The organism is Pseudomonas sp. SCPG-7, from assembly GCF_002156405.1.
In the GTDB taxonomy this organism is placed as follows: domain Bacteria; phylum Pseudomonadota; class Gammaproteobacteria; order Pseudomonadales; family Pseudomonadaceae; genus Aquipseudomonas; species Aquipseudomonas parakoreensis.
In genome coordinates, this window is sequence record NZ_MVOO01000010.1 from 115,343 (window position 1) to 227,103 (window position 111,761).

The 111,761-nt window shown below is 60.4% G+C and carries 109 protein-coding genes and 2 tRNA genes (2 of these 111 running past the window's edge); 63 read left to right on the forward strand and 48 right to left on the reverse strand.

The window, feature by feature from the left end; translation table 11 throughout:
- From glnA to ntrC, 5 genes are all read left to right on the forward strand, one after another.
- Positions 1 to 688, forward strand: the final stretch of a protein-coding gene (glnA, locus tag B1722_RS19100) for a glutamate--ammonia ligase (RefSeq protein WP_003220788.1). It extends 719 nt beyond the left edge of the window; 688 of the gene's 1,407 nt are visible here — the last part of the coding sequence; its start codon lies beyond the left edge, outside the window; the stop codon is at positions 686 to 688.
- A gap of 285 nt (positions 689 to 973) precedes the next feature.
- Positions 974 to 1,486 (forward strand): DUF4124 domain-containing protein, encoded by a 513-nt coding sequence (locus B1722_RS19105; protein WP_041071434.1) that lies wholly within the window; start codon positions 974 to 976, stop codon positions 1,484 to 1,486.
- Positions 1,483 to 2,100, forward strand: a complete 618-nt coding sequence (locus B1722_RS19110) for a DUF4124 domain-containing protein (protein ID WP_041071431.1) — start codon at positions 1,483 to 1,485, stop codon at positions 2,098 to 2,100. The genes B1722_RS19105 and B1722_RS19110 overlap by 4 nt, the downstream gene beginning before the upstream one ends.
- A gap of 231 nt (positions 2,101 to 2,331) precedes the next feature.
- The gene (gene glnL, locus B1722_RS19115; RefSeq protein WP_007961730.1) at positions 2,332 to 3,417 is read left to right on the forward strand and encodes a nitrogen regulation protein NR(II); all 1,086 of its coding nucleotides are present in this window, start codon (positions 2,332 to 2,334) and stop codon (positions 3,415 to 3,417) included.
- Positions 3,414 to 4,850: a nitrogen regulation protein NR(I) gene (gene ntrC / locus B1722_RS19120; protein ID WP_007961729.1), complete on the forward strand. Its 1,437-nt coding sequence runs from the start codon at positions 3,414 to 3,416 to the stop codon at positions 4,848 to 4,850. The genes glnL and ntrC overlap by 4 nt, the downstream gene beginning before the upstream one ends.
- 508 nt (positions 4,851 to 5,358) lie before the next feature.
- Here the strand turns inward: ntrC and B1722_RS19125 are convergent.
- Positions 5,359 to 5,799: a hypothetical protein gene (locus B1722_RS19125; protein ID WP_041071428.1), complete on the reverse strand. Its 441-nt coding sequence runs from the start codon at positions 5,797 to 5,799 to the stop codon at positions 5,359 to 5,361.
- Here B1722_RS19125 and B1722_RS19130 point away from each other — a divergent pair.
- On the forward strand, positions 5,798 to 6,253 hold the full coding sequence (locus B1722_RS19130; protein ID WP_041071426.1) for a tRNA (cytidine(34)-2'-O)-methyltransferase: 456 nt from the start codon (positions 5,798 to 5,800) through the stop codon (positions 6,251 to 6,253). The genes B1722_RS19125 and B1722_RS19130 overlap by 2 nt on opposite strands.
- Positions 6,254 to 6,441: 188 nt before the next feature.
- On the opposite strand, the gene secB is transcribed toward B1722_RS19130, so the two are convergent.
- Genes secB through B1722_RS19145 form a run of 3 tightly spaced genes read right to left on the reverse strand, consistent with a single transcriptional unit; the run spans position 6,442 to position 7,654 of the window.
- Positions 6,442 to 6,927, reverse strand: a complete 486-nt coding sequence (gene secB / locus B1722_RS19135; protein ID WP_025110924.1) for a protein-export chaperone SecB — start codon at positions 6,925 to 6,927, stop codon at positions 6,442 to 6,444.
- A 57-nt stretch (positions 6,928 to 6,984) separates the two neighbouring features.
- Entirely contained in the window at positions 6,985 to 7,239 is a 255-nt protein-coding gene (gene grxC / locus B1722_RS19140) for a glutaredoxin 3 (protein WP_041071421.1), read from the reverse strand.
- 1 nt (position 7,240) lies between these two features.
- Positions 7,241 to 7,654: a rhodanese-like domain-containing protein gene (locus B1722_RS19145; RefSeq protein ID WP_041071418.1), complete on the reverse strand. Its 414-nt coding sequence runs from the start codon at positions 7,652 to 7,654 to the stop codon at positions 7,241 to 7,243.
- A 153-nt stretch (positions 7,655 to 7,807) separates the two neighbouring features.
- On the opposite strand from B1722_RS19145, the gene gpmI reads away from it, so the two are divergent.
- The 5 genes from gpmI to B1722_RS19170 all read left to right on the forward strand — a co-directional run bounded on the left by gpmI (position 7,808) and on the right by B1722_RS19170 (position 14,412).
- Entirely contained in the window at positions 7,808 to 9,334 is a 1,527-nt protein-coding gene (gene gpmI / locus B1722_RS19150) for a 2,3-bisphosphoglycerate-independent phosphoglycerate mutase (protein ID WP_086793948.1), read from the forward strand.
- Positions 9,335 to 9,586: 252 nt separating this feature from the next.
- On the forward strand, positions 9,587 to 10,873 hold the full coding sequence (locus tag B1722_RS19155) for a murein hydrolase activator EnvC (RefSeq protein ID WP_086793950.1): 1,287 nt from the start codon (positions 9,587 to 9,589) through the stop codon (positions 10,871 to 10,873).
- 31 nt (positions 10,874 to 10,904) lie between these two features.
- Positions 10,905 to 12,224, forward strand: a complete 1,320-nt coding sequence (locus tag B1722_RS19160; protein ID WP_041071409.1) for a S41 family peptidase — start codon at positions 10,905 to 10,907, stop codon at positions 12,222 to 12,224.
- Between the two features lie 2 nt (positions 12,225 to 12,226).
- Positions 12,227 to 13,003, forward strand: coding sequence for a divergent polysaccharide deacetylase family protein (locus tag B1722_RS19165; RefSeq protein ID WP_086793952.1), 777 nt, complete (start codon positions 12,227 to 12,229; stop codon positions 13,001 to 13,003).
- Between the two features lie 113 nt (positions 13,004 to 13,116).
- Positions 13,117 to 14,412, forward strand: a complete 1,296-nt coding sequence (locus B1722_RS19170; RefSeq protein WP_041071403.1) for a Vps62-related protein — start codon at positions 13,117 to 13,119, stop codon at positions 14,410 to 14,412.
- Here the strand turns inward: B1722_RS19170 and B1722_RS19175 are convergent.
- From B1722_RS19175 to B1722_RS19205, 7 genes are all read right to left on the reverse strand, one after another.
- On the reverse strand, positions 14,393 to 15,148 hold the full coding sequence (locus B1722_RS19175) for an ABC transporter substrate-binding protein (RefSeq protein WP_041071400.1): 756 nt from the start codon (positions 15,146 to 15,148) through the stop codon (positions 14,393 to 14,395). The genes B1722_RS19170 and B1722_RS19175 overlap by 20 nt on opposite strands.
- 73 nt (positions 15,149 to 15,221) lie before the next feature.
- Positions 15,222 to 15,992, reverse strand: a complete 771-nt coding sequence (gene hisF, locus B1722_RS19180) for an imidazole glycerol phosphate synthase subunit HisF (RefSeq protein ID WP_007909211.1) — start codon at positions 15,990 to 15,992, stop codon at positions 15,222 to 15,224.
- Between the two features lie 9 nt (positions 15,993 to 16,001).
- Positions 16,002 to 16,739: a 1-(5-phosphoribosyl)-5-[(5-phosphoribosylamino)methylideneamino]imidazole-4-carboxamide isomerase gene (gene hisA / locus B1722_RS19185; protein WP_041071396.1), complete on the reverse strand. Its 738-nt coding sequence runs from the start codon at positions 16,737 to 16,739 to the stop codon at positions 16,002 to 16,004.
- 42 nt (positions 16,740 to 16,781) lie between these two features.
- Positions 16,782 to 17,042, reverse strand: coding sequence for a DUF2164 domain-containing protein (locus tag B1722_RS19190; RefSeq protein WP_041071393.1), 261 nt, complete (start codon positions 17,040 to 17,042; stop codon positions 16,782 to 16,784).
- Complete coding sequence (gene hisH, locus B1722_RS19195; RefSeq protein WP_041071390.1) at positions 17,043 to 17,681, reverse strand: imidazole glycerol phosphate synthase subunit HisH; 639 nt, start codon at positions 17,679 to 17,681, stop codon at positions 17,043 to 17,045.
- Complete coding sequence (gene hisB, locus B1722_RS19200; RefSeq protein WP_007909204.1) at positions 17,681 to 18,274, reverse strand: imidazoleglycerol-phosphate dehydratase HisB; 594 nt, start codon at positions 18,272 to 18,274, stop codon at positions 17,681 to 17,683. The genes hisH and hisB overlap by 1 nt, the downstream gene beginning before the upstream one ends.
- 271 nt (positions 18,275 to 18,545) lie before the next feature.
- Entirely contained in the window at positions 18,546 to 20,210 is a 1,665-nt protein-coding gene (locus tag B1722_RS19205; RefSeq protein WP_041071385.1) for an OFA family MFS transporter, read from the reverse strand.
- Between the two features lie 224 nt (positions 20,211 to 20,434).
- Here B1722_RS19205 and B1722_RS19210 point away from each other — a divergent pair, with 224 nt between their 5' ends.
- The 6 genes from B1722_RS19210 to B1722_RS19235 all read left to right on the forward strand — a co-directional run bounded on the left by B1722_RS19210 (position 20,435) and on the right by B1722_RS19235 (position 25,178).
- A complete protein-coding gene (locus B1722_RS19210; protein WP_041071382.1) occupies positions 20,435 to 20,839 on the forward strand; it encodes an acetyl-CoA sensor PanZ family protein in 405 nt (134 codons plus the stop codon).
- A gap of 78 nt (positions 20,840 to 20,917) precedes the next feature.
- Positions 20,918 to 23,149: an AsmA family protein gene (locus B1722_RS19215; protein WP_086793954.1), complete on the forward strand. Its 2,232-nt coding sequence runs from the start codon at positions 20,918 to 20,920 to the stop codon at positions 23,147 to 23,149.
- Positions 23,146 to 24,213 carry an A/G-specific adenine glycosylase gene (gene mutY / locus B1722_RS19220; RefSeq protein ID WP_086793956.1) on the forward strand — a complete coding sequence of 356 codons (1,068 nt, stop codon included), beginning with the start codon at positions 23,146 to 23,148 and terminating at the stop codon, positions 24,211 to 24,213. Before B1722_RS19215 ends, mutY begins: the two co-directional genes overlap by 4 nt.
- Positions 24,210 to 24,482 (forward strand): oxidative damage protection protein, encoded by a 273-nt coding sequence (locus B1722_RS19225; RefSeq protein WP_008024947.1) that lies wholly within the window; start codon positions 24,210 to 24,212, stop codon positions 24,480 to 24,482. The genes mutY and B1722_RS19225 overlap by 4 nt, the downstream gene beginning before the upstream one ends.
- A 103-nt stretch (positions 24,483 to 24,585) precedes the next feature.
- A tRNA-Phe gene (locus tag B1722_RS19230) sits at positions 24,586 to 24,661 on the forward strand.
- A 166-nt stretch (positions 24,662 to 24,827) separates the two neighbouring features.
- Positions 24,828 to 25,178 (forward strand): hypothetical protein, encoded by a 351-nt coding sequence (locus B1722_RS19235; RefSeq protein WP_086793957.1) that lies wholly within the window; start codon positions 24,828 to 24,830, stop codon positions 25,176 to 25,178.
- 91 nt (positions 25,179 to 25,269) lie between these two features.
- On the opposite strand, the gene B1722_RS19240 is transcribed toward B1722_RS19235, so the two are convergent.
- Positions 25,270 to 25,710 (reverse strand): hypothetical protein, encoded by a 441-nt coding sequence (locus tag B1722_RS19240; RefSeq protein WP_041071366.1) that lies wholly within the window; start codon positions 25,708 to 25,710, stop codon positions 25,270 to 25,272.
- Between the two features lie 243 nt (positions 25,711 to 25,953).
- Here B1722_RS19240 and B1722_RS19245 point away from each other — a divergent pair, with 243 nt between their 5' ends.
- From B1722_RS19245 to B1722_RS19255, 3 genes are read left to right on the forward strand one after another with little or no spacing between them, the layout of a single operon-like run.
- Positions 25,954 to 26,904, forward strand: a complete 951-nt coding sequence (locus tag B1722_RS19245; protein ID WP_086793959.1) for an alpha/beta fold hydrolase — start codon at positions 25,954 to 25,956, stop codon at positions 26,902 to 26,904.
- A 28-nt stretch (positions 26,905 to 26,932) separates the two neighbouring features.
- Complete coding sequence (locus B1722_RS19250; protein ID WP_041071360.1) at positions 26,933 to 27,346, forward strand: hypothetical protein; 414 nt, start codon at positions 26,933 to 26,935, stop codon at positions 27,344 to 27,346.
- A 6-nt stretch (positions 27,347 to 27,352) separates the two neighbouring features.
- The gene (locus tag B1722_RS19255) at positions 27,353 to 27,805 is read left to right on the forward strand and encodes a hypothetical protein (RefSeq protein ID WP_041071357.1); all 453 of its coding nucleotides are present in this window, start codon (positions 27,353 to 27,355) and stop codon (positions 27,803 to 27,805) included.
- Positions 27,806 to 27,875: 70 nt separating this feature from the next.
- Here B1722_RS19255 and gabP read toward each other — a convergent pair whose 3' ends face one another.
- Entirely contained in the window at positions 27,876 to 29,267 is a 1,392-nt protein-coding gene (gene gabP / locus B1722_RS19260; protein ID WP_041071354.1) for a GABA permease, read from the reverse strand.
- A gap of 552 nt (positions 29,268 to 29,819) precedes the next feature.
- Between gabP and B1722_RS19265 the strand changes: the two genes are divergently transcribed.
- The 7 genes from B1722_RS19265 (at position 29,820) to B1722_RS19295 (ending at position 35,153) form a co-directional block, all read left to right on the forward strand.
- A complete protein-coding gene (locus B1722_RS19265) occupies positions 29,820 to 30,593 on the forward strand; it encodes an ABC transporter ATP-binding protein (protein WP_041071351.1) in 774 nt (257 codons plus the stop codon).
- Between the two features lie 13 nt (positions 30,594 to 30,606).
- A complete protein-coding gene (locus B1722_RS19270; RefSeq protein WP_041071347.1) occupies positions 30,607 to 31,356 on the forward strand; it encodes an ABC transporter substrate-binding protein in 750 nt (249 codons plus the stop codon).
- Positions 31,357 to 31,433: 77 nt separating this feature from the next.
- Complete coding sequence (locus tag B1722_RS19275; protein WP_007961693.1) at positions 31,434 to 32,129, forward strand: ABC transporter permease; 696 nt, start codon at positions 31,434 to 31,436, stop codon at positions 32,127 to 32,129.
- On the forward strand, positions 32,126 to 32,815 hold the full coding sequence (locus B1722_RS19280; protein WP_003220713.1) for an ABC transporter permease: 690 nt from the start codon (positions 32,126 to 32,128) through the stop codon (positions 32,813 to 32,815). The genes B1722_RS19275 and B1722_RS19280 overlap by 4 nt, the downstream gene beginning before the upstream one ends.
- A complete protein-coding gene (locus B1722_RS19285; protein WP_041071342.1) occupies positions 32,796 to 34,031 on the forward strand; it encodes a methyltransferase in 1,236 nt (411 codons plus the stop codon). Before B1722_RS19280 ends, B1722_RS19285 begins: the two co-directional genes overlap by 20 nt.
- A gap of 419 nt (positions 34,032 to 34,450) precedes the next feature.
- A tRNA-Thr gene (locus tag B1722_RS19290) sits at positions 34,451 to 34,526 on the forward strand.
- A 387-nt stretch (positions 34,527 to 34,913) separates the two neighbouring features.
- Positions 34,914 to 35,153 carry a hypothetical protein gene (locus tag B1722_RS19295; RefSeq protein WP_041071339.1) on the forward strand — a complete coding sequence of 80 codons (240 nt, stop codon included), beginning with the start codon at positions 34,914 to 34,916 and terminating at the stop codon, positions 35,151 to 35,153.
- A gap of 285 nt (positions 35,154 to 35,438) precedes the next feature.
- Here the strand turns inward: B1722_RS19295 and B1722_RS19300 are convergent, their stop codons facing one another.
- Both B1722_RS19300 and B1722_RS19305 read right to left on the reverse strand, forming a co-directional pair.
- Positions 35,439 to 35,864 (reverse strand): type II toxin-antitoxin system HicB family antitoxin, encoded by a 426-nt coding sequence (locus B1722_RS19300; protein ID WP_041071336.1) that lies wholly within the window; start codon positions 35,862 to 35,864, stop codon positions 35,439 to 35,441.
- 30 nt (positions 35,865 to 35,894) lie between these two features.
- Positions 35,895 to 36,077, reverse strand: coding sequence for a type II toxin-antitoxin system HicA family toxin (locus B1722_RS19305; RefSeq protein ID WP_041071532.1), 183 nt, complete (start codon positions 36,075 to 36,077; stop codon positions 35,895 to 35,897).
- A gap of 469 nt (positions 36,078 to 36,546) precedes the next feature.
- Here B1722_RS19305 and B1722_RS19310 point away from each other — a divergent pair, with 469 nt between their 5' ends.
- Positions 36,547 to 36,828 carry a DUF3077 domain-containing protein gene (locus tag B1722_RS19310; protein ID WP_041071333.1) on the forward strand — a complete coding sequence of 94 codons (282 nt, stop codon included), beginning with the start codon at positions 36,547 to 36,549 and terminating at the stop codon, positions 36,826 to 36,828.
- 44 nt (positions 36,829 to 36,872) lie between these two features.
- Here B1722_RS19310 and B1722_RS19315 read toward each other — a convergent pair whose 3' ends face one another.
- From B1722_RS19315 to B1722_RS19330, 4 genes are all read right to left on the reverse strand, one after another.
- Entirely contained in the window at positions 36,873 to 37,553 is a 681-nt protein-coding gene (locus B1722_RS19315; RefSeq protein ID WP_041071330.1) for an RES family NAD+ phosphorylase, read from the reverse strand.
- The gene (locus B1722_RS19320) at positions 37,550 to 37,957 is read right to left on the reverse strand and encodes an MbcA/ParS/Xre antitoxin family protein (protein WP_041071327.1); all 408 of its coding nucleotides are present in this window, start codon (positions 37,955 to 37,957) and stop codon (positions 37,550 to 37,552) included. The genes B1722_RS19315 and B1722_RS19320 overlap by 4 nt, the downstream gene beginning before the upstream one ends.
- Positions 37,958 to 38,093: 136 nt before the next feature.
- Positions 38,094 to 38,408 (reverse strand): type II toxin-antitoxin system YafQ family toxin, encoded by a 315-nt coding sequence (locus B1722_RS19325; RefSeq protein WP_041071324.1) that lies wholly within the window; start codon positions 38,406 to 38,408, stop codon positions 38,094 to 38,096.
- Complete coding sequence (locus B1722_RS19330) at positions 38,374 to 38,664, reverse strand: type II toxin-antitoxin system RelB/DinJ family antitoxin (protein WP_034151912.1); 291 nt, start codon at positions 38,662 to 38,664, stop codon at positions 38,374 to 38,376. Before B1722_RS19330 ends, B1722_RS19325 begins: the two co-directional genes overlap by 35 nt.
- A 469-nt stretch (positions 38,665 to 39,133) precedes the next feature.
- Between B1722_RS19330 and B1722_RS19335 the strand changes: the two genes are divergently transcribed.
- Entirely contained in the window at positions 39,134 to 40,060 is a 927-nt protein-coding gene (locus tag B1722_RS19335; protein WP_007961685.1) for a LysR family transcriptional regulator, read from the forward strand.
- Here B1722_RS19335 and B1722_RS19340 read toward each other — a convergent pair.
- The 9 genes from B1722_RS19340 to B1722_RS19380 form a co-directional block, all read right to left on the reverse strand.
- Positions 39,977 to 40,294 carry an AzlD domain-containing protein gene (locus B1722_RS19340; protein ID WP_003220702.1) on the reverse strand — a complete coding sequence of 106 codons (318 nt, stop codon included), beginning with the start codon at positions 40,292 to 40,294 and terminating at the stop codon, positions 39,977 to 39,979. The genes B1722_RS19335 and B1722_RS19340 overlap by 84 nt on opposite strands.
- A complete protein-coding gene (locus B1722_RS19345) occupies positions 40,273 to 40,989 on the reverse strand; it encodes an AzlC family ABC transporter permease (RefSeq protein ID WP_027611235.1) in 717 nt (238 codons plus the stop codon). Before B1722_RS19345 ends, B1722_RS19340 begins: the two co-directional genes overlap by 22 nt.
- Positions 40,986 to 41,363: a GNAT family N-acetyltransferase gene (locus B1722_RS19350; protein ID WP_008080517.1), complete on the reverse strand. Its 378-nt coding sequence runs from the start codon at positions 41,361 to 41,363 to the stop codon at positions 40,986 to 40,988. Before B1722_RS19350 ends, B1722_RS19345 begins: the two co-directional genes overlap by 4 nt.
- Positions 41,364 to 41,442: 79 nt before the next feature.
- On the reverse strand, positions 41,443 to 42,189 hold the full coding sequence (locus B1722_RS19355) for a 2OG-Fe dioxygenase family protein (RefSeq protein ID WP_041071315.1): 747 nt from the start codon (positions 42,187 to 42,189) through the stop codon (positions 41,443 to 41,445).
- A 231-nt stretch (positions 42,190 to 42,420) separates the two neighbouring features.
- Positions 42,421 to 43,707 (reverse strand): OprD family porin, encoded by a 1,287-nt coding sequence (locus tag B1722_RS19360; protein ID WP_041071313.1) that lies wholly within the window; start codon positions 43,705 to 43,707, stop codon positions 42,421 to 42,423.
- 296 nt (positions 43,708 to 44,003) lie between these two features.
- Complete coding sequence (locus tag B1722_RS19365; protein WP_086793961.1) at positions 44,004 to 44,672, reverse strand: DsbA family protein; 669 nt, start codon at positions 44,670 to 44,672, stop codon at positions 44,004 to 44,006.
- A 237-nt stretch (positions 44,673 to 44,909) separates the two neighbouring features.
- The gene (locus B1722_RS19370) at positions 44,910 to 45,122 is read right to left on the reverse strand and encodes a hypothetical protein (RefSeq protein ID WP_086793963.1); all 213 of its coding nucleotides are present in this window, start codon (positions 45,120 to 45,122) and stop codon (positions 44,910 to 44,912) included.
- A gap of 244 nt (positions 45,123 to 45,366) precedes the next feature.
- A complete protein-coding gene (gene aguA / locus B1722_RS19375) occupies positions 45,367 to 46,473 on the reverse strand; it encodes an agmatine deiminase (protein WP_041071302.1) in 1,107 nt (368 codons plus the stop codon).
- A 227-nt stretch (positions 46,474 to 46,700) separates the two neighbouring features.
- Positions 46,701 to 49,613 (reverse strand): aminotransferase, encoded by a 2,913-nt coding sequence (locus B1722_RS19380; protein WP_086793965.1) that lies wholly within the window; start codon positions 49,611 to 49,613, stop codon positions 46,701 to 46,703.
- A gap of 145 nt (positions 49,614 to 49,758) precedes the next feature.
- Between B1722_RS19380 and rfbC the strand changes: the two genes are divergently transcribed.
- From rfbC to B1722_RS19400, 4 genes are read left to right on the forward strand one after another with little or no spacing between them, the layout of a single operon-like run.
- Complete coding sequence (rfbC, locus tag B1722_RS19385; protein ID WP_041071527.1) at positions 49,759 to 50,304, forward strand: dTDP-4-dehydrorhamnose 3,5-epimerase; 546 nt, start codon at positions 49,759 to 49,761, stop codon at positions 50,302 to 50,304.
- A 42-nt stretch (positions 50,305 to 50,346) separates the two neighbouring features.
- Complete coding sequence (locus B1722_RS19390; RefSeq protein WP_041071297.1) at positions 50,347 to 52,155, forward strand: ATP-binding protein; 1,809 nt, start codon at positions 50,347 to 50,349, stop codon at positions 52,153 to 52,155.
- Entirely contained in the window at positions 52,152 to 53,537 is a 1,386-nt protein-coding gene (locus B1722_RS19395) for a sigma-54 dependent transcriptional regulator (RefSeq protein WP_041071294.1), read from the forward strand. Before B1722_RS19390 ends, B1722_RS19395 begins: the two co-directional genes overlap by 4 nt.
- A complete protein-coding gene (locus tag B1722_RS19400) occupies positions 53,534 to 53,989 on the forward strand; it encodes a thioesterase domain-containing protein (RefSeq protein WP_041071291.1) in 456 nt (151 codons plus the stop codon). The genes B1722_RS19395 and B1722_RS19400 overlap by 4 nt, the downstream gene beginning before the upstream one ends.
- 84 nt (positions 53,990 to 54,073) lie before the next feature.
- On the opposite strand, the gene cysQ is transcribed toward B1722_RS19400, so the two are convergent.
- Positions 54,074 to 54,901: a 3'(2'),5'-bisphosphate nucleotidase CysQ gene (gene cysQ, locus B1722_RS19405; protein WP_086793966.1), complete on the reverse strand. Its 828-nt coding sequence runs from the start codon at positions 54,899 to 54,901 to the stop codon at positions 54,074 to 54,076.
- A gap of 11 nt (positions 54,902 to 54,912) precedes the next feature.
- Positions 54,913 to 55,479 carry an ADP compounds hydrolase NudE gene (gene nudE, locus B1722_RS19410; RefSeq protein WP_041071285.1) on the reverse strand — a complete coding sequence of 189 codons (567 nt, stop codon included), beginning with the start codon at positions 55,477 to 55,479 and terminating at the stop codon, positions 54,913 to 54,915.
- Between the two features lie 88 nt (positions 55,480 to 55,567).
- On the opposite strand from nudE, the gene yrfG reads away from it, so the two are divergent.
- On the forward strand, positions 55,568 to 56,230 hold the full coding sequence (gene yrfG, locus B1722_RS19415) for a GMP/IMP nucleotidase (RefSeq protein WP_041071282.1): 663 nt from the start codon (positions 55,568 to 55,570) through the stop codon (positions 56,228 to 56,230).
- Positions 56,231 to 56,333: 103 nt separating this feature from the next.
- Here the strand turns inward: yrfG and lysM are convergent, their stop codons facing one another.
- Positions 56,334 to 56,774 carry a peptidoglycan-binding protein LysM gene (gene lysM, locus B1722_RS19420; protein WP_027611221.1) on the reverse strand — a complete coding sequence of 147 codons (441 nt, stop codon included), beginning with the start codon at positions 56,772 to 56,774 and terminating at the stop codon, positions 56,334 to 56,336.
- 235 nt (positions 56,775 to 57,009) lie between these two features.
- Here lysM and fdhD point away from each other — a divergent pair, with 235 nt between their 5' ends.
- The 3 genes from fdhD to B1722_RS19435 all read left to right on the forward strand — a co-directional run bounded on the left by fdhD (position 57,010) and on the right by B1722_RS19435 (position 61,019).
- The gene (gene fdhD, locus B1722_RS19425) at positions 57,010 to 57,849 is read left to right on the forward strand and encodes a formate dehydrogenase accessory sulfurtransferase FdhD (protein WP_086793967.1); all 840 of its coding nucleotides are present in this window, start codon (positions 57,010 to 57,012) and stop codon (positions 57,847 to 57,849) included.
- Positions 57,846 to 60,194: an FdhF/YdeP family oxidoreductase gene (locus B1722_RS19430; protein WP_041071276.1), complete on the forward strand. Its 2,349-nt coding sequence runs from the start codon at positions 57,846 to 57,848 to the stop codon at positions 60,192 to 60,194. Before fdhD ends, B1722_RS19430 begins: the two co-directional genes overlap by 4 nt.
- A gap of 345 nt (positions 60,195 to 60,539) precedes the next feature.
- On the forward strand, positions 60,540 to 61,019 hold the full coding sequence (locus tag B1722_RS19435) for a glycine zipper domain-containing protein (protein ID WP_041071273.1): 480 nt from the start codon (positions 60,540 to 60,542) through the stop codon (positions 61,017 to 61,019).
- A 64-nt stretch (positions 61,020 to 61,083) separates the two neighbouring features.
- Here B1722_RS19435 and B1722_RS19440 read toward each other — a convergent pair whose 3' ends face one another.
- The 4 genes from B1722_RS19440 to B1722_RS19455 all read right to left on the reverse strand — a co-directional run bounded on the left by B1722_RS19440 (position 61,084) and on the right by B1722_RS19455 (position 65,776).
- On the reverse strand, positions 61,084 to 61,515 hold the full coding sequence (locus tag B1722_RS19440; protein WP_086794031.1) for a thioesterase family protein: 432 nt from the start codon (positions 61,513 to 61,515) through the stop codon (positions 61,084 to 61,086).
- A 61-nt stretch (positions 61,516 to 61,576) separates the two neighbouring features.
- Complete coding sequence (locus B1722_RS19445) at positions 61,577 to 62,803, reverse strand: 3-hydroxyacyl-CoA dehydrogenase (protein WP_041071267.1); 1,227 nt, start codon at positions 62,801 to 62,803, stop codon at positions 61,577 to 61,579.
- Positions 62,804 to 62,951: 148 nt separating this feature from the next.
- Positions 62,952 to 64,880, reverse strand: a complete 1,929-nt coding sequence (locus B1722_RS19450; protein WP_086793968.1) for an ATP-dependent DNA helicase RecQ — start codon at positions 64,878 to 64,880, stop codon at positions 62,952 to 62,954.
- Positions 64,881 to 65,272: 392 nt separating this feature from the next.
- Positions 65,273 to 65,776, reverse strand: a complete 504-nt coding sequence (locus B1722_RS19455; protein ID WP_041071261.1) for a hypothetical protein — start codon at positions 65,774 to 65,776, stop codon at positions 65,273 to 65,275.
- 290 nt (positions 65,777 to 66,066) lie between these two features.
- Between B1722_RS19455 and B1722_RS19460 the strand changes: the two genes are divergently transcribed.
- A complete protein-coding gene (locus B1722_RS19460; protein ID WP_041071258.1) occupies positions 66,067 to 66,354 on the forward strand; it encodes a hypothetical protein in 288 nt (95 codons plus the stop codon).
- A 94-nt stretch (positions 66,355 to 66,448) separates the two neighbouring features.
- The gene (locus B1722_RS19465; RefSeq protein WP_086793970.1) at positions 66,449 to 67,576 is read left to right on the forward strand and encodes a hypothetical protein; all 1,128 of its coding nucleotides are present in this window, start codon (positions 66,449 to 66,451) and stop codon (positions 67,574 to 67,576) included.
- Between the two features lie 149 nt (positions 67,577 to 67,725).
- On the opposite strand, the gene B1722_RS19470 is transcribed toward B1722_RS19465, so the two are convergent.
- Positions 67,726 to 69,267, reverse strand: coding sequence for a phosphoenolpyruvate carboxykinase (locus tag B1722_RS19470; RefSeq protein WP_086793972.1), 1,542 nt, complete (start codon positions 69,265 to 69,267; stop codon positions 67,726 to 67,728).
- Between the two features lie 181 nt (positions 69,268 to 69,448).
- Positions 69,449 to 70,351: an Hsp33 family molecular chaperone HslO gene (hslO, locus tag B1722_RS19475; protein WP_041071252.1), complete on the reverse strand. Its 903-nt coding sequence runs from the start codon at positions 70,349 to 70,351 to the stop codon at positions 69,449 to 69,451.
- Between the two features lie 103 nt (positions 70,352 to 70,454).
- On the opposite strand from hslO, the gene B1722_RS19480 reads away from it, so the two are divergent.
- Positions 70,455 to 71,258, forward strand: coding sequence for a phosphatase PAP2 family protein (locus B1722_RS19480; RefSeq protein ID WP_086793974.1), 804 nt, complete (start codon positions 70,455 to 70,457; stop codon positions 71,256 to 71,258).
- 167 nt (positions 71,259 to 71,425) lie between these two features.
- On the opposite strand, the gene B1722_RS19485 is transcribed toward B1722_RS19480, so the two are convergent.
- Positions 71,426 to 71,830, reverse strand: coding sequence for an RNA-binding S4 domain-containing protein (locus B1722_RS19485; protein ID WP_086793976.1), 405 nt, complete (start codon positions 71,828 to 71,830; stop codon positions 71,426 to 71,428).
- A gap of 234 nt (positions 71,831 to 72,064) precedes the next feature.
- Here B1722_RS19485 and B1722_RS19490 point away from each other — a divergent pair, with 234 nt between their 5' ends.
- Positions 72,065 to 72,526 carry an ATP-dependent zinc protease gene (locus B1722_RS19490; protein WP_174377334.1) on the forward strand — a complete coding sequence of 154 codons (462 nt, stop codon included), beginning with the start codon at positions 72,065 to 72,067 and terminating at the stop codon, positions 72,524 to 72,526.
- Positions 72,523 to 73,428: a 30S ribosomal protein S6--L-glutamate ligase gene (gene rimK / locus B1722_RS19495; protein WP_007949201.1), complete on the forward strand. Its 906-nt coding sequence runs from the start codon at positions 72,523 to 72,525 to the stop codon at positions 73,426 to 73,428. The genes B1722_RS19490 and rimK overlap by 4 nt, the downstream gene beginning before the upstream one ends.
- A gap of 130 nt (positions 73,429 to 73,558) precedes the next feature.
- Here rimK and B1722_RS19500 read toward each other — a convergent pair whose 3' ends face one another.
- Positions 73,559 to 74,872, reverse strand: a complete 1,314-nt coding sequence (locus B1722_RS19500; protein WP_027611205.1) for an ATP-binding protein — start codon at positions 74,870 to 74,872, stop codon at positions 73,559 to 73,561.
- 114 nt (positions 74,873 to 74,986) lie between these two features.
- Positions 74,987 to 75,727: a two-component system response regulator OmpR gene (gene ompR, locus B1722_RS19505; RefSeq protein WP_003220637.1), complete on the reverse strand. Its 741-nt coding sequence runs from the start codon at positions 75,725 to 75,727 to the stop codon at positions 74,987 to 74,989.
- Between the two features lie 358 nt (positions 75,728 to 76,085).
- Here ompR and B1722_RS19510 point away from each other — a divergent pair, with 358 nt between their 5' ends.
- From B1722_RS19510 to tauD, 7 genes are all read left to right on the forward strand, one after another.
- Entirely contained in the window at positions 76,086 to 78,410 is a 2,325-nt protein-coding gene (locus B1722_RS19510; protein ID WP_086793978.1) for a Tex family protein, read from the forward strand.
- Positions 78,410 to 78,793 carry a PaaI family thioesterase gene (locus tag B1722_RS19515; RefSeq protein ID WP_086793980.1) on the forward strand — a complete coding sequence of 128 codons (384 nt, stop codon included), beginning with the start codon at positions 78,410 to 78,412 and terminating at the stop codon, positions 78,791 to 78,793. The genes B1722_RS19510 and B1722_RS19515 overlap by 1 nt, the downstream gene beginning before the upstream one ends.
- 270 nt (positions 78,794 to 79,063) lie before the next feature.
- The gene (gene gshA, locus B1722_RS19520) at positions 79,064 to 80,647 is read left to right on the forward strand and encodes a glutamate--cysteine ligase (RefSeq protein WP_086793982.1); all 1,584 of its coding nucleotides are present in this window, start codon (positions 79,064 to 79,066) and stop codon (positions 80,645 to 80,647) included.
- 280 nt (positions 80,648 to 80,927) lie between these two features.
- A complete protein-coding gene (gene tauA / locus B1722_RS19525; RefSeq protein WP_086793984.1) occupies positions 80,928 to 81,905 on the forward strand; it encodes a taurine ABC transporter substrate-binding protein in 978 nt (325 codons plus the stop codon).
- A gap of 16 nt (positions 81,906 to 81,921) precedes the next feature.
- Positions 81,922 to 82,716, forward strand: coding sequence for a taurine ABC transporter ATP-binding subunit (tauB, locus tag B1722_RS19530; RefSeq protein ID WP_086793986.1), 795 nt, complete (start codon positions 81,922 to 81,924; stop codon positions 82,714 to 82,716).
- Positions 82,713 to 83,546 (forward strand): taurine ABC transporter permease TauC, encoded by an 834-nt coding sequence (gene tauC, locus B1722_RS19535; RefSeq protein ID WP_086793988.1) that lies wholly within the window; start codon positions 82,713 to 82,715, stop codon positions 83,544 to 83,546. The genes tauB and tauC overlap by 4 nt, the downstream gene beginning before the upstream one ends.
- Before the next feature lie 137 nt (positions 83,547 to 83,683).
- Entirely contained in the window at positions 83,684 to 84,526 is an 843-nt protein-coding gene (gene tauD / locus B1722_RS19540; protein WP_086793991.1) for a taurine dioxygenase, read from the forward strand.
- A gap of 159 nt (positions 84,527 to 84,685) precedes the next feature.
- On the opposite strand, the gene mgrA is transcribed toward tauD, so the two are convergent.
- The 3 genes from mgrA to B1722_RS19555 form a co-directional block, all read right to left on the reverse strand.
- Positions 84,686 to 85,723 (reverse strand): L-glyceraldehyde 3-phosphate reductase, encoded by a 1,038-nt coding sequence (gene mgrA, locus B1722_RS19545; RefSeq protein ID WP_086793993.1) that lies wholly within the window; start codon positions 85,721 to 85,723, stop codon positions 84,686 to 84,688.
- A gap of 110 nt (positions 85,724 to 85,833) precedes the next feature.
- Complete coding sequence (locus tag B1722_RS19550) at positions 85,834 to 87,153, reverse strand: LLM class flavin-dependent oxidoreductase (protein WP_086793995.1); 1,320 nt, start codon at positions 87,151 to 87,153, stop codon at positions 85,834 to 85,836.
- A gap of 1 nt (position 87,154) precedes the next feature.
- Positions 87,155 to 89,380, reverse strand: a complete 2,226-nt coding sequence (locus B1722_RS19555; RefSeq protein WP_086793997.1) for a TonB-dependent receptor — start codon at positions 89,378 to 89,380, stop codon at positions 87,155 to 87,157.
- A gap of 205 nt (positions 89,381 to 89,585) precedes the next feature.
- Between B1722_RS19555 and B1722_RS19560 the strand changes: the two genes are divergently transcribed.
- Both B1722_RS19560 and B1722_RS19565 read left to right on the forward strand, forming a co-directional pair.
- The gene (locus B1722_RS19560) at positions 89,586 to 90,623 is read left to right on the forward strand and encodes a LacI family DNA-binding transcriptional regulator (RefSeq protein ID WP_041071197.1); all 1,038 of its coding nucleotides are present in this window, start codon (positions 89,586 to 89,588) and stop codon (positions 90,621 to 90,623) included.
- Positions 90,624 to 90,807: 184 nt separating this feature from the next.
- A complete protein-coding gene (locus tag B1722_RS19565; protein WP_041071194.1) occupies positions 90,808 to 91,068 on the forward strand; it encodes a hypothetical protein in 261 nt (86 codons plus the stop codon).
- A 24-nt stretch (positions 91,069 to 91,092) separates the two neighbouring features.
- On the opposite strand, the gene betT is transcribed toward B1722_RS19565, so the two are convergent.
- The gene (betT, locus tag B1722_RS19570) at positions 91,093 to 93,054 is read right to left on the reverse strand and encodes a choline transporter BetT (protein ID WP_174377299.1); all 1,962 of its coding nucleotides are present in this window, start codon (positions 93,052 to 93,054) and stop codon (positions 91,093 to 91,095) included.
- Positions 93,055 to 93,478: 424 nt separating this feature from the next.
- Positions 93,479 to 94,405 carry a serine O-acetyltransferase EpsC gene (gene epsC / locus B1722_RS19575; RefSeq protein ID WP_086793999.1) on the reverse strand — a complete coding sequence of 309 codons (927 nt, stop codon included), beginning with the start codon at positions 94,403 to 94,405 and terminating at the stop codon, positions 93,479 to 93,481.
- A 186-nt stretch (positions 94,406 to 94,591) separates the two neighbouring features.
- Here epsC and B1722_RS19580 point away from each other — a divergent pair, with 186 nt between their 5' ends.
- The 12 genes from B1722_RS19580 to B1722_RS19635 all read left to right on the forward strand — a co-directional run bounded on the left by B1722_RS19580 (position 94,592) and on the right by B1722_RS19635 (position 107,071).
- Complete coding sequence (locus B1722_RS19580; protein ID WP_086794001.1) at positions 94,592 to 95,590, forward strand: D-cysteine desulfhydrase; 999 nt, start codon at positions 94,592 to 94,594, stop codon at positions 95,588 to 95,590.
- A gap of 343 nt (positions 95,591 to 95,933) precedes the next feature.
- A complete protein-coding gene (gene tcyJ / locus B1722_RS19585) occupies positions 95,934 to 96,734 on the forward strand; it encodes a cystine ABC transporter substrate-binding protein (RefSeq protein ID WP_086794003.1) in 801 nt (266 codons plus the stop codon).
- Positions 96,734 to 97,399 carry a cystine ABC transporter permease gene (gene tcyL, locus B1722_RS19590; protein WP_003220607.1) on the forward strand — a complete coding sequence of 222 codons (666 nt, stop codon included), beginning with the start codon at positions 96,734 to 96,736 and terminating at the stop codon, positions 97,397 to 97,399. The genes tcyJ and tcyL overlap by 1 nt, the downstream gene beginning before the upstream one ends.
- 3 nt (positions 97,400 to 97,402) lie before the next feature.
- Positions 97,403 to 98,152 (forward strand): L-cystine ABC transporter ATP-binding protein TcyN, encoded by a 750-nt coding sequence (tcyN, locus tag B1722_RS19595; RefSeq protein ID WP_047290800.1) that lies wholly within the window; start codon positions 97,403 to 97,405, stop codon positions 98,150 to 98,152.
- A 469-nt stretch (positions 98,153 to 98,621) separates the two neighbouring features.
- Positions 98,622 to 99,386, forward strand: a complete 765-nt coding sequence (locus B1722_RS19600) for a hypothetical protein (RefSeq protein WP_086794005.1) — start codon at positions 98,622 to 98,624, stop codon at positions 99,384 to 99,386.
- A 395-nt stretch (positions 99,387 to 99,781) separates the two neighbouring features.
- A complete protein-coding gene (locus B1722_RS19605; RefSeq protein WP_041071173.1) occupies positions 99,782 to 101,023 on the forward strand; it encodes an SfnB family sulfur acquisition oxidoreductase in 1,242 nt (413 codons plus the stop codon).
- 36 nt (positions 101,024 to 101,059) lie between these two features.
- The gene (locus tag B1722_RS19610; protein ID WP_086794007.1) at positions 101,060 to 102,253 is read left to right on the forward strand and encodes an SfnB family sulfur acquisition oxidoreductase; all 1,194 of its coding nucleotides are present in this window, start codon (positions 101,060 to 101,062) and stop codon (positions 102,251 to 102,253) included.
- On the forward strand, positions 102,253 to 103,611 hold the full coding sequence (locus B1722_RS19615) for an LLM class flavin-dependent oxidoreductase (RefSeq protein WP_041071167.1): 1,359 nt from the start codon (positions 102,253 to 102,255) through the stop codon (positions 103,609 to 103,611). Before B1722_RS19610 ends, B1722_RS19615 begins: the two co-directional genes overlap by 1 nt.
- A gap of 126 nt (positions 103,612 to 103,737) precedes the next feature.
- Complete coding sequence (locus B1722_RS19620) at positions 103,738 to 104,547, forward strand: MetQ/NlpA family ABC transporter substrate-binding protein (protein WP_041071164.1); 810 nt, start codon at positions 103,738 to 103,740, stop codon at positions 104,545 to 104,547.
- 2 nt (positions 104,548 to 104,549) lie between these two features.
- Positions 104,550 to 105,671, forward strand: coding sequence for a methionine ABC transporter ATP-binding protein (locus tag B1722_RS19625; RefSeq protein ID WP_086794013.1), 1,122 nt, complete (start codon positions 104,550 to 104,552; stop codon positions 105,669 to 105,671).
- Positions 105,661 to 106,305, forward strand: coding sequence for a methionine ABC transporter permease (locus tag B1722_RS19630; RefSeq protein WP_027611182.1), 645 nt, complete (start codon positions 105,661 to 105,663; stop codon positions 106,303 to 106,305). Before B1722_RS19625 ends, B1722_RS19630 begins: the two co-directional genes overlap by 11 nt.
- Positions 106,306 to 106,441: 136 nt before the next feature.
- Complete coding sequence (locus tag B1722_RS19635; RefSeq protein WP_086794015.1) at positions 106,442 to 107,071, forward strand: bifunctional 2-polyprenyl-6-hydroxyphenol methylase/3-demethylubiquinol 3-O-methyltransferase UbiG; 630 nt, start codon at positions 106,442 to 106,444, stop codon at positions 107,069 to 107,071.
- A gap of 84 nt (positions 107,072 to 107,155) precedes the next feature.
- On the opposite strand, the gene B1722_RS19640 is transcribed toward B1722_RS19635, so the two are convergent.
- The 3 genes in view from B1722_RS19640 to B1722_RS19650 are tightly spaced (each overlapping or abutting the next) and all read right to left on the reverse strand, a layout consistent with a single transcriptional unit that may run on beyond the window.
- Entirely contained in the window at positions 107,156 to 110,209 is a 3,054-nt protein-coding gene (locus tag B1722_RS19640) for an efflux RND transporter permease subunit (protein WP_041071156.1), read from the reverse strand.
- Complete coding sequence (locus B1722_RS19645) at positions 110,206 to 111,270, reverse strand: efflux RND transporter periplasmic adaptor subunit (protein ID WP_041071153.1); 1,065 nt, start codon at positions 111,268 to 111,270, stop codon at positions 110,206 to 110,208. The genes B1722_RS19640 and B1722_RS19645 overlap by 4 nt, the downstream gene beginning before the upstream one ends.
- Positions 111,267 to 111,761, reverse strand: partial view of an efflux RND transporter periplasmic adaptor subunit gene (locus B1722_RS19650; RefSeq protein WP_086794017.1) — the final stretch only. Its footprint extends 609 nt past the window's final position; only the last 495 of its 1,104 coding nucleotides appear in the window; its start codon lies beyond the right edge, outside the window — the gene reads right to left on this strand; it ends in the stop codon at positions 111,267 to 111,269. Before B1722_RS19650 ends, B1722_RS19645 begins: the two co-directional genes overlap by 4 nt.

The following is a 111,761-nucleotide window of genomic DNA, read 5'->3' on the forward strand; positions in this document are numbered from 1 at the left end:
CGTTGTCCACAACGTTGCCGACGCTTACGGCCGCACTGCGACCTTCATGCCGAAGCCACTGTACGGCGACAACGGCTCGGGCATGCACGTACACATGTCCATCGCCAAAGACGGCAAGAACACCTTCGCTGGCGAAGGCTATGCCGGCCTGTCCGAAACCGCCCTGTACTTCATCGGCGGCATCATCAAGCACGGTAAGGCCCTGAACGGCTTCACCAACCCGGCCACCAACTCCTACAAGCGTCTGGTGCCAGGTTTCGAAGCGCCGGTGATGCTGGCCTACTCGGCTCGCAACCGTTCCGCCTCGATCCGTATTCCTTACGTCAACAGCCCACGCGGCCGTCGTATCGAAGCTCGCTTCCCGGATCCGGCTGCCAACCCGTACCTGGCTTTCGCAGCACTGCTGATGGCCGGTCTGGACGGTATCCAGAACAAGATCCACCCAGGCGATGCCGCTGACAAAAACCTGTACGACCTGCCGCCTGAAGAGGCGAAAGAGATCCCACAAGTTTGCGGCAGCCTGAAAGAAGCCCTGGAAGAGCTGGACAAGGGCCGTGCGTTCCTGACCAAGGGCGGCGTATTCTCCGACGACTTCATCGACGCTTACATCGCGCTGAAATCCGAAGAAGAAATCAAGGTCCGCACCTTCGTACACCCACTGGAATATGAGCTGTACTACAGCTGCTGATCCGGTAGCGCTGCGCTACGCGGCGTGACAAAAGAGGCCTCCTTCGGGAGGCCTTTTTATTGCCCACGATTTATGAAGCTACACAAATCCCCGGTGGGAGCGAGCCTGCTCGCGAAGGCGGCGTATCAGTCGCCATCCCCGTCAATGACCCACCGTATTCGCGAGCAGGCTCGCTCCCACAGGGGATTTTGGCGTCTGAATGATCTCCGGATATGTCCCGGGCTGGGCCAACCGCCGCACCCTGGCCTATGCTGCAACCCATCGCTTTCTTTCCCGGTCGATTTCATGGGTCGCACCTTTCTCTACATTCTGCTGCTGATCGCCCTGCCCGCCGCCGCGCAGATCTACAAGTACACCGACGCCAACGGCAACACGGTTTACAGCGATCACTCGCCGGACGGTGTTCAGGCGCAGCCGGTCGAGTTGCCGCCACTCAACCGCGTCGAGCCACAGGCACCGAGCGCGCCAGCGCCTTCAAGCACCGACACACGCCCCGCGGCACGCAGTGCCTACGAGGTGCTGGAACTGACCGGCCTGCCCAGCGAAGAAGCGCTGCGCGCCAATAACGGCACCTTCACCGTCAGTGTATTGATCAAGCCGCGTTTGCAGGCGCCGCACCAATTGAGGCTAGTGCTGGACGACGCGCCTTACGGCCAGCCGAGCAACGTGCCGATCCTGCAACTGGTGAATGTTGATCGTGGCGAGCATCGTCTCGCGGTGCAGGTGATCGACGGCGAAGCGATCATCCAGCAGAGCCCAACGGTCGTGTTCACCGTGCAGCGGGTGCACAAGCCATGAGGATTTTCTGGCTGATCCTGTGCCTGTTGGCCCTGCCCGTTTCGGCGGAGGTCTTCACCTACGTCGATGCGCAGGGTAATCGCGTCTACACCGATCAGCCGCGCGGCAACGCCAAGCGCGTACCTATCGCGACCAGCAATCGCATGTCGGCCAACCCCACGGCTGCAGCACCGATCAGCACCGCGAAAAAGGTCGCGGAACAACCGCTGTTCCACTACGACATGCTGCGCATCCTGATCCCCGAGCCGGACGCGACCCTTCGCAGCAGTGCGGGCGAGATGATCGTCAGTGTCACCAGCGAGCCCGGTTTGCAGCAGGGCCATCGCTACCGCTTGCTGCTCGACGGCCAGGCCACTGGCGAGCCGAGCCTCAGTCCGGTGTTTCCGTTGAGCAACATCGACCGGGGCAGCCACAACCTGTCGGTGGAAATCCTTGATCAATTGGGTCGCACCGTCGAACGCACCGCCAACCAGCCGTTCCACATGCTGCGCATCTCGCTGGCACAGAAACGCCAAGTCAAACCCTGCGTCAGCGAGGACTACGGCGTGCGCCCGGAATGCCCATTGAAAGACAAACCCGCCGAAGAAAAAAATCCCTTCCTGCGCTTCTTCTAACGCTGTTCAGCTTTGCGCACTATATTGGTGCATAAGACTGCACCGTACTCACATTGCAACCCATTTTGGTTCGAAACTTCCCGCTGGCGTGTGTGGAGCGCCACGCAAGCGAGCGTCAAACGCCTGTTTCAGGGGACAAACGCTTCTTTTCGGAGCCTTGGTTTGGTTTTTGCATTTTCCGTTTAACGACGCCTGCTTCTTGCGCACGCTCCGCCCCCAAAAGAGGCTCCGATGACTATTAGCGACGCAATCCACCGTTTGCTGCTCGACAACCTGACCACCGCTACCATCCTGCTCGACGCGGAATTGCGCCTTGAGTACATGAACCCGGCGGCCGAGATGCTGCTGGCCATCAGCGGCCAGCGCAGCCATGGGCAGTTCATCAGCGAGTTGTTCACCGAGTCCACCGAAGCGCTCAACTCGCTGCGTCAGGCGGTCGAACAGGCACACCCGTTCACCAAGCGCGAAGCGATGCTCACCGCCCTCACCGGCCAGACCCTGACCGTGGACTACGCGGTGACGCCGATCCTCAGCAACGGCGCAACCATGCTCCTGCTGGAAGTGCACCCGCGTGACCGCCTGCTGCGGATCACCAAGGAAGAGGCGCAGTTGTCCAAACAGGAAACCAGCAAAATGCTGGTGCGCGGCCTGGCCCATGAGATCAAGAATCCGCTCGGCGGCATCCGTGGCGCCGCGCAATTGCTGGCCCGCGAACTGCCGGAAGACAGTCTGCGCGACTACACCAACGTGATCATTGAAGAGGCCGACCGCCTGCGTAATCTGGTCGACCGCATGCTCGGCTCGAACAAGCTGCCATCGCTGGCGCTGTGCAACGTCCACGAAGTGCTGGAGCGCGTCTGCCAACTGGTCGAAGCGGAAAGCCAGGGCTGCATCACCTTGGTGCGCGACTACGACCCGAGCATTCCCGACGTATTGATCGACCGCGAACAAATGATTCAGGCCGTACTGAACATCGTGCGCAACGCGATGCAGGCGATCAGCAGCCAGAACGAGCTGCGTCTGGGGCGCATCAGCCTGCGCACCCGGACCATGCGCCAGTTCACCATCGGCCATGTCCGCCATCGCCTGGTGACCAAGATCGAGATCATCGACAACGGCCCGGGGATCCCGGCGGAACTCCAGGAAACCATCTTCTTTCCCATGGTCAGCGGCCGCCCGGACGGTACCGGGCTGGGCCTGGCCATCACCCAGAACATCATCAGCCAGCACCAGGGCCTGATCGAGTGTGACAGCCACCCCGGCCACACCACGTTCTCGATCTTTTTGCCACTGGAACAAGGAGCCACATCGACATGAGCCGTAGTGAAACCGTGTGGATCGTCGATGACGACCGTTCTATCCGTTGGGTTCTGGAAAAAGCCTTGCAGCAGGAAGGCATGACCACGCAGAGCTTCGACAGCGCCGATGGCGTGATGAGTCGTCTGGCCCGTCAGCAGCCTGATGTGATCATTTCCGACATCCGCATGCCGGGCGCCAGTGGCCTCGATCTGCTGGCGCGCATCCGCGAACAGCACCCACGGTTGCCGGTCATCATCATGACCGCTCACTCCGATCTGGACAGCGCCGTCGCCTCCTATCAGGGCGGCGCGTTCGAGTACCTGCCCAAGCCGTTCGACGTTGACGAGGCGGTATCGCTGGTCAAGCGCGCCAATCAGCATGCGCAGGAACAGCAAGGCCTGGAAGTGGTACCCGCGCTGACCCGCACCCCGGAAATCATCGGTGAAGCACCGGCGATGCAGGAGGTGTTTCGCGCCATCGGCCGCTTGAGCCACTCCAACATCACCGTGTTGATCAACGGCGAATCCGGTACCGGTAAAGAACTGGTGGCCCACGCCCTGCACCGCCACAGCCCGCGCGCGGCCTCGCCGTTCATCGCGCTGAACATGGCGGCGATCCCCAAGGACCTGATGGAATCCGAGCTGTTCGGCCACGAGAAAGGCGCGTTTACCGGCGCGGCCAACCTGCGCCGTGGACGTTTCGAACAGGCGGACGGCGGCACGCTGTTCCTCGACGAAATCGGCGACATGCCAGCCGATACCCAGACCCGTTTGCTGCGGGTGCTGGCCGACGGCGAGTTCTATCGCGTTGGCGGGCATGTGCCGGTCAAGGTCGATGTGCGGATCATTGCCGCGACCCACCAGAACCTGGAAACCCTGGTGCACGCCGGCAAATTCCGTGAGGACTTGTTCCACCGCCTCAACGTGATCCGCATCCACATTCCGCGCCTGTCGGACCGTCGCGAAGACATCCCGACCCTGGCCAAACACTTCCTCAGCCGCGCCGCGCAAGAACTGGCGGTGGAACCGAAGCTGCTGAAAAGCGAGACCGAGGAATACCTGAAGAACCTGCCATGGCCGGGCAACGTGCGGCAGCTGGAGAACACCTGCCGCTGGATCACCGTGATGGCCTCCGGTCGCGAAGTGCACATCAGTGACCTGCCACCGGAACTGCTGAGCCTGCCGCAGGATTCGGCACCGGTGACCAACTGGGAGCAGGCGCTGCGTCAGTGGGCCGATCAAGCCTTGGCCCGCGGCCAGTCGAGCCTGCTCGACAGCGCCGTGCCGGCGTTCGAGCGGATCATGATCGAGACCGCGCTGAAGCACACGGCCGGACGCCGGCGTGATGCGGCGGTATTGCTCGGCTGGGGGCGTAATACCCTGACCCGCAAGATCAAGGAATTGGGGATGAAAGTGGACGGTGGGGATGATGATGAGGGGGATGAGGGTTAAGCCCCTCCTCTAATCGTCCGCGAAAAGATCGCAGCCTTCGGCAACTCCTGCAGAGAACGCATATCCCTGTAGGAGCTGCCGAAGGCTGCGATCTTTTTTTGTGTGCACCGCCACAAGGCACGGCGAACCGCAATTGGGCATAAGTTACTGATCAAAAAAACACCAAGCAGGTTCAAAGCTCCAGCCACACAGAAGCATCAAAGCCACGATTTACGGGGCTTTCGCGCATCTGAAGCTTTTTTCTGTTTCGAAATACTAAAACTGGCACGCCGCCTGCAATATCCCTCACAGGTGATTCGATTCACCACCCGTTTCGGGGGCCTTGGTACAGGCAGGCCGGGGATTCCCCTCTTTACACCGGGTTCAAACCGCAACGCGGCGAACCCACCCTTTTGGGATCCTTGGTACAGGCAGGCCGGGGGTTCCCTCTTTACACCGGACCGACGCTCTCAGCGAAGTCCACGCCGTTTTGGGAACCCTGGTACAGGCAGGCCGGGGATTCCCGCTTTTATTGCTCCCGGAGATGGATCTCCAGCCGCCAGCGGTCACCGACCTTGCTCCCGGCCCATTCCCCTTGCAGCGGCCGCGCCGCCAGCACTGTCAACAACAGCCCACCGTCACTCACTCGCGTACGCCAGTTCACATCCTTGCCATTGAGCTTGAGCTGGCCCTTCTGCGCGCGGCCTTCAGCCTGAAACAACAAAGCCACAGTACCGTCGATGATCTCGCCGTGCAGCTTCGGCTCATTGTTGAACCACACCACCAAGCCGTCAGCGGTCACGTCGACCTGCTGCAGCACGCTCGGGTCCGGCGTGGTCAGGCGACCGATCATCAAGCCGACCATCAAGCCGAAAATCGCCAACGAACCGATCACCCGCGGGAATAGTTTCGAACGCGGGTCGGCTGGCGGCGTAGAATGCGCGTCATCTTTACCTTCGGAGCCGTGCATGTTTCACGTCATCCTTTTTCAACCAGAAATTCCGCCGAACACCGGCAACGTTATCAGGCTGTGCGCCAACAGTGGCTGCCACCTGCATTTGATCGAACCGCTGGGTTTCGAGATGGACGACAAGCGCTTGCGCCGGGCCGGTCTCGACTACCACGAATATGCCACGTTGCAGCGCCACGCCGACCTCGCCAGTTGCTTGGAGAGCCTCGGCCACCCACGGTTGTTCGCGTTCACCACCAAGGGCTCGCGGCCGTTTCACGATGCCGCGTTCGTCCCGGGCGATGCGTTCATCTTCGGCCCGGAAAGCCGTGGCCTGCCGCCGGAAGTGCTGGACGCCCTGCCCGCCGAACAGCGCCTGCGCCTGCCGATGCGTGAAGGCTGCCGCAGCCTGAACCTGTCCAACACTGTGGCGGTGGCCGTGTACGAAGCGTGGCGGCAGAACGACTTTAAATAACCACCCGCCCGCAAAAACATCACCCCTGTAGGAGCTGCCGAAGGCTGCGATCTTTTGATCCTGTTTTTGAAGATCAAGATCAAAAGATCGCAGCCTGCGGCAGCTCCTACATGAAGTCATGAAGTCTGTATTCCAACCCAAGAAAAAAGCGCCCGTTACGGCGCTTTTTTCGTTGTCGCTCAAACCGCTTATTGTACGGTCGGCGTCTCGCCCGCAGCCTGCATGCGCTGCAGCTCTTGCGCGTACAGGGCGTCGAAGTTCACTGGCGCCAGCATCAGGGCCGGGAACGAACCGCGGGTCACCAGGCTGTCCAGGGTTTCGCGAGCATACGGGAACAGGATGTTCGGGCAGAACGCACCCAGGGTGTGGCTCATCGAAGCCGCGTCCAGGTTCTTGATCAGGAAGATACCGGCCTGCTGCACTTCAGCGATGAAGGCCACTTCGTCGCCGTTTTTCACGGTCACGGACAGGGTCAGCACGACTTCGTAGAAATCGCCTTCCAGTTCTTTCTGACGGGTATTCAGGTCCAGACCGACGGTAGGGTCCCACTGCTGGCGGAAGATCGCCGGGCTTTTCGGGGCTTCGAAGGACAGATCGCGTACGTAGATGCGCTGCAAGGAGAATTGCGGTGCGGTTTCTTCTTCGCTGGCTGCAGTGTTCTGTTGGTCAGTCATCTCAGATCCTTTCTGATCTTGGGTCTTTTAGGGATTGCTGTACGTGGGTGCAGCCGTTCAGGCCTTGAGCAGCGCGTCGAGCTTGCCGGCGCGCTCCAGGGCATACAAATCATCACAACCACCGATGTGCTTGTCGCCGATCCAGATCTGCGGCACGGACGTGCGTCCGGCCTTCTGGCTCATGGCAGCACGAATCTGCGGCTTGCCATCGACCTTGATCTCTTCGAAGGCCACACCTTTGTTCGCGAGCAATTGCTTGGCTCGCATGCAATAAGGGCAGTAATCGCTGGAGTAGACGATGACTTCGCTCATATCACTTCACCAACGGCAGGTTGTCGCCTTTCCAGCTGGAGATCCCGCCGGACAGCTTGGCGGCGGTGAAGCCGGATTTCATCAGCTCGCGAGCGTGGGTACCAGCGGTCTGGCCCAGGGCGTCCACCAGAATGATGGTCTTGGCCTTGTGCTTTTCCAGCTCACCGGCACGCGCGGCCAGCTTGTCTTGAGGAATGTTGATCGCGCCAACGATATGACCGGCGGCGTAATCTTTCGCCGGACGGATGTCCACCACCACGCCTGCGTCCTTGTTGACCAGTGCGGTCAGCTCGCCAGTGCTCAGGCTTTTACCGCCGCCCTGCATCGTGTGCGCCAGCAGCAGAGCCAGCAGTACGACGAAGATACCGACAAGAATGTAGTGGTTAGTGGCAAATTCAATCAGGTGAGCAACCATCGAAGGAGGTTCCAGGGCGTTAAAATGTCGGCCAGTATACACAGCCACTATGGTGGGCCAAACCCCGTCCGGCGGTGACGCCGCAGGAACTTCGCTTTAAACTGCCACTCCCTTTTCCATCGCCCTCTTCTTTATTAGCCACGAGTGGATTCCATGACTACCACGCCTAAACCTTTGGTCCTGATGATTCTCGACGGCTTCGGTCACAGTGACAGCCACGAATCCAATGCCGTGTATGCGGCGAAGAAGCCAGTGCTCGATCGCCTGTGGGCCACGGTGCCGAACGGCCTGATCTCGGGCAGCGGCATGGACGTTGGTCTGCCGGACGGCCAGATGGGCAACTCTGAAGTCGGCCACATGAACCTCGGCGCCGGGCGCGTGGTGTATCAGGACTTCACGCGCGTGACCAAAGCGATCCGCGACGGTGAGTTTTTCGAGAACCCGACCATCTGCGCCGCTGTGGATAAAGCCGTGGCCGCCGGCAACGCCGTGCATTTCATGGGCCTGCTGTCCGATGGCGGCGTGCACAGCCACCAGGATCACTTGATCGCCATGGCCGAGCTGGCATTCAAGCGCGGCGCCGAAAAAATCTACCTGCACGCCTTTCTTGATGGCCGCGACACGCCGCCAAAGAGCGCCGCTTCGTCGATCGAACTGCTCGATGCGACGTTCCAGGCGCTCGGCAAGGGCCGCATCGCCAGCCTCATCGGTCGCTACTACGCGATGGACCGTGACAACCGTTGGGACCGTGTATCACAGGCCTACAACTTGATCGTCGACGGTAACGCCGAATTCAACGCCGCCACTGCTCAGGAAGGCCTCGACGCTGCCTACGCCCGTGGCGAAAGCGACGAATTCGTCAAAGCCACCACCATCGGCGAGCCGGTCAAGGTTGAAGACGGCGACGCCGTGGTGTTCATGAACTTCCGCGCCGACCGCGCCCGCGAGCTGAGCCGCGTGTTCGTCGAAGACGATTTCAAGGAATTCGAGCGCGCGCGCCAGCCAAAAGTGCAGTACGTCGGCTTGACCCAATACGCCGCCAGCATCCCGGCCCCGGCCGCCTTCGCTCCGGGCAGCCTGGAAAATGTACTTGGCGACTACCTGGCAAAAAACGGCAAGACCCAGCTGCGCATCGCCGAAACCGAAAAATACGCACACGTCACTTTCTTCTTTTCCGGTGGCCGTGAAGAACCGTTCCCGGGCGAAGAGCGCATTCTGATCCCGTCGCCGAAAGTCGCCACCTACGACCTGCAGCCGGAAATGAGTGCACCGGAAGTGACTGACCGCATCGTCGACGCCATCGAACACCAGCGTTACGACGTGATCGTGGTCAACTACGCCAACGGCGACATGGTCGGCCACAGCGGCGTGTTCGAAGCAGCAGTGAAGGCCGTGGAATGCCTGGACACCTGCGTCGGGCGCATCGTCGAGGCGCTGGAAAAAGTCGGCGGCGAAGCGCTGATCACCGCTGACCACGGCAACGTCGAAAAAATGGCCGATGAAGAAACCCACCAGGCGCACACCGCGCACACCACCGAGCCTGTGCCGTTCATTTATGTCGGCAAGCGTGACCTCAAGGTCCGTGACGGCGGCGTACTGGCGGACGTGGCTCCGACCATGCTGATGCTGCTGGGCCTGGAAAAACCGGCGGAGATGACGGGTACGTCGATTCTGGTGTAAGTCGCCAGATCAAACACCGCCAAACCCTGTGGGAGCTGGCTTGCAAGCGATAGCAATCTGACAGCCAACAGCTATGTTGAATGAGCAGACGCCATCGCTGGCAAGCCAGCTCCCACAGTGGTTTATGGGGTTTTCGAAATGGAAATGGGCCTCTGCGCCGCTCCAGTTATCACACAAGCCCAATTGGGCGTTTTTTTTGCAGCCCCGGGCGGGCATACTAGGCCGTCCATTACCCTGGTGCCGCCCGCCTCTATGCTCCGCGTCCTGATCGCCCTCGCTCTGACCTGCCTGCTCCAACCGGCCTTCGCTGACGAGCGCGCGCAAACCCAACAGCAGTTGGATGCCACGCGTCAGGACATTGCCGAGCTGAAAAAGCTGCTGGGCAAGCTGCAGGAAGAAAAATCCGGTGTGCAGAAAGAGCTCAAGGGTACCGAAACCGAAATGGGCAAGCTCGAGAAGCAGGTCGATGCCCTGCAGAAAGAGCTGAAGAAGAGCGAATCCGAGCTGCAGCGACTCGATGCGGAGAAAAAAAAACTCCAGAGCGCGCGCACTGAACAGCAGCGACTGATCGCCATCCAGGCCCGCGCGGCCTATCAGAACGGCCGTCAGGAATACCTCAAGCTGCTGCTCAACCAGCAGAATCCCGAGAAATTCGCCCGCACCCTCACCTATTACGATTACCTGAGCCAGGCCCGCCTGGAGCAGTTGAAGAACTTCAACGAAACCCTGCGCCAACTGGCCAATGTCGAAAAAGACATCGCCACGCAGCAGGCGCAATTGCTGGTGCAGAAAAGCAGCCTCGACAGCCAGCGCGACGAGCTGGAAAAAGTCCGCAAGGAGCGCCAGCAAGTCCTCGCCAAGCTCAACGATGACGTGAAAGCCCGCGACCAGAAACTGGCCGCCCGCGAGCAGGATCAGGCAGACCTGTCTAAAGTCCTTAAAACCATTGAAGAAACCCTGGCCCGTCAGGCCCGTGAGGCAGAAGAAGCGCGGCAGAAAGCGCTGATCGCCCAGCAGGAAGCGGAAAAAAAGCGTTTGCGTGAGGCGCAGGCTGACACCAGCGACGCCCCACGAAAACCTGCCAGATCAACCCCCGGCGCACTGGTGTCCAGCAGCGGCGAGACCTTCGGTGGCCCTTTTGCTGCAACCCGGGGAAAACTTCCGTGGCCGGTTGATGGTCGATTGCTGGCACGCTTCGGCGAAAGCCGGGGCGACGATGCCCGCACCAAGTGGGATGGCGTGATGATCAGCGCCGCCGCCGGCAGCCAGGTGCATGCCGTACACGGCGGGCGCGTGGTGTTCGCCGACTGGTTGCGCGGTGCCGGGCTGCTGGTGATCCTCGATCACGGCAATGGTTATCTGAGTCTTTACGGTCACAACCAGACGCTGCTCAAGTCGGCCGGTGACGTGGTAAAAGCCGGTGAGTCGATCTCCACTGTGGGTAACAGTGGCGGTCAGGACACACCAGCGCTGTATTTCGCAATTCGTCAGCAGGGTCACCCGAGTGATCCGGCGCAATGGTGTCACGCGCAAGGATAAGCGCGTCGCCTAATTCAGGAGTTCGTTCGACATGCTGCATTTGTCCCGCCTTACCTCGCTGGCCCTGACGATCGCTCTGGTGATCGGCGCGCCTCTGGCGTTCGCCGCTCAACCGGCCCCGGCCGTCGCTCCGGCAGGCACTGCCGCGACCGCCAAGGCACCGTTGCCGCTGGAAGAGTTGCGCACCTTTGCCGAGGTAATGGACCGGATCAAGGCCGCCTATGTCGAGCCGGTGGACGACAAGACCCTGCTGGAAAACGCGATCAAGGGCATGCTCAGCAACCTCGATCCGCATTCCGCCTATCTCGGCCCTGAAGACTTCACCGAATTGCAGGAGAGCACCAGCGGCGAATTCGGCGGCCTGGGCATCGAAGTCGGCTCCGAAGACGGTTTCATCAAGGTCGTCTCGCCGATCGACGACACCCCGGCATCGAAGGCCGGCATTCAGGCCGGGGACTTCATCGTCAAGATCAACGGCCAGCCGACCCGCGGCCAGACCATGACCGAAGCCGTGGACAAGATGCGCGGCAAGATCGGCCAGAAAATCACCCTGACCCTGGTGCGCGATGGCGGTACGCCGTTCGACGTGACTCTGGCCCGCGCCGTGATTCAAGTGAAGAGCGTCAAGGCGCAACTGCTGGAGTCGGGCTACGGCTACATCCGCATCACTCAGTTCCAGGTCAAGACCGGCGAAGAGGTCTCCAAGGCCCTGGCCAAGTTGCGCAAGGACAACGGCAAGAAGCTCAACGGCATCATCCTCGACCTGCGCAACAACCCGGGCGGCGTGTTGCAGGCCGCCGTGGAAGTGGTCGACCACTTCATCAAGAAAGGCCTGATCGTTTACACCAAAGGCCGGATCGCCAACTCCGAACTGCGCTTCTCCGCCACCGGCAAGGATGAAAGCGAAGCCGTGCCAATGGTCGTATTGATCAACGGTGGCAGCGCCTCGGCCTCGGAAATTGTCGCCGGCGCCCTGCAGGATCAGAAACGCGCCGTGGTCATGGGCACCACCAGTTTCGGCAAAGGCTCGGTGCAGACCGTGCTGCCGCTGAACAACGACCGCGCACTGAAGATCACCACGGCGCTGTACTTCACGCCGAACGGTCGCTCGATCCAGGCCCAGGGCATCGTCCCGGACATCGAAGTGCGCAAGGCCAAGATCACCAACGAAGCCGACGGCGACTACTTCAAGGAAGCCGACCTGCAAGGTCACCTGGGCAACGGCAACGGCGGCGCGGACAAGCCGACCGGTTCCGGCGCCAAGGCCAAGGCCATGCCGCAGGATGACGATTACCAGTTGGCCCAGGCGCTGAGCCTGCTCAAAGGGCTGAGCATCACGTCCGGCCGTTGAGGATGTCGTTGCGTTTCTTCTTCGTCCTGCTGTGCTGTCTGGCGGGTGCTGCTCACGCAGAGCCTGCCAGAACCACCCCGCCAAAAGCCTACCTGACGCTGATCATCGACGACCTGGGGCAGAACCTGCCCCGGGATCGCCGCGTGCTGGCCCTGCCCGGCCCGGTGACCACAGCGATCATGCCCGACACGCCGCACGCTACCGAATTCGCCCGCGAAGCGCATCGCGCCGGCAAGATCGTGATTCTGCACATGCCGATGGACCCGGCCACCGGCCCGTACGCCTGGCATCCTGAACTACCGCTCGAGGAACTGCAAAAGCGCCTCGACGCCGCCTTCAAAATGGTCCCCTACACGGCGGGCATCAACAACCACATGGGCAGTCGCATGACCGCCCAGCCGGTGGCAATGGCGTGGCTGATGGGTGAGTTGCAACGTCGGCACAAATTCTTCGTCGACAGCCGCACCAGCGCCCAGACCGTCGCAGCGCAGCAGGCACAGAAGATCGATCTGGCGAGTGTCTCGCGGGATGTGTTCCTCGATGACGAGCGCACCGAAGCCGCCATCTTCACCCAACTGCAGACCGCCATCAGCCTGGCGCGCAAGCAGGCGTCAGCGGTGATGATCGGTCACCCGTATCCACAGACCCTGGCAGTCCTGGAACGTGAATTGCCGAAGCTCAAGGCACAAGGCATCGAGTGGATCGACATCAAGCAGATGATCAGCGTGCGCAGCAATCGCGCCACCGCCGCCCATGGCAAGGACGGCGTCTACCGTTGAACAGCCTCGCCCGCTATACATAATTACCGCCAAACGGCCCGCCCATGGCCGGATAGTGAGCCCTGCAACCGTGACGACTCTTCCCGAGTCGTCTTTCACTATCAGGGCTGATTATGAATACCGAAGACAAGGACGCAGGCGTCCCGCAACAGGCAAAACCGATCACGCTGGACAATCTGCTGATCAACTTCACGACTGATTTCCAGCGAATCTGGGACAGCAGCGGATCGAAAGCGGCACCCGGGAGCTTTTGGCGCCCGACGCCCTCTCCCGAGATGCTGCCGGGCTACTTTCCTTTAGGCGATGTCGTGGTGGGCAGCCACGACAACATCAACGCAAAACACGTCGTGGCCGTTGTCAGCGAGCGCGAGACCGACCCGACAAAAGCCAAAGCCCTCAGTGCGCCCCTCGACTTTGAACAAGTCTGGAAAGATACCGGCTCGGGCGCCAAAACCAACTGCACGGTCTGGCGACCGCTGCCCCCGGCCGGCTACGTTGCCTTGGGCCAGGTGTGCTCCAGCGGCGACGACAAGCCACTGCTCAGTAGCGTGCGCTGCGTCAGGGCCGACCTGGTGATCGCTTCAACGGTCGGCAATATGCTCTGGAGCGACAAGGGCAGCGGTGCACGGCAGAGTTTCAGTGCCTGGAGCGTCACACCGCCCAGCGCACCGCCGGGAGACATTCACTTCGCGCCGGGGACCTTCATTGCGGCAGACAGCTTCAACCGACCACAGGCCGATGTCAGTGTCTTTGCCCTGCGGATGCAGATCGCGCCGCTGATCAAATCATCGCCAGTGTTGCCGGCGCTCCGCGCAGCGGACGCTCCGCAAAGCAACGGAGCGGCCTCCCTCGCTCAAGTGGTGGAACTTCCGTGGTTCGTGGTCAAGGATGACCTGTCACCGCTCGAACAATTACGCACCACGCCCTTTTATCGCCTGGAAAGAACCGACCAGTATTATCTGGTCGGGAGCGGACACAACACGGGCGACAAGGCGCGGGCATTCAAGTGGACTGCGCAACGGTTGCAGAATCCGAAGGTGCTGCGCCTGTTCACTCAGGTTACCGCCATCAGTTTTGTGAGCGCCTGGGCAACGAAGGGCGACGTCCATCCGTCACTGCCATTCTCGGCGAGACTCGACAGCCAGTTCACGCACTGCGAAACCTCAACCAGCGGCTGGCTGACACCGTTCGTCAGCCACGTCCTCGCCATGGCCGGCAAAGGCAAATTCGTCGCGGCTTATCAGCAGGAGAGTTTCTACGAGCTGCTTCGTGCAGATGGCTCGCAAGCGGGGATCAACCTTGGTTACACCCAGTTCGAGAGCCTGGAACTGCTGCAGTATCCGCCGCAAGAATGCATCCACGACACAGCGGGCAAGGTGTTGCCGACGGCTACAGATAGCGCCCCATGATTTCGTCGACCACACCGTCCTTGCGCATCTGATCCAGCGCCGCCTGCAGCTTGGCGACCGTTGCATCCGACACGTCCTTGTTCAGCGCCAGGTACAACTCGGCGCTGTTGAAGCGCAATACGGTCTTGAGACCGGTGACCCCGTCCTGCCGCGCCAGGTAACGCCCGGCAGGATCACCGGTGGCCCACAGGTCGATCTGGCCGTTGACCAGTTTTTTCGCGTTGTCCTGATCGCGCAACACCACCATTGGCTTCAAGCCCTGCTTGGCCAGGGTCTCGGCAATTGCGTCGCCCTTGTAGGCACCGATCTTGTATTTGCGCGCATCGTTGAGGGTTTCGAGGGTGATCTTGCTGTCGGCCCGGGCCAACATGATCCAGTCGTCCGGACCGATCGGGCCGACCCATTTGAACAGGTTTTCGCGATCCGGCAGGCGCGCCATCACGAAAGCACCGTAACCGGGATTTTCCAGTGCCAGTTTGTAGACCCGCTCCCAGGGAAAGCGCAGCGTCAGGCTGTAAGTGAGCCCGGCGCGCTTGAACATTTCACGCACGATGTCGGCGGCAATGCCGTTGATGTTCTCGCCCTTGGCGAAATTCTTGCCGTCTTTCGCCATGTTGTAGGGCGGAAAGTTTTCGGTGAGGAGCACCAGATCGGTGTCGGGACTGTTTTCGGCCCGCGCCGTGTTGAGCAACAACACAGAAGCACTGGCGAGAACAAGAAGCAGGCGTTTGATCATGTCGGGCTACCGGAATCCATGGCGTGCCCAAGAGTGCCTTGGGTACGCCATGCTGTCCACTGGCCTGTACGGTTTAGCGCATCACAATGCCGCGTTTGGCCATGTACGCTTTCGCTTCCTGCACGGTGTATTCGCCGAAGTGGAAAATACTCGCCGCCAGTACCGCGCTGGCGTGGCCTTCAAGGATGCCGTCGGCCAGATGCTGCAGATTGCCGACGCCGCCGGAAGCGATCACCGGAATGCCCAGCGCATCGCTGATCGCGCGAGTCACGCCAAGGTCGAAGCCGTTTTTCATGCCGTCCTGATCCATGCTGGTCAGCAGGATCTCGCCGGCACCCAGGCCTTCCATCTTCTTCGCCCACTCGACTGCATCGAGACCGGTCGGCTTGCGCCCGCCGTGGGTGAAGATTTCCCAACGCGGGGTTTCACCCGGGCCGGAGACCTTCTTCGCGTCGATAGCGACGACGATGCATTGCGAGCCGAAATGCTGCGCCGCTTCACCGACGAATTCCGGGTTGAACACCGCTGCGGTATTGATCGAGACCTTGTCCGCACCGGCGTTGAGCAGGTTGCGGATGTCCTGCACGGTGCGCACGCCGCCGCCGACGGTCAGCGGAATGAACACCTGGCTGGCCATGCGCTCGACGGTATGCAGCGTGGTGTCGCGGCCATCGACGCTGGCGGTGATGTCGAGAAAGGTAATCTCGTCGGCACCCTGCTCGTCATAACGACGGGCGATTTCCACCGGGTCGCCGGCATCGCGGATGTTCTCGAACTTCACACCTTTGACGACCCGGCCGTTGTCCACGTCCAGGCAAGGGATGATGCGTTTGGCCAGCGCCATGGTCAGTCCTCAGCCTTGGTACGAATCGCAGAAAGCTTGCGCTTCGGCGACGTCGAGGGTGCCTTCGTAGATCGCCCGGCCAGTGATTGCGCCAATGATGCCCGGCGCCTTGGCGTCGAGCAGCGACTTGATGTCACCCAGATTGTGGATACCGCCGGAGGCAATTACCGGGATCTTCGTCGCAGCAGCCAGCGCAGCGGTGAACGGTACGTTGCAGCCCTGCATCATGCCGTCTTTGGCGATGTCGGTATAAACGATCGACGATACACCGTCAGCTTCGAACTGCCTGGCCAGGTCGATGACCTGCACGGTGCTGATTTCAGCCCAGCCATCGGTGGCGACGAAGCCGTCTTTGGCATCCAGACCGACGATGATCTTGCCCGGGAACGCACGGCAGGCTTCAGCGACGAACGCCGGATCCTTCACCGCTTTGGTGCCGATGATCACATAACTCACGCCCGCCTTGACGTAATGCTCGATGGTTTCCAGCGAACGGATACCGCCGCCGATCTGGATCGGCAGGTTCGGGTAGCGTTTGGCAATCGCGGTCACCACTTCGCCGTTGACCGGCTGACCTTCGAACGCGCCGTTCAGATCGACCAGATGCAGACGACGGCAACCGCCCTCCACCCACTTGGCAGCCATGCTCACCGGGTCATCGGAGAACACTGTGGAATCTTCCATGCGGCCCTGGCGCAGACGTACGCAGGCACCGTCTTTAAGATCGATAGCGGGAATAATCAGCATCTGGCAAACCTTCAAATTTGAATGTTCAGCTTGGCTCGGAAATCAGTTTTTCTCGAGCGCCCACAGGTCGCTTTCGATGCTTTCAAACCGCTCTTTGAGGTGGGTCTGCACATCGAAAATCGCCCTGTTGTAATAGTGCGGAGCAATTTCGCGGGTAAACAGCTCAAGAATTTCCGCCGCTTCGAACGAACCCAGGTCGAGTTCGAACCGATCCTCCATGAACCGCTGAATCTTGCGATTGGCCTCGCTCTCCTGTTCGGGAGTGAGGGTCAGGATCGGCGGCTTGGATTTCCTGGCAGCCATTTACCAGCGACCGTCCCACGCGGCGAAGTTCTGCAGCAATTGCAGGCCATGGGTATGGCTCTTCTCCGGGTGGAACTGCACAGCGAAACGCGAGCCATCGGCCAGCGCGGCAGCGAAATCGACCCCGTAATGACCGCTACCGACTACCTGCCGCGCATTGGCGGCAGCGATGTAGTAGCTGTGCACGAAGTAGAAACGCGCCCCGTCCGGAATGTCGTGCCACAGCGGGTGGCTGACCTTCTGCTGCACCTCGTTCCAGCCCATGTGCGGGACTTTCAGATGCTCGCCGTCTTCATGTAGGTCTTTGCCGAAGAACTTCACCGCGCCCGGGAACAGGCCGATGCAGTCGACGCCGTCGTTCTCTTCGCTGCTGTCGAGCAGAGCTTGCATGCCGACGCAGATGCCGAGGAACGGACGATCCTGGCTGACTTCACGCACCAGTGCGTCGAAACCGAGACGACGGATCTCCGCCATGCAATCGCGAATCGCACCAACGCCGGGGAACACCACGCGGTCGGCTTCGCGGATCACGTCGGCATCGCTGGTGATCAGCACTTTGCCGGCGCCGACGTGCTCGAGGGCCTTGGCCACCGAGTGCAGGTTGCCCATGCCGTAGTCGATAACTGCAACCGTCTGCATTACAGAACGCCTTTGGTCGATGGCATTTGCCCGGCCATGCGCTCATCCAGCTCGACGGCCATGCGCAGCGCGCGGCCGAAAGCCTTGAACACGGTTTCGATCTGGTGGTGGGTGTTGGTGCCACGCAGGTTGTCGATGTGCAGGCTGACCAAGGCGTGGTTGACGAAGCCCTGGAAGAATTCCTGGAACAGGTCGACGTCGAAGCCGCCCACGGTGGCGCGGGTGTACGGCACGTGCATCTGCAGGCCCGGGCGACCGGAGAAGTCGATCACCACGCGCGACAGCGCTTCATCGAGCGGCACGTAGGCGTGACCGTAGCGACGGATGCCTTTCTTGTCGCCGATGGCTTTGGCGAAGGCCTGGCCGAGGGTGATACCGACGTCTTCCACGGTATGGTGGTCGTCGATATGCAGATCGCCCTTGCATTCAATATCCAGGTCGATCAACCCGTGACGGGCGATCTGATCCAGCATGTGCTCAAGAAAAGGAACACCGATATCGAATCGGGCCTTTCCGGTGCCATCAAGGTTGATCGAGGCTTTGATCTGGGTTTCCAGAGTGTCGCGCTCGACAGACGCCTTACGTTCGGCCATCACCAGCTCCGCAAAATCATTGGGCGAAAAAGGCAGCCATTATAGGCACGCGGGGCCGAAACAGAAACACGCGACGTGATATGCCTGACGGACAGAAGCCCCGGCTGTCGCGGGTAGACATGTCCATACAAGCCATTACAGCCACCCCGAAAACAAATGTGGGAGCGAGCCTGCTCGCGAATGCGGTGAGTCAGCCAACACTTATGGCAACTGACAGTCCGTCTTCGCGAGCAGGCTCGCTCCCACAGGGGTACTGCGTTTTACCCATTACTTAGTGAAACAGTACCGCCGTCTTCTGCAGGGTCACCCACACACCCCACGCCAACGGAATGCCCACCACCAGCCACGCGGCAATTGCCAGCGGCTTGCTGCCCGGCGCGGCTTTCCACTCCAGCACAGTGCTTGCATCAGCACCTTTGTCGTGGCCCAGCGCCTGTTCGGCGGCCAGTTCGGCGTCGGTCATGAAGTACTTGTCGGCCACCGGACGCACCAGCAGGTTGCACAGGAAGCCCAGCACCAGCAGGCCGGCGAGGATGTACAGGGTGATGTCGTAAGCAGCCGCGCGTTCAACGCCGATGCTCAACTGATACTCACGCAGGTAGTTCACCAACACCGGACCGAGCACGCCGGCGGCGGCCCAGGCAGTCAGCAGGCGACCGTGGATCGCGCCGACCATTTGCGTACCGAACAGGTCGGCCAGATACGCCGGAACGGTCGCAAAACCACCGCCGTACATCGACAGGATGATACAGAACGCCGCCACGAACAGTGCAACGTTGCCCAGATGGCCCATGTTCGGGATCAACGCGTACAGGGCAAAACCGAGGGCGAAGAACACGAAGTAAGTGTTTTTGCGACCCAGGTAGTCCGAGAACGAGGCCCAGAAGAAACGGCCACCGATGTTGAACAGGCTCAGCAGACCGGTGAAGCCGGCAGCGATCGCGGCGATCGAAGCCAGTTGCCCGGCGTCCAGTTGACCGAACGGCACGTCAACGCCCAGCAGCTTGCCGCCGAACACTTCCTGCAGCAGGGGCGAGGCCATGCCGAGGATGCCGATACCGGCCGACACGTTCAGGCACAGCACCAGCCACACCAGACGGAACTGTGGGGTTTTCCACGCTACATTCACGTGGACGTGACGGTGAGTGATCATCGAGTTCGAGGCTTTTTTCGCCGGAGCGGTCCAGCCTTCAGGCTTCCACCCGGTTGGCGGCACGCGGTAGGCCAACGCGCCACCGATCATGAACACGAAGTAGATCGCGGCCATGGCCACGAAGCTCTGCCAGACGCCGACACCGGCAGGCGAAGCGAAGTGGCTCATCAGCGCAGTCGCCAACGGTGCACCCACCATCGCACCGCCGCCGAAGCCCATGATCGCCATGCCGGTCGCCATGCCGCGCTTGTCCGGGAACCACTTGATCAGGGTCGAGACCGGCGAGATATAGCCCAGGCCCAGACCGATACCACCGATCACGCCGGAGCCGATCCACATCAGCCAGATCTGGTGGGTATAAATCCCCAGTGCCGAGATCAGCAGACCGCCGCACCAGCACAATGCCGACACAACGCCAGCCTTGCGTGGCCCGGCGTGTTCCAGCCAGCCACCCCAGATCGCGGCCGAGCAGCCGAGGAAGATGAAGAACAAGGTGTAGATCCAGCCGAGCATGGAGATCGGCCAGTCGCATTGCGAAGAGAAGACCTGAGCCATGAAGCTCATGTCCGGCGCGCAAGCCACGGGCGCGGTGACACCCAATGCCTTGGACAGCGGCAGCCAGAACACCGAGAAACCGTAGGCCATGCCGATGCACAGGTGGATGGCCAGAGCGGCCGGTGGAACCAGCCAACGGTTGAAACCGGGCTTGGCGATAATGCGTTCCTTGGACAGGAACGCAGGCTGGTCGGCGCGAAGGCCGTCCGCCGTGATGCTCGTGCTCATTGTGTATCCCCCAATTATTAGTATGGTTCGCCAGCCACTGCTCACCCTCGGCCTTTATGCACGCCGGCATGACCGTTTTTTCGGGTGAAGCTCCTTGAAGGCGCGACGTTAAGTCGCAGAAGGACGGACGAACCGGCGAAGGTTACCATTTGCACGTGACAGAAAAACCAAACTGATATCACCTTTTTCATGTCATCTGATCTCCTCCCCCACAGGAAAAAGCCATGCCGATCGTTGTCCAAGCGCTGCACGATGCCAGTTACCAGGATCAACAGGATCTGCAGAAAATCTATCGGGACGCCCCGCAATGGCTGTTCGCACCGTATTCCGGGGACGCTCAACTGATCGAAAATAGCCTGGCTGACGGCTCTTTGATTGCAGGACGTTTCAATGATCGCCTGCTGGGCGCAGCACGCCTGACAAGGCACGACAGGATTTGGTACTTGTCACATTTGTGTGTACGAAAAGTCACCCGGCGCCGTGGGGTGGCTGAGCGATTGGTGAACCAAGCGCAGAAAATGGCGTCGCAAGCGGGTGCGCAACTGCGCCTGCTGGCACCGGCCGGACACCTTGAAACCCAGGCGCTGACCACCAAATTGCAAGTGCCGCTGGACGTCATCGCGACATGACAGCGCCCCGAACCGGGCGGATGCAGCGCTATACTCCCCGGCTAAATTACGAATTCGACTAACTACAAGGACTCGCCCATGAAAGCGTTCGGCAAAATCCTGGGTCTGGTACTTCTCGGGCTGTTGCTGATCATTGTGGCGGCGGGCTTCGCCCTGACCCACCTGTTTGATCCCAACGACTACAAAGACGAGATTCGCCAGATAGCCCGCGACAAGGCCCACATCGAGCTGACGCTCAATGGCGATATCGGTTGGAGCCTGTTCCCGTGGCTGGGCCTGGAACTGCATGAAGCCAGCATCGCCACCCTGATCAATCCGACCGAGCCGTACGCCGATCTGCAAATGCTTGGTCTGTCCGTGCGCGTGCTGCCATTGCTGCGCCGCGAAGTGCAAATGAGCGACGTGCGTGTCGAAGGCCTGAACCTGCGCCTGAAACGCGACAAGAACGGCCACGGCAACTGGGAAGACATCGGCAAGCTGCCGCCTCCTGCCGTGCCTGCCGGCAGCCCTGCGCCAGCCAGCCCGCCTGTCGCAGAGGCCACCGCCCAGCCGGAAAAACCGCCGCAGCCGATCCGCCTCGACATCGACAGCCTGACCGTCAACAACGCCCGGGTTGAATACAACGATGAGCAGACCGGCAAACAGTACAGCGCCGAAAGCATCCAGCTGAGCACCGGTGCGGTACACGACTCGACCAACATTCCGCTGAAAGCCACGGCGTTCCTCAGCACCAATCAGCCTGTGCTGCGCGTGCGTACCGAACTCAATGGCGAGCTGCGCATCGAGCGTGCATTGCAACGCTACAAGTTCGAAGACATGAAGTTGTCCGGCGAGCTGACTGGCGATCCACTGCAGGGCAAGGCCATGACCTTCTCCGCCCAAGGGCAGATATTGCTGGACAAGGCAGCGAACGTCGCCGAATGGACCGGGATCAAGATATCTGCCAACCAGTTGCGCGCCTTGGGTGAGTTGAAAGCCAACGACCTCGACAAGACTCCGCAGATCACTGGCGGCATCTCCATCGCCCAGTTCGATCTGGCCAAGTTCGTCGACAGCATCGGCCAGACACTGCCAGCGATGGCGCCTGGCAGCCTGAGCAAGGTCGAGCTGGTCAGCCGCGTGGCCGCCACGCCCAGCAGCGTTGCCTTCGACAATATCAACCTGAAACTCGACGACAGCAGCTTCAGCGGGCGCATTGCCGTGGAAGACTTCGCCAAGCAGTCGCTGCGGGCGATCCTCAAGGCTGACACGTTCGACGTCGACCGCTACCTGCCGCCGAAATCGGAAAAAGCCAAAAACGCCACGCAAGTGCGTCAGGCCGAAGTCGCCAGTACCGAAGCCGATGCCATGGCCGGCGCCGGCGCCGGCAGCACACCGCTGCCGGACAAGCCAAGCAAAAGCGCCTGGAGCACCGAGCGCCTGCTACCGGTCGAGCGCCTGGCCAAACTCGACGTTGATGCCGATCTGAGCTTCGGCCAACTGACCCTCGATAAACTGCCGATCCAGAACGCCGCGCTCAAAGCCACCGGCCAGGGCGGCCTGCTGACTCTGGAAAACCTGCGCGGCGGGCTGTACAACGGCGACTTCGAAGCCAAGGGCACCCTCGATGTGCGCCCGAGCGCGCCAGTGTTGAATCTGCAAACCCGGATCAACCGCGTGCCGGTGGAGAAAATCCTCGAAAGCCAGGGCAAGAACCCGCCAGTCAAAGGCCTGGTCACACTGACCAGCAGTCTCACCGGCAGCGGCAACAGCCAGCAGGCGCTGATCGAAACCCTCAATGGCAACGCCAGTTTCGTGATCAACAACGGCGTGCTGCTCAACGCCAACCTTGAACAGCAACTGTGCAAAGGCATCGCCACGCTTAACCGCAAAACCCTCAGCGGCGAGCCACGGGGCAAGGACACGCCGTTCCAGGAACTCAAGGGCAACCTGACCTTGCGCAACGGCGTGGCCAGCAACCCGGACCTGAAGGTGCGCATCCCCGGCATGACCGTCAACGGCGACGGCGACATCGACCTGCGGGTGCTGGGCATGGATTACCGCGTCGGCATCATCGTCGAAGGCGACACCAGCGCGATGCCGGACCCGGCCTGTCAGGTCGGCGAGAAGTTCGTCGGCATCGAGTGGCCGCTGCGCTGCCGTGGTCCGCTGGAGCTGGGCGCCAAGGCCTGCCGTGTGGACAACGAACGTCTCGGCCAGGTCGCGACCAAAATCGCCGGTGACAAACTCAGCGAGAAGATCGATGAAAAACTCGGCGACAAGGTCAGCCCGGAATTGAAAAACGCATTGAAGGGGCTGTTCAAGCGATGAGAGCGGAGCAGTTTTCCACCGCGGTGCTGGAATGGTTCGACCGGCACGGCCGCCACGATTTGCCTTGGCAGCAGGACATCAATCCGTATCGGGTATGGGTGTCGGAGATCATGTTGCAGCAGACCCAGGTCAGCACCGTGCTCAATTACTTCGACCGCTTCATGACCGCGCTGCCGACGGTACAAGCATTGGCCGAAGCGCCGGAGGACGAAGTGCTGCATCTGTGGACGGGGCTGGGTTACTACACCCGCGCGCGCAATCTGCAGAAGACCGCAAAGATCGTCGTCAGCCAGTACGGCGGCGAATTTCCGCGGGACGTTGAAAAGCTCACCGACCTGCCGGGTATCGGCCTGTCCACCGCCGGGGCCATTGCCAGCATCAGCATGGGCCTGCGCGCGCCGATCCTCGATGGCAACGTTAAACGCGTCCTGGCGCGTTTTACTGCGCAAGAGGGTTACCCGGGTGAACCGAAGGTCGCCAAACAGCTGTGGGCCAACGCAGAGCGTTTCACGCCGCATGATCGGGTCAATGCCTATACCCAGGCGATGATGGATCTCGGCGCCACGTTATGCACGCGCAGCAAACCGAGCTGCCTGCTGTGTCCACTGGAAAAGGGCTGCGAGGCGCACATGCTCGGCCTGGAAACACGCTACCCGATCCCCAAACCGCGCAAAGCGATCCCGCAAAAACGTACGCTGATGCCGATGCTCGCCAATGGCGACGGCGCGATTCTGCTTTATCGCCGTCCCTCCAGCGGTCTGTGGGGCGGTTTGTGGAGCTTGCCGGAACTCGAAGATCTCGACGACCTGCAACATCTGGCCGACCAGCACTCGCTGACCATGGGTGAGCAGCAGGCACTGCCAAGCCTCGTTCACACCTTCAGTCACTTCCAGCTGTCCATCGAACCCTGGCTGGTTCAGGTACAAGAGGCCACCCATCACATGGCCGAGGCCGACTGGCTCTGGTATAACCTCGCCACCCCGCCGCGCCTGGGCCTTGCCGCCCCGGTCAAAACCTTGCTCGAGCGCGCGGCCGCCGTATTGAACGCAGGAGAGTCGTCATGACCCGCACCATCATGTGCCGCAAGTACAAAGAAGAATTGCCCGCGCTGGAACGCGCTCCTTTCCCGGGCGCCAAAGGTCAGGACATTTTTGACCACGTCTCGGCCAAGGCCTGGGCTGACTGGCAGAAACACCAGACCCTGCTGATCAACGAAAAGCGCCTGAACATGATGAATGCCGAAGACCGCAAATATCTTCAGGGCGAAATGGACAAGTACTTCTCCGGCGAGGAATACGCCAAGGCCGAAGGCTACGTTCCGCCTGCAGAGTAAACCTGCAAAATCAGGGGTCGGATCGTAAGCGACGGAATTAATTTAAGAAATTTTAAAAAAGTCGTTGACGTAAATCCGAAAAACCCTTTTAATGCGCCCCGTTGCCCAGATAGCTCAGTCGGTAGAGCAGGGGATTGAAAATCCCCGTGTCGGCGGTTCGATTCCGTCTCTGGGCACCAAATACCGAAAACCCTGAATCGCAAGATTCAGGGTTTTTTTATGCCTGCGATTTGATGGCGGCTCACTCCAGCCTTTTTACAGGGCTGCGCAAATGCGCGACGGGTTTCGAACAAAGGCGATCCGCGCTACTTTGGCCGCACCTTATGGAAGAGGGTCATCCGCTCGATGAACCAGAAAAGAACCCGCGTGCCCCTGCCCCATCCGCCACCCTATCGCCAGAGCCGGATTGCATTCTGGCTGATGATAGTGGTCGGCATACTGATCGCCTTCCTCATCGCCGCGTCAACTTATCTGATCATCCACAGTTTGATGAGCGGCTCCATCGCCACCTGGAACCGATCCGGCCCACGCCACACCTACACCCTGGCGCAGCAACCCCGAATGTTCTGGTTCGAGATCGTGTCGCAGTGCGTCGGCACTCTGTTCCTGATAGCCGTCGGCTGGATTGGATTGTGGATTCACCGAATGGCGCGCGAGCCCGGTGACAAGCAGAAGGCCAAGCGCACGCGGCAGTGACACTTTCAGAAAATGCCGGAGCGGTCCAACACATCAGGCGCGGGACTGTACCGCGCCTGATGTGTTGCCAGTGCATCATCCATTGACCACTTCAACTCCAGTGAAACACCAGATTGCGCGCCGTGCCGCTGCCAACGTCAGTCACGTCGCGCCGCTCCTGGCCATTGAGCGTGGCCCGCACAATGTATTTGCCTGGCGGCAACTGCACATACACCAACGGCCCTGCCTGATTGAGGGTCAGCACGGTTTGTCCCGAGGCTTTTTCAATTGTCACGTCGACGTTGGCGGCGTACTCGTTTTGCATGCCGACCGAGTAGGTCATATGGAGGTTGTAGCCGGGGGTTTGCTGAATGGCTTTTGACTCGTCCAAGCCGATCCCGCCGGACAGATAATTGATGCCGTTTTGCTGTTGTTGCTGGACTTGCACACCGGCACTGTCGATCGGGTCGAGATTGGCCGCCTGCAACATCGCCGGAAAAGTCAATGCAGCCATCGCCGCGATGGGCAGCAGGAATGAAAGAACACGTTTCATGATGACAACTCCCGGGCTCTTGTAGAGCCCTACCGTTACTCCTTATTTGATCCGGCCAGGTAAGCACGTGTTTTAGAATGATTGGCACTTGGCCAGGGTGCGAAAGGGACTAATTCGAGACGCACCGCGGCTCGAATTTACAGAGTCGCTAACCTTCAATCCGGAACGCACTGCGTTCCGAGTGATTGCGCAGGCCGGCGTTGAAGCTCATTCTCGATCCGTCTTCGCCAAGGACAGGTCCATATGAATTCACGCAGTCCCGCGTTTACGCCCGACACAGCAACCGTGAGCGAACCTTTCAAAGAAGCTGCCGCAGATGGCTTTATGCTCGGCGGCTTCACCTGGCGTCCCGCCCTGCCCGATGCGCAACGCCCGGTAGTCATCATCAACGCCGCCACCTCGGTACGCTGCCGACACTATTCACGCTTCGCCGATTACCTGTTCGCCAACGGCTTCGACGTGATCACCTACGACTATCGAGGCATCGGCGAATCGCGTCCGGCAACCCTGAGAGGCCTTGTGGCTTCATGGACCGACTGGGGCGCGCTGGATTTCGAGGCGATGCTCAAGCGCGCGCAACGAGAGTTCCCCGGCCAGCCCATCGATGTGGTCGGCCACAGTTTCGGCGGTTGCGCGGCGGGACTGGGTGAGTCCGGGCAGGTCATTCGTCGGCTGGTGACGGTCGGCGCGCAGTTCGCTTACTGGCGCGACTACGCGCCGGAACAGCGCTGGCGCATGTTCGGCAAATGGCATGTGCTGATGCCGCTTCTGACGCGCCTCTGTGGCTATTTCCCAGGCAAACACCTTGGCTGGCTGGAGGACACGCCAGCAGGCGTCGTGCGCGACTGGAGCACGCCTGCCGCGCGCTACGAGCAGCGTCCGAGTGGCCGCCGACTGCTGAAAACAACCGGCCGCCTGCCCTTCGCCAATGTCCGCGCGCACATCCTGGCGATCAGCATCAGCGACGACCCGTACGGCACGATCCCGGCCATCGAACGCCTGCTCGGCTACTTCAGTCATGCGCACAAAACCCACCTGCGCATCGCGCCGCAGGACATCGGCGAACAACAAGTCGGACATTTCGCCTTTTTTCGTAGCGCATACCAAGCCACACTATGGCCCATCGCTCTGACCTGGCTGCAAACCGGCGAACTGCCCCCCGACACACCCGGGCGGACAGTGCCGCGCAGCTGAGCCCTTCCCACGCACGACGGAACACACCATGGCCTCCGCCAACAAGCAGCAAAAACGCGCCGCCCGGGCCAAAACCAAGGCCAAGCAGAACCGCACCAAACGCGCCGAGGCGCCGCTCGAGCTGGACCCGAACGATGACCGCATCGACTTCGAATCGGTGGACCTGACCGAGCTGTTCAAGAAAATGATCGACGCCGAGAAGATCAGCCAGCAAGCCATGTGCAGCGCATTCCTCGAAGACCCGCTGCTGGAGCTGGTCTACGAGCAGGAAGGCGAAGAAGGCGCGATGGATTTCATCCTCGCCGCGCTGATCGAGTATCGCCAGTGGTCGCAAGAAACCGACGAAGCCGGCGCCCTGGCGTGGATCGAATCCCCGGCCTTCCAGGCCGACTATGTGGCGGCGTCCGACGCGATCGCCGCACACACCCAACAGAAGAACTGAGTTCCCATGGCATCCCTGAACAAGCAACAGAAACGCGCCAAACGCGCCAAGGCCAAAGCCAAGCACATCCGCATGGTCGGCCGTAAGCCGCTGGACCAGGACGACAACCCCGGGCATCTGGACGAGCCGATCCCGGAATACACCCTGGCGATGTTCAGCAAAATGCGCGACGCCGAAGCCGTCAGTCGCAACGAAATGCTGCTGACCCTGCTGCGCGAACTGGCGTTCATCATCGTTGACCATCCAGAACTGCTGGACATGGAAAACGCCGAGAACGAAGGCATGGCCGCCACTCACCTGGCCGCCGACATGCTGATCGACTACCGCATGTGGGCCGACGGCATGGACATCGAAACCGCCCAGGCCTGGCTGACCGAGCCACAGTTCATCACCGATTTCGGGATTGCGCTGGATACTTACGGCAAGTCGCTGGACACCCAGGAAGACAAGGGCGAATAAACCTCGCGCACAAACAAAAACGGCCGCTCGTCATCACTGACAGCGGCCGTTTTGCATTACGCGTGACGGATCAGTTCAACACCACCGCACCACGGTTTTCCAGCTTGCGGCGGCGCGCCACCAGCAGGCCTGCGGCAACGACCATGAGGCTCAGCAGGCCGGTTGCGAGGATTTCCACGCGGTGGGCTTCCTGGAACAGCATGATGGTCAGGGCCGCGACGATGAAGATGATCACCGCGTAGGTCAGGCCCGGGAACAGCCACATGCTGAAGACGATTTTCTCGCCGCGGGCCATGCGTTGTTTACGCATGCGCAGTTGCGAGAACGCGATCACCAGGTACACCAGCAGCGCGATGGCGCCGGAGCTGGCCAGCAGGAATTCGAACACGGCAGCCGGGGCCACGTAGTTGGCGAAGGTGCAGAGGAACGCCGCGCCGGTCGACAGCATCACCGCCCAGTAAGGTGTGCCGCTTTTGTTGACCCGAGTCGACATCGCCGGTGCGTCACCGCGCTTGCCGAGGGAGAACAACATGCGCGACGAGGTGTACAGCGCCGAGTTCAGGCAACTGGTGACCGCGACCAGCACCACGATGTCGACGATCATTTTCGCGTTCGGAATGCCCATGCGCTCAAGCACGGTCTGGTAAGAACCGAGGTTGGCCAGCGTCGGATCGTTCCACGGCACCAGGGCCACAACGATGAAGATCGAGACGAGGTAGAACAGGCCGATCCGCCAGATCACCGAGTTGGTGGCCTTGGAAATCTGCTTGCCCGGGTTCTTCGATTCCGCAGCCGCGATGGTCACGATTTCGGTTCCCATGAACGAGAACATGGTGGTCAGGATCGCACCCAGTACCGCACCCATGCCGTTTGGCAGGAAGCCGCCGGAGTCGAACAAGTGCGAAACGCCGCTGACCTGACTGTTCGGCAGGAAACCGAAGATCGCCGCGAGGCCGAGGATGATGAAGCCGATGATCGCCAGGACTTTGATCAGGGCAAACCAGAATTCGAATTCACCGTAGTTTTTCACGCTGAACAGGTTGGTCACCGTGAGCAACATGGTGATGACCAAGGCAAAGGCCCAGATCTCCACGCTCGGAAACCAGGCGTGCAGGATGGTCGCGGCAGCGTTGGCTTCCAGTGGAATCACCAATACCCAGAACCACCAGTACAACCAGCCGATGGTGAAGCCAGCCCAGTGCCCGATGGCACGGTCGGCGTACGTCGAGAACGAGCCGGTGTCGGGCGAAGCGACAGCCATTTCACCGAGCATGCGCATCACCAGCACCACCAGGGTACCGGCGGCGGCGTAGGCCAGCAGCACGGCAGGGCCGGCGGCAGCGATGGCGTGGCCGGAGCCAACGAACAGACCGGCGCCGATAACACCGGCGATCGACAACATGGTCACATGACGCGGTTTGAGCCCCTGTTCGAGGCCATTGGAGCTTGGGGTACTGCTCATCGAAACTACCTTTGCGAGGAAAGCGATTGCGTCCGACCTGCCTGATTTTCCTTCTCGTAAAAAGAAACCAACAGGGCGTTCCAGATTCTGCACGCAATAAATGCGCCAAAATGTTTCAAACTCTTCTGGCCCGCGGCTTTGAACGCGACCGGACAGTCATCGCAAGTCCTTAAAATTAATGGCAATTCGCCAGAGCGTTACCCTGCGACTCACTTTTCAAGCGAACAGGCGCACCAGAAACACACTGAAAAAGTGTGAGATGCACAATAAAAGGGCGAATCAGGAACGTTCGGCCGGATAGCGCTTCCAACACCCCGCCAAAGCTGGCAACATCGCGCCTTTTTTTACGCAACACCCACGGGCCTGCACGTTCAAACACCCGTTCGGTTGTTGATGGGGCGACAGTCTGCTGTGCCGATGCGACAACCCGCCACACGCCATCCGCTTACCGCCCGTAGCGCTGTTGGCTGCCATTGAAACGCTATGCTAGCTTGGCCGCCTCGCCAGGAAGGCCCGCCAACAGCAGGAGCGCAACATATATGAGGAACGCACATGGCTGAGGCCACGCCCGCGCTTGAAATCCGCAACTTGCACAAACGCTACGGACAGCTTGAGGTGCTCAAAGGCATCTCGCTGACCGCCCGCGACGGCGATGTGATCTCGATCCTCGGTTCCTCCGGTTCCGGCAAGTCCACGTTCCTGCGTTGCATCAACCTGTTGGAAAACCCGCACCAGGGTCAGATTCTGGTGGCCGGTGAAGAACTCAAGCTCAAGCCCGCCAAGAATGGCGAACTGGTTGCTGCGGATGGCAAACAGATCAACCGCCTGCGTTCCGAGATTGGTTTTGTATTTCAAAACTTTAATCTGTGGCCGCACATGAGCGTGCTCGACAACATCATCGAAGCCCCGCGCCGCGTGCTCGGCCAGAGCAAGGCCGAGGCGATCGAGGTCGCCGAAGCGCTGCTGGCCAAGGTCGGCATCGCCGACAAGCGCCACGCCTATCCGTCGCAATTGTCCGGTGGTCAGCAACAACGCGCCGCGATTGCCCGCACGCTGGCGATGCAGCCGAAGGTGATTCTGTTTGACGAGCCCACCTCTGCCCTTGACCCGGAAATGGTTCAGGAAGTACTTAGTGTCATCCGCGCACTGGCCGAAGAAGGCCGCACCATGCTGTTGGTGACCCACGAAATGGGCTTTGCCCGTCAGGTCTCCAGCGAAGTGGTGTTCCTCCACCAAGGGCTGGTGGAAGAGCAAGGATCGCCTCAGCAGGTGTTCGAAAACCCGCTTTCGGCGCGCTGCAAACAATTCATGTCCAGCAACCGCTAACGGAGCAACATGCATGCAGAATTTTAAAAAGGTCTTCCTGGCCGCCGCCGTCACTCTCGCATTCAGCGCCGGGGCCATGGCCGAGACCCTGAAGATGGGCATCGAAGCGGCTTACCCGCCGTTCAACAACAAAGACGCCAGCGGCAACGTGGTCGGCTTCGACAAAGACATCGGCGACGCCCTGTGCGCCAAGATGAAAGTCGAGTGCTCGGTTGTCACCTCTGACTGGGACGGCATCATCCCTGCGCTGAACGCCAAGAAGTTCGACTTCCTGGTGTCCTCGCTGTCGATCACCGAAGAGCGCAAGGGCGCGGTGGACTTCACCGACCCGTACTACTCGAACAAGCTGCAGTTCATCGCGCCGAAAGATAAAGAGTTCAAAACCGATAAGGATTCGCTCAAAGGCAAGATCATCGGCACCCAGCGCGCCACCCTCGCGGGCACCTGGCTTGAGGACACTTACGGCAGCGATATCGAAGTCAAACTCTACGACACCCAGGAAAACGCCTACCTGGACCTGACCTCCGGTCGCGTCGACGCCATCCTCGCCGACAAGTACGCCAACTACGACTGGCTGAAAACCGATGCAGGCAAGGCCTACGAGTTCAAAGGCGACCCGGTCGTGGAAAGCGACAAAATCGGCATCGCCGTGCGCAAAGGAGACCCGCTGCGCGAGAAGCTGAACGCCGCACTGAAGGAAATCGTCGCCGACGGTACCTACAAGAAGATCAACGACAAGTATTTCCCGTTCAGCATCTATTGATCTGACCTGCGGGACCGGCGCCATCCACCGACGGCGCCGGCTCCCGGCCTTGCCTGCCGCGATTTGAAAAGAAATCCATGATTATCGACCTCTACGGATTCGGCCCGGCCCTCGCCGCCGGTGCGCTGATGACCGTCAAACTGGCGCTGACGGCCCTGTGCCTGGGACTGGTACTCGGTCTGCTCGGCGCCTTGGCCAAGACTTCCCCGTACAAGCCGCTGCAGTGGCTTGGCGGCACTTATTCGACCCTGGTGCGTGGCGTCCCGGAATTGCTCTGGGTGCTGTTGATCTACTTCGGTACGGTCAACCTTATGCGTAGCCTCGGTGAGTTTTTCGGTAACCCCGACCTGCAACTCAGCGCCTTTGCCGCTGGCGTAATCGCGCTGGGTCTGTGCTTCGGCGCCTACGCCACGGAAGTGTTCCGCGGCGCGATCCTCGCCATTCCCAAAGGCCACCGTGAAGCCGGTGTGGCGCTGGGCCTGTCGAAATGGCGGATCTTCACCAAACTGATCATGCCGCAGATGTGGCGCATCGCCCTGCCCGGCCTGGGCAACCTGTTCATGATCCTGATGAAAGACACCGCGCTGGTGTCAGTCATCGGTCTGGAAGAAATCATGCGTCACGCGCAGATCGGCGTGACCGTGTCGAAACAACCGTTCACCTTCTATCTGGTGGCCGCAGTCATGTACCTCGGCCTGACGGTGCTGGCGATGACCGGCATGCACTTCCTGGAAAAACGCGCCGCTCGCGGCTTTGCGAGGAGCGCTTCATGAACTGGGAAGTGATCATCAAGTGGCTGCCGAAACTGGCGCAGGGCGCGACCCTGACCTTGGAGCTGGTGGCGATTGCCGTGATTGCCGGCCTGCTGCTGGCGATTCCGCTGGGCATCGCCCGCTCGTCGAAGCTGTGGTACGTGCGCGCCTTGCCCTACGCCTACATCTTCTTTTTCCGTGGCACACCGCTGCTGGTGCAACTGTTCCTCGTCTATTACGGCCTGGCGCAGTTCGATGCGGTGCGCAGCAGCGCGCTGTGGCCGTACCTGCGCGATCCGTTCTGGTGTACCACCGCGACCATGACCCTGCACACGGCGGCGTACATCGCGGAGATCCTGCGTGGCGCGATCCAGGCGATTCCGCCGGGCGAAATCGAAGCGGCGCGAGCACTGGGCATGTCCAAGCCCAAGGCGATGTTCTACATCATGCTGCCGCGTGCAGCGCGCATCGGCCTGCCGGCCTACAGCAACGAAGTGATCCTGATGCTCAAGGCCAGCGCACTGGCGAGCACCGTGACTCTGCTTGAACTGACCGGCATGGCCCGCACGATCATCGCCCGCACCTACCTGCCGGTGGAAATCTTCTTCGCCGCCGGCGTGTTCTATCTGCTGATGTCCTACGTGCTGGTGCGCGGCTTCAAGCTGCTGGAGCGCTGGTTGCGCGTCGATGCCTGCCAAGGGCGTTGAAACTTCCCACGTGCTGACGGGCGAGGAGTTACTCGCCCGCTTCACCGCGCTGGATGATTTTCTTACGGCGCATCAGGCGCTGTGGAAACCTCGTCCGTTCACTCATCTTTCGCTTCCATGGGAAACCGCCTACCCCGAATTGGCTTCGTGGCTACGCGGACGGTCACTGGAAGATGCAGAGCGGGCGCACAACCATCCTGCCGATCTCGTCGATGCCCCGGAGCCGTTCGCCTCTTTGGCGGCGTTGTCGGCTGAGCTGAGCGCAGTGGGTGAGTTGCCGGGACATGCGCTGGAAACTGCAGGCCATCGATTGAATGTCGACGTGCCGGGACGCAAGTGGCAGCAGATTGAAGCGTTCGGCAGCCGTTTGTCTTTCGCCTCGCCGCCAACGCATTGGCTGGACTGGTGTTCCGGCAAGGGGCATTTGGGCCGGCGCCTGCTGGGCGCCGGGCAACAGCTGACCTGTGTTGAATACGATCCGACGCTGGTCGCCAGCGGTCAGGCATTGAGTCAGCGCCATCATTTGCACGCCTTGCATGTCGAGCAGGATGTGCTGGCAGCAGACGCCACAACTGCTTTGAGCGCTCAACACACCCCGGTCGCCCTGCACGCCTGCGGCGACCTGCATGTGCGCCTGATGCAACTGGCGAGCGCTGCCGGATGTCAGCAGATGGCCATCGCCCCGTGCTGCTACAACCGGATCAATCGCGGCGAGTACCACGCATTGTCCTCAGCGGGTTTGCGATCCGCCCTACAGCTCTCGCTCGAAGATCTGGCGCTGCCCATGAGCGAAACCGTCACCGCCGGTGCACGGGTCCGACGTCAGCGCGACACCTCCATGGCCCGACGTTTGGCCTTTGATCTGCTGCAACGACAAGTGCGCGGAGTAGACGAATACTTGCCCACCCCGTCCCTGCCCAGCGCCTGGCTGGACAAAACCTTCGCCGATTACTGCCGCGATTTGGCAGCACTGAAAGAGTTATCCACAGTCGGCACGCCAGATTGGCAGGCACTGGAAGCCGCCGGTTGGCAGCGATTGGCCGAAGTTCGCAACCTGGAATTACTGCGCGGACTATTCCGACGACCACTGGAGCTTTGGCTGATTCTTGATCGAGCCATTTTCCTCGCCGAACAGGGGTACGTCGTACGACTCGGCACCTTCTGCGACAGCTCGCTGACGCCGCGTAATTTTCTGCTGCTGGCCGAACGCGCCTGAAACTTTTACAGCCTGTGGATAACTCTGTTGATGGTTTTCCCGTGGATCCAATATCCACGGCCATTGCATGACCAAAACAGCATTGGTCATTTTTTGTTCATATTGATAAAAAACCTGTAAAACAGGGCTTTGCACACAAAATGAGAATGTGTCCACAAAATCCCCTGCAACGCCAAGGTCGCGCCGACCCGTTGTGCATAAGCTTCCAATCAAAAGGACATAAACGGGGGAAATGGGTGCTTGAACAGCGCAGAAATCCTGCCAACACTCGCCCGCTGGATTGACGTCGAACAGCCCGATTTTGCGGCTTAAAACCCAGCGACATAGCCCATGCCGCGCCTGATACAGCGCGTGCGTAAAAATAGTCTGAATTCAGGGGTTTACAGAACCCACCCAATCGCTATAATCGTCGCCCACACGCCGGTATAGCTCAGTTGGTAGAGCAACTGACTTGTAATCAGTAGGTCCCGGGTTCGACTCCTGGTGCCGGCACCATACAAAACGAAGCCCCTGCAGAAATGCAGGGGCTTTGTTGTTTCTGGCGTTTGAATATGAAAAGCGCAACAGCTGAGTGATCATGACTTTGACCCTGAGGTTATGAGCGCTCACCCTATCTAAAAGATCTTTGCTGTAGATCGCGGCAACCCACACAAGACCGCCTGACTTCATCAGCGCAAAAGGCCTCCCCATGGAGCAAAGCCAACAATCTGCAGACACGCCATTCAGCACCTTGTCAGCAGTTGAGATATCGAACTCCCCCACCGACAAAATTCAAATAAGCGAACGCTGAAGATCCGTCACAAGTTGATACGCGAAGTTGATTTTGACGCAGAGCTTTGCGCATAAACTCGCCGCCGACAACATGGAACAGGGAGTCAACTGATGTCTACATGCAAAAAAGCCTTGGAAATCCGCGAAGCATTTGAGGAGGCCGGAAACGCGCTCTCGTTATTCATCGATCTGTGCACATCTGATATTCAACTCACCCAACGCAGCATACTGGCCTTGTCGGCTTATGGCAGAACCTGCATGAACACCTTTGAGGACGCCGAACGCTGGTTGCGCAGTCAAGACGAGGCACGAGCCAACGTCCTCCCTGAACAGACCAAAGCAGGGAAATAAGGGACAGACCACTTTTTGAGCTGAGACTGTGGTCTGACTCTATTTTTCCCCACCTTATTTTGCTCGTGTCACTACGGAGCTTAGGTTGGCGAAAACGCTTTGAGAAACCCCGGCCTTCCTTTGCTCTTCAGTGGCCGCCGAGAGCGGCAGCAGCGTTACGCGCGAGGCCTTTCCAGCCATCATCTGACGTACAGATTCCATCACGTCCGTCTGAAATCGCCCTAGTTCATTTGCCATGCCTTTTTTTCGCCTTCAGCTATTTTCTCCAACGCACGCTTGCTGAACTTATGCAGCTTGAACCGAAAGCGAAATCCGCCTTCCAAGTTGCTGCAACGCACGCTCAACATTCTCGATTTTGGAGTGATGCAGAAAATCTACCAAGCGATCGACCTGAGGCCGTTGTACGCCGAGACGACGTGCCAACTCGGCCTTGCTTAAACCTGACTCCAAAAGCGTATTCCACAGAGCAACCTTTGCTGCAGTCAGCGCAGGCAGACGCAATACGACGTCACTTGCCTGTTCTCCTGCCTGCCCGGTCGGAATCAAGCGGCGATCATCAACGTATATCGAGAGCGCCGTCTCGATTGCATCAATGGCGGTGTCCAACGCTTGCTCGAGGGTGTCGCCAACGGCGTGCATCTCAGGAATTTCTGCGCAGGTCAGCCAGACACTGCCCGGCTCTTCGTGAACTTCCAACGCATATTCGAACATCACACTTCCTCAGATGGGTACAGCCGGGTCTCAATCCTTGAGGCCCAGCTGCTTGATTATCGATTTTCTCAACCCTTCGCCCATTTCCTTGGCTCCATGGTCGGGAAACACAGTTGATTTGCCATTCAAGGAAACCTTGAAGTGACTGCCCTTGCCGGTTTGAAACTCAACGCCTTGGGCTTTCAACCATCGCCGAAACTCGCTGTACTTCATGTGCATCACTCGCCGTTTCGGTAAAGCGAATGTGCAACATATTTGCTGCGATCGCAACATAAGTGTTGCACTACACAGAGATGGCAACGGCCACCACCTGGCCACGATTGCGCCCCCGTCCTCCGCAAGCTACCGTCAAACCCGTCGCTGCCAATTCAGCGACCGGGCCTGAGAACCCGCGTAAGATACAGGCGCACCAGCGCCTAAAATCACGATTGCCGGCGCTTTTTTGTGTCCGCACTCACGTGTAATGGCGGCTGTGCGTGGGAGACCTTCGGGTCTGCCGGGTTCCTGTATCTCCGGTTTCTCAGCCTGCGCATAGCTGTCACCCTTTCGCCTGAGAACGAAAATGGCGGCTCTCATTTGATACAGGGAGTTCACAAATGAATGCCATCGATCCATCCGTAATCCGCCGCGCTGCCACACCGGTCACCTCACACCACGCCTTACGTACGGCAGGTGAAGCGAAATGACCGACTACCTCGATTTGAAAACCCCAGGCCTCACGCACTTTTCCTTCCAGGCCAATCAAGCGCTGTTCCGCACCAATCGTGGTGTGCCATTAATCGCCGCCCTTTCGCACGCCTCACACTTGCTTCACATCTCGAAGCTACTCACTGCAGATTCCACAGTCTCTCGCGACCCTGATCTTCACGCTTATGCCTCACAGTATTTGCAGGAATTGAGCAAGGCGCTGATCGATGATGTCGTGAAAGTGATGGATGCGCCGCCGGACAAGCCGTTGATGTAAATCACCCACATGAAGCCCTCGTTGATGCGAGGGCTTCTTGTGTTTCAAACCTGACTGATCTCAAACACAAACGAAATCCTGCGTTGACTCGCACTCCACACATACCGCAAATGCTTGCCCTGCTTCGGAATCGATACCGCCGGCGGCCGAAACGCGGCGACGCATTCATGGCCCGGCAGACGAACGCTGTTGTAGAGCAGGCCCCAGGATTCAGACTCGCGCAGTTGTCGGGCAAACGCCTGTGACGGGCCATAGGCTTCCGGATCGGGTTGATGCAAATGTGCAAAACCATCACGAACATCGTGCAGCGGCTTAACCACACGATTGACGTAAGTACGCATGGTCAACTCAAGATCCGCTTCGTTGGTGGCCGCGAGGAAACGTTCCTGGTGATAGCAGGTTTCGGCGATGGCCGCGGCCTGGCTGCTGGCGGCGTAGTAGACGCCGAAGGTGCCATCGGTGAAGCGGCTGCTTTTGCCGATGTGGGTAAACGCCGCCATCACCGGGGTTGAACCGGGGCCGGAGAGCCGATCTTCGGGGCGCACGCGGGCGAGGACGCCGGCCTGCTCGATCAGGCGATCATTGGTCAGTGCTTCCAGCGCGTAGGCGACTTCCAGGTCTTCGGGGTCGAGCACGTCTTCGAACAACGCAATCGGCGGGAAGCTGCTGTTGACGATCCGGTAGGCCTTCGGCCATTGCGGCTCGGCCAGCGGCGGGGCCTTCAACCGCGCACCCCGTCGAGGTAGCGGCGTACGTCGGCGATGTCGACCACCCTCCCCGCCAGCATGTAATCCAGCGCGGTCCGGCCATTGAATGGCGCAGCCGTGTTGGGGCTGCTGACCCATGTATAGGCGCGCTCGCGGCTATTGCTGAAGATGATGCTCAGCGCCTTGTGAATACCCATCAGGTAGGAGATCCGCTCAAGGGTGTCGTTAGGCAGACGTATGTTCGGCAGGTGTTTGTACTTGTAGAACGTGGTGTTGCCGACGCCGCCCAGCAGCGTGCGCTGCTGCTCGGCGTTGCAACCCCAGCGCTCCATGAGGTTGAAGAAGAACTTCAGCGCGACGCGCCCGGCCTCGGGGACGTCGAGTTGTTCACGCGGGGTGAGGGCTGGGGATGAGGTAGGCATAGACGCCTCCTGATTTTTTGTCTTAGCTGAAGACTAGTACATAACTGTAATTTTTTTGAGTTTTGATACACAAACGAACAATCGTAACTATCAACGCATAGACGCCGGAGTTAAGCCCGGCTGATGTATTTCTGCGCTATTTAAACAATTCTGAATGGCTCCCTAGATCCACAAACGTGATCAGGTCTGGGCGCGTGTTCTCGTAAATCATCAGAAAATCGCCACCGATATGACACTCGCGGAATCCAGACCAATCTCCAGTCAGCGCATGATCCAGATATTCTGCCGGTAACTGCTGCCCCAAAAACAACATCGCCATCACCTTCCGGACGTCGTTCATGTCTCGCCTTCCGGCGCGGTTATAACGATCCCAAGACTTCTTGAATTCAGAAGTCTGCGCACACTGTTTAGGCCGATCAGCGCGTTTTTGCGTTTTCTCCGGTTTCGCCATCAGCAGTCCTCAGCATGTCGTCTATCGAGTCGAAACGCTGACGGATTTCTCGTGCTTCCATCATTGCGCGGGCCGTTTTCTCTGATGGAACTCGCACCTCGAAGGGAAGCCCCTGAGTGGCAACAACCTGCCGCAGAAAAAGTCGCATGGCGTCGCTAATGCTCAGCCCGCAAGCGTTCAAGACTTCAGTGGCACGCGCTTTCAAATCCTCATCAATGCGGCAGCGCACATCGGTAGTTTTCAGTAGTGCAGCCATTTCCATTACCTCATCGTGATTTTGTAGCTACATAAGCGCTACCTCTACATTGTTGTCGGAGGGATCTTCGTCGGTCAACGCGAAGTTGATAGGTGGTTATCTACCGCCATGGCTCGCATGCCAGACGACCATTTCAACTCCTTTGACAGGTAGGTGCTATCAGCTGAATCGTTACTTTTCCTGAGACCTATCTGCGCATGACGCAGGGAAAAACCCCGGATGATGTAAGCTGTTTCTCTTCAAAAAAAATCGTCCCACGCACCAAAACCACGCACTTTTCTTGACCCCAATCACCCCCACGTCATCAAAAATCCCGATCCTGTGTCAGCTTCCAGCCATCGGCAGGGACATCAATTCGCTACTAAACCCGCGACAACTATGCTCAGGTGCTGGAATATAGCCGGCATATGACGCCGGACCGGCAGTCTCGTAAACAACAATACCCAGCCCACTTCAGAGGGCATTACCCATGGATAGCAGAACCTTACGCAACCTCATGCGCATCGTGCAGACCGGCTCGTTGTCGGCCGCAGCCGAACATTCGTGCCTGACTGTGCAGGCCCTGGCCGCGCAGTTGAACAAGGTCGAAGAGCAGTTCGGTTTCCGCTTGTTTCGACGTTCCAACAAAGGGTTGACGCTTACGCCGCAAGGCACGGAGCTGACGCCCTACATGGACAAAGTGCTGATTGCCACGCGACAGATGGAAGAAAAGGTCGAGGCGCTCAAGGTACCCGGCCAGCGCACATTGAAGGTTGCGTTGAACAACACGTTGTCGTCTGACTTCAACCGGCGAATGATCGGACGCCTGATTGAGGTGTTTCCCGATTACCAGATGGAATTCAGCTACGCCGAGTCGATGGAAAACCTCAGCAAGCTGAAGAATGAGGACTTTGACCTCGCGGTGCTGATCGGCCCGCAGCGGCCGGGTTTGCCGAGCATTGTTTTGCCGGATGTGCAGGTGCAGGTGGTCGGTGCCCATTGCGGGCAGGAAAACGATCCACTGACGTTGCTGGGCAACAAGTTTCAGGTGCGTCCTGCGGAAGATTGTCCGTATTCCCACAGCTTCCTGCGTTTTCTCGACGCCGGACTGGGCAATCACGAGAACGGTCAGCGCATGGTCTATTCCTGCAGCGAGACCCTGACGCTGTCGTTGATCACGCAGATGGACGCAGTCGGCATGGTGTCGCGTGAGGCCGCGCAAAAGAACGGCCTGACGATCTTCCCCGGTTTCGAGGATTTTCTCGAAGTGCGTCTGGCGGTGAACAACCCGAACCTGTCAGGCCAGGCCCTGAACGACGTGGTCGATCTGCCGCTACATGAACGAGCCGAGCGCAATGTACGCAGCCGTCCCAACCGCCACACTGAGAAAGAGGTTTTTGCTGAAATACGCACATAGCAACGTCGGAATGGCTGCATAAAATTCCGGGCGATCGAGCTGTAGGTGCTGATCCTTGATCAACAAGGGTGTCAGGCTGATCGCAGCGACGATCGCCACCGGCAGGTATTCCAGCGCCCGCGCAACGAATGGCGGCCAGTGCTCGGTGTTGACTTGCAGCGGCAGCGCGCGTGGCAGGAAGGTCACGGCCATCATCAGCGCGACCACCAGGATCAGGAACGTTTGGTCAGGCATACACCCACTCCGCAGCCCACAAACGTGGCGATGAATACGTTGAATGGCGAAGTGCCGACCAGGCTCAGCGCGCCCATGCAAACGACGGCAGCCGCGGCGGCGATGAGTTTGTTGCGGGTGTTACACAGCGACACCAGCACGTAGAGCATCATCGCGGTCAGTGCGTAGTCGAGCTGATATTTGATCAGGTGCGATGCATATTGCGCGCAGACGGCACCCAACAATCCGCCCAGCACCCATGAGGTGTGGCAGAACAGGTTGAAGCCGATCAGGTAACGGATGTTGACCGGCGCGCCGGTGCCCAGCTTGACGCTGTGAAACGCGAAGGATTCGTCGGTCAGTCCACCGGCGTAGGCCCAGCGTTCCATGCGGCTCAGGCCCAATGCGCGCAGGGCCTTGGCCATGTACACCGACATCAGCATGTGCCGCGCATTGATCAGGAAGGTGGTCAATACGATGGTGGTCAGCGAAGCACCGCTGGAGATCAGCGCCAGCGCGGCGAATTGCGAAGCGCCGGCGTAGACGAATAAACACATCGCCACCGGCAGCCACATCGGCAGCCCGGCATTGACGGCCATCAGCCCGAACACGAATGACACCGTGAAGTAACCGGCCACCACCGGGCTGGCTTCGGCAAACGTGCGCGATGGCTGATGGGCAGCCATCAGCGGCGCACTGCCGGACGTTTCATTCATAGATCCCTCTCAAATGTCCGCTCGCCGTGGGGTTCGCAAAAACCCTGGGCAGTCCAGAATCGCTTGCCCGCGAGGTTAGCATCGTCGACGAACAGAAACATCCGTAATACACCGACCCGTTTCATGTCGGACGACGCCGCTTCCACCAGCCGCTGGCCGACGCCCTGGCTGCGATAGCGTGGGCTGACAGCCAAGTGGTTGATGGTGCCGCGACTACCAAGCATGCCGCCGAGCACCGCACCGACGATCTCGCCCGCGACATCGAAGGCCAAATAGGCCGTGGTGGTCTTCTGGATCAACACGCCGCGCAGGCATTTGGCATCCTGCCATTCGCAGAACGACACTTCGTCGAACTGGCGGAAGAAGCGCTCCATGCGCTGCGCGTCCTTGGCGGTGGCGCGTCGCAGCACCACCGGCGTCGAGCACTCGACGCCATCGATTGGGGTGATCTGATTAGCGAACAATGTCGAAAGCGGTCCCGGGCCGCGAGAAGGAAATCGCCAGAATCTGCCGGTACGCCATGGCATGCGTGTGAGGGTTGCGCGCGGGGGTCACGTAGTGGCGCATATCGCGGTCAAGGAAGTAAGTGGTGTCGAGAATTTCCTGGTAGGTGGTCGACGCCAATTGATGCTCGTGGATATCGTAAAGACGACTCTCGGCACCCTCGACATTGTTGCGTCCCCAGAAGTGCACGCCGCTGAACGGATAACCGTCGCAGTGAATCCCTTCCGGGGTGATTTCCAGTTGCTTGCCGGGTTTGATCTCGATGCGGATCTGATGGATCTGGCACTGCCAGATTTCATCGTGCAATTCTTCCGGCAGCACGCTTTTGTACACTTCAAAATCGGTGTCGATCAGGCTGCGCATCACCGGCGAAGTGATCACTTCATCAGAGAAGTCCTGAAAATGCCGCACAACACCGCCCACATAGGCGTTGTTCTCCTTCGACTGCACGTAGGCGCGATGCTCGAGTTGCTTGAGCTCACGTGTTTTCGGGTTGTATTCAAAGTCGCTGTAACGACGGTAACGCATGCCGGCTTCGGCCTGACCGTAGTAACTGTCAGGCTCCATGTTTTCCCAACTTTTGGTCAGTCTGACGAAGTCGGCAAAATGACCGTAGAGATTGAAGTCACCACCCTGGACGTTGACATATTTGTCGCGCCGTAGCGATTCGCCCACTTCTCTGTTCAAAACGATCATTACCAAATTCTCCGCTGCGTTGAGCGGCCTAATCTATTAGGTGGAGAATTTGCGTCCATGAGAAAGAATTTCAGGCATTTAAAGCGCTGCTTGAAACGGTACTTGAAGACGCTTCAAAACAACTTTTACGTGACAAAAACACGGGTTTTTTACGGTTTTTGCGAAAAAGACGTCGAAAAAAAACCCCGAGCCAGTCGGGGTTTTCTCATGTTTCTTACACCGGATCGTTCATCAGAAGATGTTGATCGGGTAGTCCACGAATACACGCAGCTCGTTGCCGCTGACGTTGTACTCGCTGGATTTCTGCGACACGCGCAGGATCGAGCTGCGCAATTTCACGCTCAAGTCTTTCGCCGGACCACTTTGTACGACGTATTTGACCTGGTTGAAAATCTCGCGCTCGGTGCCGCCTTCGCTGGTGGAGGTGGTGATGTTGTCGCCACGCACATAAGCGAAGTTGTAGCTCAGACCCGGTACGCCGAATGCGCCGAAGTCCAGGCCGTAGCCCAACTGCCAGCTGCGCTCGTCTTCTGCGTTGAAGTCCGACCAGTAGGAGTTGGCCAGGTAAATGGTGTTGCCACCGTCACCGACACGACCTTGCTCTTTCTGATAGCCGCCGTAGGCGTAGCCCAGGTTGCTGTCGCCGGTGGAGCGCTGATGCGCCACGGTGAACGAGTGCGGGCCGGTGGCGAACGTTGCTGCCAGGCTCCAGATCTTGTTGTCATCACCGGTAGCGCCACTTTCGCGGACGTAAGAGTCGTCCAGCTTGGTGCGATAGCCGTTGAAGTCCAGGGTCAGGGACTGATCCTTGTCGATCGGGAACACGTAGTTGGCGTTCACGTATTGCTTCTTCAGCACGTCTTCGACGTCGGAAGCGTACAGCGCCGCCTTGAATTGTTCGGTGAACTGATAGCTGCCGCCCAACACGTTGATCGCCTTCAGACCACCGCTGTCACGGCCTTCAGCGCTTTTGCGCGACTCGGCAGTGAAACGACCGGCGTCCAGTTGCAGGCCTTTGATCTCTTTGGAAGTGATCAAGGTACCGGTGTAGCTTTCCGGCAGCAGACGCGAATTGTCATAGTTCAGCACCGGCAGGGCCGGCATCTGGTCACCGTAGGTCAGCACGGTGTTGGACAGACGGAATTTGACCGCAGCGCCGCCCTTGGACAAGTCATTGGCAGGCTTGCCGCTGTCGCCACGTTTGAAGAAGTCGATACCGCCGGCACCGCTGCGATCTTCGCTGCGTTCCAGGTTCAGGGCGTACAGGCCGAAAGCATCAACACCCACGCCGATGGTGCCTTGGGTGAAGCCGGACGAGAACGTACCGATAGCTGCTTGGCCCCACTCGGATTTGTCCGCGTTGCCGTCTTTGTAATCACGGTTGATGTAGGCATTGCGCAGCAGCACTTTGAGGCTACTGTCTTCTACAAAACCCTTGGACTCGGCCTGGCCGTCAGCCATGGCCTGTGTGGCACTCAACATCCCCAGTGCGATCAGACTGATTCGCTTGTTCAACATTTTGTTTTCCTTATTACGGGTTGAAACGCGCTGTGTCGAACGGCTGAAACGGCGCTATTGCACTCTTTTTTCACCCCGAAACAAAAAGACCCGCCCACGGTAAAACCGTGTCGGGCCCTTTTATTATTTTTGAGTCATGGCGGTTGGCCACAGGCGTTGGGCCGAATCGTAGCCGCGCCCTCAATAATGTGTCAATTTCAAGAATCGTCTTTAAATAGGTAAAAATCGTCTAAGAATCGTAAATTTTGCGATAGCGCATTGCTCGGAAATGCGCTTAACCAGTGAATCCGGCGCGATTACGCGCAGCCATCGAGATCGCATAGCGCGGGGGATGGAGCCGGCTCATCGGCCACAACCGCTTGCCCTAACCAATCAGCAAAGGCCTGCGGTTTACCTAACCACGGGCTGATGTCGATCAAGGTGAATTGCCCGTCCTGCTCCAGCGCCAATGTCGGAAAGCCCTGGCCGCCGAGTCGGGCCAGCAACGCGCGACTGGCTTTTACCTGCGCCTGGGGATCAACGGACTTAAACACCATCACGAAAGTTGTCTGTACGTAACCCATCTGCGCCGCGACATCGAACAGTACAGACTCATCGGCAATCCGCCGCCCCTCCACGTAATGAGCGGTCTGCAAACACCCGAGCATCTGCAAACCGCGACCGTCGATGGACTCTGCCGCCATGACCGCAGCGATGGGTGGCGTTGAGTCGAACACCGCTGAGTGATCACGCAACAGACCTTCGAAATACGCTTCGCCAAACGGCTGCCCGGTATATTCGGCGATGCGCCGGTCGTGAGGCATGACGTAATCGCGCAGTTGCGGCGAAACACGCTGGCGATTCGCGCCGCTCATCATTCCGCCCGCATGGGCAACGACCGGCAGCACTTGCTTCGCCGCTTGCACCAACGGTTTGGCGCCGTAGCACCAGCCGCACAATGGATCGTAAATGTAGTGAAGGATCATGAGAGAACTCCGGCAACCAAACGGGGAAAATCGATGGCGGCAGATTATCCCTGCGTGCATTGGGGAAAAACGCCGGAATGGCTCTCAGACTGTTTCGCGAATCGGTCGAATGGGTTGCCTTGTTCGGCTACCGCTTCAAGCCCCCTCCCACAGGTTCAATGTTCGCCATGGTTTTCCATCGCGCATAAAAAAGCGCCGCCATCCCGGCAGCGCTTTTACCAATCCTTGTTGTTTTTCTTATCCTTGCATCACAGCCCACAACGCTTCCAGTTCGGCCTCGCTGAACAGGTCAGCGGGATAGCGCTCAATCATCATCCGGCGCGGATCAGGTTCCCTGATCTGACGCGTTCCATTGGACTTCAAAAAGTGCGCGACAATCTGGAGCGATTCGCCGTTTACGGCCATGGGATGCGAATTCCGCTCGCTGATTACGTTCACTTCGGCGTTCATTTCAGCGCTCTCTCCCCGTTCGTGAGCGGCTAAGTTATCCAAGGTATATGACAGAACTGTTGAAGTTCCCCCCCTCCCTAGTGCGCGGTATCCGATACAAGAGCTATGCCAAGGTTTCCGATTTGTCGACAGGCGGATACAAAGAAGCCCGCGGTCCAGCAGGACCGCGGGCTTCTTCGCACCCATCGAAAATAACTTGCTGCCCGGGTGATTTATTAATCAACTCAGGCTGTTACGTCTCAACTCACTCTTTGTGCGGAGCTGGCTGCTGTTGGGTAAGGCAGTGAATATTGCCGCCGCCCAGTAACAATTCGCGGCCCGGCACCATCACCACTTCGTGCTGCGGGAACAGCTTCTGCAGGATTTCCCGCGCAGGCGCGTCCATCGGATCGTCGAAGCTCGGCGCGATGACGCCACCGTTGACGATCAGGAAGTTCACGTAGGAACCGGCCAGGCGCACGGAAGGGTTGCGCTCCTGCGTACCGTCCACCGGATCGACACCGGCGCACTCTTCTTCAGTCGCGTACAGCGGCCCTGGAATTGGCATCTTGTGCACCGTGAATGGGCGGCCCTTGGCGTCGGTGCTGCTTTGCAGCACGTTCATTGCGGCCTGGCAGCGCGGGTAATTCGGATCCTGCGGATCGTCGGTCCACGCCAGCAATACTTCGCCCGGGCGCACGTAGCAGCAGAAGTTATCCACATGGCCGTCGGTTTCGTCGTTGAACAGGCCATCCGGCAACCAGATGATCTTATCCACCGACAGATTGTCACGCAGCACCGCTTCGATCTCTTCGCGACCCAGATGCGGATTGCGGTTGTGGTTGAGCAGGCACTCTTCGGTGGTGATCAGCGTGCCTTCACCGTCGACGTGAATCGAACCGCCTTCCAGCACAAAACCTTCGGTGCGATAACGCGGGCTGCGCTCGATTTCGAGGATCTTGCCACCGACCTGCGAATCACGGTTCCACGGCGAATACAGACCGCCTTCAAAACCGCCCCAGGCATTGAAATCCCAGTTCACACCGCGTACTTCGCCGCTGTTGTTGATGACGAAAGTCGGGCCGCTGTCACGCACCCAGGCGTCATCGCTGGACATCTCGACCACCCGAATATTCGGTACATCGAGGCGTGCACGAGCGTTCTCGTACTGACCGGCCGACACCGCGACCGTCACCGGTTCGAACCGCGCAATGGCTTTGGCCACGGCCGCATGCGCGGCTTGCGCCGGCTTGCCACCCAGGCGCCAGTTGTCCGGACGCTCGGGCCAGATCATCCAGGTCTGGGTCTGCGGCGCCCACTCGGCCGGCATGTAGAAGCCATCGTCACGCGGGGTACTTTTCAAGGTGGTCATCGGATCAGGACTCCAGGGAACCGTCGAGGGGATGCGAAGCAATGGCGACTTTATAACCGATAAATATCGGCATTAAAAGCCAACAAACATCCAGACATCTAAAATCAAACAACTATTATCGATATAAATCTGAATCTCTGTAGGAGCTGCCGCAGGCTGCGATCTTTTGATTTTGAAGAGCCAGATCAAAAGATCGCAGCCTGCGGCAGCTCCTGCAGGGGTCTGGTTTAGAGGCCTTCCTCGAGCACCCGATCCAGCATGTCGACAAAGAAATCCACACTGCGCTGCGAGGTGACCATCGGCGGTTTGATCTTGAGAATGTTCAGGTCATCCCCGGTCGGCTGCATGAAGATCCCCAGCTCGCGCAGGCGATCGCACAACAGCGTGGTCTCCTCGGTGGCCGGCTCCAGCGTCTCGCGGTTGCGGATCAGCTCCACCCCCAGATAGAAACCCGAACCATGCACCGCGCCCACCAGCGGATGTTTATCGATCAAGGCTTCCAGGCGCGCCTTGAAATGCCCGCCCACCACCCGGGCGTTTTCCCAGAGCTTTTCTTCTTCCATCACATCCAGCACCGCCATGCCGATCTGGCAGCTCACCGGACTGCCGCCGGCCGACGAGAAGAAATAACCTTCCGCTTCCAGTGCCTCGGCGATTTCCCGACGCGTAATCACCGCGCCCAGCGGCTGGCCATTGCCCATGCCCTTGGCCATGCAGATGATGTCCGGCACCACGCCTTGCTCTTCGAAGCCCCAGAAAACGTGACCCATGCGCCCATATCCGACCTGCACTTCATCGGCGATGCACACCCCGCCCTGGGCCCGCACCAGCGCATAGACCTGTTTCAGATAACCGGGCGGCAGGGAAATCCCGCCGGCGTTGCCATACACCGGTTCACAGATGAAACCGGCCAATTGGCGCTCCTGCGCGGCGATATGCGCCAGTTGCGTTTCGACGCTGCGTACATAATCCGGCGCAGAATCCAGGCCACGGAATTCGCCACGATAGAGGTTCGGCGCAGTCACCGGATGTACCCAGTCCGGGCGGCTTTCCAGCGCTCGCGGGTTGTCGGCAACCGACGTCGACACCGCATCGGCGCCGACCGTCCAGCCGTGATAGGCCTCCAGCACGCTGAGCATGTCGCGGCCGCCGCTGTAGGCCCACGCCAGCCGGATCGCCAGGTCGTTGGCCTCGCTGCCACTGTTGACCAGAAACACCCGGTCCATGCCTTCCGGCGCCAGCTTCAGCAAGCGTTCGGAAAACTCCGCCACCGCCGCATAGTTGAAGCGCGAGTTGGTGTTGAGCAGCGACCACTGTCGCGCCGCCACCTGCGCCATGCGCGGATGACCATGGCCGAGCACTGCGACGTTGTTGAGCATGTCGAGGTAGGAACGGCCCTGCATGTCGATCAGGTGATTGCGCCAGCCACGCTCGATGCGCGGCGGGTCGACGTAATAATGTTTTTGCGTGCGGGCGAAACTGGCGTCACGTCGTTCGAGCAGGGATTTGGCGTCCAGCTCCGGTTCGGCATCGCAGGCCAGCCCCAGCAGCGTGGCTGGCGAAGGACACAACGCCTGCCATGCGGCCGCGCGCGAAGGGCTGCAGAACAACGGCGCATCCAGCGACGCAACGCGGCTCAACTGCACCTTCAACGGGCCATCGACCGACCCCAGCACCTGACCTTTGACCAGCGCCGCGCCACCGTGCAACGAGGCGCTCACACCCCACAGGCGCACGCTGAGCTGGGGTCCGTCGAGTTGCAGCACACCGTCCGCCGCGCCATGCAGCACACCGGCAAACGGTGCTTCCACCGCCGCACCCTGCGGCACGCGCAACTCAACGTGCAGCGGGAACGTCTGGGGCTCGACCGCACTGTCGGGGCGCGTCTGCGACAGGCGATATTGTCCGTAACGGCTCGCCGCCAGACCATGCGCGGCAGCGGCTTCGGTCAGCAGCTGTTGATCAATGCCCGGTTGCTCCCAGTTGCCCGCTTCGAAATGCGGACTCAGGACGCCAAGATCGATCAGCGCAAATTCTCGCCCGACCAGTTCCGGCAGCAGCGGCGCGAAACCCTCACCGCCGATGGCCGGCAGCGGCTGGCCGACCGCCGTGAGAATCGCCGCCTCCATCAGCGCCAGCGGCACTGAAGTCGCTACGTGGAAGATTTCCCACTCATGTTCAAGGTTGTCGCGGCTATAGGTGTTGCCCGGATCGATGCTGACCTGTTGCTCGCCACTGAGCACCAGCACCGCCGCCCGCGCCACGATCAACGGCCACAACGCCAGCAGCTCTTCATGTTGCAGCGGATTGACCGCGTGATAGGCCTGCACCGCCGGCAGAATCACAAACGGATCACCCCCGGCATGGTGCAGCAGCGCCGCGCACGTCACCGACAGGTCAGTGATGCGCCAGGTGCGCACCAGATCACCGAAGTCGATCACGCCCTGCAATTGCCAATGACGCTTGGCATCGCGTTGCCAGACGGCATTATCGTCGGTGATGTCCATGTGGATCGCCTGCACCGGCAGCTTGTCCTGCAGCGGCTGCAAGCGACGTTCGGCCTGCTCGGCGGCGCCCGCGATCAGTGCGCGCTGGCGTTCATCCTTGATCACCGGCAGCAGGTGGCTGATCAACGCACTGGCATGGCGCGCGTCCCATTGCAGCGTGCGCTGCAGGCCCGGGTGATCGAAGCCGGCCAGGGCCAGATCCATCTCGCCACACAGCCGACCGAAACCGGCCACCACGTCGTGGCCCAAGTGATCAAGATGCGTCAGCGGCTGACCTTCGATGTAGTCCAGCAATCGCACGTGCACCGGCTCGCCGTCGGCTTCCAGCGACAACAGATCCGCGCCATTGCTGGCAGGGATCACCCGGGGTACGTGCACTGACGAGTGTTCGGCAAGGTACTTGAGGCCTGCATGCTGAGCCTGCAACTCGACCAGTGCATAGTCGCCGCGGCAGATTTTCAGGACAAAGCGCCCACGCTCGCTGTCGACCCGATAGTTCAGATCCTGCTGACTGCCCAGCGCCTGTAACGTGCCGCTGAGCCCGTAATGCTCCGCCAACCACTGCCGGGCCTGCGCCTCAGAGACCTGTGGGCTGGGCAAACTGGCGCGATGAATCAACGTGGCGAGCGGCATGGGACGACCCCTGAAATTTTATTAGGCGCCTATATCGCCATTGCTGCAGACGATGCGCAACCCCCGACCGGAGATATTCAGGCGCTCGCATCCGCCGGCACTTTGCGCAAGAATGTCGGCCATTCACACCTATCTGGACAACCTCATGAATGTAATCACCACCGATCTGCCCGGTGTTCTGATCATCGAACCCAAGGTATTTGGTGACGAGCGCGGCTACTTCTACGAGAGTTTTAACGCCAAGGCATTCCAGGAAGCGACCGGCCTGGACACTCGGTTCGTTCAGGACAACCACTCGCGCTCACAGAAAGGCGTGCTGCGCGGCCTGCATTACCAACTGCAGAACACTCAAGGCAAACTGGTTCGGGTCACCGCCGGTGAAGTGCTTGATGTGGCGGTGGACATTCGCCGCAGCTCGCCGCACTTCGGTCAATGGGCTGCCGTACGCCTGTCGGCTGAAAACCACCGTCAACTGTGGATCCCGGAAGGTTTTGCCCATGGTTTCGTGGTGCTGAGCGAATTCGCCGAATTCCTCTACAAAACCACCAACTACTACGATCCATCGTCCGAGCGCAGCATTCGTTGGAACGACCCCGCACTGGGCATCGACTGGCAACTGGACGAAGCGCCGAAGCTGTCGGCCAAGGATCAGGTCGGCGCGCTGCTCAAGGACGCTGACGTCTTCGCCTGAGCCTAGGCATAATGCGCCTGTCACTACAGGCGCATTCGGCTCATGAAACCTACCCTTCCCCGCAGACCCCGCTGGCGCAGCCTCGCCCTGCTGGCCCTGTGTCTGGCGCCGCTGCTATGGCCGCTTGAGCATCTGGCCGAGCGCTATTACCGCAGTGAACTGGCCGGGCAAAACCGCCAGACCCTCGACCTCTACGTCGCCAACCTGCTGGGCACCCTGCACCGCTATGAAGTGTTGCCGCAGATCCTCGGCGACCTGCCGGCCCTGCGCGCCGTACTCGGCGCACCGGACGACGGCGTCACCCAGGGCAACGCCAATCGCCTGCTGAAAAACATCGCCGCACAGACCGGCGCCGAAGTCATGTACCTGATGGACACCAGCGGCCAGACCCTGGCGGCGTCGAACTGGGACAAACACGACAGTTTCGTCGGACGCAATTTCGCTTTCCGTCCGTATTTCAGCGAGGCCATGGCTGGGCGTCTGGGACGCTTCTTCGGCCTCGGCACTACGTCGGCCAAACGCGGTTATTTCTTCGCCGCCGCCGTGCGCAACGGCGAAAAAATCATCGGTGTGCTGGTGATCAAGGTCGACCTCGATCACACCGAAAGCCTGTGGGGCAAAACCCCGGAACAACTGTTGGTGACCGACCATAACGGCGTGGTCATCCTCACCTCGCGCCCGGAGTGGCGTTTTCGTTCGACCCGGACGTTGAGCGACACCGAGCGCTCGGCGATCACCGCGATCCTGCCCTATCCGACCCGCGAGCCGCGTCCGCTGAACCTCAGCGAAAACGCCTGGTTGACGCAGACCGTGAACATCGCCGAAACCGGCTGGAGCGTCAGCATCCTTGCCCCGCGCACGCTGATCGATCGTCCGGTGCGCACCGTTGTCGCCATCGGTGGCGCCACGCTGTTGGTGGTGATGCTCCTGCTCGGCTTGATGATGCAGCGCCGTCGACATTACCTGGAACGTATTGCCTTCGAAGCCAAGGCCCGCCGTGAACTCGAAGGCCGGGTGGCCGAGCGGACCAGCGATCTGGAAGGCCTCAACCGGCGCCTCAAGCAGGAAGTGCTGGAGCGCGAACAGGCTCAGCAGGAGCTGGTGCGTGCCCAGGACGATCTGGTCCAGGCCGGCAAACTCTCGGCACTGGGCACGATGTCGGCGAGCATCAGCCACGAGCTCAACCAACCGCTGGCGGCGATCCGTAGCTACGCGGAAAACGCCGAAGTACTGCTTGATCACCAACGCACCGAAGACGCCCGTGGCAACCTCAAACTGATCAGCGAACTGACCGGGCGCATGGCCTCGATCATCGCCCACCTGCGTGCCTTCGCCCGCCGCGACCGCCATGCTCCGGAAAGCGTCGCCCTGCAACCGGCGCTGGATGATGCATTGGCATTGCTGGCCAAACGGCGCCGCAGCATGGAAGTCGAGCTGATCCGCGACCTGCCCGCCGCCACCCTGTGGGTAGAGGCCGGGGAAACCCGACTGCGCCAGGTGCTCGGCAATCTGCTGGCCAACGCCCTCGATGCGCTGACCGAAAAAGGCCCGCCGCGCAAATTGTGGCTGAGTGCCGAATCCACGGCCGAAGGCGTCAATCTGTACATTCGCGACAACGGCCCGGGCTTTTGCATGGAAGCCCTCGGCCGCGCCAGCGAGCCCTTCTACACCACCAAGACCCGCACTCAGGGGCTTGGTCTGGGGCTGGCGATCTGTGAAACCCTGATGCGCGCCTTCGGTGGTGAACTGTCGTTCGCCAACCACAAGCAAGGTGGCGCCTTGATCACCCTGCGGCTGCGCGCCGGCGCGCCCGGGGTCAGCCTGCAACCGTCCGAGGATCGAAGTGCATGACCATCGACAATCGTATTCAGGTGGTGTTGATCGACGACGATCCGCACCTGCGTCAGGCCCTGGGCCAGACCTTGGACCTGGCCGGGCTGAAAATCCTCCCGTTGTCCGAGGCCAAAGGTCTCGCCGCGCAACTGGAGCGTGACTGGCCCGGCGTGGTGGTCAGCGACATCCGCATGCCGGGCATGGACGGCCTGGAGCTGTTGAGCGAATTGCACGCTCAGGATCCGGAGCTGCCGGTGCTGCTGATCACCGGCCACGGCGACGTGCCGCTGGCAGTGCAGGCGATGCGTGCCGGCGCCTATGACTTTCTGGAAAAACCGTTCGCCAGCGATGCCCTGCTCGACAGCGTGCGCCGCGCCCTCGCCCTGCGCCGGCTGGTGCTGGACAACCGCAGCCTGCGCCTGGCCCTCAGCGACCGTAACGAATTGAGCGCGCGACTGGTCGGCCATTCGGCGCCGATGCTGCGCCTGCGCGAGCAGATCGGCGCGCTGGCGGCGACCAAGGCGGACGTGCTGATTCTCGGTGAAACCGGCGCCGGCAAAGAGGTCGTGGCCCGTGCGCTGCACGACTTGTCGAGCCGACGTAACGGGCCGTTCGTGGCGATCAACGCCGGCGCCCTGGCGGAATCGGTGGTCGAAAGCGAGCTGTTCGGGCATGAACCGGGCGCCTTCACCGGGGCGCAGAAACGCCGGATCGGCAAGTTCGAATTCGCCAACGGCGGCACACTGTTCCTCGATGAAATCGAAAGCATGAGCATGGACGTGCAGGTGAAACTGCTGCGCATGCTGCAAGAGCGTGTGGTCGAACGTCTGGGTGGCAATCAGTTGATCCCGCTGGACATCCGCGTCATCGCCGCGACCAAGGAAGACCTGCGGCAAGCCGCCGATCAAGGACGCTTCCGCGCCGACTTGTATTACCGCCTGAACGTGGCGCCGCTGCGCATTCCGCCACTGCGCGAGCGAGGCGAAGATGCGCTGGTGCTGTTCCAGCACTACGCCGATGAAGCCAGCGCCCGCCATGGTCTGCCGCCGCACGAACTGCAACCGGCGCAACGCGCCTTGCTGTTGCGCCACACCTGGCCCGGCAATGTGCGCGAACTGCAGAACGCCGCCGAACGTTTCGCCCTCGGTCTGGAGCTGGCGCTGGACAACAGTGGAAGTGAAGGCGGCGGCACCGCCGTGGAAGTCATCAGTGGCGGCCTGAGCGAGCAAGTGGAAAACTTCGAGAAATCGTTGATTGCCGCCGAACTGGCGCGCTCGCACAGTTCGGTGCGCAGCCTCGCCGAAGCCCTGGGCATTCCGCGCAAGACCCTGCACGACAAACTGCGCAAGCACGGCTTGAATTTCGCCGACAGTAACGCCCATGGAGACGAAGCCGAATGAGCCGCGACAGTCGCTATCTGGAATCGGTGCTGCATCACGACATTCCCCTGACCCGCGAGATGGGCCTCAAGGTCCTCGGCTGGCACGAGCAGCAGTTGAGCCTGCACTTGCCGCTGGAGCCGAACGTCAATCACAAGAGCACCATGTTCGGCGGCAGTCTCTACTGCGGCGCGGTGCTGGCGGGTTGGGGCTGGCTGCACCTGCGCCTGAAGGAAGAAGGCATTGAAGACGGGCACATCGTGATTCAGGAAGGGCAGATCAGCTATCCGCTGCCCGTGACCGGTGATGCCACGGCGATTTGTCCGGCCCCGCAGGCGGCGGTCTGGAAGAAGTTTCTGGCGATGTATCAGCGCTACGGACGCGCGCGATTGACCCTCGATACGCGAATCGTCAACACCGGCAGTGATGAGGATGCAGTGACGTTTCGCGGGCAGTACGTTTTGCACCGCTGAAGCAAAAGATCGCAGCCTTCGGCAGCTCTACAGGGAAATGCTAAATCCTCTGTAGGAGCTGCCGCAGGCTGCGATCTTCTGATCTTATGAGCGGGCCAGCTCCAATAGTCTCGCGCGCCAAGCCGCTTTCGCCGGCAACGCCAGAAAGAACTCATTGAGCAGCGATTCCCGCGCCGGGTAACAGAACGCGTCGCCCTGCAGATCCAGCACCTCGCCGCCTGCACCTTCGAGCACGCCCTGCGCCGCCGCGGTGTCCCACTGCGAAGTCGGCGCCAATCGCGGATAACAATCCGCCGCCCCTTCAGCCAACAGACAAAACTTCAGCGAACTGCCGATGTTTGCCAGTTGCAACTCGCCCAGGCTGGCGCTCAAACCGGCGAGCAGACGTTCCTGCTCCGCACTGGAGTGGCGACGGCTCGCCACCACGGTAAACGCTTCACCCGGCGCAAGCGCGTCACGCACCTGAATCGCCACCGGCGAACCGTCCTTGTCCCCACGCCACGCGCCGAGACCGGCACCGCCGACATAGAACCGGCCATTGGTCGGCATCGACACCACGCCAAACACCACCCGCCCGTTTTCGATCAGGGCGATGTTGACGGTGAATTCTTCGCTGCCGCTGATGAACTCCTTGGTGCCATCCAGCGGATCCACCAACCACCAGCGCTGCCACCCGGCGCGCACACTCTGCGGGATGCTGGCGTCCTCCTCGGACAGAATCGGAATACTGGAGTCCAGTGCGGTCAGCCCGGCGACGATCACGTGGTGCGCGGCCATGTCTGCTGCGGTCACCGGTGAATCATCGGACTTGGCGGTGACCTCCACGCCAGAGCGCCAGAACGGCAGAATCGCCTCGCCAGCCTGCAAGGCCAACGTAACTACCGGCGCCATTAACGGATGGGGAAACTTCATCGATATCTCACTCATGACTGAAAATACCCGCGCTGTCCCAGCAGATCGCGGGTCAGGTACAACGCCGCCAAGGCGCGCCCTTCGGAAAATTGCGGATTTTGCGCCAGCGCCGCCAGTTCACGCAGGTTAACCTTGTCGACCCGCATCGGCTCGGGCTCGTCGCCCTCCAATCGCTCTTCATACAGGTCGGTGGCCAGCACCACCTGAATCTTCTGGCTCATGTAACCGGGCGACAGCGACAACTCGGTCAGATGCTCCAACTGACGAGCGCCATAACCGGCCTCTTCCTTGAGCTCACGCTCGGCCGCGGCCAGCACATCCTCACCCGGCTCGATCAAGCCTTTGGGCAAGGACAATTCGTATTCATCAGTGCCGCCGCAGTACTCCTCGACCAGCACCGCGTGCTCACTGTCGAGCATTGCCACGATCATCACCGCGCCGTAGCCCGCGCCTTTGCCCACCAGACGCTCGTAGGTGCGTTCCACGCCATTGGAAAAACGCAGCTTCAGTTCTTCGACGCAAAACAGGCGACTGGTGGCGACAATCTCGCGGGCGAGTACAGTGGGTTTCTGGCGCATGCAAAGCTCCTTGGCGTGAACGCGCTACTATAACGCGGCTTTCCCGATTGTTTGTGTCGGATATCTTTCTACCGCTTGAGACGTTGCCATGCCTTCTTTACCGTGGTCTGACATCGATACCGTCCTGCTGGACATGGACGGTACCTTGCTGGACCTGCACTTCGACAACCACTTCTGGCTGGAACACCTGCCACAACGCTACGCCGATCTGCACGGAGTGAGCCGGGCCATGGCCGACATGGAACTGCAGCCGCTGTTCGAGCGCCATGCCGGGCAGCTGCAGTGGTACTGCCTGGATTTCTGGAGCACCGAACTGAAGCTCTCGGTACGAGAACTGAAACTGGAGACCGCGCACCTGATCGCGCTGCGTCCGGATGCCGATACCTTTCTGCAGGCGATCAAAGAGGCCGGCAAACGGGTGATCATGATCACCAACGCGCATCGCGATTCACTGTCGCTGAAACTCGAGCGAGTCGAACTGGCGCCGTATTTCGAACGGCTGATCAGCTCACACGATTACGGTTATCCCAAAGAGAACCCGCAGTTCTGGGATGCCTTGCAGGCGGATATCGATTTTGATCCGGCGCGCAGTCTGTTCATCGACGATACGTTGCCGATTCTGCGCAGTGCACGGGAATTTGGTGTGACGCATTTGTTGGCGGTGAAAGAGCCGGACAGTCGCAAGGGGCCGAAGGACACGGCCGAGTTTGCGGCAGTTGAAGATTACCGCGATTTGCTTCGGGGTCTCTGACTTCCTGCAGGAGCTGCCGAAGGCTGCGATCTTTTGACTTTGATTGTTTAAAAAACAAGATCAAAAGATCGCAGCCTTCGGCAGCGCCTACAGGGGGTGTGAGTTATTCAGGGATACGCAGGGTCTGGCCCGGATAGATTTTGTTCACGTCCTTGAGCATCGGTTTGTTGGCTTCGAAAATCTTGTTGTATTGGTTGGCATTGCCATACACCGCCAGGGAAATCGCGCTGAGGGTATCGCCTTTCTTCACTACGACAAAACGTGCCGCAGCCACAACCGGCCCGGTCACTGTGATCTGATCATCAACACTGCCCACGCCTTCGATGTTACCCACCGCCAGCAGAATTTTTTCCTTCTCTTCCTGGCTCGCTACCTCACCGGTCACCGTGACCTTGTCGCCATCCACGGTTGCCTGAACATTCGGATTGCCCAGCCCGACCTTACTGATGTGTTCCTTCAACTGCTCGCTGGCATTGGCATTACCAGGGGTCAGCAGATCGATCAGTTTCTCACCGGCCTCTTTCACAAAGCTCAACAGACTCATGGCACACACTCCTTGATTTGGATTCCAGACGTCCAAGCCTAGACCACGTTTGCCGAACCCGGTTCCAGCCCGACCAATGACCCGGCTCCGCCGCTGGCTCAAGCGGCTGGCGCGCGTCCCGCAGATCGCGGCCCCTTGCTTGATCGACGGCGTCTATCAATAGATCGACAGTAGCGATTAGACGCGACAAGTTGCCGCGCCTAGTCTTAGCGTTGATCAATCCGTCGGTGATGCCATGAACGCCAAGCGCCCCACTTGCGCGGCGCCTGCACTTCAAACGCCCGCGCCCGCCGCCAGCCAGACCTACAGTTACAGCGATCTGCCCCTTGTGGAATCGGCCAGCACCGCGCTCGCCGAGGAAGTCGCGCTGGCGATCGCCTACAACGGCATCAGTCAGGCAGTGATGCTGGTGACGCCGACGGATCTGGAAGATTTCATCGTCGGTTTCAGCCTCGGCAGCGGCATCATCGCAGACGCCAGCGACATTTATGACCTGCAACTGACCGGCGCCGGCTCGGCGCAATACGCGCAGGTAACCATAGCCAACCGCGCGTTCTGGAACCTCAAACAACAGCGCCGACAACTGGCCGGCACCAGCGGCTGCGGTCTGTGCGGCGTTGAAGCTGTCGAGCAGGCCCTGCCCGATCTGCAAGTCCTGCCCGGCGCACCACTGCCGCCCGCCGCATGGCTCGACGGTCTGCGCCAGCGCATCGGTGCGTTCCAGCCCCTCGGCCAGCACTGTGGTGCGGTACACGCCGCGGTGTTCATGAACGCCAGTGGTGAATTGCTGCTGGGCCGTGAAGACATCGGTCGGCACAACGCACTCGACAAGCTGATTGGCGGGCTGATCCGCCAGAAGATTTCCACCGACGGCGGCCTGGCGATTGTCACCAGCCGGTGCAGTCTCGAATTGATCCAGAAAGTGTTGCGCGCCGGGATCCAGACGCTGGTCAGCCTGTCCGCGCCCACCGGCCTTGCCGTGCAATGGGCCCGCCGCCACAACCTCAATCTCATCCACCTGCCGCAGAAGAATGCGCCGCGGGTCTACAGCCCAGCGATGGAGAACCAAGCGTGAGCCAACATCATCAAGCCGACCAGAAACCTGTCCCGCGCTACAAGCCTTACAAGGGCCCTGCCGGCGGCTGGGGTGCACTGATCAGTGTGGCTCAGGCCTGGTTGACCAGCGACAACGCGCTGAAAAACCTGCGCATGATGCTCAAGACCAACCAGAACGGCGGCTTCGACTGCCCGGGCTGTGCCTGGGGCGATTCGCCGGAAAGCGGCATGGTCAAGTTCTGCGAGAACGGCGCCAAAGCGGTGAACTGGGAAGCGACCAAGCGTCGAGTGGACGGCAAGTTCTTCGCCAAACACAGCGTCACCTCGTTGCTGGAGCAGAGCGACTATTGGCTTGAATACCAGGGCCGCCTGACCGAGCCGATGGTCTACGACGCGCAGACCGATCGCTACAAGCCGATCGCCTGGGACGACGCCTTCGCCCTGATCGGCAAGCACCTGCAAGCGTTGTCGAGCCCGGATCAAGCCGAGTTCTATACCTCGGGCCGCGCCAGCAACGAAGCGGCGTACCTGTATCAACTGTTCGTGCGTGCCTACGGCACCAACAACTTCCCCGACTGCTCGAACATGTGCCACGAGGCCAGCGGTGTGGCGTTGGCGCAGAGCGTTGGCGTCGGTAAAGGCACGGTCACCTTCGACGACTTCGAACACGCCGATGCGATTTTCGTCTGGGGCCAGAACCCCGGCACCAACCATCCACGGATGCTCGAGCCGCTGCGCGAAGCCGTGAAGCGCGGCGCACAAGTGGTGTGCATCAACCCGCTGAAAGAGCGTGGTCTGGAACGTTTCCAGCATCCACAGCATCCGCTGGAAATGCTCACCAATGGCGACAAACCGACCAACACCGCGTACTTCCGTCCGGCACTGGGCGGCGACATGGCGGTGCTGCGCGGCATGGCCAAGTTCCTCCTGCAGTGGGAGCGCGATGCGCAGAAGGCCGGTGACCCTGCAGTGTTCGATCACGACTTCCTCAATGCCCACAGCACCAACGTGCTGGAGTATCTCGGCGTGGTGGATGACACGCCGTGGGAGCAGATCGTCGCGCAGTCCGGTCTGACCCTTGTGGAAATCGAACAAGCGGCGCGCATGTACGCCAAAGGCAAGAACGTGATCATGTGCTGGGCGATGGGTATCACCCAGCATCGTCACTCGGTGCCGACCATCCAGGAAATCGCCAACCTGATGCTGCTGCGCGGCAACGTCGGCAAACCCGGTGCCGGCCTGTGTCCGGTGCGCGGTCACAGTAACGTGCAGGGCGACCGCACCATGGGCATCAACGAGCGCCCACCGGTGGCGTTCCTCGACGCTCTTGAGCGGCGTTTCCAGTTCAAGGTGCCGCGTGACAACGGGCACAACGTGGTCGAGGCGATCCATGCCATGGCCGAGGGCCGCGCCAAGGTCTTCATCGGTCTGGGCGGCAACTTCGCCCAGGCCACGCCGGACAGCCCGCGCACCTTCGCGGCGCTGAGCAACTGCGACCTCACGGTGCAGATCAGCACCAAGCTCAACCGCAGCCACCTGGCCCACGGCAAGGACGCGCTGATCCTGCCGTGCCTCGGCCGCACCGACATCGACATCCAGACCGAAGGCCCGCAGGCAGTCACCGTGGAAGACTCGTTCAGCATGGTCCACGCCTCAAATGGTCAGTTGCAGCCGCTGTCGAACCAGATGCGCTCGGAACCGGCGATCATTGCCGGGATCGCCGCCGCCACGCTGGGCAGCAAACCGGTGGACTGGAACTGGCTGGTGGCCGATTACGGGCGCATCCGCGACCTGATCGCCGATACCATTCCGGGCTTCAAGGACTTCAACGAGAAGGTCAAGAATCCAGGTGGGTTCTACCTCGGCAACAGTGCTGGCGCACGCAAGTGGAACACCCCGTCGGGCCGGGCCAATTTCCGCGCCAACCGGCTGCCCAAGGATCTGGTGCACGAACGCACCCGCGCCACCGGGCAACTGCCGGACCTGATCCTGCAATCGATGCGCTCCCACGATCAGTACAACACCACCATCTATGGCCTCGACGACCGTTATCGTGGGGTCAAGGGCCAACGCGACGTACTGTTCGCCAACGAGGCCGACATCATTCGTCTGGGCTTCCGTCCCGGGCAGAAGGCGGACATCGTGTCGCTGTGGGACGATGGCCGTGAACGTCGGGTGAAGGGCTTTACCTTGCTGGCGTTTGATATTCCGGCGGGTCAGGCGGCGGCTTACTATCCGGAAGTGAATCCGCTGGTGCCGCTGGAGAGCACCGGCGATGGCAGCCATACGCCGACGTCGAAGTTCATTGCGATCCGCCTTGAGGCGGCGAGTGAGACGGGTTTGATCATGGCCAAGTCTGCTTGAACACGCTGCCCTGTGGCGAGGGAGCTTGCTCCCGCTGGAGGCCGCAGGACTCCCTCCGTTTTGCATTTTTTTGGGGCCGCTTCGCGGCCCAGCGGGAGCAAGCTCCCTCGCCACAAGATTTGTGTTGAATCTCTGTCCTGAAGCTTTCATACGCCCACAAAAAAGCCGCTTTTGCATAAAAGCGGCCTGTCCGAAGTAGCTAAAGACCGGCGAAAATCGCTTAAGTTCCGCATACAAAACAGCAACTTGCAGAATTGTATACAGGTCGTGTTATTCGTCGGATTTCGATTGTCAGTCTTGATACAGAGCCTCAGGATCGCGCCGTCATCCCTTTGAGGCTCCTCTATGAAGTTCTCCTCGATTCTCTTGTTGTCCCTTGGCCTGGTCAGTGGCTTCGCTTCTGCCGGAGGCACCACCGAAGCAGGTGTGGGCGGCGCATTGGGCGGGGTTCTTGGCTCGGTCGTCGGTCAGTCTTTAGGCGGCAATACAGGTTCAACCATTGGCGCAGCCCTGGGCGGCGCGGGTGGTAGCGCGGTCGGCGCCAACAAGCACAGCCGTGGCGAAGCGGCCATTGGTGGTGCGCTGGGCGCAGCCGGCGGTAACGTGGTCGGCCGCAGCATGGGCGGCACCACCGGCAGCCTGATCGGCGCCGCAGCAGGTGGCGGCGCCGGTGGCGCGCTGGGCAACTACATGGGTAACGAAAGCCGTGACGATGATCGTCATTACGATCGCGGCCGCGACGACCGTCGCTACTACCGCGACCGTCATCCTGGCCGTGGCCACGCTTATGGTCACCGCAAGCATCACCGCTACTATCGCGACTAATCCGTTGCGTTAAGCGGGAAAGCAAAAATCGCAGCCCAAGGGCTGCGATTTTTTTTGCTCTGGTTCAAACCACCAGACGCTCCAGCGCTTCACGCAATCTGCCTGGAATCGACACCGGCTGATTGCTCGTTCGTTCCACGAATACATGGACGAAACGCCCCGCCGCACAGGCCTCAGTTTCACCGATCTTGAACACCGCCAGTTCGTATTGCACCGAACTGTTGCCCAGCTTGCCGACCCGCAGACCGATCTCGATCAAGTCCGGAAAAGCAATCGAGGCAAAGTAGTCACAGGCCGAACTGACCACAAACCCCACCACCTCGCCGTCATGAATATCCAGGCCGCCGACCTGGATCAGGTAGGTATTCACTGCAGTGTCGAAGAAGCTGTAATAGGTGACGTTATTCACATGCCCGTAGACGTCGTTGTCGTGCCAGCGCGTGGTGACCGGCTGGAAATGCGGGTAATCGGAGCGTTGTGGCATCGGGTTGGACATCAGCATTGATCCAGGAAGTTTTACGAGCAGTCTAAAGGCGAAACCGTGGTGGCTCTAGCAATCAGCGTTCGGCAAACCCCTTGCCCTGAGCCGCCAGCTCGCCAATCAAGCGCGCCGGTTGCCACTGATCACCCTGCCGCGTTTGCAGTGCCAGCAAGCGCTGATGAATGTCCACCAGCCCCTGCTGATCCGCCCAGGCCATCGGACCGCCCTTGTCGGCCGGGAATCCGTAGCCGTTCAGGTACACCAGATCAATGTCATGGGCCGACCCGGCAATGCCTTCCTGAAGAATCTTTGCGCCCTCGTTGACCAGCGCCAGCAGGCAGCGCTCCAGAATCTCCTCCGGACCGATCGCGCGGCGCTGGAAGCCCAGCTCTTCGCTGACCCGCAGCACCAGTGCATCGACTTCGGGATCAGGCTCGGCCTGTCGACTGCCCGGCTCATAGTGATAATAACCATTGCCGGATTTCTGCCCGAAGCGGCCCATCTCGCACAAACGGTTGTCCACCTGAACCTCCGGCGCATCCTGCCCCTTGCCGGCCAGTTCGCGTGCGCGCCATTCCAGATCAATACCGACGACGTCATACATGCGGAACGGCCCCATGGCGAAACCGAACCCCTGCAGCGCCGCATCCACCTGTTGTGGATAAGCGCCCTCGAGCAGCATCTTGCGCGCCTCCAGCACGTACGGATGCAGCATACGATTGCCGATAAAGCCGTGGCAGTTGCCCGACACCACACTGACCTTGCCCATGCGCTTGCCCAGCGCCAGCGCCGCTTCCAGTGCAGGCGGCGAAGTCTGTGCCCCACGGACGATTTCCAGCAGTTTCATGATGTGCGCGGGGCTGAAGAAATGCAGGCCGAGCACTTGCGACGGACGTCGAGTCGCGGCGGCAATCGCGTCGATATCCAGCGCCGAAGTGTTACTCGCCAACAACGCCTCAGGCTTGAGCAGGCCATCCAGCTCGCGAAAGATCTTCTGCTTGAGCTCAAGGTTTTCGTATACCGCTTCGATCACCAGATCGACATTGCGAATCGCCGGGTAATCCGCCGCCGCGCTGATCCGGGCAAGGCGTGCGTCGGCTTCGACCTGATCGATCCGGCCCTGGCGCACATTGTGTGCATAGGTGTCGGCCACCGTCGCCAGTGCCTGTTCAAGCATCTGTGGATTGTTATCGACCCACTGCACGGCGATGCCAGCATTGGCCAGGCACATGACAATGCCGCGGCCCATGGTGCCCGCGCCGATCACGGCAGCTTGCTGAATATCGAAGGATGTCTGGCTCATGTTGTTCTCTTGTTGGCGATCCAAAGACAGCCTTCACCATAGTCACGCACCGGACGTTTTTGAAGTTTATTACCGTGATGATCGACATTCAGCGCATGGATAAACCCCAATCGCCCTGAAATCGCACACTGCAGGAGCTACCGACCTATCAAAGATGTTCTTGAGCCCAACTGCGAACCTCGGCGTACGGATACTCCTCCAGCGCCGCATACCCCGAAATCGTCCGTGCCTTTAACCTGGTGAACAACGGCACACTGATCCCGCACAGAAACCGCGTCAGGCGCTCCGCCGTCGGCAAACTGCCAGTGTGCTGTTCGTGCCTGTGGATAAAATTACCGCACAGCGTCGCGAAGTTTTTATCCACAAGCGCTGGCAACTCGGGAGGCGCCGGAAGGCGCGCGACATCACCGTGGCACACCGAACAGTGCCCGCATCGCTCGGGGGCGTTGTGATCGCCGAAGTGTTCGGCCAGGCGATGGCCCAGGCAGCGCTCAGTGCCGAACAGATCGAGCATGGCGTGAATCCGCACTATTTCAGTCTGTTCATGTCGGGTGAAATACGCATGCAATTCGGCGCTCAAAACAGCGCTGTCGAAATCACTGTGCAGCACGGTGTAGACCTCGGTCATCTGCTTGCTCTCAAGCTCGACCCAGCCCTTCTCCTGAAAGTAATCCAGCGCCTTCACCACCCGGTTGCGCTCAGCCGAATACTGCGTGTACATCGCTTCGAAATTCACCGTGGCCCAGGTGCGTGCGCGACTGGAGGTGTGGATGATGGCCGCGACGAAATCCCTGCGCTCACCGTCGAAACGCTCAAGCAAGGCTTCCGGCTCCAGCAGGTATTTGAAACGGTATTCGGCGTAATAGGCATAGCGCGGCGCGATCAAACCGCGCAGCTCCATTTGCACCAACAACGTCTTCAGCGGCAACGCGCGAATGTTGCTCTGATCGGCCAGCGGCCCGAGCAGAAACTCCCACTGCCCTTCGGCTGCGGCAGCCTGCATTTCTTCCAGCACACAACGAATCCCTTCACGCTCCGGGGTATCGCCGTAGACGAAGTTTTCCAGCACGTTGAGGCTGTCGCGGTTGGCCAGCACCAGGCAATCCGACGGCTGCCCGTCGCGTCCGGCGCGACCGATTTCCTGACTGTAGTTTTCGATGGATTTCGGCAGATCGAAATGCACCACGTTGCGGATGTCGCTCTTGTCGATCCCCATACCAAAGGCAATGGTTGCGACGATGCAATTGGACTGCCCGGCCATGAATTCCTTCTGAATCGCCTCGCGCTGATCATTGGGCAAACCGGCGTGATAGGCCTGGGCCTGTATGCCGTTGCGCCCCAGATGCTCGGCGATGTGTTCGGCAGTTTTCTGCAGCGTCACGTAGACAATGCTCGGCTGGCCTGGACGCTCGCTCATCCACTCCCCCAGGCGCCGGCGTTTGTCCTCGCCGCGTACCGGTTCCACCAGCAGATTGAGGTTGGGTCGATAGAAACCGGTGGTCACCACATCAGCGGCGGCGATGGCGAACCTGGCCTGCATGTCGGCGACAACTTTCGGCGTCGCCGTGGCCGTCAGCAGCAGGGTTTGCGGGATGTTGAACTGGCGCTGATAGTCCGGCAGCTTCAGATAGTCGGGGCGAAAGTTGTGGCCCCATTCCGAGATACAGTGCGCTTCATCAATCACCAGCAACGAGATCGGCACCTGCTGCAAAAAGTTGCGGAAACGCTCGTTCTTCAGACGCTCCACCGAAATCATCAGAATCTTCAATTCACCCGAACGGGCGCGGGCCATCACATCATTGGCATCATCGCGACTTTGCGCCGAATCGATGCTGCCGGCACTGATACCGTGACGTTTGAGGAATGCCAGTTGATCCTGCATCAACGCCAACAGCGGCGACACCACCAGGGTCAGATGCGGCAGCAACAGCGCCGGCACTTGATAGCACAGTGACTTGCCGGATCCGGTGGGGAAAATCGCCGCCGCCGAGCGCCCGGCCAGCACAGCGCTGATTGCCGCTTCCTGTCCGGGTCGAAACTGTGGATAACCGAAAACCTGTTCCAGGGTGTGGTGCATGCGCTGTCACTCCGTTGACCGCTGTGATGCCAACAGCCTAGCGGGCGATCACAGCGAGTCGAGAAAAGGTCGGGGTCAATTCGATACGGGATGATACAGCGCCGGGGCGGGTGCCACCGGATCAAACAAGGAAACAATTTGCCTCTCGCCGGCCTGACCGCAAGGCAGGTAACGTGCGCCGCATCCACGAAACGAGCGTCGTGCCAGGACGGCCGACACCCGTGGATCAACTCAAGGAATAAACATGTCCGACAGACTGAAACGGCTCCTCACCCTGACCCTCGCATCGCTGTTGCTGGGCGGATGCATGCAACTACCCGATGACATTCCACCCCTCGCCATTCGCGCCACTGCAGATCACGTAGTCACCTAGGTCTCGTCGCAACGACGGGCTAGGGACGCAGCACGGCCACCCGAAGTTGCGCATTCAGTTCCTGTTCATGCACCCCCAGGCTCTTGCTCGCCCACTGTGCATGGGCCGGACTGATGTCGCCGGTAAACGCCGCCGCCAGTTGTCGCAGGTCCGCCACACTGCGCACTCGTGCACAGAACAGCTGTTCGCCACAGTCCTGACTGGCGTTGCGATAAATGCCCAGCAAACGCTCCCACAGTCCCTCGCGCACCTGCCGGATCGGTTTGAGCCGCACATGCGGCACATCCAGTTGCCGTTGCAGTGCGCCTGCATCCAGCGTTTCACTCGCCAGCAGGACTTTGGCGAACATCAACACTTCGGCACGTGAAGCAGTATCGATGCGGGCCTGGCTGGACAGCGCGTCGGGCCAGCCGGTGCGTTGCAGATCGACAAACATCCAGCCGTTGCCGGCATCAGCAGCTACGGCCAAGCGACAACCCATGGTTCCCAGCAATAAAATCGAGGCTATTCGTAGCCACCGCATACTCAATTCCCTTTAAGCGCGCATCGGACGTTTGGAAACGTCCTACAGTTTCTGGCGCGCACCATACAGAGGATTCTCAAGAAACGCCTGTGAATCCCGTGGGAAATTTCTGCGCTAAGGGTTTTACCTCGAAAAAGCTGCAAAACCTTGTAGGGCAATTGCCCGAGTCTCGGAAAACCCCCTACGAACTCCGTCCATCACGGCGGTCTTGTGACCCCTTGCCACGCACTTCTATAGTGGCCGGCGCGGCTGCAACCACTGGAGCGACTTCGTACAGGACACGTCTGAACATGAACATGCATAACCCGCTGGCCAATCGTTATCACCCGCTCAAAAGCACCGACGGCGATCATCCGGTGCTGACCATAGATACCCAAGCCAGCCACGGCGAACTGCTCGACGCTGCGCATCAACGCCTCCGTGCCGCCAGCGATTTGCTGGAGACTCTTTACTGTTTGTGTTTCAAACAGGCCGATGTCAAAGACATCCCGAACATCGTCAACGCCCTGTATTTATTGACCCAAGACGGCTGCGAACTTCTGGAAGTAGCAAAACTTCAACTTGCAAACGCTTTATAAAATCACGCACACAAACAACGCAACAACTAACCACTTCATATCCGCAATATAAAAAACTAGCCTGCTTGCTCTTAATTCATTCAAGAGCAACATTATGAGCACATTGACTATTTTCTTTTGCGGCACGGGTTCCACGAAGTTCGACGCCAGCAACAACAACTATTGGAACGGCGAGTTGGTGTCCACTCTCGCTTCGCACCACGCGGGCCGCGAGTTCGCCGAATGGATTGTCGTCGACGGCCCCGGCTCCAGTAACCTGCAGGCCGATGAGCTGTTCACCAAATCTGCCGACTACGGTCTCAGCGGCACGTTGTTCGGCAAGGGCTGGGAGGAAAACGTACTGCACGCAATGAACATCATCAAAGGCAAGTGCGACTGGCAACGCCAACAACTGACCGAAGCGGAATACAACCGTCTCAAAGCGGCCGGTATTCCCATTGAAGATGTAAAAATCGAAGGCTCCTGGTTTTGGCGTAAATACAACTACGGAGAACGCAGCGTGACCCAGCAGAAGTTGCAGGAGCAAATTATTAAAACGTTCCGCAAGGATGGCATTATTCCCACTCAGGTCAACCTGGTCGGCTGGAGTCGAGGCGGTATAAGTTGCCATATGCTGGCCAACGCCATGTTCAATGACAGTGCTTTGAAAAGCATTCCGGTGAAGATCTTCGCTATTGATCCGGTGCCCGGCATCGGTAACTTCCAGGAACATCGGGTCAAACTCAACAGCAACGTCAAAGAGTACGTTGGCTTCTATGCCCGCGACGAGCGTTCGAAAGGTTTCAGTTGCGTTATCCCGCAAACGGCTACCGGTACGCGCACGCATATCTTCCCGATCCCCGGCCGCCACGCCACCCTGGTCGGCAACGCTGCCGCTGACGGCAACGCCGGCCCGAAGGTCCTCGCCGAACCCGGCCAATTCGTGCGTCACTTCGCCGAGACCTGCCTCAAGCGTTGGGGCACCCCGCTGACCAACTCCCTGAACCTGAGCGATGCCGCCCTGAAGCAATGCGGCGATGCGATGGTCAGGGACGCCGCGAAATACAAGGCCATGGAAAAGTACTCCTACACCTGGTTCACCGAACTGGACCAAGGCGAACGCTACGTTTCGCTGGGCAGCAGAGGCGTGCCTTTCTCGTCGGTGAAGGGCGGGATCTACGCGCCGGATAGTGGATTGACCACCAGCGTGCTGGACTTGGCGGCATACCGGCATATCCGTTGAGGCCGGTGGGGTGGTGATCGGCGTAACGCGAAAAATCTACAGCAAAATTCTGCGGGAATAATGGCAGTTAAACCGATAACAACAGCTAAGCCATGACCCACAAAAAAGCCGCCCCTAGAGGCGGCTTTTCAGTTCACAACAAACCACTCTTACAACTTAGGACCCGCAGCCTTGATCGCGTCGCTCACTTCGAACTTTTTGAAGTTCTCGATGAACAGACCGGCCAAGGCCTTGGCCGCTTCGTCGTAGGCAGCCTTGTCAGCCCAGGTGTTGCGTGGGTTGAGCAAGTTGGTTTCAACGCCCGGTACGGCCAGTGGCACGTCGCGGTTGATGGTGTCCAGGTGCTCGGTGGCGGCACCGATCAGCGCGCCGCTCTGGATCGCGGCGATCACGGCACGGGTGGTCGGGATGTTGAAGCGTTTGCCGACGCCGTAGCCACCGCCGGTCCAACCGGTGTTGACCAGGTAGACCTTGGAGCCGAAGCCGCGGATGCGCTTGATCAACAGTTCTGCGTATTCACCAGCCGGACGCGGGAAGAACGGTGCGCCGAAGCAGGTGGAGAAGGTCGACTTGATGCCGCTGCCCGAACCCATTTCAGTGGAGCCCACCAACGCGGTGTAGCCGGACAGGAAGTGGTAGGCCGCTTGCTCTTCGTTGAGGATCGACACTGGCGGCAGCACGCCGGTCAGGTCGCAGGTCAGGAAGATCACCGCGTTTGGCTCGCCGCCCAGGTTCTTCGCGGAACGCTTGGCAACGTGCTCCAGCGGGTAGGCTGCGCGGCTGTTCTGGGTCAGGCTGACATCGGCGTAGTCGGCGTGCTTGGCATCGTCGATGACCACGTTTTCCAGGACTGCGCCGTGCTTGATGGCTTTCCAGATGACCGGTTCGTTCTTCTCGGAAAGGTCAATGCACTTGGCGTAGCAGCCGCCTTCGATGTTGAAGACAACGCCTTCGCCCCAGCCGTGTTCGTCGTCACCGATCAGGTAACGGCTTTCATCGGCCGACAGGGTGGTTTTACCGGTGCCCGACAGACCGAAGAACAGGGTCACATCGCCTTCTTCGCCGATGTTGGCAGCGCAGTGCATTGGCAGCACGTCAGCGGCCGGCAGCAGGAAGTTCTGCACGGAGAACATGGCCTTCTTCATCTCACCGGCGTAACGCATGCCGGCAATCAGCACTTTCTTCTGCGCGAAGTTGATGATCACGCAACCGTCGGAGTTGGTGCCGTCACGCTCAGGCACGCACTCGAAGTTGGCCACGTTGAGCACTTGCCACTCTTCACGACCGGCCGGGTTGTACTGGGCCGGGTTGATGAACAGGCAACGACCGAACAGGTTCTGCCAGGCAGTCTGGGTGGTCATTTTCACGGCCAGGTAGTGATCTTCAGCCGCGCCTACATGCACGTGGGAAACAAAGTGCTCTTGCGCGTTGTTGAACGCCTCGACACGAGCCCACAGCGCGTCGAACTTGTCGGCCGGGAACTTGCGGTTGATCGGGCCCCAGGCGATAGCGGCTTGGGTGGAAGGCTCTTCAACGATGAAACGATCGACTGGCGAACGGCCGGTGCGGTGACCGGTGCGAACAACCAGAGCGCCGGTATCGGCAAGCTCGCCCTCACCGCGTTGCAGGGCTTCTTTTACCAGATCATCAACACTCAGATCGGTGTACACGGCGTTATTGGCTTGCGTCATGAGGTTCCCCGTCGGCCAGTGGCCGAGTGTGCTCCAAACGTTTTGTAGTAGAAAGTCGTGCACTACTACCGCGAAAAAAGTGGGCCGGATTATGCCAGAAAAGCCCAAAAAGAGTAGGGTCCTCCCGTCGTAACGGCGAAATTCCGTCGTTACGCAGTGAATTTACCTGCGCTGAACCGTTTTAGTGCCGGGTATCTGACGGCGTGTCGACGCCCGCACCAGCGAACAATTGAGCAATATCGGCCGCATCGAACAGGTAACGCTGGTTGCAGAACTGGCAATCGATCTCGACTTCGCCACCGCGTTCGGCCACCAGTGCCTGCGCGTCTTCCAGACCCAGGCTGACCAGCGCATTACCCGAGCGTTCCCGCGAGCAGCTGCAGCGGAAGCGCAGGTTTTGCACATCGAACAGGCGCACCTGCTCTTCGTGGTAGAGGCGATGCAGGACGGTTTCGTTGTCCAGGCTGAGCAATTCATCGGCGCTCAGAGTGCTGGCCAGCGCGGTGATGTGCTGCCAACTGGCGGCGCGCTCTTCTTCGTCTTTCAGGCGGTCGGCCGGCAGTTGCTGCAGCAGCATGCCGCGGGCACGACGGCCGTCGGCGAACAGCTTGAAGCGGGTGCCAACCTGCTGAGACATGACGAAATAATTGGTGAAGCATTCCGACAGGGTTTCACCGTCGAGGTCGACGATACCTTGGTAACGCTGGCCGATCGTCGGGTCGACGGTCAGGGTCAGGTCACCACCCGGCATCAGGTCGGCAAGGGTCGCATCCGGGGCGATCTGCTCGGCGTTATAACGCGCCAGACCACGGATCTCGCGCTCGCTGGAGCATTCGATCATCAGCAGCGGAATCGGCCCTTCGGAGCGCGCCTGCAGAATCAGCAAGCCGTCGAATTTCAGGGTGCCCACCAGCAACGAAGCGGCCGCCATCAATTCGCCCAGCAATTGCGCGACCGGCTCCGGGTACGGGTGCTTGGCGAGGACTTCGGCGTAGCTGCGTTCCAGCGCAACCAGCTCGCCGCGAGTGTCGCTGTCATCGAAGATGAAGCGTTGGGTGTAATCGGTATCCGGGAGATCAGTCATAGGTCTGGGTATCTGAATTGATGACAAAATGGTTACAAAAGATGAAAATCCCGCGCTTCTCCGCACCCATTTGGTGCGAATGTTCAGCCACGGGAGGCATTTTATGAACAATCCGGGTTTGTTCCAATCAAGGTGGAACCTCGGCCGGCTGGTTCTGTGTAACGTGGTGCCGTTGGCGCTACTGGCTTTCTGGTTATGGCCTACGGGCCAGATGCTGTGTGTGATTTTCGACGAGTGGCTGTTCCGCTCACTCAATGCACCACTGGCCAGCAACCCCATATGGCTCCACATCTGGGCAATTGCAAGTCTGCGCCCGTTCGACATCGTTGTAGGTCTGATTCTGCTGACGCTGCTGATCAAGGGTGACTGGGTGTTCAAGGCGATTGATGTACGTCGCGCCTTTTTCGGTTTTTTCTCGATTCTGCTGTTGATGGTGGTGATTCGCGCGCTGTTTTCCAAATTCGCCGACTACATGGACTGGCAGCACAGCAGTCCGTCGATGGTGCTGGAAGGCGCGGTGCACCTGAGTGATTACTTCCCGCACCTGGAAAAAGCCTGGGAGCTGAAGGATCGCTCGAGCCAGAGCTTCCCCGGTGACCACGCGTCGGTGTTGCTGATCTGGGCACTGTTCATGGGCGTGTTCAGCCGCTCGATCAGCCAGTTCCTCACGGTCTGGGGCCTGGCGCTGCTGTTCATGCTGCCGCGTCTGGTGGCCGGCGCGCACTGGGGCCAGGACGATTACATCGGCGGCATGCTGCTGGCGGTGTGGGCGTTGGGCTGGGGTTATTACACACCGTTCGCTTATCACGCCGCCAACTTCTGGCTGAAGGTGACTGCGCCGGTTTTCAATCTGCTGGGCAAGCTGCCGGTGGTTTCGCGGATGAGTGTGGTGTCTGCCGCGAACTGACAGTTGTGTGAAGACCTGTGGCGAGGGAGCTTGCTCCCGCTCGGCTGCGTAGCAGTCGCTTTACCCGTCGATGCAGTTGTATTTTGAAATACGTGCTCGCCTGTACAGGGCGTCCTTCGGCCGCCAGCGGGAGCAAGCTCCCTCGCCACAAGTGTGTTCGTCGCACACTACTCGTTGCTGCTGCCACGAAACTTAAACAGATCCCGCCGTTGCTTCTTGCTCGGCTTGCCATCGGTGCTCACGCCCAATGCTCCGGCCTTGCGCATCGCCGCTGCCGCTTCACGCTTGGCAATACTCGCCTCGGTCTCGGTATACAGTGTCTGCGCCTCGGGTGCGCCACGACGTACGATCGACAAGGCGTCGACCCTCACCGTGCGCTCTTCAAAACCGGTACGAATCTCGAATTCATCGCCAATGCGTGGCTCTTTGCCAGGCTTGCAGCGCTCACCTCGGCAGTGCACCTTGCCACTTTCGATGGCTGCTTTGGCCAGGGCCCGGGTTTTATAAAAGCGCGCCGCCCACAACCACTTGTCGAGACGGACCTTGTCGTCCTCTTCGCTTTTTTGTGCCATGGAATTTCCTCATTCTGAAATATTGATGAACTGTACTACCGTTTCTGTCGTGCCATGAATGACGCCGCCGCGGATTACAATGCGCACCAGCCGACACCCGCTTGAGGCGTCGGCGATCCGGGCCGTAGAAATCTGTCGCCTTTTAACCCTTATTCTGCGTGAATACCGCGAATCCGGCCCTTGCGGGCTGAGCGGTTGCCACGGTTGAGCATTTTTTTGAAGACATTTGACCATTTGACCGTTGTCGGTCTGCGCGAGTGGGTGGCGCTCCCGGATCTGGGAGTCGCGGGCCTGCGGGCGAAAATCGACACCGGCGCCAGCACCTCCAGCCTGCACGCCACCGACATTGAACCGTTCGAACGCGATGGCGAGAAGTGGGTGCGTTTCACCGCGCATCTGGGCACGGTGGTGCAGTTGCGTCATCGGCGTTGCGAAGCACCGCTGGTGACGCGCAAAACCATCAAAAGCTCCAACGGCCAGGCGCAGGTGCGCTATGTGATCAGCACCACCCTGGCCCTCGGTGATCGGGTCTGGCAGGTCGAGTTCACCCTCGCCTGCCGCAAGTCCATGCGCTATCGCCTGTTGCTCGGGTCCAAAGCCTTGATCGACGGCCAGCTGGTGGTCAATCCGGGCATCAAATATGTACAAGACAAGCCGGTGTTCCCGGTATCTACCTCCTCCACAGGTGTTGCATGAAGATCGCTGTGCTGTCGCGGAATCCGCGTCTGTATTCCACCCGTCGCCTGGTCGAAGCCGGCACCGAGCGCGGGCATGAAATGGTCGTGATCGACACCTTGCGCGCCTACATGAACATTGCCAGCCACAAGCCGCAGATCCACTATCGCGGCAAACCGCTGGAAGGCTTCGACGCGGTGATTCCGCGAATCGGGGCGTCGGTAACGTTCTACGGTTGCGCCGTGTTGCGCCAGTTCGAAATGATGGGGGTGTTTCCGCTCAACGAATCGGTGGCCATCGCCCGCTCGCGAGACAAATTGCGTTCGCTGCAACTGCTGTCGCGTCGCGGCATCGGCCTGCCGGTCACCGGCTTCGCTCACTCGCCGGACGACATTCCCGACCTGATCGACATGGTCAACGGCGCGCCGCTGGTGATCAAGGTGCTGGAAGGCACTCAAGGCATCGGTGTGGTGCTGTGCGAAACCGCAACCGCAGCCGAATCGGTGATCGAGGCGTTCATGGGTCTGAAGCAGAACATCATGGTTCAGGAATACATCAAGGAAGCCGGCGGTGCGGATATCCGCTGTTTCGTGGTCGGCGACAAGGTGATCGCAGCCATGAAACGTCAGGCCAAACCGGGCGAGTTCCGCTCCAACCTGCACCGTGGCGGCAGCGCCAGCCTGATCAAGATCACCCCGGAAGAACGCATGACCGCGTTGCGTGCGGCCAAGGTCATGGGCCTGGCGGTGGCGGGTGTGGATATCTTGCGTTCGAACCACGGGCCATTGGTGATGGAAGTGAACTCGTCGCCGGGCCTGGAAGGCATCGAGACCACCACCGGCAAGAACGTGGCGGGGATCATCATCGAACACCTTGAGAAGAATGGCGGGCCGAACATGACCCGGACAAAGGGCAAGGGTTGATCCGTTTGAAATGTGGCGGCTGACAGGCCGCCTTCGCGGGCAAGCCCGCACCCACATTTTGGAATGCGTTCCCCTGCGGGAGCGAGCTTGCTCGCGAAGGGGCCATCAACCCCGCTGAACATCCCGACTGTTAGACCGCATCCCGCGGCAACATCAACCCCAACGGCAACCTTACCCGCGCTTCCAGCCCGCCCCCGGAGCGGTTGCGCAGCTCGACATTGCCGCCATGCATCGAAGCAATCCGCTTCACGATCGCCAACCCCAGCCCCGTACCTTTCCCGCCCCGGGCACGGTCGCCACGGGTGAACGGGTTGAAGATCGCCTCAAGCTCTGACGGATCAATCCCCGCGCCACGGTCCATCACGCTCAACACCACGTACGGCGCGCTGGTATCGCCAGACACATAAGCCGCGACCTCGACGCCACTGCCGGCATGGTTCAGGGCGTTGCCGATCAGGTTGTTCAGCAGGCGTTTCATCGACACCCGGCGCAGTGGAAACGGCTGGATCGGTTCCAGTCGCAGGCGCACTTTCTCTTCGCTCTGGTTATAGGGTGCGGCCACCTCACGCACCAGATCGCTCAGGTCCACTTCTTCCACCGACTCGTCACGACCGTCACGAATGAACGCGAGGAACTGGTCGAGAATCGCGTCCATGTCTTCGATATCGCGGACCATGTCGTCAGTCAGGTCATTGCGATCGCCCATCAGCTCCAGCGACAGCCGCAAACGGGTCAGCGGCGTACGCAAATCATGGGAGACCCCGGCCAGCATCAGCTCGCGCTCGCGACCGGCCTGTTCGACGTCTTCGGCCATCTGGTTGAAGGCGCGGTACACCTCGGTCATCTCGCTCGGTGTATCACTGATCGGCAGACGCACGCTGCGGCCCTGACCGAGTTGTCGGGCGGCATACACCAAGCGTTTCAACGGCTGGTTGAGCTGACTGACGAAAATCCATGCCGACGCGGTCGACAACAAACCGATAGCGAGGAACCAGCCGAGCACGTTCCAGATTTTCTGGCCGCGCAATGGATGCGGGTACAGCGGCACTTTCAGCCAGCCATCGCCCAGGCTCGGTGCACGCACCCACAGCGCCGGCGGCGAGTGCATGCGCAAACGCACTTCGGTATCGGCGCCCAGCTCCGCCTGCATCTGCCGCTGATAAATTTCACTGTACGGCCAGTGCTGTTCGCCCTCCGGCACACCGGCGCCGACCACCCGGATCAGCGTCGCGGCATCGGCGATCTTCGCGCGGTTTTCTTCATCAGCCGCCCAATAGGCGCGCAGCGTCAGGGCGACGCCGTGGCTGTATTGGCGATCTACCAGCACGTCCTCGTTCATCAACAGATAAACCAGGGTCAGTGCCTTGGAAAACAGCACGACGATGAGCACCAGCCAAAGGGTGCGGGAGAAAAAGCTTTGGGGGAACCAGACGGGGGTTTTCATCGATAACCGTTACACACTTGCAGGAGCGAGCCATGCTCGCATATTGCGGATTGCGAGTCTGCGCAGAGGGTCGATCAACCCGATCCGCGCAGACCCGCTCCTACAAATCGCCGATCACTTGGTAGCGGCGCCATCCGGCACGAACACGTAGCCCACGCCCCAGACCGTCTGGATGTAGCGCGGTTTCGACGGATCCGGTTCGATCATCCGGCGCAGACGGGAGATCTGCACATCGATGGAACGCTCAAGGGCATCCCACTCGCGACCACGGGCCAGGTTCATCAGCTTGTCGCGGGTCAGCGGCTGACGCGCGTTCATCACCAGCGCCTTGAGCACCGCAAACTCACCGGTGGTGAGCATGTGCACTTCTTCCCCACGTTTCAGTTCGCGGGTCGCCAGCGACAGCACGTAATCACCGAAGGTGACGTTTTCGTCTTCGCTGCCCGGCGCGCCCGGCACCGGTGCGGCCTGACGCCGCAGAACGGCTTTGACCCGTGCCATCAGTTCGTCCGGGTTGAACGGCTTGGCCAGGTAGTCATCGGCGCCCAGTTCCAGGCCCTTGATGCGGCTCATCTCATCGCCCTTGGCGGTGAGCATGATGATCGGAATCTGATTGTTCGCCGCCCGCAGGCGACGGCACGCGGTCAGGCCGTCTTCGCCCGGCAGCATCAGGTCGAGGACCACCAGGTTGAACACTTCACGCGACAGCAGGCGGTCCATTTGCTCGGTGTTCGGTACGGCACGGGCGCGGTAGCCCTTGCTGACGAAGAAACGTTCCAGCAGGCTGCTCAGCCCCGGATCGTCGTCAACAATAAGAATTTTTTCGCCTTCAGCATTGTTTGCAGTGCTGCTCATTGGATGCTCCTTTTAGCTCGGCGCGCATTATGGCGTAGCTGCCGTTATACGCACCGTGTGCATTGTTAGCAGATTTTTCCTTCACTGCCAGAAAACCGGGGTTTATGCCTACAGACTGCTACACCCCCGAATGACAGAACGCTGGTTATAATGCGCGGCGTTTTGTGCCAGGCAACGTCTGAATCGTTACCGCAGGTGGCCGGGCTTTTTTCCCGGTGGCCGCAGTAATTGTTCGATTTCACGGGTCAATGGGGAGCCTTTTGACCCAGGCAGCGGCAATTTTCTAGCCGCTCAACCAGACTCCGGGCCTTTATTTCCGTGCCTGCGAGCCTGCTTTCACACTATGTCAGGTGGTTTTATGGACAGCATCAACAGCCGCATCGCCGAGGAACTCGGCGTACGCCCGCAACAGGTCGAAGCGGCCGTCGCGCTACTCGATGAAGGCTCTACCGTTCCCTTCATCGCCCGTTACCGGAAAGAAGTCACCGGCAGCCTCGATGACACCCAGTTGCGTCATCTGGAAGAGCGTCTGCGCTACCTGCGAGAACTCGACGAACGGCGCATCAGCATCCTCGCCAGCATCCAGGAGCAGGGCAAACTCACCCCTGCCCTGGAGCGCGATATCAAACTCGCCGACACCAAGACCCGCCTCGAAGACTTGTACCTGCCGTACAAGCAGAAGCGCCGCACCAAGGGCCAGATTGCCCTGGAAGCCGGCCTTGGCGAGCTGGCCGACGGCCTGTTCAACGACCCGAATCTGTCGCCAGAAACCGAAGCCGCACGCTTCGTCGACGCCGAGAAAGGCGTAGCCGACGTGAAAGCTGCGCTGGAAGGCGCCAAGTACATCCTGATGGAGCGCTTCGCCGAAGACGCCAGTCTGCTGGAGAAGCTGCGTAACTTCCTCAAGCAGGAAGCAACCATCAGCGCGCGCGTGATCGCTGGCAAGGAAGAAGAAGGCGCCAAGTTCCGCGACTACTTCGAGCACGACGAGCCGCTGAAAAGCATGCCGTCGCACCGCGCGCTCGCGATTTTCCGTGGCCGCAACGAAGGCATCCTCAGCTCCGCACTGAAAGTCGGCGACGAACTGCCGGGCACCATGCACCCGTGCGAAGGCATGATCGGTCAGCAATTCGGCATCCAGAACCAGAACCGTCCGGCCGACAAATGGCTCGGTGAAGTGGTGCGCTGGACCTGGAAGGTCAAGCTCTACACCCACCTCGAAACCGACCTGCTCGGCGAACTGCGCGACGGCGCCGAAACCGAGGCGATCAACGTCTTCGCCCACAACCTGCATGACCTGCTGCTGGCCGCGCCGGCCGGCCCGCGTGCGACCCTGGGCCTTGACCCGGGCCTGCGTACCGGCTGCAAGGTCGCGGTGGTGGACTCCACCGGCAAGCTGCTCGATCACGCCACGGTTTATCCGCATGTGCCGCACAACAAGTGGGATCAGACCATCGCGATCCTGGCCGCCCTGTGCGCCAAGCACTCGGTTGATCTGATCGCCATCGGCAACGGCACCGCCAGCCGCGAAACCGACAAACTGGCGATCGAGCTGATCAAAAAATACCCAGCGATGAAAATGACCAAGGTCATGGTGTCCGAGGCCGGCGCCTCGGTGTACTCGGCGTCGGAACTGGCAGCCAAGGAATTCCCGGATCTGGACGTGTCGATCCGTGGTGCAGTGTCCATCGCCCGTCGTCTGCAGGATCCACTGGCTGAACTGGTGAAAATCGATCCGAAATCCATCGGTGTCGGCCAGTACCAGCACGACGTGTCGCAGCTGAAACTGGCGCGTGGTCTGGATGCGGTGGTCGAGGACTGCGTGAACGCCGTCGGCGTCGATGTGAACACCGCTTCGGTGGCGCTGCTGGCGCGGATCTCCGGCCTCAACGCGACGTTGGCGCAGAACATCGTTGCTCACCGCGATGAACACGGCGCCTTCAAAACCCGCGCTGCGCTGAAAAAAGTCGCGCGTCTGGGCGAGAAAACTTTCGAACAGGCCGCAGGCTTCCTGCGCGTGATGAACGGCGACAACCCGCTGGATTCTTCCGCTGTGCACCCGGAAGCCTATCCGCTGGTGCAGCGCATTGCCGCTGAAACCGACCGTGACATTCGCTCGTTGATCGGCGACGCCGCATTCCTCAAGCGTCTGGATCCGAAGAAATTCACCGACGAAACCTTCGGTCTGCCCACCGTCACCGACATTCTGCAAGAACTGGAAAAACCGGGCCGCGACCCGCGTCCGGAGTTCAAGACTGCCGAGTTCCAGGAAGGCGTCGAAGACCTGAAAGACCTGCAACTGGGGATGATCCTCGAAGGCGTCGTGACCAACGTGACCGCGTTTGGCGCGTTCGTCGACATCGGCGTGCATCAGGACGGTCTGGTGCACATCTCGGCGCTGTCGGAGAAGTTCATCAAGGACCCACGCGAAGCGGTGAAGGCCGGTGACGTGGTGAAAGTGAAGGTCATGGAAGTCGACATCCCGCGCAAACGCGTCGGCCTGTCGATGCGCATGAGCGACACCCCGGGCGAGAAGATCGACGGTGCCCGTGGTTCGCGTCCAGGCTCGGCACCGCGCCAGTCATCGAACAACGCGCCGCGCAAGGAAACGGCCACAGCCGCTCCGGTGAACAACGCCATGGCTTCGCTGTTCGCCAACGCCAAGCAGTTGAAGAAACGCTGATGGAGATTCCGGCCGGGCTCGTCGAGAGCGCGTTTTTCAAGCTGTTGGGCTGCCGCCTGCACAGCCTGGAAACCGGGGTGGCGCAAGTCGCCCTGGTGCTGGAACCGCAACTGCGCAATCGCGGCGGCAAGTTGCACGGTGGCGCGCTGTTCAGTCTGGTCGATATCGCTATGGGGCTGGCCTGTTCCAGCACCCACGGCTTCGATCAGCAGAGCGCGACCATCGAGTGCAAGATCAACTACATCCGCGCCGTATCCGACGGCGAGGTGCTGTGCACGGCGCGGGTGATCCACCCGGGCCGCCGCACGCTGGTGGTCGAGGCCGACGTGATGCAGGGCGACAAACTGGTCGCAAAAGCGCAAGGCACGTTCGCTGTCCTGTAGATGTTGTTCATCATTTTGAGTTAATTTCGGCGCAACGAATCCTGTGGGAGCGAGCCTGCTCGCGAAGACGGTGTGTCAGTCGACGGTGATGTTGGCTGCAATACCCTCTTCGCGAGCAGGCTCGCTCCCACAGGGATTGTGCAGTTCTTGACTGACCGGCAAATGGCCTGCCGCTACAAAACCAGGCGAAAACGCCAGTTTCAACTTCACCCTTGTAGACCGTCCTGCCCACCCCCATATTGGGGCGACTGACGCGTGAAGGAATCCAAATTGAGCGAACTTCTCAACCGCCGCCTGGCTCTGCTCGGCGAGCGCGCCAACCTCTCTCTGCTCGAACAGTGCCTCCACGGTATCGAACGTGAATGCCTGCGCGTGACCAGTGAAGGTCGTCTGGCGCAAACGCCGCACCCGGAAGCCTTGGGTTCCGCGCTGACCAACGAACAGATCACCACCGACTACTCCGAGTCGCTGCTGGAATTCATCACCCCTGCCCTGCCCGATCCGGCCGATACGCTGGCGAGCCTGGACAAGATTCATCGCTTTGCCTACAGCAAGCTCGGCAACGAGTATCTGTGGAGTCCATCTATGCCGTGCCCGTTGCCGGCCGAGGAAGACATCCCGATCGCCTATTACGGCACCTCCAACATCGGTCAGCTCAAGTACGTCTACCGCAAGGGCCTGGCCCTGCGGTACGGCAAGACCATGCAGTGCATCGCCGGGATTCACTACAACTTTTCCCTGCCGGAAAAGCTCTGGCCGCTGCTGCGCGAAGCCGAAGGTTTCGTCGGCACCGACCGCGATTTTCAGTCGTCGTCCTACATCGCGCTGATCCGTAACTTCCGCCGCTACAGCTGGTTGCTGATGTACCTGTTCGGTGCTTCGCCAGCGCTGGACGCAGGCTTCCTGCGCGGCCGTTCGCATCAGTTGGAACAGCTGGACCCGGACACCCTGTATCTGCCGTACGCCACCAGCCTGCGCATGAGCGACCTCGGTTACCAGAGCAACGCCCAGGCCGGCCTGACGCCGTGCTACAACGACCTGTCGAGCTACACCGACAGCCTGCGCAAAGCCGTGGCCACGCCGTATCCGCCGTATGTGGAAGTCGGCACGCACCAGGATGGTGAGTGGGTTCAACTGAACACCAACATCCTGCAGATCGAAAACGAGTACTACTCCAACATCCGCCCGAAACGAGTGACCTATACCGGCGAGCGGCCGATCCAGGCGCTGATGGCCCGCGGCATTCAGTACGTCGAAGTGCGTTGCCTGGACATCAACCCGTTCCTGCCGATGGGCATCGACGTCACCGAATCGCGCTTCCTCGACGCGTTCCTGCTGTATTGCGCGCTGAACGACAGTCCGCTGCTGACCAACACTTCGTGCGGCAATGCCACTTCGAACTTCCTCAGCGTGGTCAAGGAAGGCCGGCGTCCGGGCCTGCAGTTGCAGCGTGACGGCGAAGCGGTCGAGCTGAAGGTTTGGGCAGCCGAGCTGCTGGAAAAAATCGCACCGCTGGCGGCGTTGCTTGATCAAAGCCACGGCGGCGACACGCATAGCAAGGCGCTGGAAGCGCAACTGGCCAAAGTCAGCGACCCGTCCCTGACCCCGTCGGCGCAGGTGCTGGCCGCGATGGCCGAGCACAAGGAAAGCTTTGCGCAATTCTCCCTGCGTCAGAGCCAGGCCCACGCCGAGTTCTTCCGCCGCGAGCCGTTGACGGCGGATGAGCAGACGAAGTTTGAGGAACTGGCGCGTTCGTCGCTGGCACAACAGGCGGAGCTTGAACAGAACGAGGTGGGCGATTTCGATGTGTTTGTCGGGTCGTATCAGGCGAGCATTCTGGCGATCAGTAACTAACCACTATTCCCGGTGGCGAGGGAGCTTGCTCCCGCTCGGCTGCGCAGCAGTCGCAATCTCAGTCCCCCGGTGCATCAGCGGCACCGTGATGAATTGATATGGGAGTCCTCCGGCCTCCAGCGGGAGCAAGCTCCCTCGCCACAATGGCCTCACCAGCAATCCCTCAGCTTAGATTTTTCCGCTCATAAGCTAAGTCTAAAAAGTTATTTATTTTTAGTTTCTTAGATCATTTAGTCTCCTTTCACGCCGATCGTCGGTCGCCTGATTTGGAGCACTCCCCATGAAACTGAATTTCCCGCTTCGCCTGCTGGCCGTGGCCTCTCTGGCTGCTGCGAGCTTTCTGGCGCAGGCCGCCGACCTCACCGTCGCTTACCAGACCACCGTCGACCCGGCGAAAGTCGCCCAGGCCGATGGCACCTACGAGAAAGCCACCAAAGCCGACATCAGCTGGCGCAAGTTCGACAACGGCGCCGACATCATCGCCGCCATTGCTTCGGGTGATGTGCAGATCGGCTACCTCGGTTCCAGCCCGTTGACCGCTGCGATCACCCGCAAGGTTCCGGTGGAAACTTTCCTCATCGCCACCCAGATCGGCGCCGCCGAAGCACTGGTCGCCCGCGACGGTTCCGGGATCAAGACCCCGCAGGATCTGGTCGGCAAGAAAATCGCCGTGCCGTTCGTGTCCACCGGTCACTACAGCCTGCTCGCCGCGCTGAAGCACTGGAACATCGATCCGTCGAAAGTCACCGTGCTCAACCTCGCCCCACCAGCGATCATCGCCGCGTGGAAACGCGGTGATATCGACGCCACTTACGTGTGGGATCCGGCCCTCGGTGTGGCCAAGGAAAACGGCAAGGTGCTGATCACCTCCGGCGAACTGGCCAAGTTCGGCGCGCCGACCTTCGATGCCTGGATCGTGCGCAAGGACTTTGCCGAGAAGCACCCGGAAATCGTCACCGCGTTCGCCAAGGTCACCCTCGACGCCTACGCCGATTACCGCAAGGATCCCAAAGCCTGGCTCGCCGACCAGTCCCACGTCGACAAGCTGGTGAAGCTTTCCGGCGCCAAGGCCAGCGACATTCCATTTCTGCTGCAAGGCAACGTCTACCCGCTGGCGGCTGATCAGGTGATCAGCCTCGGCGCGCCGACCACCAAAGCCATTACCGACACCGCCGCGTTCCTCAAGGAACAAGGCAAAGTCGAAGCCGTACTGCCGGACTACGCGCCGTACGTCAGCGCCAAATACATCACTAACTGATCGGGAGTTGACCGCGATGGCCTTGCTACAGCTGGAGCGCATCAGCGCACAGTATCCCGGCAGCCCGGAACCGGTACTGGCGGACATTTCCCTGACCCTCGGGCCTCAGCAATTGCTGGTCGCCCTCGGCCCGTCCGGCAGTGGCAAGACCTCGCTGTTGAACCTGATTGCCGGCTTCGTCGAACCCAGCGCCGGGCGCATCACCCTCGACGGCGTGCCGGTCAAAGGCCCGAGCGCCGAACGCGGCGTGGTGTTCCAGGATGACGCCCTGCTGCCCTGGCAGGATGTGTTGGCCAACGTCGCGTTCGGTCTGGAGCTGGCCGGCGTCGCCAAGGACAAGCGCGAAACAATCGCCCGGGAAATGCTGGCACTGGTCGACCTCACAGGTTTTGAACACCGCCGTATCTGGCAGCTCTCGGGCGGCCAGAAACAGCGCGTTGGCCTGGCCCGCGCCCTCGCCGCCGACCCGCGCGTGCTGCTGATGGACGAGCCCTTCGGCGCCCTCGATGCGTTCACCCGCGAGCAGATGCAGGAGTTGTTGCTGCAAGTCTGGCAGCGCACCGCCAAACCGGTGTTCCTGATTACCCACGACATCGAAGAAGCGGTATTCCTCGCCACTGACCTGATTCTGCTGGCGCCGAATCCGGGGCAGATCGTCGAGCGTCTGCCTCTGGATTTCGGCCAGCGCTACGCCGCCGGTGAATCGGCGCGAGCGATCAAATCCGACCCGCGTTTTATCGAAACCCGCGAGCACGTGTTGAGCAGAGTGTTCTCGCAACGCAGCGCCGTAAAACGGCAGGAGCGCGCATGAGCAGTTACGACGTTTCCGCCCCGGCAGCGAGAACCCCATCGGTGGCGATTCCCGTGCGGCGCAGCCTCAGCACGCGGTGGATCAGCTTGCTGACCCTGTTCGCCTTGCTGGTGATCTGGTGGGCCGTGACTGCCACCGGTCTGATCGAACCGCTGTTCCTGCCGCCACCCTCTGCCGTGCTGCAAAAAGGCTGGTTGCTGGCGACTACCGGTTACATGGATTCGACTCTGTGGCAGCACCTGAGCGCGAGCCTGAGCCGCATCGGTCTGGGCCTCGGCTTCGCGATTCTGACCGCAGTGCCGGTGGGCATTGCCATCGGTGCCAACCGTATTGCCCGTGGTGTGCTTGATCCGTTGATCGAGTTCTACCGGCCGATTCCGCCACTGGCTTATCTGCCGCTGATCGTGATCTGGTGCGGCATCGGCGAGTTGTCGAAAGTGCTGCTGATCTACCTGGCGATTTTCGCCCCGATTGCCATTGCCACCGCGACCGGCGTGCGCACCGTTGACCCGGCGAAATTGCGCGCTGCTCAGTCGCTCGGTGCGACCCGCGCACAGTTGATCCGCCACGTGATTTTGCCCAGCGCCCTGCCAGATATTCTGACCGGTGTGCGCATCGGTCTGGGCGTTGGCTGGTCGACCCTGGTCGCCGCCGAACTGATCGCCGCCACCAGCGGTCTGGGCTTCATGGTCCAGTCGGCCGCGCAATTTCTGGTCACCGATGTGGTGGTGCTGGGGATTCTGGTGATCGCCCTGATTGCCTTCGCCATGGAAATGGGCCTGCGCGCCCTGCAGCGCAAACTGGTGCCGTGGCACGGCCAAACCCACTAAAGCATTTGTGAATCCTCCCGTGTAGGAGCTGCCGAAGGCTGCGATCTTTTGATCTGCTTTTAAAAAACAAATCAAAAGATCGCAGCCTGCGGCAGCTCCTACAGGGGCGCGGTTACCCGGAATTGAAGAGAACCATCATGAGCAGCCTGACCATCACCCCCTTAAGCTCGGCCCTCGGCGCGCAGATCAGCGGCGTCGACGTCAGCCAGCCGTTGAACCTGGAACAGCGCAATGCCATCGAGCAGGCGCTGCTCAAGTATCAGGTGCTGTTCTTCCGCAACCAGCCGATCGAGCCTCCACAACAAGCGCGTTTCGCGGCGTACTTTGGCGACCTGCACATCCATCCGATCTACCCGAACGTGCCGGAGCAGCCGGAAGTGTTGATCCTCGACACCGCCGTCACCGACGTACGCGACAACGCGATCTGGCACACCGACGTGACCTTCCTGCCAACGCCGGCGATGGGCGCAGTGCTCAGCGCCAAGCTGCTGCCGGAGTTCGGCGGCGATACGTTGTGGGCCAGCGGGATTGCCGCCTACGAAGCACTGTCGGCGCCGATGAAAACCTTGCTCGAAGGGTTGACTGCAACTCACGATTTCACCCGTTCGTTTCCGCTGGAACGCTACGGCAATACGCCGCAAGCCCTGGCGCAGTGGGAAGAAGCAAGGCGCAAGAATCCGCCGCTGTCGCACCCGGTAATCCGCACTCACCCGGTGAGCGGACGCCGTTCGTTGTTCGTCAACGAAGGCTTTACCTCGAAGATCAACGAGCTGTCGGAAACCGAGAGCGAAGCGATTCTGAAATTCCTGTTCGCTCATGCAACGCGGCCTGAATTCACCATTCGCTGGCGCTGGCAGAAGGATGACATTGCGTTCTGGGACAACCGCGTGACCCAGCATTACGCGGTGGATGATTACCGCCCGGCACGGCGGGTGATGCAGCGGGCGACGGTGTTGGGGGATGTGCCGTTCTTCAAATGAGGCCCGATTTCTCATTGCCTGAACTGTCCCCTTCGCGGGCAAGCCCGCTCCCACAGGTACAGCACCGTTCACAGACTTTGTGTACGACTGGAACCCTGTGGGAGCGGGCTTGCCCGCGAAAGCGTCAGAGCAGGCGCCGAATAATTCGGCGCCAGTCACTTATTCAGCGGTCGAAGGCTTCTCCCACAGATTGATCCCGCCCTCTTGGGCAAACCGGTCGATCTCCGCCAGTTCCTCAGCACTGAAGCTCAGATTCTTCAACGCCCCGACGTTCTCGATGATCTGCTCCGGCCGGCTCGCGCCGATCAGCGCCGAGGTCACTCGCGGATCACGCAGGGTCCAGGCCAGCGCCAGTTGCGCCAGGCTCTGGCCACGACGTTTGGCGATCTCGTTCAGTGCGCGCACGTGGGCAATGTTGGCCTCGGACAAGTGCGAAGCCTGCAGCGAACCGCCACCCGGGCGATTGACCCGCGCATCCGCCGGCACGCCGTTGAGGTACTTGTCGGTCAGCAGACCCTGCGCCAGCGGGGTGAAGGCGATGACGCCAGTACCGAGCTCGTCGGTGGTGTCGAGCAGGTCTTTTTCCACCCAGCGATTGAGCAGGTTGTACGCCGGCTGATGAATCAGCAGCGGCACTTTCCATTCCTTGAGCAGCGCAGCGATCTCGCGGGTTTTCACCCCGGAGTACGACGAGATGCCAATGTACAACGCCTTGCCCTGCTGCACGGCGGTGGCGAGGGCGCTGGCGGTTTCTTCCAGCGGGGTGTCCGGGTCGAAGCGGTGCGAATAGAAGATATCCACATAGTCCAGACCGAGGCGCTGCAGGCTCTGGTCGAGGCTGGCCAGCACGTATTTGCGCGAGCCGCCGCCCTGACCATACGGGCCGGGCCACATGTCCCAACCGGCCTTGCTCGAGATGATCAGCTCATCGCGGTACGGCTTGAAATCTTCGCGCAGCAGGCGACCGAAATTGATTTCGGCGCTGCCGTATGGCGGACCGTAGTTGTTGGCCAGGTCGAAGTGGTTGATGCCCAGGTCGAACGCGGTGCGCAGCAGGGCGCGCTGGGTGTCGATCGGCGTGCTGTCGCCGAAGTTGTGCCACAGGCCCAGCGACAGCGCCGGCAGCACCAGACCGCTGCGGCCGACGCGGCGGTAAGGGATGGAGTCGTAGCGGTTTTCGGCAGCGGTGTAAGTCATCGAATCCTCTCTTGTCTGTCTTGAAATGGGTGTCGACTTCTTCGCGAGCAGGCGCGCTCCCACATTTGGAATGCACTCCCCTGTGGGAGCGAGCCTGCTCGCGAAGGGTGTTACACAAATCTGTTGCCGGGCCGGGCCAGGCCCAGGTTGTCGCGCAACGTCCGGCCCTCATACTCGGTTCTGAACAGCCCGCGCCGCTGCAGTTCCGGGACCACACCATGGGCGAAGTCTTCGAGCCCGCCCGGCAGGTGCGGCACCAGCACGTTGAAGCCATCCGCCGCGCCCTGTTCGAACCACGCCTGCAAGTGATCGGCGATCTGCGTCGGCGTGCCCACCAGGCTGTAATGCCCGCGTCCACCGGCAATCCTGCGGCCCAATTCGGCGAGGGTCAGATGCTCCCGCCCCGCCAGCTCAGTGAGCAGTTTCTGCCGGCTCTGCTGGCCGCTGTCGGTCAGTGGCAACTCCGGTAACGGGCCGTCCAGCGGGTACTTCGACAAGTCGAAGTTGCCCAGCATACGCCCAAGCAAGGCGACGCCAACCTCCGGTTCGACCAATTGCTGAAACGTTTCACATTTTTCCTGCGCTTCGGCTTCTGTCTGCCCGACGACGACAAACACTCCCGGCATGATTTTCAGCGAATCGGCACTGCGTCCGTACTTGGCCAGACGTCCCTTGAGATCGGCGTAGAACGCCTGCGCGCCAGCCAGTGAAGTCTGCGCGGTGAACACCACTTCAGCAGTTTGTGCCGCCAGCTCACGCCCGGTTTCGGACGAGCCGGCCTGCACGATCACCGGTTGTCCCTGTGGCGAGCGTGCGACGTTCAGCGGGCCTTTCACCCGAAAGTGTTCACCGACGTGATCCAGAACGTGAAGCTTCGACGGGTCGTAATAGGCGCCACTTGCCTTGTCGCGGACAAACGCATCATCCTCCCAACTGTCCCACAGCCCGGTGACCACCTGATGAAACTCCCGGGCACGGCTGTAGCGTTCGGCGTGGCCGATGTGCTCGTCGCGACCAAAATTCAGCGCCTCGGCGGCGTTGTCCGAGGTCACCAGATTCCACCCGGCACGGCCGCCCGACAGATGATCGAGCGAAGCGAATTTACGCGCCACGTGGTACGGCTCGTTGTAGCTGGTGGTCGCCGTGGCGATCAGGCCGATGTGCTCGGTCACCGCGCTCAGGGCCGAGAGCAAGGTCAGCGGTTCGAAGTGATCCGAGCGCGCCATGCGGCTGGCGATGTCCTGGGTCGGCGCGGCGACGCTGTCGGCGACGAACAGCGTGTCGAACCTCGCCGCCTCGGCAATCTGCGCCAGACGCTTGTAGTGGGCGAAATCCAGGCCGGCATTGGCCGGTACCTGCGGGTGCCGCCACGCAGCGACGTGGTGCCCGGTGGCCATGAGAAACGCGCCGAGTTTCAACTGTCTGCTCATCTCAGAAATCCTTGCGCAGTTGCACGCCGAAGTAGCGCTCGTCATCCCGTGGCACGGCGCGATAGATGTAGTTGCCGCCGCTGGCCAGCAGCGGTGAGTAGGATTTGTCGGCGAGGTTCTTGCCCAGCAGCGTCACGCGCCAGCCGTTGCTGTAATCGGCGAGCGCGACGCTGGCGTTCCAGATGCCGTAAGCGCCTTGTTTGGTGTCGGCGTTCTGGCTGATGTCGTACTGCACTTCGCTCTGCCAGCTGTAGTCGGTGCCGAGCTCGATATCGAGGCCGTTGTCCAGCGGGATGCTGTAGTCGGCGCGCACGTAGCTTTTCCAGTCCGGACTGAACGGCAGCGGTTTGCCATTGACGTTGCACGACGCCGCCGCACCTGCCGGGCAGCTGAATTGATCGATACGCGCGCGGGTGTAAGCCAGCGCCCCGGAGAACTTCAGTTGCTGGGTCGCCTGCAAGGCGTAATCGAGTTCGACGCCTTCGGTGCTGACGCTGCCGGCGTTGATCAGGCGCGTCACCACTTGCCCGGCGACGGTGTCGAAAAAGTTCGCCTGGTAGTTGTCGTAATCGCTGTGGAACACCGCGAGGTTGGTGGTCAGCCGGTTGTTCCAGCGGGTGGCCTTGATCCCCGCCTCCCAGGTGTTCGAAGTCTCCGGTTTCAGCGCTTCGGTGTCACGCGGCTGCATGTTGAAGAACACGTTGTACGCCGGGCCTTTGTAGCCACGCGAATAGGTCAGATACGTGGTGACCGCATCGCTAAGGTCGTACTGCACACCTAGCCGACCGGACCAGCCGTCCTCGTCCACCGAACCGGAACTGCTGGTGGCCGGCTGGATGCCGCTGACTGTGGTCGCCGAGGTCGAGACGCGGCGGTGATCGTATTCAAGATCGTCGTGGGTGTAGCGCAGGCCGGCGATGCCGCGAAAGTCCGAGGTGAAGTTCAGTGTGGCTTCGCCGAACGCGGCGTAGCTGTCGCTGGTGGTGCTGTAATCGGCGACGCCACGGTCGGTGCGTGTGGTGGTGGTCAAGGTGCGTTGATAGGTCTCGTCGTCCTTGCCGTGCATGTAGAAAAGGCCGCCGACGTATTCGAGGAACTCACCTTTCGGCGAAGCCAGGCGCAGCTCCTGCGAGTACTGATCAAAGGCCAGATCGCCCTTGTCGGCGGTGCCGGGGAACGCTGCCGTGATCGTGCTCAGCCGATCGCCATCCTGATACTGCGTGTTGTCCCAGCCGCGCCACGCGGTGATCGACGTCAGGGTGTAATCGCCCAGTTGCCAGTCGAGCTGGCCGGACAGGCCCTTGTTGGTGTCCTCGACATGGCTGCGGGTGTCGGTGTTGATGTCGCGGTTGTGGCTGCTGGCGTAGACCGGGCCCAGCGCGTTGGCGAAGGCCGGGGTCAGCGACTTGCTGACCACGCCGTTGGGGCCGTCGTCGTGGGACTGCATGTAGTCGGCAATCAAGGTGAAGGTGACGTCGTCGTTCGGGGTGAATTCGAGTTTGCCGCGTACCCCGCGATGGTTGTAGCCGTTGACCTCCTGGCCGTTGTGCTGGTTATCGACGTTGCCGTCGTACGTGCCGAACAGGGTGCTGATCGACCCCTTGAGCTTATCCGGAATCAGGCTGCCGCCAATGCCGAAGCGGGTGCGGCTTTCGTTGCCGCTGTAGTACGACTGGTCGATGTAGCCGTGGGTCTCGTTGGTCGGCGCTTTGCTGGTGATGTTGAGCACGCCGGCCGAGGCGTTCTTGCCGAACAATGTGCCTTGCGGGCCACGCAGCACTTCGACGCGCTCCAGATCCAGCAGGTCGAGAGTCGATTGACCGGGACGCGCATAGACCACGCCATCGATCACCGTGGCCACCGTTGGCTCGACGCCGGGCGAGGTGGAAATCGTGCCGACGCCCCGCACAAACAACGAGGTGTCCTTGTTCGACGCCCCAGTGCGGAAATTCAGCGACGGCACTTGCTGGACGATGCTTGCCACGCCGTTACGGTTATCGCGCTCCAGTTGTTCGCCGTCGATCACCGAGACTGCCACCGGAACCTTCTGCAGCGACTCTTCGCGGCGAGTGGCGGTGACCGTGACGGACTTGAGGGTCGGCTCTTGTTCGCTGCTGTCGGCGGCGAAAGCAGTGGGCAGCGGCAACGCCGCCAGCCCTGTAAAAATCCAGCCAGCGGCGCGAATCGATTGCACCAGTTTGTGTGTCGCCCCAGGAGTGTTGTGCATGGTTGCCCGCTCGAAATTGGCCCTGTACCGCTGCCGTTCTGCGACGACAGCGCCTGAATCGTTGTCTTGGGCATTCGCTCGAGCGAGTAGCAGACAATGCGCTTTGTTAGCGCTAACATCGCCAGTATTGGCAAGCTCGGCATAGAGCGTCCAATACTGAAAAATTACTTTTATATGCGTTTTTGTTTTTAAGAAGGATCGAGCCTTGAGCCAGGAAAAGCCTCGCAAACGCCGTGGCGCCGGACGCGTGACCCTGAATGCAGTGGCGCGCGAGGCTGGCGTCTCGGCGATTACCGTGTCGCGCTATTTCAATCAGCCGGAAACCGTCTCGCCCGAGCGCCGCGAGCGGATCGCGGCGGTGGTGGCCGAGCTGGGTTACGTGCCGAATCTGGTGGCCGGCGGCCTGGCCTCGGCGCGGGGCAAAATCGTCGGCATGGTGATTCCGAACATCTCCGGGCCGATTTTTGCCAACACCATTCAGGGCTTCAGCGACACCCTCAGCCGCCACGGTTATCAGCTGCTGCTGGCGTCGAGTTACTTCAGCACCGAACAGGAAGAAAACGCCGTGCGCGCATTTCTTGGCTGGTCGCCGGCCGCGTTGGTGCTGACCAGTCATTTCCATAGTTCGGGCACGGAAAAGATGATTGCCGAGGCGGATATTCCGGTGATCGAAACCTGGGATTACCAGCCGGATCGCGAGCCGATGCAGATTGGCTTTTCGCACTATGAAGTCGGCGTGAGCGCTGCGCGTTATCTGCATGACAAAGGCTATCGCCGCATCGCCTTCGTGCAGAACAGCGCACTCGGTGACCTCAGTGCCCTCGAACGTCGCGACGGTTATGCCGCCACCGTGCGCGAGTTCGGCCTTGAGCCTTGGGTATTCGCCCCCGACGCCGACCGAGCGCCGTTCGAAGCCGGCAAGCAAGCGATGGAAGCGCTGATGAACGCCGCTCTCCGCCCCGACGCGATCATCTTCGCCAACGACAACCTCGCCGCCGGCGGCCTGCTCGCCGGGCAACGCGCAGGCCTCAAGATTCCCGAAGACTGCGCCGTACTCGGCTTCGGCGATTACCCGTTCGCCGAGATGCTGTTGCCGAGCCTGAGCACGATCAAGCCACCGGCACTGGAGATCGGCGTGCTGGCGGCAACGCGGGTATTGGAAAGCCTTGGGGTGTTGCCGAGCGATGATGTGCAGCGGCTGAATCTGTTGCAATGCAACGTGATCGAGCGCGAAAGCACCTGACGAAAATGGCCTCGGCTTGATTGGCTATGCTCCAAGTAACACCGAGGGGGCCCCTTCGCGGGCAAGCCCGCTCCCACAGGATTTCGCGTTTTTCTCAGAATCTGTACTCAACACAAAAACCTGTGGGAGCGGGCTTGCCCGCGAAGGCGTCCGATCAAGCACCGCATAACCCGCAGGTACACCCATGCACACCGCCATCATCATCTTCTTCGGCCTGGTCCTGCTCGCCCTGATGCTCTACATCGGCGAGCACATTGGCTTCAGCCGGCAGACCCTGGCCTACAGCTTCGCCGCGCTGTGGCTGGCGTTGACGGTGATCAATGGTGCGGTGGGGGTGGTGCATGCCGGGCAGCCGCTGGGTTCGGAGATCGCGGTGGGCAGCGCAGTGTTCGGAGTGCCGATGGCGGCGATGGTGTTGTTCATGGTACTGAGCGCCGAGTCGTGAAACGTCCCGGCGCTCAGTTGCCGATCAACGCACCAGATGCAGGAACTGCATGTGGCGTTCGTACTGGTCGAGGATGTCGTTGATGATCTGTTCCTTGGTGTAGCCGACCAGATCGTAGTCCTGACTGCCCTCGCTCAAGTGCACTTCAGCGCGGTAGTAGCGGCGGTTGTTGAGCTGCTTGGAACCCATGCCACCCCGAGCAAACGACGGCGTGAAATAGCCGCGCATCTGCACCTGATAGATGAACGGATGCTGCTCGCCGTGGCCGATTTCCAGGCTGATGTTGTCGTGCGCCGGATCCGGCTGCGTGACCACGTTCAGACCCTTCTCGACAAATACCGCCGTCACTTCTTCGATCGCCGGACGCACCGTGGTGTCCATGAAGCGGTAAACCTCGTCGCGCGACGGGAAGTGCACCGCCTGACTCAGACGTTGGCGCCAGCCGCCCGTGCCACGCCGCGAACCGGAGACCGGTGCCAGCGAATGCAGTTGCGCGATCTGCTTCTGCGATTCCAGATAGAACGCCTTGTGCAGGCCCCACATCATCAGTAGCAAAATCATCGAGAACGGCAACGAAGTCAGCACCACCGCCGATTTCAGCGCATCGATACTGCCGGAGAACAACAGCGCACTGGTCACCAGCGCGGTCATCGCGCCCCAGAACACGCGCAGCCATTTCGGCCCGTCTTCGTCCGGATTGCCGCCCTTCGCCGACAAGGTCGAAAGCACCACGGTGCCGGAATCGGCAGAAGTGACGAAGAACACGAAGCTGATGAACACCGTCACCGCGATGACGGTTTTGCTCCACGGGTAGGTTTCCAGCAGCAGATAAAGGCTCATCGACGGGTTGTCGAGGGCCGACATGCCCAGCGCCGACATACCGTGGTTGAGCACCTGATCGATCGCACTGTTGCCGAAGATCGACATCCACGCCAGGGTGAAACCGAGCGGAATCAGCAGCACGCCGAAGACGAATTCGCGGATGGTGCGGCCACGGGAAATCCGCGCGATGAACAGGCCCACGAACGGCGACCATGCGATCCACCAGGCCCAGTAGAACACGGTCCAGCCGCCGAGCCAGTCGCTTGGTTTGTCGTAGGCGTAGAGGTCGAAACTCTTCATCGGCAACGCGCCGAGGTAGTCGCCGAGGTTCTGGATCAGGGTATTGAGCAGGTGCTGGGTGGGACCGGCGAACAACACGAACAGCAGCAGCGCACAGGCCAGCAACATGTTGATGTCGGACATCACCCGCACGCCCTTGTCCACACCGGAGACGGCGACGATGATCGCCGCGCCCATCATCAGCGTGATCAGGCCGACCTGAATCCATTGGGTGTGGGCGATGCCGAACAGGTAGTCCAGACCCGAGTTGAGGTGCAGCACACCAAAACCCATGTCGGCACCCAGGCCGAACACCGTAGCGATAATGCCGAAGCCGTCTACCGCGTAACCGATGGGGCCGTTGATGCGCTTGCCGATCAGCGGGTACAGCGCCGAACGCAAGGCCAGCGGCAGGTTATGCCGGTAGGCGAAATAGGCCAGCGCCATGCCGACGAAGGCGAACACGCCCCAGCCGTGCAGGCCCCAGTGCAGAAACAGAATCTGCATCGCCTGCCGCGCTGCATCGGCAGTGCCGGCCTCGCCTTGCGGCGGTTGCAGCATGTGGGTCAGCGGCTCCGACACGCAGAAGAAGAACAACGTGATGCTGATCCCGGCGGCGAACAGCATGCCGGCCCAGGACAGGTAACTGAACTCGGGTTCGTCGTGGTCGGCACCGAGTTTGATCTTGCCGTAGCCTGATAACGCGGTGACCACCACGAAGACCAGATACAGCGTCATCGCAAGCATGTAGTACCAGCCGACCGTATTGGCCGCCCAGTTTTGCGCAGCCAGCAACCAGGCGCCTGCCTGCTCCGGCATGGCGATGACAACCAGACCAAACAGCAGAATCACCGTCGCGGCGAAGTAGAACACCGGCGGATTCATGCGCACCAGACCGCTGGCGGGGGTAGACGATGCACTCATGAAACGTGCACCTCGAGGGGTTGAATCGTGGCTGAAATGATCGGACTCAGCAAAGGCAAGCCTCCTGTTGTGAGCGGGCAGCGAACCACCGGTTTAACTTGAATGAACGTTCAAGTTAAACATGGATAGGGTGGTAAGGACTAATCGCAGGGCCAGGCGGTAGTTTTCGTACAGCAGCCCAAGGAGGGGTATGACGCGGGTTTGAAGGGATTCGTTCAATGGAGAATTGGCTGAATGCCATCAACCTGGTTCGGTGCGAAAATTGTGGCGAGGGAGCTTGCTCCCGCTGGACTGCGCAGCAGTCCCAATCCGGCGTCAGTCGTAATTGGGAGTCCTGCGGCCTCCAGCGGGAGCAAGCTCCCTCGCCACAAACGAACTGGAAATCTTACTTCTGCGTCCCGTCATCATGCTGCAGATTGGCCTGGGTCAGGTTGCTCCCCGCCGGCACACTGCGGGTCAGCCAGACATTGCCGCCAATGGTCGAACCCTGGCCGATGGTGATCCGCCCCAGAATCGTCGCTCCGGCATAAATCACCACGTCATCCTCGACAATCGGATGCCGTGGATGCCCCTTCTGCAACTGCCCGTCTTCATCGGCCGGGAAGCGCTTGGCGCCCAAGGTCACGGCCTGATAAATCCGCACCCGCTCGCCGATGATCGCGGTCTCGCCGATCACCACACCGGTGCCGTGGTCGATAAAGAAACTGCGGCCGATCTGCGCGCCCGGATGGATGTCGATGCCGGTGGCCGAGTGCGCAATTTCCGCGCTGATCCGCGCCAGCAACGGCAACCCGGCGCGATACAGATGGTGCGCCAGACGATGGTGAATCACCGCCAGAATCCCCGGATAGCACAACAGCACCTCATCGACGCTGCGTGCCGCCGGGTCACCGTGATAGGCCGCCAGCACGTCGGTATCGAGCAGGCTGCGCAGGCCCGGCAAGGCCAGGGCAAAATCCTGAATGATGCGGATCGCCTGCGCTTCGACATCAGCATCGCCTTGCGCGGTGTGCCGGGCGACATACCGCAATTCCAGCCGCGCCTGCGCCAGCAAGGCATTCAACGCGGTATCGAGGGTGTGGCCGACATAGAAGTCTTCGCTTTCCTCACGCAGATCCACCGGTCCCAGCCGCATCGGGAACAACGCACCACACAGCGCCTCGAGAATCTCGGCCATCGCCGCGCGGGACGGCAACTCGCGACCACCCTGCTCGCCACTGGCCCGGCCATTCTGGGTACGCCACTGATCCCGCGCGGTACGCAGTTGGCTGACGATGGTCTGCAATTGCCAATGGCTGGAACGCTCGCTCACGGTAAAGACTCCTCACAGGCGGCCGGTCTGGCCGCGTCAACGGCAACTACTTTACGACATGCCCACAAGGACGAATTAAGAACCGATAGTGCTGGCGTAAGCACATTTGGCTATAAGCAATTCACGGTTGCCCCGCTAAAACGGCCTGCCTATAGTCCTGTCATCTTCCTCCGCCAGTACGGGCTCATGATCAAACAACAGCTGGATCGCTTTAACCGTCTCGACCTGCTCGGCCAACCGACGCCTCTGGAAAAACTCGAACGCCTGTCTGCCTGGCTGGGCCGCGATGTGTACATCAAACGCGATGACCTGACGCCGCTGGCCATGGGCGGCAACAAGCTGCGCAAACTCGAATACCTCGCTGCCGACGCCCTCGCCCAGGGCGCCGACACGCTGATCACCGCCGGTGCCTTGCAATCGAACCACGTACGCCAGACCGCCGCGCTGGCGGCCAGACTCGGCCTGGGTTGCGTGGCGCTGCTGGAAAATCCGCTGGGCACCGATGACAGCAATTACACCGGCAACGGCAACCGTCTGCTGCTCGATCTGTTCGACACCAAGGTCGAGTTGGTGGACAACCTCGACAACGCCGACGAACAACTCGCCGCACTCGCCGTGCGCCTGCGCAGCAATGGCAAGAAACCGTATCTGGTGCCGATCGGTGGCTCCAATGCTCTCGGTGCATTGGGCTACGTGCGTGCCGGTCTGGAACTGGCCGAGCAGATCAAGGACACCGGCCTGGAATTCGCCGCCGTGGTGCTGGCCTCGGGCAGCGCCGGGACCCACAGTGGTCTGGCGCTGGCGTTGAGCGAAGCGCTGCCGCAATTGCCGGTGATCGGCGTGACCGTCTCGCGCAGCGAAGAAGATCAGCGCCCGAAAGTGCAAGGTCTGGCCGAACGTACGGCGGACCTGCTGGGCGTGAAATTGCCAGTGAACTTCAAGGTCGAGTTGTGGGACGAATACTTCGGTCCGCGTTACGGCGAGCCGAATGCCGGGACACTGGCGGCGGTGAAGCTGTTGGCCAGTCAGGACGCGGTGTTGCTCGACCCGGTGTATACCGGCAAGGCCATGGCTGGTCTGCTCGACGGGATCGGCCGCCAGCGTTTCGACGATGGCCCGATCATCTTCCTGCATACCGGTGGGGCGCCGGCGTTGTTTGCCTACAGGGATGCTTTGAGCGGTTGAAGCGCTTTTGTGGCGAGGGAGCTTGCTCCCGCCGGGGCGCGCAGCGCCCCCAAACCTGCTTTCGCGTTTTTCAGTTGAACACTGGCGCCAGTTATTGCGACTGCTGCGCAGTCGGGCGGGAGCAAGCTCCCTCGCCACAGGCAGATACCACATATTCCATATATGAATATCAAATTAGACATTAAGTATTTTCAAGTCTAAAGCAGACATCTTATAGTCTCGCCGCAGGCGAATTTCGGGCAAGACGCATAAGCTGCTTTAGGGCACGATAACGCAGTCGTTCAACTCCCGGATTCGCCAACTTTCCTTAAGCGTCTTCCATAAGAAAACACAGGGGCTTGTCATGAATTTTTCCGCACTACGTCGCACTCTGCTGGTAGGTTCGCTGGGCCTTGCACTGAGCGCCGGCCTGATCGGCCAGGCTACCGCCGGTGAGCAGCTGCAACAGATCAAGGACAAAGGCGTCATCAACGTCGGCCTGGAAGGCACTTATCCACCGTTCAGCTTCGTTGACGAGAACGGCAAACTGTCCGGTTTCGAAGTCGAGCTCTCCGAAGCCCTGGCGCAGAAACTCGGCGTGAAAGCCAAGATTCAGCCGACCAAGTGGGACGGTATCCTCGCTGCGCTGGAATCCAAACGTCTGGACGTCGTGGTCAACCAGGTGACCATCTCCGACGAGCGCAAGAAGAAATATGACTTCTCCGAGCCGTACACCGTTTCCGGGATTCAGGCGCTGGTGCTGAAGGACAAGGAAGCCAAGTTGAACATCAAGACTGCCGCCGATCTGTCCGGCAAGAAAGTCGGTGTCGGCCTGGGCACCAACTACGAACAATGGGTTCGCGCCAACGTGCCGGGCGCTGACGTGCGCACCTACGACGATGATCCGACCAAGTTCGCCGACCTGAACAACGGCCGCACCGACGCCATCCTGATCGACCGTCTGGCCGCACTGGAATACGCCAAGAAAGCCCCGAAAACCGTGGCTGCCGGTGAAGCGTTCTCCCGTCAGGAATCCGGTATCGCCCTGCGCAAAGGCGAGCCTGAGCTGCTGGCTGCGGTGAACAAAGCCCTCGACGAGCTGCGTGCCGACGGTACCCTTGAGAAGCTGTCGAAGAAATACTTCAACGCTGACGTCACCAAATAATGGAAGAAGCTTTCCAACTCGCACTGGACTCCGCGCCCTTTCTGCTCAAGGGCGCGTACTACACGGTTATCCTCAGCCTGGGCGGCATGTTCTTCGGCTTGCTGCTGGGCTTCGGCCTGGCCTTGATGCGCCTGTCGCGCTTCAAACTGGTGAGCTGGATTGCCCGCATCTACGTGTCGTTCTTCCGCGGCACGCCGTTGCTGGTGCAACTGTTCGTGATCTATTACGGCTTGCCGCAACTGGGTCTGGAACTGGATCCGCTGCCGGCGGCGCTGATCGGCTTCTCGCTGAACATGGCCGCCTACGCCTGTGAAATCCTCCGTGCGGCGATCGGTTCGATCGAACGTGGTCAATGGGAGGCCGCTGCCAGCATCGGCATGACCCGTGCGCAAACCCTGCGCCGGGCCATCCTGCCGCAGGCCATGCGCACGGCGCTGCCGCCGTTGGGCAACAGCTTCATTTCGCTGGTCAAGGACACGGCACTGGCCGCCACCATTCAGGTGCCGGAACTGTTCCGCCAGGCGCAACTGATTACCGCCCGGACTTTCGAAGTCTTCACCATGTATCTTGCCGCCGCGCTGATCTACTGGATTCTGGCCACGGTGCTGTCGCACCTGCAGAACAAGTTGGAAGAGCGGGCCAATCGGCACGACCAGGAGTCCTGACCCATGATTGTCGTGGAAAAACTGACAAAGCAGTTCAAGGGTCAAGAGGTGCTCAAAGGCATCGATCTTGAGGTGAAGGAAGGCGAGGTCGTGGCCATCATCGGCCCTAGCGGTTCGGGTAAAACCACGTTCCTGCGCTGCCTGAATTTCCTTGAAGAGCCCACCAGTGGCCGGATCAAGGTCGGTGATATCGAAATCGATACCCGCCGTCCTCTGAGCCAGCAACAAAGCCTGGTGCGCAACCTGCGCCAGCACGTGGGTTTCGTGTTCCAGAACTTCAACCTGTTCCCCCACCGCACCGCCCTGGAAAACGTCATCGAAGGGCCGATCGTGGTCAAGAAGATGCCGCGCGAGCAAGCCGTTGCCCTGGGCATGAAGCTGCTGGCCAAGGTCGGTCTGGCCGGCAAGGAAGATGCGTATCCGCGTCGTCTGTCCGGCGGTCAGCAACAGCGCGTGGCGATTGCCCGGGCGCTGGCGATGGAGCCGGAAGTGATCCTGTTCGACGAGCCGACCTCGGCGCTCGACCCGGAACTGGTCGGCGAAGTGTTGGCGACCATTCGTGGTCTGGCTGAAGAAAAACGCACCATGGTCATCGTCACTCACGAAATGGGTTTCGCCCGCGATGTGGCCAACCGTGTGGTGTTTTTTGACAAGGGCGTGATCGTCGAGCAAGGCGAAGCCAAAGCCTTGTTTGCCAACCCGAAAGAAGAGCGCACCAAACAGTTTCTCAGCAAGTTTCTGAATCACGCCTGAGAAGCTTATTGTCTGGAGTCATTAACTTCCACGGATGGAAGTTATACTTTTCCCGCCTACACAAACATCTAAGCCCCTCCATTCTAAAACCTGTCAAAACAATACATACATGTTCTGTAGCCGTTGGGCTTAATCCGTTGCGCATCTCTTTGCCTGCGAAACGATCCAAACTCGCCTGCACTAAAACAATAAAAACTGCCAAAAAACCGTAGTTCCATTCGCCATTGCGGCTAGGCAGCGTGACTGCACAACGTAGGAATCTTCTGATTAATCGGTAATTCACGGATTAACTAAGACACTCTATTGACACTCTTTCCCGCACACTCTTATCTAGTCGTCAACCGGCACCCACTAGTTGAATCAATTCGCACTCAGCCTGAACAAAAGTTCAGGCTGCATTACCGATTCATCACGCCTTTTGTTTTTTCAAGAAACGGAATTCGCCGCAAGATTTCAAGGAGAGAACCCGATGATCCGCACTTCGCATACCCCCGAACTGGCAGCCCCGCACCTGGCAGCCGCGCAGAAAAACGCCGTCAACCTGGCCGCGGCCGCGCATTTGCTGATCGATGTTCTGCCGTACCCCGGTATGGACGCCGGCGATCTGATCGAACTGTTCTGGAACAACTGCTACGTCGCCTCACGCGTCCTGACCAGTGAAGACCTCGGCACATCGGTCAGTCTGCGAGTGCCGGAGAGCTTCATCGCCAGCGGCACCGCACGGATTCACTATCGGGTCATGCAAATCGGGCAGGGACCTGCGCTGTCGGCGGCAACACGGGTTCAAGTCAAGCTCGACTGCCCAGGCGGCCAGCCTTCGGCGTTGTGCGGTGACGAGAATCAGCAACTGGCGCCGGTCACGGTACCCGACACCATCCGCCGCCAGGGCGTGAATCCCAATCAGATCAAACGCGGCGTGCCTCTGACCATCGAGCCCTACCGGAACATGGCCGAGGACGACGCCATCACCTTGCGCTGGGGCGATGTGCGCATGGACCTGGCCCGAATCACCGCTGCCGATGTCGGCCTACCGATTCAGGTCTGGGTACCACCGGCAGTGATCGTCGAGGGCGGTGAGGATCTGCGCCTCGACGTGACCTACTGCGTCATCGACTGGGTCGGCAACAACTCACGCTGGGCACCGCCACGGACGTTGAAGATCGGTTGCGTGAATCCTTATCTGAAGGTGCCGCTGCGCCAAGCGCTGAAGGCTGCTGAATCGACCAAGGATTGATACCGCATTCCTGTGCTCATGGGGCTTTGTAGTGAGGTGATTTAGCGAAAAGTCGCACCGCCCCGATGGACTGCGAAGCAATCCCGTTTTTTATGACTCAGAAAAGGCCGCTGCGCGGCCTGTCGGGGATGAATCCCCTCACCACAGGTTGTATTGCCACGGCTGAGAGACTGTTAACCAACCCGACCATCACCCCTTCTATACATATTCCTAAAAGTTAGTTTATTTAATATTTATACACGCTTAGGGTATATGAACCGGACCACCGGACATTCTTTCGTTCGCCGCACTTTTGCGGCGTTTTTCATGAGATGTGAGGTAGGTAGTATGGTCCGGAACACAATCACCCCAGTGCAGATCGCCAGGGCATTGCGTGCAGCCAGGGAGCGGCACTGATGTCCAGTCTGGCCGATGCAAACGTCCAGTCGGATCTGGACATCGCCCCGTTGTTGTTGCCCGCGCAGGTTTTGCGCAACGACGCCCAAGCCATCAAGGCTGCCCACGAACTGGCGCAAGTTGCCCGCGCGCAGGCTGCCAAACGTGATCGTCAGCGCAAGTTGCCGTGGTCGGAAATCGAACAGTTCACCCGCAGCGGTCTGGGCAGCATTGCCATCCCCCGTGAATACGGCGGCCCACAGGTTTCGTTTGTCACGTTGGCCGAGGTGTTCGCGATCATTTCCGCGGCCGACCCGGCGCTGGGACAGATCCCGCAGAACCAGTTCGGCATCATCAATCTGGTGCTCGGCAGCGCCACCGAGGCGCAGAAAAAACAGCTGTTCCAGAGTGTTCTGGAAGGCTGGCGCATCGGCAACGCCGGCCCTGAGCGCGGCACCAAAAACACCCTGGAATTGAAAGCGCGCATCACCGCCGACGGCGATGATTATGTGATCAACGGCCAGAAGTTTTATTCCACCGGCGCGCTGTTCGCGCACTGGGTGGCGGTCAAGGCGCTGAATGACGACGGCAAGCAGGTGCTGGCATTCGTCCGCCGTGGCACCCCGGGCCTGCGCATAGTCGATGACTGGTCAGGCTTCGGTCAGCGCACCACCGCCAGTGGCACGATTCTGCTCAACAACGTGCGGGTCGAGTCGAGCCTGGTGGTCGACAACTGGAAGATCAACGAGAAGCCAAACACTCAAGGTGCCGTGTCGCAGCTGATTCAAGCGGCCATCGACGCCGGCATCGCCCGTGGCGCCATCGACGACGCCATCGAATTCGTCAAAACCCGTGCGCGACCCTGGATCGACGCCAAGGTGGAACGCGCCAGCGATGACCTCTACGTGATCGCCGACATCGGCAAACTGAAAATCGAACTGCACGCCGCCGAGGCATTGCTGCGCAAGGCCGGGCAAGTGCTGGATCAGGTGCACGCCGCACCGCTCACCGCCGAGTCCGCCGCCCGCGCCTCGATTGCCGTGGCCGAAGCCAAAGTGCTGACTACCGAGATTTCCTTGCTCGCCAGCGAGAAGCTTTTCGAACTGGCCGGCAGCCGCGCGACCCTCGCCGAATTCAACCTCGACCGCCACTGGCGCAACGCCCGGGTGCACACCCTGCACGATCCGGTGCGCTGGAAATATCACGCGGTTGGCGCCTATCGCCTGAACGGTACTTTGCCGGCCCGCCATTCCTGGATCTGACGACCGCACACTTTCTCAAAGGCATTGGAGAGAACCATGACTTTTTCCCATCCCGTCGCGGTCATCACCAGCGATGAGCAAGCCCTGATCGTCGCCAGCGACCTGGCCGAAGATTTCAAACGCGACAGTGCCGTGCGCGACCGTGAACGCCGCCTGCCACTGCCGGAACTCGACGTATTTTCCCGCTCTGGCCTGTGGGGCATCAGCGTGCCCAAGGAATACGGCGGCGCCGGCGTGTCCAACGTGACCCTGGCCAAAGTCATCGCCCTGATCGCTCAGGCTGACGGCTCGCTCGGGCAGATTCCGCAGAACCATTTCTACGCCCTCGAAGTGCTGCGCGTTAACGGCAGCCACGAGCAGAAACAACGGCTGTACGCCGAGGTGCTGGCCGGCCAGCGCTTCGGCAATGCCTTGGCGGAACTCGGTACCAAAACCGCCCACGACCGCGTCACCCGCCTCGAGCGTGACGGCGACGGCTATCGCATCAACGGGCGCAAGTTTTATGCGACCGGCGCGATCTACGCGCAGCGCATCCCGACGTCGGTGGTTGATGAAAATGGCGTGCAGCAACTGGCCTTCGTCCCGCGTGACAGCAAGGGCCTGACGGTCATCGACGACTGGAGCGGTTTCGGCCAGCGCACCACCGGCAGCGGTTCGGTGGTGTTCGAAGACGTCTACGTTGCCGCCGACGACGTGATCCCGTTCCAGAGCGCCTTCGAGCGTCCGACCACGGTCGGCCCGCTGGCGCAGATTCTTCATGCCGCCATCGACACCGGCATCGCTCGCGCCGCTTACGAAGATGCCCTGCACTTCGTGCGCAGCAAAACCCGGCCGTGGATCGACTCCGGTAATGACAAGGCCACCGAAGACCCGCTGACCCTGAAGAGCTTCGGCCACTTGAGCATTCGTCTGCACGCCACTGAAGCACTGCTGGAACGCGCCGGCGAATCCCTCGACAAAGCCCAGGCCGAGACCAACGCCGAGACCGTCGCTGCTGCCTCGATTGCCGTCGCCGAAGCGCGGGCGATCAGCACCGAAATTTCCCTGGCTGCCGGCAGCACCCTGTTCGAACTGGCCGGTAGCCAGGCGACCCTGATCGAGCACGGCCTCGACCGTCACTGGCGCAATGCCCGGGTGCACACCCTGCACGACCCAGTGCGCTGGAAGTATCACGCGGTGGGCAATTACTACCTCAACGACGAAAAGCCTCCGCTGCGAGGAACGATCTGATGAGCGCCGCGAAAAAGAAGATCCTGCTCAATGCGTTCAACATGAACTGCATTGGCCACATCAACCACGGTTTGTGGACACACCCGCGCGACACCTCGACGCGCTACAACACCATCGAATACTGGACCGAACTGGCGCAGTTGCTGGAGCGCGGTTTGTTCGACGGACTGTTCATCGCCGACATCGTCGGCGTGTACGACGTCTACCAGAACTCGGTGGACGTCACGCTCAAAGAGTCGATCCAGTTGCCGGTCAACGACCCGCTGCTGCTGGTGTCAGCGATGGCCGCCGTGACGAAAAATCTCGGCTTCGGCCTCACCGCCAACCTCACCTATGAACCGCCCTATCTGTTCGCCCGCCGCATGTCCACGCTCGATCATCTGAGCCGTGGTCGGGTCGGCTGGAACATCGTCACCGGTTACCTCGACAGCGCCGCCAAGGCCATGGGCCTGCGCGAACAGGTCGAGCATGACCGTCGCTACGATCAGGCCGACGAGTACCTCGAAGTGCTCTACAAACTCTGGGAGGGCAGTTGGGAAAACGGCGCGGTGCTCAATGACCGCGTGCAGCGCATCTACGCCCAGCCGGAGAAGGTGCACAAGGTCGAGCACCACGGCGAATTCTATCAAGTCGAGGGTTATCACCTCTGCGAGCCGTCGCCGCAGCGCACGCCTGTGCTGTTCCAGGCTGGCAGTTCCGATCGTGGATTGCTGTTCGCCGGGCGTCACGCCGAGTGCGTGTTCATCAGCGGCCAGAACAAGCCATCGACCAAGGTGCAGGTGGACAAGGTCCGCGCCAGCGCCGTCGAGGCCGGGCGCAATCCCGAGGACATCAAGGTGTTCATGGGCCTCAACGTGATCGTCGGCGCGACCGAAGAGGCCGCGTGGGCCAAGCACGCAGAGTACTTGAGTCATGCCAGTGCCGAGGCCGGTGTGGCGCACTTCTCGGCGTCCACCGGCATCGATTTTTCCCAATACGAAATCGACGAGCCGATCCAGTACGTCAAGAGCAACGCCATCCAGTCCGCAACCAAGAACCTGCAGAACAACGACTGGACCCGCCGCAAATTGCTCGACCAGCACGCCCTCGGTGGCCGCTACATCACCGTGGTCGGCTCGCCTGAGCAAGTGGCGGATGAACTGGAAGCGTGGATCGCTGAAACCGGGCTGGACGGCTTCAACCTTACGCGCATCGTGACCCCGGAAAGCTATGTCGATTTCATCGAACTGGTGATTCCGGAGTTGCAGCGGCGCGGATCGTACAAGACCGCGTATGACAGCGGCAGTTTGCGCGAAAAGCTGTTTCACGCAGGGGCGCAGTTACCTGAGCAACATACCGGATCTTCGTACCGCCGCTAAAAGCATCGCTGGCAAGCCAGCTCCCACAAGGGTCTGTGGCGTTCACAAAACCTGTGGGAGCTGGCTTGCCAGCGATGAGGCCCGACCAGACACCACAAAATTCATGCACTGACTGGAAACCACACCATGACCCAGAAATTCCTGTCCCACCCAGTCAAAGCACTGGCCCTGGCATTCGGCCTGTTCAGCTCAGCGGTGTTCGCCGCCGATGCACCCCTTAAAATCGGCACCACCGCCGCCTTCGCGATTCCACTGGAAGCCGCCGTCGAAGAGGCCTCCAGACAAGGCCTGAAAGTCGAGCTGGTGGAGTTCACCGACTGGATCGCACCGAACGTCAGCCTCGCCGCCGGCGACATCGACGTGAACTACTTCCAGCACATCCCATTCCTCGAAAACGCCAAGGCCGCTTCCGGTTTTGACCTGGTGCCGTTCGCCCCGGGGATCATCAACAACGTCGGCCTCTACTCGAAAAAATACAAAAGCTTCGACGAGTTGCCCGAAGGCGCCAGCGTCGCCATCGCCAACGACCCGATCAACAGCGGTCGCGGCCTGCAACTGCTGGCCAAGGCCGGTCTGATCACCCTCAAACCTGGAGTCGGCTACAAGGCCACCGAAGACGATATCGTCGCCAACCCGAAGAAGATCAAGATCCTCCAAGTCGAAGCCGTGCAACTGGTGCGCGCCTACGATGACGCCGATCTGGTTCAGGGCTACCCGGCCTATATTCGTCTGGCGAAGACTTTTGACGCAGGCTCAGCGCTGCTGTTCGACGGTCTCGACCACAAGGAATACGTGATCCAGTTCGTCATCCAGCCGAAGAGCAAGGACGACCCGCGCCTGATCAAATTCGTCGACATCTACCAGCACTCGCCGGCCGTTCGCGCCGCACTGGATAAGGCTCACGGCAAGCTGTATCAGGCCGGTTGGGAAAGCTGAACATGACCGCCGCGATCCAACGGCGACTGGAGATTCCAGAGCCAAAACATGCTGAAAAAACCGAACTGCATCCCGAGCTGAATCGTGCCCACGTGCGCTTCATCGGCCTGGGTAAAACCTACGCGGGTCGGCAAGGCCCGGTGGCGGCCCTGCAAGGCATCGACCTGGCGATTCAGCGCGGCGAGGTGTTCGGCATCATCGGCCGCAGCGGCGCCGGCAAGTCGTCACTGATCCGCACGATCAATCGTCTGGAACAACCGACTGCGGGACGCGTGCTGATCGATCAGGTCGACATCGGCGAGTTCGATGAGGATCGCCTGGTCGCGCTGCGCCGAAGGATCGGCATGATCTTCCAGCACTTCAACCTGATGTCGGCCAAGACCGTGTGGCAGAACGTCGAACTGCCGCTGAAAGTCGCGGGCGTGCCGAAGGCGCAACGCGAGCAGAAGGTGCGTGAACTGCTCGAACTGGTCGGCCTGCAAGACAAGCACAAGGCTTACCCGGCGCAGCTTTCCGGCGGGCAGAAACAGCGCGTCGGCATCGCCCGCGCATTGGTGCATGACCCGGACATTCTGCTGTGCGACGAAGCCACTTCGGCGCTCGATCCCGAGACCACTCAGTCGATCCTCGGCCTGCTGCGCGAGATCAATCAGCGCCTGGGCCTGACCATTGTGCTGATCACTCACGAAATGGCGGTGATCCGCGAAATCTGCGACCGCGTGGTAGTGCTGGAACACGGGCGGATCGTCGAGCAGGGCCCGGTCTGGGAAGTGTTCGGCAATCCGCAGCACGAGGTCAGCCAGACCTTGCTCGCGCCGCTGCAACACGCCTTGCCGGCAGAACTGCAAAGCCGTCTGCATGCCCAGCCGCCCTCCTCCGAGGCGGCGGTGGTGCTGCGTTTGCAGTTCACCGGCAGTGCCAGCGACGAGCCGGATCTGGCAGCGCTGTTCGCCGCCCTCGGCGGACGCGTGAAGTTGCTGCAGGGCGGCGTCGAGCGGATTCAGGGCCACGCGCTGGGACACCTGTTGCTGGCGGTCAGCGGCTCATCCTTGAGTGCCGAACAATTGCGCGAGCGCGCCGGGCAGTGGGCGCAACGGGTGGAGGTATCGGGTTATGTGGTTTGATCGCTTGCTCCAGGGTTTCATCGACACCTTCCTGATGGTCGGCGTGTCGTCGCTGATCGCGTTGCTGGTGGGAATCCCGATGGCGGTGATTCTGGTCACCAGCGACAAGGGCGGGATCTATCAGGCGCCGCTGCTCAACCGGGCGCTGGGCGCGTTCGTGAATCTGTTCCGCTCGATCCCGTTTCTGATTCTGATGGTCGCGCTGATTCCGTTCACCCGGCTGATTGTCGGCACTACGTACGGTGTGTGGGCGGCGGTGGTGCCGCTGACCATCGCCGCGACACCGTTCTTTGCGCGGATTGCCGAAGTGAGTCTGCGTGAGGTCGATCACGGCTTGATCGAGGCGGCGCAAGCCATGGGCTGCCGGCGCTGGCACATCGTCTGGCATGTACTGTTGCCGGAAGCGCTGCCGGGGATCGTCGGCGGGTTCACGATTACGCTGGTGACGATGATCAACTCGTCAGCCATGGCCGGAGCGATTGGCGCCGGCGGCCTCGGCGATATCGCTTACCGCTACGGTTATCAACGTTTCGACAGCCAGATCATGCTGACGGTGATTGTGTTGCTGGTGGCGTTGGTGGCGGTGATTCAGTTGGGCGGCGATCGCCTCGCCAGAGGTCTGAACAAGCGCTGAAGCAAGATCAAAAGATCGCAGCCTTCGGCAGCTCCTACAGGGGAATGCGATCTTCTGTAGGAGCTGCCGAAGGCTGCGATCTTTTAAAGCGCGAAAGCGCTTATAGTCTGCTCAACTCCCCCAAACAGTCCGCCCCATGAAACAGACTCCCACCGATCTGGAACAGATCACCGCCACCACCCTCGGCCACTACAACTCGGTGGCCGAAGACTTCCGCGAAGGCACCCGCGATCACGATGTCAGCCAGAACATCGACGCCTTGCTTCGCCACATCCAGGGGCCGGCGCCCTTCACCCTGCTCGATTTCGGCTGCGGCCCCGGCCGTGATTTGCAGACGTTCACCCGCATGGGCCATGTCGCGGTCGGTCTCGATGGCTCAGAGGAATTTGCGCGCATGGCCCGCGAAGACAGCGGTTGCGAGGTCTGGCAGCAGGACTTTCTGAAACTCGATCTGCCGGCCGAGCGCTTCGACGGCATCTTCGCCAATGCGGTGCTGTTTCATGTGCCGTTGCAGGAGTTGCCGCGGGTGCTCAAGCAGCTGCATGGCACACTGAAACCGGGCGGGGTGTTGTTCAGTTCCAATCCGCGCGGGGATAACCGTGAGGGCTGGAATGGGCCACGCTACGGCTCATATCACGACCTGGACGCGTGGCGCGGGTTGTTGACGGCGGCGGGGTTTGTCGAGCTTGAACATTACTACCGGCCGGCGGGATTGCCGCGCGAGCAGCAGCCTTGGCTGGCGAGTGTCTGGCGGCGGGTTGGCTGAAGATCAAAAGATCGCAGTCTGCAGCAGCGCCGACATGGGATTTCCTGTAGGCGCTGCCGCAGGCTGCGATCTTTTGCTTTTGCCTTATGCTGTCTCTTTCTTCGGCTCGCGAATCTTGTACCAGGCCACATACAGCGCTGGCAGGAACAGCAGGGTCAGCAACGTCGCAACCACGATCCCGCCAATCATCGCGTAGGCCATCGGCCCCCAGAACACTTCCCGGGCAATCGGAATCATGCCCATGCTCGCCGCCGCAGCCGTCAGCAGGATCGGCCGACGCCGGTGCTCGGTCGCTTCCACCACCGCATCCCACGGCGTATAGCCCTTCTGCTCGAACTCATCGATCTGCGTCACCAGAATCACCGAGTTGCGGATGATGATACCGATCAGTGCAAGGATCCCCAGGATCGCCACGAAGCCCATCGGCGTACCGGTCGGCACCAGCGCCAGCACCACGCCGATCAGACCCAGCGGCGCGACACTTGCCACCAGGAACATCTTCTGCACGCTGTGCAACTGGATCATCAGGAAGGTCGCCATCAAAAACAGCATCAACGGCAGGACCTTGGCGATCGGTCCCTGGGCCTTGCCGCTTTCCTCGACCGTACCGCCCGTGGCGACTTTGTAGCCGACCGGGAGTTTTTCAGCGAACGCATCAATCGACGGCTTGAGCAGTTTCACCAGGTCGGTCGGCTGGATCTCGTCGCGCACCGAGGCCTTGATGGTGATGGTCGGCAGACGATCACGACGCCACACCAGCGGTTGCTCCAGCTCATACCGCACGGTGGCGAAGGCCAATAGCGGAATCGACGTGCCGTTGGGTGTGACGATCTGCAGGTTCTGCAGGGTTTCCGGGGTGCCGCGTTCGGAATCCACCGCGCGGCCGACGACATTGATCAGGTAGATATCGTCATCGACCTGGGTCAGTGGCGAGCCGCTGACGATGCTATTCATCAGCTTCGCCACGTCTTCCGAGGACAGCCCGAGCTGACGCGCCTTGTCCTGGGCAATGTCGATGCGCAGCACTTTGCCCGGCTCGTTCCAGTCGTAAATGATCTCGCCGATGTGTTCGTTCTTGTCCAGCTCGGTCGCCAGATCAATGGCGTGCTTGCGCACCTGATCGATGTCCTTGCCGCTGACCCGATACTGGATCGGGCGCCCCACCGGCGGGCCCATTTCCAGCGCCTGCACGTAACTGCCGATGCCGACGAAATCCTTGTGCAAGCGTTCACGCAAGCGTTGGCTGAGGGCTTCGCGGGCCTCGAAGTCTTTGCTGACGATCACCAGTTGCGCGTAGTACGGGTTCTGCAATTGCTGGTCGAGCGGCAAGTAGAAACGGATCGCGCCCTGACCGATGTAAGTGCTCCAGCGCACGATGTCCGGGTCGCCCTTGAGCGTGGCTTCGAGCTTGTCCACGGCCTTGCGGGTTTCGTCGATCGAGGCGTTTTGCGGCAGGTTCAGATCGACGAGGATTTCCGGGCGATCGGAGGACGGGAAGAACTGATTTTGCACAAAGCGCATGCAGAACACCGCCAGCACGAAGCACAACACGGTGATGCCGATCGCCCACCAGCGGTTGCGCATCGACCACAGCAAACCGTGGTTGAATGCCCGACCAATGCGTCCCGGCTCGCCCTCGTGAGGTTTCACATTGGTGCTGAGGATGTGCACGCCGATTACCGGTGCGAACAGCACCGCGACGATCCACGACACCAGCATTGCCACCGCGATCACCGCAAACAGGGTGAAGGTGTACTCACCAGCGGAGCTGGCGTTGAGGCCGATCGGCACGAAGCCGGCAACGGTCACCAGCGTACCGGTGAGCATCGGGAACGCCGTCGAGGTGTAGGCAAACGTAGCCGCCTGCTCTTTGGTCTCGCCCATTTCCAGACGCGTGACCATCATCTCCACGGTGATCATCGCGTCGTCCACCAGCAGACCGAGGGCGATGATCAGTGCACCGAGGGAAATCCGCTGCATAGTGATGCCGCTGTATTCCATGAACACAAACACCATCGCCAGCACCAGCGGAATCGAGCACGCCACCACCAGCCCGGCGCGCACGCCAAGACTGATGAAGCTGACCACCAGCACGATGATCACCGCTTCGAACAGCGCGCTGGTGAAGCCACCAACCGCCTCTTCCACCACCACTGCCTGATCGGACACCGTATGGACGCCGACGCCAACCGGCAGATCAGCGGTGATCTGGTCGATCCGCTGGTGCAACGCCTTGCCGAATTCCTGAACGTTGCCGCCCTTCTGCATGGCAATCGCCAGACCGATTGCCGGCTTGCCGTCGAAACGGAATTCCGGCGTGGCCGGGTCAACATAACCGCGACTGATGTCGGCGATATCGGCCAGACGATAGAAGCGCTCATTGAGTTTGAGATTGACCTCGGCCAGATCCTTCTCCGACGCGAACTGCCCTGAAGTACGCACCGAAATACGCTCAGGCCCGGCCTCGATCACACCCGCCGGAGTCACGGCGTTCTGCGATTGCAGGCTCTGCACCACCTGACGCTGATCGATGCCCAGTGCCGCGAGCTTGCGGGTGGAGAAGTTCAGGTAAATCACTTCGTCCTGCTGGCCGATCATCTCGATCTTGCCCAGACCCGGCACGTTGCGGATCTCGGCGCGGGCCTGTTCCACGTAGTCGCGCAACTGGCGCATGGTCAGGCCGTCGGCGGTAAACGCGTAGACCGAGCCGTAGACGTCACCGAACTCATCGTTGAATCCGGGCCCCTGAATCCCTTGGGGAAACTGTCCGCGAATGTCATCGATCTTCTTGCGCACCTGGTACCAGATTTCCGGAATGTCCTTGGCGCTGGTGGTGTCGCGCAGGTACACGTAGACCGTCGATTCACCGGGGCGCGTGTAACTTTTCACGTAGTCGAGAGAATCGAGCTCCTCGAGTTTTTTCTCGATGCGGTCGGTGACCTGCTTGAGGGTTTCCTCCTGGGTCGCGCCCGGCCATTTGGTCTGGATGACCATGGTCTTGATGGTGAACGAAGGGTCTTCTTCACGCCCCAGATTGAAGTAAGAGAACACCCCCATCAGCAACGCGACGAACATCAGGTACCAGACGAACGACTGATGCTTGAGGGCCCATTCGGAGAGATTGAAAGAGCCTTTCATTGACTGTCCTCGTCGAGTTTCACGGCTTGTCCGGGTTTAAGACTGTTGACGCCTGCGCTGACCACGCGCTCGCCAGATTTGACGCCGTCGGCCAGCACCACGGTGCCGTCGGTACGGCTGATCACGCTGACGTCACGGGGCGCGACGGTTTTGCTGGAGGTGTCGACCACCCAGATGCGGGTCTTGCCATCGGCTTCCTGCAGGGCAGTGGCAGGCAACTCGATACGCGGCTTGATCGCCGAACTGAGGGTCACGCTGATCGCCGTACCGAGGCGAAACCCCTCCGGGGTGCTGGCCAGGGTCAGCCGCGCGCGGCGGGTGCGCGTGGCGCTTTGAGCCTGCGGTTCGATCTCGCGAATGGTCGCGGTGGTATTGATGCTCGGGTCGAGTTGCCCGGCCACCAGAAACACCACGTCGGCGGGGATCTGATCAACCAGTGTGTCCGGCAGGTCGATCACCGCTTCCTTGATGTCCGGTTGCGCCAGAGTCACCACTTGCTGGCCGGCGGTCACCACTTGGCCGGCTTCGGCATTCCATGCGGTGACCACGGCTTTGTGGTCGGCACGCAGTTCGGTGTAGCCGAGCTGATCCTTGCTCTGGTCGACCGCCGCCCGTGCCTGATCGAGCGAGGCCTGGGTGGTTTTCAGATCGGTGATGGCGATGTCCAGTTGTGCCTGCGCGCCCACCCCACGATCAAACAGCGCCTGCTGACGCCGGGCGTTGGCCTGGGCGTTGATCAGTTGCGCCTGCACCTTGGCCAGATCGCCCTGGGCCGAACGCAACTGGTTCTGTTGATCGGAGGGGTCGAGCGTGGCGAGCAACGTACCCTTTTGCACCTCGGTGCCGACATCGACGTTACGGCTGGCAATACGTCCACCGACGCGGAAACCGGTGTTGCTCTCGTAACGCGCCTGAATGCTGCCGGCGAAACGCCCGAGGGTTTCCTCGTTCAGCGCCTGTACCTTGATCGACAGCACGGGTCGTACCGGCTCCGGAGGTGGCTCGCTTTTCGAGCAGGCGGCCAGCAACACACTGATGGATAACAGCCCCAGACGCTTCATGGCTGTGCTCCCGGTTGCAGATCCTTGTAGGTGTTTTCGGCGATCTCGACTTTCATGCCCGGATGCAACAACTGCCCACCCGCGACAATGACTTTTTCCCCGCCTTTGAGACCGTCGCTGATGATCACCTTGCCGATCAGGTAGCGGCTGACAGTGATGTTGTGCAACTGCGCCTCGCCCTTGTCGTCAACCATCCACACGGCCGGATCGCTGATGTTTTTGGTCAGCGCCGACCATGGCAATTCCACCGCCGACTTGCCGCTGCCCTTGGCCGTGGCGCTGACCACCGAGCCGAGCTGCATGCCCTGCGGCAGGCTGTCGAGGGTGACTTTGACTTGTACCGTGCCAGACTGCGCCGACACTGCCGGAGTGATTTCGCGCACCGTGCCGGTGGTCTTGATCGCGGGATTATCGAGCAGGCTGACGACAATCGAGCGATCGGCAGGACGTTCGGCCAGCAGCGATTCGTAGACGTTGAACACCGCGTCGCG

What these genes read in the sequence shown, in the direction of transcription:
- B1722_RS19445 (WP_041071267.1), bottom strand. Translation starts at nt 62,803, where the DNA reads ATGAGCCAGACATCCTTCGATATTCAGCAAGCTGCCGTGATCGGCGCG.
- mutY (WP_086793956.1), top strand. Translation starts at nt 23,146, where the DNA reads ATGAGAGCGGAGCAGTTTTCCACCGCGGTGCTGGAATGGTTCGACCGG.
- hisF (WP_007909211.1), bottom strand. Translation starts at nt 15,992, where the DNA reads ATGGCGCTGGCCAAACGCATCATCCCTTGCCTGGACGTGGACAACGGC.
- B1722_RS19625 (WP_086794013.1), top strand. Translation starts at nt 104,550, where the DNA reads ATGACCGCCGCGATCCAACGGCGACTGGAGATTCCAGAGCCAAAACAT.
- B1722_RS19160 (WP_041071409.1), top strand. Translation starts at nt 10,905, where the DNA reads ATGCTGCATTTGTCCCGCCTTACCTCGCTGGCCCTGACGATCGCTCTG.
- B1722_RS19365 (WP_086793961.1), bottom strand. Translation starts at nt 44,672, where the DNA reads ATGATCCTTCACTACATTTACGATCCATTGTGCGGCTGGTGCTACGGC.
- rfbC (WP_041071527.1), top strand. Translation starts at nt 49,759, where the DNA reads ATGAATGTAATCACCACCGATCTGCCCGGTGTTCTGATCATCGAACCC.
- B1722_RS19170 (WP_041071403.1), top strand. Translation starts at nt 13,117, where the DNA reads ATGAATACCGAAGACAAGGACGCAGGCGTCCCGCAACAGGCAAAACCG.
- B1722_RS19340 (WP_003220702.1), bottom strand. Translation starts at nt 40,294, where the DNA reads ATGCCTGACCAAACGTTCCTGATCCTGGTGGTCGCGCTGATGATGGCC.
- B1722_RS19235 (WP_086793957.1), top strand. Translation starts at nt 24,828, where the DNA reads ATGAACCAGAAAAGAACCCGCGTGCCCCTGCCCCATCCGCCACCCTAT.
- B1722_RS19210 (WP_041071382.1), top strand. Translation starts at nt 20,435, where the DNA reads ATGCCGATCGTTGTCCAAGCGCTGCACGATGCCAGTTACCAGGATCAA.
- ompR (WP_003220637.1), bottom strand. Translation starts at nt 75,727, where the DNA reads ATGAGCAGCACTGCAAACAATGCTGAAGGCGAAAAAATTCTTATTGTT.
- fdhD (WP_086793967.1), top strand. Translation starts at nt 57,010, where the DNA reads ATGAACGCCAAGCGCCCCACTTGCGCGGCGCCTGCACTTCAAACGCCC.
- B1722_RS19605 (WP_041071173.1), top strand. Translation starts at nt 99,782, where the DNA reads ATGTCCAGTCTGGCCGATGCAAACGTCCAGTCGGATCTGGACATCGCC.
- B1722_RS19630 (WP_027611182.1), top strand. Translation starts at nt 105,661, where the DNA reads ATGTGGTTTGATCGCTTGCTCCAGGGTTTCATCGACACCTTCCTGATG.
- B1722_RS19245 (WP_086793959.1), top strand. Translation starts at nt 25,954, where the DNA reads ATGAATTCACGCAGTCCCGCGTTTACGCCCGACACAGCAACCGTGAGC.
- hisB (WP_007909204.1), bottom strand. Translation starts at nt 18,274, where the DNA reads ATGGCCGAACGTAAGGCGTCTGTCGAGCGCGACACTCTGGAAACCCAG.
- B1722_RS19330 (WP_034151912.1), bottom strand. Translation starts at nt 38,664, where the DNA reads ATGGCTGCACTACTGAAAACTACCGATGTGCGCTGCCGCATTGATGAG.
- B1722_RS19615 (WP_041071167.1), top strand. Translation starts at nt 102,253, where the DNA reads ATGAGCGCCGCGAAAAAGAAGATCCTGCTCAATGCGTTCAACATGAAC.
- tcyN (WP_047290800.1), top strand. Translation starts at nt 97,403, where the DNA reads ATGATTGTCGTGGAAAAACTGACAAAGCAGTTCAAGGGTCAAGAGGTG.
- secB (WP_025110924.1), bottom strand. Translation starts at nt 6,927, where the DNA reads ATGACTGACCAACAGAACACTGCAGCCAGCGAAGAAGAAACCGCACCG.
- B1722_RS19310 (WP_041071333.1), top strand. Translation starts at nt 36,547, where the DNA reads ATGACCGACTACCTCGATTTGAAAACCCCAGGCCTCACGCACTTTTCC.
- tauC (WP_086793988.1), top strand. Translation starts at nt 82,713, where the DNA reads ATGAGCAGTTACGACGTTTCCGCCCCGGCAGCGAGAACCCCATCGGTG.
- tauD (WP_086793991.1), top strand. Translation starts at nt 83,684, where the DNA reads ATGAGCAGCCTGACCATCACCCCCTTAAGCTCGGCCCTCGGCGCGCAG.
- B1722_RS19450 (WP_086793968.1), bottom strand. Translation starts at nt 64,880, where the DNA reads ATGCACCACACCCTGGAACAGGTTTTCGGTTATCCACAGTTTCGACCC.
- B1722_RS19470 (WP_086793972.1), bottom strand. Translation starts at nt 69,267, where the DNA reads ATGACGCAAGCCAATAACGCCGTGTACACCGATCTGAGTGTTGATGAT.
- B1722_RS19610 (WP_086794007.1), top strand. Translation starts at nt 101,060, where the DNA reads ATGACTTTTTCCCATCCCGTCGCGGTCATCACCAGCGATGAGCAAGCC.
- B1722_RS19125 (WP_041071428.1), bottom strand. Translation starts at nt 5,799, where the DNA reads ATGCACGGCTCCGAAGGTAAAGATGACGCGCATTCTACGCCGCCAGCC.
- hisH (WP_041071390.1), bottom strand. Translation starts at nt 17,681, where the DNA reads ATGCAGACGGTTGCAGTTATCGACTACGGCATGGGCAACCTGCACTCG.
- B1722_RS19205 (WP_041071385.1), bottom strand. Translation starts at nt 20,210, where the DNA reads ATGAGCACGAGCATCACGGCGGACGGCCTTCGCGCCGACCAGCCTGCG.
- B1722_RS19350 (WP_008080517.1), bottom strand. Translation starts at nt 41,363, where the DNA reads ATGGAGCGCTTCTTCCGCCAGTTCGACGAAGTGTCGTTCTGCGAATGG.
- B1722_RS19400 (WP_041071291.1), top strand. Translation starts at nt 53,534, where the DNA reads ATGAGCCGCGACAGTCGCTATCTGGAATCGGTGCTGCATCACGACATT.
- B1722_RS19190 (WP_041071393.1), bottom strand. Translation starts at nt 17,042, where the DNA reads ATGGCTGCCAGGAAATCCAAGCCGCCGATCCTGACCCTCACTCCCGAA.
- B1722_RS19480 (WP_086793974.1), top strand. Translation starts at nt 70,455, where the DNA reads ATGAACAATCCGGGTTTGTTCCAATCAAGGTGGAACCTCGGCCGGCTG.
- B1722_RS19130 (WP_041071426.1), top strand. Translation starts at nt 5,798, where the DNA reads ATGTTTCACGTCATCCTTTTTCAACCAGAAATTCCGCCGAACACCGGC.
- B1722_RS19240 (WP_041071366.1), bottom strand. Translation starts at nt 25,710, where the DNA reads ATGAAACGTGTTCTTTCATTCCTGCTGCCCATCGCGGCGATGGCTGCA.
- B1722_RS19335 (WP_007961685.1), top strand. Translation starts at nt 39,134, where the DNA reads ATGGATAGCAGAACCTTACGCAACCTCATGCGCATCGTGCAGACCGGC.
- B1722_RS19225 (WP_008024947.1), top strand. Translation starts at nt 24,210, where the DNA reads ATGACCCGCACCATCATGTGCCGCAAGTACAAAGAAGAATTGCCCGCG.
- B1722_RS19300 (WP_041071336.1), bottom strand. Translation starts at nt 35,864, where the DNA reads ATGTTCGAATATGCGTTGGAAGTTCACGAAGAGCCGGGCAGTGTCTGG.
- glnL (WP_007961730.1), top strand. Translation starts at nt 2,332, where the DNA reads ATGACTATTAGCGACGCAATCCACCGTTTGCTGCTCGACAACCTGACC.
- nudE (WP_041071285.1), bottom strand. Translation starts at nt 55,479, where the DNA reads ATGCGCCAGAAACCCACTGTACTCGCCCGCGAGATTGTCGCCACCAGT.
- ntrC (WP_007961729.1), top strand. Translation starts at nt 3,414, where the DNA reads ATGAGCCGTAGTGAAACCGTGTGGATCGTCGATGACGACCGTTCTATC.
- B1722_RS19455 (WP_041071261.1), bottom strand. Translation starts at nt 65,776, where the DNA reads ATGCGGTGGCTACGAATAGCCTCGATTTTATTGCTGGGAACCATGGGT.
- B1722_RS19555 (WP_086793997.1), bottom strand. Translation starts at nt 89,380, where the DNA reads ATGCACAACACTCCTGGGGCGACACACAAACTGGTGCAATCGATTCGC.
- grxC (WP_041071421.1), bottom strand. Translation starts at nt 7,239, where the DNA reads ATGAGCGAAGTCATCGTCTACTCCAGCGATTACTGCCCTTATTGCATG.
- B1722_RS19460 (WP_041071258.1), top strand. Translation starts at nt 66,067, where the DNA reads ATGAACATGCATAACCCGCTGGCCAATCGTTATCACCCGCTCAAAAGC.
- B1722_RS19255 (WP_041071357.1), top strand. Translation starts at nt 27,353, where the DNA reads ATGGCATCCCTGAACAAGCAACAGAAACGCGCCAAACGCGCCAAGGCC.
- B1722_RS19250 (WP_041071360.1), top strand. Translation starts at nt 26,933, where the DNA reads ATGGCCTCCGCCAACAAGCAGCAAAAACGCGCCGCCCGGGCCAAAACC.
- B1722_RS19645 (WP_041071153.1), bottom strand. Translation starts at nt 111,270, where the DNA reads ATGAAGCGTCTGGGGCTGTTATCCATCAGTGTGTTGCTGGCCGCCTGC.
- B1722_RS19285 (WP_041071342.1), top strand. Translation starts at nt 32,796, where the DNA reads ATGCCTGCCAAGGGCGTTGAAACTTCCCACGTGCTGACGGGCGAGGAG.
- B1722_RS19370 (WP_086793963.1), bottom strand. Translation starts at nt 45,122, where the DNA reads ATGAACGCCGAAGTGAACGTAATCAGCGAGCGGAATTCGCATCCCATG.
- B1722_RS19390 (WP_041071297.1), top strand. Translation starts at nt 50,347, where the DNA reads ATGAAACCTACCCTTCCCCGCAGACCCCGCTGGCGCAGCCTCGCCCTG.
- B1722_RS19620 (WP_041071164.1), top strand. Translation starts at nt 103,738, where the DNA reads ATGACCCAGAAATTCCTGTCCCACCCAGTCAAAGCACTGGCCCTGGCA.
- B1722_RS19105 (WP_041071434.1), top strand. Translation starts at nt 974, where the DNA reads ATGGGTCGCACCTTTCTCTACATTCTGCTGCTGATCGCCCTGCCCGCC.
- tcyJ (WP_086794003.1), top strand. Translation starts at nt 95,934, where the DNA reads ATGAATTTTTCCGCACTACGTCGCACTCTGCTGGTAGGTTCGCTGGGC.
- B1722_RS19395 (WP_041071294.1), top strand. Translation starts at nt 52,152, where the DNA reads ATGACCATCGACAATCGTATTCAGGTGGTGTTGATCGACGACGATCCG.
- B1722_RS19145 (WP_041071418.1), bottom strand. Translation starts at nt 7,654, where the DNA reads ATGGTTGCTCACCTGATTGAATTTGCCACTAACCACTACATTCTTGTC.
- B1722_RS19565 (WP_041071194.1), top strand. Translation starts at nt 90,808, where the DNA reads ATGCACACCGCCATCATCATCTTCTTCGGCCTGGTCCTGCTCGCCCTG.
- hslO (WP_041071252.1), bottom strand. Translation starts at nt 70,351, where the DNA reads ATGACTGATCTCCCGGATACCGATTACACCCAACGCTTCATCTTCGAT.
- B1722_RS19355 (WP_041071315.1), bottom strand. Translation starts at nt 42,189, where the DNA reads ATGATCGTTTTGAACAGAGAAGTGGGCGAATCGCTACGGCGCGACAAA.
- yrfG (WP_041071282.1), top strand. Translation starts at nt 55,568, where the DNA reads ATGCCTTCTTTACCGTGGTCTGACATCGATACCGTCCTGCTGGACATG.
- B1722_RS19640 (WP_041071156.1), bottom strand. Translation starts at nt 110,209, where the DNA reads ATGAAAGGCTCTTTCAATCTCTCCGAATGGGCCCTCAAGCATCAGTCG.
- B1722_RS19515 (WP_086793980.1), top strand. Translation starts at nt 78,410, where the DNA reads ATGGAGATTCCGGCCGGGCTCGTCGAGAGCGCGTTTTTCAAGCTGTTG.
- B1722_RS19110 (WP_041071431.1), top strand. Translation starts at nt 1,483, where the DNA reads ATGAGGATTTTCTGGCTGATCCTGTGCCTGTTGGCCCTGCCCGTTTCG.
- B1722_RS19580 (WP_086794001.1), top strand. Translation starts at nt 94,592, where the DNA reads ATGATCAAACAACAGCTGGATCGCTTTAACCGTCTCGACCTGCTCGGC.
- B1722_RS19500 (WP_027611205.1), bottom strand. Translation starts at nt 74,872, where the DNA reads ATGAAAACCCCCGTCTGGTTCCCCCAAAGCTTTTTCTCCCGCACCCTT.
- B1722_RS19175 (WP_041071400.1), bottom strand. Translation starts at nt 15,148, where the DNA reads ATGATCAAACGCCTGCTTCTTGTTCTCGCCAGTGCTTCTGTGTTGTTG.
- B1722_RS19320 (WP_041071327.1), bottom strand. Translation starts at nt 37,957, where the DNA reads ATGCCTACCTCATCCCCAGCCCTCACCCCGCGTGAACAACTCGACGTC.
- B1722_RS19380 (WP_086793965.1), bottom strand. Translation starts at nt 49,613, where the DNA reads ATGCCGCTCGCCACGTTGATTCATCGCGCCAGTTTGCCCAGCCCACAG.
- B1722_RS19280 (WP_003220713.1), top strand. Translation starts at nt 32,126, where the DNA reads ATGAACTGGGAAGTGATCATCAAGTGGCTGCCGAAACTGGCGCAGGGC.
- B1722_RS19485 (WP_086793976.1), bottom strand. Translation starts at nt 71,830, where the DNA reads ATGGCACAAAAAAGCGAAGAGGACGACAAGGTCCGTCTCGACAAGTGG.
- rimK (WP_007949201.1), top strand. Translation starts at nt 72,523, where the DNA reads ATGAAGATCGCTGTGCTGTCGCGGAATCCGCGTCTGTATTCCACCCGT.
- tauA (WP_086793984.1), top strand. Translation starts at nt 80,928, where the DNA reads ATGAAACTGAATTTCCCGCTTCGCCTGCTGGCCGTGGCCTCTCTGGCT.
- tauB (WP_086793986.1), top strand. Translation starts at nt 81,922, where the DNA reads ATGGCCTTGCTACAGCTGGAGCGCATCAGCGCACAGTATCCCGGCAGC.
- B1722_RS19265 (WP_041071351.1), top strand. Translation starts at nt 29,820, where the DNA reads ATGGCTGAGGCCACGCCCGCGCTTGAAATCCGCAACTTGCACAAACGC.
- hisA (WP_041071396.1), bottom strand. Translation starts at nt 16,739, where the DNA reads ATGCTGATTATTCCCGCTATCGATCTTAAAGACGGTGCCTGCGTACGT.
- aguA (WP_041071302.1), bottom strand. Translation starts at nt 46,473, where the DNA reads ATGACCACCTTGAAAAGTACCCCGCGTGACGATGGCTTCTACATGCCG.
- B1722_RS19465 (WP_086793970.1), top strand. Translation starts at nt 66,449, where the DNA reads ATGAGCACATTGACTATTTTCTTTTGCGGCACGGGTTCCACGAAGTTC.
- betT (WP_174377299.1), bottom strand. Translation starts at nt 93,054, where the DNA reads ATGAATCCGCCGGTGTTCTACTTCGCCGCGACGGTGATTCTGCTGTTT.
- B1722_RS19295 (WP_041071339.1), top strand. Translation starts at nt 34,914, where the DNA reads ATGTCTACATGCAAAAAAGCCTTGGAAATCCGCGAAGCATTTGAGGAG.
- mgrA (WP_086793993.1), bottom strand. Translation starts at nt 85,723, where the DNA reads ATGACTTACACCGCTGCCGAAAACCGCTACGACTCCATCCCTTACCGC.
- B1722_RS19360 (WP_041071313.1), bottom strand. Translation starts at nt 43,707, where the DNA reads ATGTTGAACAAGCGAATCAGTCTGATCGCACTGGGGATGTTGAGTGCC.
- gabP (WP_041071354.1), bottom strand. Translation starts at nt 29,267, where the DNA reads ATGAGCAGTACCCCAAGCTCCAATGGCCTCGAACAGGGGCTCAAACCG.
- B1722_RS19165 (WP_086793952.1), top strand. Translation starts at nt 12,227, where the DNA reads ATGTCGTTGCGTTTCTTCTTCGTCCTGCTGTGCTGTCTGGCGGGTGCT.
- B1722_RS19510 (WP_086793978.1), top strand. Translation starts at nt 76,086, where the DNA reads ATGGACAGCATCAACAGCCGCATCGCCGAGGAACTCGGCGTACGCCCG.
- B1722_RS19270 (WP_041071347.1), top strand. Translation starts at nt 30,607, where the DNA reads ATGCAGAATTTTAAAAAGGTCTTCCTGGCCGCCGCCGTCACTCTCGCA.
- B1722_RS19325 (WP_041071324.1), bottom strand. Translation starts at nt 38,408, where the DNA reads ATGGCGAAACCGGAGAAAACGCAAAAACGCGCTGATCGGCCTAAACAG.
- B1722_RS19600 (WP_086794005.1), top strand. Translation starts at nt 98,622, where the DNA reads ATGATCCGCACTTCGCATACCCCCGAACTGGCAGCCCCGCACCTGGCA.
- tcyL (WP_003220607.1), top strand. Translation starts at nt 96,734, where the DNA reads ATGGAAGAAGCTTTCCAACTCGCACTGGACTCCGCGCCCTTTCTGCTC.
- B1722_RS19435 (WP_041071273.1), top strand. Translation starts at nt 60,540, where the DNA reads ATGAAGTTCTCCTCGATTCTCTTGTTGTCCCTTGGCCTGGTCAGTGGC.
- lysM (WP_027611221.1), bottom strand. Translation starts at nt 56,774, where the DNA reads ATGAGTCTGTTGAGCTTTGTGAAAGAGGCCGGTGAGAAACTGATCGAT.
- B1722_RS19275 (WP_007961693.1), top strand. Translation starts at nt 31,434, where the DNA reads ATGATTATCGACCTCTACGGATTCGGCCCGGCCCTCGCCGCCGGTGCG.
- B1722_RS19345 (WP_027611235.1), bottom strand. Translation starts at nt 40,989, where the DNA reads ATGAATGAAACGTCCGGCAGTGCGCCGCTGATGGCTGCCCATCAGCCA.
- B1722_RS19550 (WP_086793995.1), bottom strand. Translation starts at nt 87,153, where the DNA reads ATGAGCAGACAGTTGAAACTCGGCGCGTTTCTCATGGCCACCGGGCAC.
- B1722_RS19215 (WP_086793954.1), top strand. Translation starts at nt 20,918, where the DNA reads ATGAAAGCGTTCGGCAAAATCCTGGGTCTGGTACTTCTCGGGCTGTTG.
- gpmI (WP_086793948.1), top strand. Translation starts at nt 7,808, where the DNA reads ATGACTACCACGCCTAAACCTTTGGTCCTGATGATTCTCGACGGCTTC.
- cysQ (WP_086793966.1), bottom strand. Translation starts at nt 54,901, where the DNA reads ATGAAGTTTCCCCATCCGTTAATGGCGCCGGTAGTTACGTTGGCCTTG.
- B1722_RS19440 (WP_086794031.1), bottom strand. Translation starts at nt 61,515, where the DNA reads ATGTCCAACCCGATGCCACAACGCTCCGATTACCCGCATTTCCAGCCG.
- B1722_RS19635 (WP_086794015.1), top strand. Translation starts at nt 106,442, where the DNA reads ATGAAACAGACTCCCACCGATCTGGAACAGATCACCGCCACCACCCTC.
- B1722_RS19305 (WP_041071532.1), bottom strand. Translation starts at nt 36,077, where the DNA reads ATGAAGTACAGCGAGTTTCGGCGATGGTTGAAAGCCCAAGGCGTTGAG.
- B1722_RS19155 (WP_086793950.1), top strand. Translation starts at nt 9,587, where the DNA reads ATGCTCCGCGTCCTGATCGCCCTCGCTCTGACCTGCCTGCTCCAACCG.